This window comes from Chryseobacterium contaminans, from assembly GCF_001684955.1.
Taxonomy (GTDB): Bacteria; Bacteroidota; Bacteroidia; order Flavobacteriales; family Weeksellaceae; genus Chryseobacterium; species Chryseobacterium contaminans.
The window spans coordinates 1-93,778 of sequence record NZ_MAYF01000223.1 but is presented as its reverse complement, the minus strand read 5'-3'; the positions used below and the strand labels follow the sequence as shown (position 1 = coordinate 93,778).

101 protein-coding genes are annotated in these 93,778 nt (G+C 35.8%); 31 read left to right on the top strand and 70 right to left on the bottom strand.

The window, feature by feature from the left end:
• Together BBH99_RS12470 and smpB are read right to left on the bottom strand one after the other, a co-directional pair.
• A partial coding sequence (locus BBH99_RS12470) for an OmpA family protein (protein WP_066696077.1) occupies positions 1-1,474 on the bottom strand: 1,474 nt, incomplete at its 3' end.
• 77 nt (positions 1,475-1,551) lie between these two features.
• Entirely contained in the window at positions 1,552-2,010 is a 459-nt protein-coding gene (smpB, locus tag BBH99_RS12465) for an SsrA-binding protein SmpB (RefSeq protein WP_041462062.1), read from the bottom strand.
• A gap of 121 nt (positions 2,011-2,131) precedes the next feature.
• On the opposite strand from smpB, the gene BBH99_RS12460 reads away from it, so the two are divergent.
• Entirely contained in the window at positions 2,132-3,754 is a 1,623-nt protein-coding gene (locus tag BBH99_RS12460) for an ABC-F family ATP-binding cassette domain-containing protein (RefSeq protein ID WP_066696071.1), read from the top strand.
• Positions 3,755-3,831: 77 nt separating this feature from the next.
• Here the strand turns inward: BBH99_RS12460 and BBH99_RS12455 are convergent, their stop codons facing one another.
• Positions 3,832-4,641, bottom strand: coding sequence for a M48 family metallopeptidase (locus BBH99_RS12455; RefSeq protein WP_066696100.1), 810 nt, complete (start codon positions 4,639-4,641; stop codon positions 3,832-3,834).
• Positions 4,642-4,750: 109 nt separating this feature from the next.
• On the opposite strand from BBH99_RS12455, the gene recJ reads away from it, so the two are divergent.
• The 7 genes from recJ to BBH99_RS12420 all read left to right on the top strand — a co-directional run bounded on the left by recJ (position 4,751) and on the right by BBH99_RS12420 (position 13,997).
• Positions 4,751-6,463, top strand: coding sequence for a single-stranded-DNA-specific exonuclease RecJ (gene recJ / locus BBH99_RS12450; RefSeq protein ID WP_066696068.1), 1,713 nt, complete (start codon positions 4,751-4,753; stop codon positions 6,461-6,463).
• 42 nt (positions 6,464-6,505) lie between these two features.
• Positions 6,506-7,090, top strand: a complete 585-nt coding sequence (gene nadD / locus BBH99_RS12445; RefSeq protein ID WP_066696064.1) for a nicotinate (nicotinamide) nucleotide adenylyltransferase — start codon at positions 6,506-6,508, stop codon at positions 7,088-7,090.
• A gap of 3 nt (positions 7,091-7,093) precedes the next feature.
• Positions 7,094-7,891, top strand: coding sequence for a hypothetical protein (locus BBH99_RS12440; protein ID WP_066696053.1), 798 nt, complete (start codon positions 7,094-7,096; stop codon positions 7,889-7,891).
• 6 nt (positions 7,892-7,897) lie between these two features.
• Positions 7,898-8,236 (top strand): DUF3817 domain-containing protein, encoded by a 339-nt coding sequence (locus tag BBH99_RS12435; protein WP_066696052.1) that lies wholly within the window; start codon positions 7,898-7,900, stop codon positions 8,234-8,236.
• Positions 8,237-8,477: 241 nt separating this feature from the next.
• A complete protein-coding gene (locus BBH99_RS12430) occupies positions 8,478-10,754 on the top strand; it encodes an outer membrane beta-barrel family protein (RefSeq protein WP_066696050.1) in 2,277 nt (758 codons plus the stop codon).
• A 45-nt stretch (positions 10,755-10,799) separates the two neighbouring features.
• Positions 10,800-13,061 (top strand): TonB-dependent receptor domain-containing protein, encoded by a 2,262-nt coding sequence (locus tag BBH99_RS12425; protein WP_066696047.1) that lies wholly within the window; start codon positions 10,800-10,802, stop codon positions 13,059-13,061.
• Positions 13,062-13,142: 81 nt separating this feature from the next.
• Complete coding sequence (locus BBH99_RS12420) at positions 13,143-13,997, top strand: alpha/beta hydrolase family protein (protein WP_066696046.1); 855 nt, start codon at positions 13,143-13,145, stop codon at positions 13,995-13,997.
• A 47-nt stretch (positions 13,998-14,044) separates the two neighbouring features.
• Here the strand turns inward: BBH99_RS12420 and BBH99_RS12415 are convergent, their stop codons facing one another.
• The 10 genes from BBH99_RS12415 to BBH99_RS12370 all read right to left on the bottom strand — a co-directional run bounded on the left by BBH99_RS12415 (position 14,045) and on the right by BBH99_RS12370 (position 24,152).
• On the bottom strand, positions 14,045-15,799 hold the full coding sequence (locus tag BBH99_RS12415) for a discoidin domain-containing protein (protein WP_066696045.1): 1,755 nt from the start codon (positions 15,797-15,799) through the stop codon (positions 14,045-14,047).
• Positions 15,800-15,826: 27 nt separating this feature from the next.
• A complete protein-coding gene (locus tag BBH99_RS12410; RefSeq protein ID WP_066696043.1) occupies positions 15,827-16,852 on the bottom strand; it encodes a hypothetical protein in 1,026 nt (341 codons plus the stop codon).
• A gap of 39 nt (positions 16,853-16,891) precedes the next feature.
• Positions 16,892-18,481, bottom strand: coding sequence for an NAD(P)/FAD-dependent oxidoreductase (locus BBH99_RS12405; protein WP_083188818.1), 1,590 nt, complete (start codon positions 18,479-18,481; stop codon positions 16,892-16,894).
• A complete protein-coding gene (locus BBH99_RS12400) occupies positions 18,456-19,970 on the bottom strand; it encodes a polyamine aminopropyltransferase (RefSeq protein ID WP_066696032.1) in 1,515 nt (504 codons plus the stop codon). Before BBH99_RS12400 ends, BBH99_RS12405 begins: the two co-directional genes overlap by 26 nt.
• The gene (locus tag BBH99_RS12395) at positions 19,963-20,178 is read right to left on the bottom strand and encodes a DUF350 domain-containing protein (protein ID WP_066696030.1); all 216 of its coding nucleotides are present in this window, start codon (positions 20,176-20,178) and stop codon (positions 19,963-19,965) included. The genes BBH99_RS12400 and BBH99_RS12395 overlap by 8 nt, the downstream gene beginning before the upstream one ends.
• 12 nt (positions 20,179-20,190) lie before the next feature.
• Positions 20,191-20,382 (bottom strand): hypothetical protein, encoded by a 192-nt coding sequence (locus tag BBH99_RS12390; RefSeq protein ID WP_083188817.1) that lies wholly within the window; start codon positions 20,380-20,382, stop codon positions 20,191-20,193.
• 3 nt (positions 20,383-20,385) lie between these two features.
• Positions 20,386-21,807 (bottom strand): DUF4178 domain-containing protein, encoded by a 1,422-nt coding sequence (locus BBH99_RS12385; protein WP_228390801.1) that lies wholly within the window; start codon positions 21,805-21,807, stop codon positions 20,386-20,388.
• 45 nt (positions 21,808-21,852) lie between these two features.
• Positions 21,853-22,212: an S-adenosylmethionine decarboxylase family protein gene (locus BBH99_RS12380; protein WP_066696026.1), complete on the bottom strand. Its 360-nt coding sequence runs from the start codon at positions 22,210-22,212 to the stop codon at positions 21,853-21,855.
• A 20-nt stretch (positions 22,213-22,232) separates the two neighbouring features.
• The gene (ctlX, locus tag BBH99_RS12375) at positions 22,233-23,156 is read right to left on the bottom strand and encodes a citrulline utilization hydrolase CtlX (protein ID WP_066696024.1); all 924 of its coding nucleotides are present in this window, start codon (positions 23,154-23,156) and stop codon (positions 22,233-22,235) included.
• A gap of 81 nt (positions 23,157-23,237) precedes the next feature.
• Positions 23,238-24,152 (bottom strand): dimethylarginine dimethylaminohydrolase family protein, encoded by a 915-nt coding sequence (locus tag BBH99_RS12370; protein ID WP_066696022.1) that lies wholly within the window; start codon positions 24,150-24,152, stop codon positions 23,238-23,240.
• A 292-nt stretch (positions 24,153-24,444) separates the two neighbouring features.
• On the opposite strand from BBH99_RS12370, the gene BBH99_RS22435 reads away from it, so the two are divergent.
• On the top strand, positions 24,445-24,609 hold the full coding sequence (locus BBH99_RS22435; RefSeq protein WP_165601931.1) for a hypothetical protein: 165 nt from the start codon (positions 24,445-24,447) through the stop codon (positions 24,607-24,609).
• Between the two features lie 510 nt (positions 24,610-25,119).
• Positions 25,120-25,278 (top strand): hypothetical protein, encoded by a 159-nt coding sequence (locus BBH99_RS22430; RefSeq protein WP_164464413.1) that lies wholly within the window; start codon positions 25,120-25,122, stop codon positions 25,276-25,278.
• Between the two features lie 447 nt (positions 25,279-25,725).
• On the opposite strand, the gene BBH99_RS12360 is transcribed toward BBH99_RS22430, so the two are convergent.
• The 9 genes from BBH99_RS12360 to BBH99_RS12320 all read right to left on the bottom strand — a co-directional run bounded on the left by BBH99_RS12360 (position 25,726) and on the right by BBH99_RS12320 (position 33,647).
• Complete coding sequence (locus BBH99_RS12360) at positions 25,726-27,012, bottom strand: citrate synthase (protein ID WP_066696015.1); 1,287 nt, start codon at positions 27,010-27,012, stop codon at positions 25,726-25,728.
• Positions 27,013-27,096: 84 nt separating this feature from the next.
• A complete protein-coding gene (gene eno / locus BBH99_RS12355; protein WP_066696014.1) occupies positions 27,097-28,389 on the bottom strand; it encodes a phosphopyruvate hydratase in 1,293 nt (430 codons plus the stop codon).
• 228 nt (positions 28,390-28,617) lie between these two features.
• Entirely contained in the window at positions 28,618-29,826 is a 1,209-nt protein-coding gene (locus BBH99_RS12350) for a hypothetical protein (RefSeq protein ID WP_066696013.1), read from the bottom strand.
• 8 nt (positions 29,827-29,834) lie between these two features.
• Entirely contained in the window at positions 29,835-30,317 is a 483-nt protein-coding gene (locus BBH99_RS12345) for a hypothetical protein (protein WP_066696010.1), read from the bottom strand.
• Between the two features lie 25 nt (positions 30,318-30,342).
• Complete coding sequence (locus BBH99_RS12340) at positions 30,343-30,669, bottom strand: hypothetical protein (protein ID WP_066695996.1); 327 nt, start codon at positions 30,667-30,669, stop codon at positions 30,343-30,345.
• 127 nt (positions 30,670-30,796) lie between these two features.
• Positions 30,797-31,585 carry a sensor histidine kinase gene (locus tag BBH99_RS12335; protein WP_066695994.1) on the bottom strand — a complete coding sequence of 263 codons (789 nt, stop codon included), beginning with the start codon at positions 31,583-31,585 and terminating at the stop codon, positions 30,797-30,799.
• A gap of 2 nt (positions 31,586-31,587) precedes the next feature.
• Entirely contained in the window at positions 31,588-32,217 is a 630-nt protein-coding gene (locus tag BBH99_RS12330) for a hypothetical protein (protein ID WP_066695992.1), read from the bottom strand.
• Between the two features lie 2 nt (positions 32,218-32,219).
• Complete coding sequence (locus BBH99_RS12325) at positions 32,220-33,008, bottom strand: hypothetical protein (protein WP_066695990.1); 789 nt, start codon at positions 33,006-33,008, stop codon at positions 32,220-32,222.
• Between the two features lie 6 nt (positions 33,009-33,014).
• A complete protein-coding gene (locus tag BBH99_RS12320; protein WP_066695988.1) occupies positions 33,015-33,647 on the bottom strand; it encodes a response regulator transcription factor in 633 nt (210 codons plus the stop codon).
• A gap of 340 nt (positions 33,648-33,987) precedes the next feature.
• Between BBH99_RS12320 and BBH99_RS12315 the strand changes: the two genes are divergently transcribed.
• The gene (locus tag BBH99_RS12315; RefSeq protein WP_066695986.1) at positions 33,988-34,422 is read left to right on the top strand and encodes a hypothetical protein; all 435 of its coding nucleotides are present in this window, start codon (positions 33,988-33,990) and stop codon (positions 34,420-34,422) included.
• A gap of 103 nt (positions 34,423-34,525) precedes the next feature.
• Here the strand turns inward: BBH99_RS12315 and rplQ are convergent, their stop codons facing one another.
• The 29 genes from rplQ to BBH99_RS12170 form a co-directional block, all read right to left on the bottom strand.
• A complete protein-coding gene (gene rplQ, locus BBH99_RS12310; protein WP_066695984.1) occupies positions 34,526-35,047 on the bottom strand; it encodes a 50S ribosomal protein L17 in 522 nt (173 codons plus the stop codon).
• Between the two features lie 6 nt (positions 35,048-35,053).
• On the bottom strand, positions 35,054-36,049 hold the full coding sequence (locus tag BBH99_RS12305) for a DNA-directed RNA polymerase subunit alpha (RefSeq protein WP_066695982.1): 996 nt from the start codon (positions 36,047-36,049) through the stop codon (positions 35,054-35,056).
• Between the two features lie 33 nt (positions 36,050-36,082).
• Entirely contained in the window at positions 36,083-36,691 is a 609-nt protein-coding gene (gene rpsD / locus BBH99_RS12300) for a 30S ribosomal protein S4 (protein ID WP_045491111.1), read from the bottom strand.
• Positions 36,692-36,710: 19 nt separating this feature from the next.
• Positions 36,711-37,100, bottom strand: a complete 390-nt coding sequence (rpsK, locus tag BBH99_RS12295; RefSeq protein ID WP_034694697.1) for a 30S ribosomal protein S11 — start codon at positions 37,098-37,100, stop codon at positions 36,711-36,713.
• A gap of 12 nt (positions 37,101-37,112) precedes the next feature.
• Positions 37,113-37,490 (bottom strand): 30S ribosomal protein S13, encoded by a 378-nt coding sequence (gene rpsM, locus BBH99_RS12290; protein ID WP_002983260.1) that lies wholly within the window; start codon positions 37,488-37,490, stop codon positions 37,113-37,115.
• Between the two features lie 9 nt (positions 37,491-37,499).
• The gene (gene rpmJ, locus BBH99_RS12285; protein WP_007839480.1) at positions 37,500-37,616 is read right to left on the bottom strand and encodes a 50S ribosomal protein L36; all 117 of its coding nucleotides are present in this window, start codon (positions 37,614-37,616) and stop codon (positions 37,500-37,502) included.
• 62 nt (positions 37,617-37,678) lie between these two features.
• Positions 37,679-37,894 (bottom strand): translation initiation factor IF-1, encoded by a 216-nt coding sequence (gene infA / locus BBH99_RS12280; protein WP_002983257.1) that lies wholly within the window; start codon positions 37,892-37,894, stop codon positions 37,679-37,681.
• Positions 37,895-37,897: 3 nt separating this feature from the next.
• Positions 37,898-39,277, bottom strand: a complete 1,380-nt coding sequence (secY, locus tag BBH99_RS12275) for a preprotein translocase subunit SecY (RefSeq protein WP_066695977.1) — start codon at positions 39,275-39,277, stop codon at positions 37,898-37,900.
• A gap of 9 nt (positions 39,278-39,286) precedes the next feature.
• Positions 39,287-39,736, bottom strand: coding sequence for a 50S ribosomal protein L15 (gene rplO / locus BBH99_RS12270; RefSeq protein ID WP_066695973.1), 450 nt, complete (start codon positions 39,734-39,736; stop codon positions 39,287-39,289).
• Positions 39,737-39,757: 21 nt separating this feature from the next.
• Positions 39,758-39,934, bottom strand: coding sequence for a 50S ribosomal protein L30 (gene rpmD, locus BBH99_RS12265; protein ID WP_027371710.1), 177 nt, complete (start codon positions 39,932-39,934; stop codon positions 39,758-39,760).
• Positions 39,935-39,945: 11 nt separating this feature from the next.
• Positions 39,946-40,467, bottom strand: coding sequence for a 30S ribosomal protein S5 (gene rpsE, locus BBH99_RS12260; RefSeq protein WP_066695970.1), 522 nt, complete (start codon positions 40,465-40,467; stop codon positions 39,946-39,948).
• Positions 40,468-40,486: 19 nt separating this feature from the next.
• Entirely contained in the window at positions 40,487-40,840 is a 354-nt protein-coding gene (gene rplR / locus BBH99_RS12255; RefSeq protein WP_066695967.1) for a 50S ribosomal protein L18, read from the bottom strand.
• Positions 40,841-40,855: 15 nt separating this feature from the next.
• Positions 40,856-41,401: a 50S ribosomal protein L6 gene (gene rplF, locus BBH99_RS12250; RefSeq protein WP_066695965.1), complete on the bottom strand. Its 546-nt coding sequence runs from the start codon at positions 41,399-41,401 to the stop codon at positions 40,856-40,858.
• Positions 41,402-41,418: 17 nt separating this feature from the next.
• Positions 41,419-41,817, bottom strand: a complete 399-nt coding sequence (gene rpsH / locus BBH99_RS12245; protein WP_062700843.1) for a 30S ribosomal protein S8 — start codon at positions 41,815-41,817, stop codon at positions 41,419-41,421.
• A 145-nt stretch (positions 41,818-41,962) separates the two neighbouring features.
• The gene (gene rpsN / locus BBH99_RS12240; RefSeq protein ID WP_002983233.1) at positions 41,963-42,232 is read right to left on the bottom strand and encodes a 30S ribosomal protein S14; all 270 of its coding nucleotides are present in this window, start codon (positions 42,230-42,232) and stop codon (positions 41,963-41,965) included.
• 3 nt (positions 42,233-42,235) lie between these two features.
• The gene (gene rplE, locus BBH99_RS12235; protein ID WP_002983231.1) at positions 42,236-42,787 is read right to left on the bottom strand and encodes a 50S ribosomal protein L5; all 552 of its coding nucleotides are present in this window, start codon (positions 42,785-42,787) and stop codon (positions 42,236-42,238) included.
• Positions 42,788-42,800: 13 nt separating this feature from the next.
• Positions 42,801-43,127 (bottom strand): 50S ribosomal protein L24, encoded by a 327-nt coding sequence (rplX, locus tag BBH99_RS12230; protein WP_002983229.1) that lies wholly within the window; start codon positions 43,125-43,127, stop codon positions 42,801-42,803.
• A gap of 21 nt (positions 43,128-43,148) precedes the next feature.
• Positions 43,149-43,517: a 50S ribosomal protein L14 gene (gene rplN, locus BBH99_RS12225; RefSeq protein WP_002983226.1), complete on the bottom strand. Its 369-nt coding sequence runs from the start codon at positions 43,515-43,517 to the stop codon at positions 43,149-43,151.
• Between the two features lie 2 nt (positions 43,518-43,519).
• Positions 43,520-43,774 (bottom strand): 30S ribosomal protein S17, encoded by a 255-nt coding sequence (gene rpsQ, locus BBH99_RS12220; RefSeq protein ID WP_027381310.1) that lies wholly within the window; start codon positions 43,772-43,774, stop codon positions 43,520-43,522.
• A 12-nt stretch (positions 43,775-43,786) separates the two neighbouring features.
• Positions 43,787-43,972, bottom strand: coding sequence for a 50S ribosomal protein L29 (gene rpmC / locus BBH99_RS12215; protein ID WP_027381309.1), 186 nt, complete (start codon positions 43,970-43,972; stop codon positions 43,787-43,789).
• A gap of 12 nt (positions 43,973-43,984) precedes the next feature.
• Positions 43,985-44,410 carry a 50S ribosomal protein L16 gene (rplP, locus tag BBH99_RS12210; protein ID WP_047096817.1) on the bottom strand — a complete coding sequence of 142 codons (426 nt, stop codon included), beginning with the start codon at positions 44,408-44,410 and terminating at the stop codon, positions 43,985-43,987.
• Between the two features lie 97 nt (positions 44,411-44,507).
• Positions 44,508-45,257: a 30S ribosomal protein S3 gene (rpsC, locus tag BBH99_RS12205; RefSeq protein ID WP_034694675.1), complete on the bottom strand. Its 750-nt coding sequence runs from the start codon at positions 45,255-45,257 to the stop codon at positions 44,508-44,510.
• A gap of 7 nt (positions 45,258-45,264) precedes the next feature.
• Positions 45,265-45,663 (bottom strand): 50S ribosomal protein L22, encoded by a 399-nt coding sequence (gene rplV / locus BBH99_RS12200; RefSeq protein WP_002983214.1) that lies wholly within the window; start codon positions 45,661-45,663, stop codon positions 45,265-45,267.
• Between the two features lie 2 nt (positions 45,664-45,665).
• Positions 45,666-45,944 carry a 30S ribosomal protein S19 gene (rpsS, locus tag BBH99_RS12195; RefSeq protein WP_002983209.1) on the bottom strand — a complete coding sequence of 93 codons (279 nt, stop codon included), beginning with the start codon at positions 45,942-45,944 and terminating at the stop codon, positions 45,666-45,668.
• Between the two features lie 2 nt (positions 45,945-45,946).
• Positions 45,947-46,768: a 50S ribosomal protein L2 gene (gene rplB, locus BBH99_RS12190; RefSeq protein ID WP_002983208.1), complete on the bottom strand. Its 822-nt coding sequence runs from the start codon at positions 46,766-46,768 to the stop codon at positions 45,947-45,949.
• A gap of 22 nt (positions 46,769-46,790) precedes the next feature.
• Positions 46,791-47,081, bottom strand: coding sequence for a 50S ribosomal protein L23 (gene rplW, locus BBH99_RS12185; RefSeq protein ID WP_045491154.1), 291 nt, complete (start codon positions 47,079-47,081; stop codon positions 46,791-46,793).
• Between the two features lie 3 nt (positions 47,082-47,084).
• Positions 47,085-47,714 (bottom strand): 50S ribosomal protein L4, encoded by a 630-nt coding sequence (gene rplD / locus BBH99_RS12180; RefSeq protein WP_002983197.1) that lies wholly within the window; start codon positions 47,712-47,714, stop codon positions 47,085-47,087.
• The gene (rplC, locus tag BBH99_RS12175; RefSeq protein ID WP_066695962.1) at positions 47,705-48,328 is read right to left on the bottom strand and encodes a 50S ribosomal protein L3; all 624 of its coding nucleotides are present in this window, start codon (positions 48,326-48,328) and stop codon (positions 47,705-47,707) included. The genes rplD and rplC overlap by 10 nt, the downstream gene beginning before the upstream one ends.
• Positions 48,329-48,519: 191 nt before the next feature.
• On the bottom strand, positions 48,520-49,416 hold the full coding sequence (locus tag BBH99_RS12170) for a LysR family transcriptional regulator (RefSeq protein WP_066695960.1): 897 nt from the start codon (positions 49,414-49,416) through the stop codon (positions 48,520-48,522).
• A gap of 132 nt (positions 49,417-49,548) precedes the next feature.
• Between BBH99_RS12170 and BBH99_RS12165 the strand changes: the two genes are divergently transcribed.
• Both BBH99_RS12165 and BBH99_RS12160 read left to right on the top strand, forming a co-directional pair.
• Positions 49,549-49,941 carry a rhodanese-like domain-containing protein gene (locus tag BBH99_RS12165; protein ID WP_066695957.1) on the top strand — a complete coding sequence of 131 codons (393 nt, stop codon included), beginning with the start codon at positions 49,549-49,551 and terminating at the stop codon, positions 49,939-49,941.
• On the top strand, positions 49,886-50,401 hold the full coding sequence (locus BBH99_RS12160) for a GNAT family N-acetyltransferase (RefSeq protein WP_228390800.1): 516 nt from the start codon (positions 49,886-49,888) through the stop codon (positions 50,399-50,401). The genes BBH99_RS12165 and BBH99_RS12160 overlap by 56 nt, the downstream gene beginning before the upstream one ends.
• Positions 50,402-50,490: 89 nt before the next feature.
• Here BBH99_RS12160 and BBH99_RS12155 read toward each other — a convergent pair whose 3' ends face one another.
• Positions 50,491-51,255, bottom strand: coding sequence for a DeoR/GlpR family DNA-binding transcription regulator (locus BBH99_RS12155; RefSeq protein ID WP_066695951.1), 765 nt, complete (start codon positions 51,253-51,255; stop codon positions 50,491-50,493).
• Between the two features lie 116 nt (positions 51,256-51,371).
• On the opposite strand from BBH99_RS12155, the gene BBH99_RS12150 reads away from it, so the two are divergent.
• The 7 genes from BBH99_RS12150 to BBH99_RS12120 all read left to right on the top strand — a co-directional run bounded on the left by BBH99_RS12150 (position 51,372) and on the right by BBH99_RS12120 (position 60,657).
• Positions 51,372-52,970, top strand: coding sequence for a glycerol-3-phosphate dehydrogenase/oxidase (locus tag BBH99_RS12150; RefSeq protein WP_066695948.1), 1,599 nt, complete (start codon positions 51,372-51,374; stop codon positions 52,968-52,970).
• Positions 52,971-52,977: 7 nt separating this feature from the next.
• The gene (gene glpK / locus BBH99_RS12145) at positions 52,978-54,474 is read left to right on the top strand and encodes a glycerol kinase GlpK (RefSeq protein ID WP_066695944.1); all 1,497 of its coding nucleotides are present in this window, start codon (positions 52,978-52,980) and stop codon (positions 54,472-54,474) included.
• A gap of 24 nt (positions 54,475-54,498) precedes the next feature.
• Entirely contained in the window at positions 54,499-55,230 is a 732-nt protein-coding gene (locus BBH99_RS12140) for an MIP/aquaporin family protein (protein ID WP_066695942.1), read from the top strand.
• 8 nt (positions 55,231-55,238) lie between these two features.
• Complete coding sequence (locus tag BBH99_RS12135) at positions 55,239-56,048, top strand: hypothetical protein (RefSeq protein WP_066695939.1); 810 nt, start codon at positions 55,239-55,241, stop codon at positions 56,046-56,048.
• A 244-nt stretch (positions 56,049-56,292) separates the two neighbouring features.
• Positions 56,293-56,712: a hypothetical protein gene (locus BBH99_RS12130; protein ID WP_066695936.1), complete on the top strand. Its 420-nt coding sequence runs from the start codon at positions 56,293-56,295 to the stop codon at positions 56,710-56,712.
• A 126-nt stretch (positions 56,713-56,838) separates the two neighbouring features.
• Positions 56,839-57,810, top strand: coding sequence for a hypothetical protein (locus BBH99_RS12125; protein ID WP_066695933.1), 972 nt, complete (start codon positions 56,839-56,841; stop codon positions 57,808-57,810).
• 108 nt (positions 57,811-57,918) lie between these two features.
• Positions 57,919-60,657, top strand: coding sequence for a hypothetical protein (locus tag BBH99_RS12120; RefSeq protein WP_066695930.1), 2,739 nt, complete (start codon positions 57,919-57,921; stop codon positions 60,655-60,657).
• 60 nt (positions 60,658-60,717) lie between these two features.
• Here the strand turns inward: BBH99_RS12120 and BBH99_RS12115 are convergent, their stop codons facing one another.
• From BBH99_RS12115 to BBH99_RS12075, 9 genes are all read right to left on the bottom strand, one after another.
• On the bottom strand, positions 60,718-62,961 hold the full coding sequence (locus tag BBH99_RS12115; protein ID WP_123873156.1) for a zinc-dependent metalloprotease: 2,244 nt from the start codon (positions 62,959-62,961) through the stop codon (positions 60,718-60,720).
• Positions 62,962-63,076: 115 nt separating this feature from the next.
• Complete coding sequence (locus BBH99_RS12110; RefSeq protein ID WP_066695925.1) at positions 63,077-63,568, bottom strand: low affinity iron permease family protein; 492 nt, start codon at positions 63,566-63,568, stop codon at positions 63,077-63,079.
• Positions 63,569-63,919: 351 nt separating this feature from the next.
• Positions 63,920-65,929 (bottom strand): TonB-dependent receptor domain-containing protein, encoded by a 2,010-nt coding sequence (locus tag BBH99_RS12105; RefSeq protein WP_066696087.1) that lies wholly within the window; start codon positions 65,927-65,929, stop codon positions 63,920-63,922.
• A gap of 327 nt (positions 65,930-66,256) precedes the next feature.
• Entirely contained in the window at positions 66,257-66,562 is a 306-nt protein-coding gene (gene rpsJ, locus BBH99_RS12100; RefSeq protein ID WP_002661363.1) for a 30S ribosomal protein S10, read from the bottom strand.
• 16 nt (positions 66,563-66,578) lie between these two features.
• Complete coding sequence (gene fusA / locus BBH99_RS12095) at positions 66,579-68,696, bottom strand: elongation factor G (RefSeq protein WP_066695922.1); 2,118 nt, start codon at positions 68,694-68,696, stop codon at positions 66,579-66,581.
• Between the two features lie 6 nt (positions 68,697-68,702).
• Positions 68,703-69,179 (bottom strand): 30S ribosomal protein S7, encoded by a 477-nt coding sequence (gene rpsG / locus BBH99_RS12090; RefSeq protein ID WP_066695920.1) that lies wholly within the window; start codon positions 69,177-69,179, stop codon positions 68,703-68,705.
• Between the two features lie 23 nt (positions 69,180-69,202).
• Positions 69,203-69,616, bottom strand: coding sequence for a 30S ribosomal protein S12 (rpsL, locus tag BBH99_RS12085; protein ID WP_002983146.1), 414 nt, complete (start codon positions 69,614-69,616; stop codon positions 69,203-69,205).
• Positions 69,617-69,797: 181 nt separating this feature from the next.
• Positions 69,798-70,766: an alkaline phosphatase family protein gene (locus BBH99_RS12080; protein ID WP_066695917.1), complete on the bottom strand. Its 969-nt coding sequence runs from the start codon at positions 70,764-70,766 to the stop codon at positions 69,798-69,800.
• 151 nt (positions 70,767-70,917) lie between these two features.
• Complete coding sequence (locus tag BBH99_RS12075; RefSeq protein ID WP_123873154.1) at positions 70,918-72,510, bottom strand: hypothetical protein; 1,593 nt, start codon at positions 72,508-72,510, stop codon at positions 70,918-70,920.
• A 208-nt stretch (positions 72,511-72,718) separates the two neighbouring features.
• Between BBH99_RS12075 and BBH99_RS12070 the strand changes: the two genes are divergently transcribed.
• From BBH99_RS12070 to BBH99_RS12055, 4 genes are all read left to right on the top strand, one after another.
• Entirely contained in the window at positions 72,719-73,195 is a 477-nt protein-coding gene (locus tag BBH99_RS12070; RefSeq protein ID WP_066695912.1) for a Dps family protein, read from the top strand.
• Positions 73,196-73,289: 94 nt separating this feature from the next.
• The gene (pncB, locus tag BBH99_RS12065) at positions 73,290-74,468 is read left to right on the top strand and encodes a nicotinate phosphoribosyltransferase (protein ID WP_066695910.1); all 1,179 of its coding nucleotides are present in this window, start codon (positions 73,290-73,292) and stop codon (positions 74,466-74,468) included.
• A gap of 128 nt (positions 74,469-74,596) precedes the next feature.
• Positions 74,597-75,067: a YciI family protein gene (locus BBH99_RS12060; protein WP_066695902.1), complete on the top strand. Its 471-nt coding sequence runs from the start codon at positions 74,597-74,599 to the stop codon at positions 75,065-75,067.
• 371 nt (positions 75,068-75,438) lie between these two features.
• Positions 75,439-76,194 carry a DUF5995 family protein gene (locus tag BBH99_RS12055; protein WP_066695900.1) on the top strand — a complete coding sequence of 252 codons (756 nt, stop codon included), beginning with the start codon at positions 75,439-75,441 and terminating at the stop codon, positions 76,192-76,194.
• A gap of 61 nt (positions 76,195-76,255) precedes the next feature.
• Here the strand turns inward: BBH99_RS12055 and BBH99_RS12050 are convergent, their stop codons facing one another.
• The 5 genes from BBH99_RS12050 to BBH99_RS12030 all read right to left on the bottom strand — a co-directional run bounded on the left by BBH99_RS12050 (position 76,256) and on the right by BBH99_RS12030 (position 84,071).
• Complete coding sequence (locus BBH99_RS12050; RefSeq protein WP_066695898.1) at positions 76,256-79,354, bottom strand: efflux RND transporter permease subunit; 3,099 nt, start codon at positions 79,352-79,354, stop codon at positions 76,256-76,258.
• The gene (locus BBH99_RS12045) at positions 79,354-80,463 is read right to left on the bottom strand and encodes an efflux RND transporter periplasmic adaptor subunit (protein WP_228390799.1); all 1,110 of its coding nucleotides are present in this window, start codon (positions 80,461-80,463) and stop codon (positions 79,354-79,356) included. The genes BBH99_RS12050 and BBH99_RS12045 overlap by 1 nt, the downstream gene beginning before the upstream one ends.
• A gap of 48 nt (positions 80,464-80,511) precedes the next feature.
• Entirely contained in the window at positions 80,512-81,786 is a 1,275-nt protein-coding gene (locus BBH99_RS12040; protein WP_066695894.1) for a TolC family protein, read from the bottom strand.
• 247 nt (positions 81,787-82,033) lie between these two features.
• Entirely contained in the window at positions 82,034-83,395 is a 1,362-nt protein-coding gene (locus BBH99_RS12035) for a sensor histidine kinase (protein ID WP_066695887.1), read from the bottom strand.
• Position 83,396: 1 nt separating this feature from the next.
• On the bottom strand, positions 83,397-84,071 hold the full coding sequence (locus tag BBH99_RS12030) for a response regulator transcription factor (RefSeq protein WP_066696085.1): 675 nt from the start codon (positions 84,069-84,071) through the stop codon (positions 83,397-83,399).
• 159 nt (positions 84,072-84,230) lie between these two features.
• Between BBH99_RS12030 and rmuC the strand changes: the two genes are divergently transcribed.
• The 3 genes from rmuC to BBH99_RS12015 are packed head-to-tail and all read left to right on the top strand — an operon-like array spanning position 84,231 to position 87,031.
• A complete protein-coding gene (gene rmuC, locus BBH99_RS12025; RefSeq protein WP_394333769.1) occupies positions 84,231-85,724 on the top strand; it encodes a DNA recombination protein RmuC in 1,494 nt (497 codons plus the stop codon).
• A 14-nt stretch (positions 85,725-85,738) separates the two neighbouring features.
• Positions 85,739-86,173: a hypothetical protein gene (locus BBH99_RS12020; RefSeq protein ID WP_066695884.1), complete on the top strand. Its 435-nt coding sequence runs from the start codon at positions 85,739-85,741 to the stop codon at positions 86,171-86,173.
• A gap of 18 nt (positions 86,174-86,191) precedes the next feature.
• Positions 86,192-87,031 (top strand): LytR/AlgR family response regulator transcription factor, encoded by an 840-nt coding sequence (locus BBH99_RS12015; protein WP_066695876.1) that lies wholly within the window; start codon positions 86,192-86,194, stop codon positions 87,029-87,031.
• A 230-nt stretch (positions 87,032-87,261) separates the two neighbouring features.
• Here the strand turns inward: BBH99_RS12015 and BBH99_RS22770 are convergent, their stop codons facing one another.
• Positions 87,262-87,558, bottom strand: a complete 297-nt coding sequence (locus BBH99_RS22770; RefSeq protein WP_228390798.1) for a hypothetical protein — start codon at positions 87,556-87,558, stop codon at positions 87,262-87,264.
• On the opposite strand from BBH99_RS22770, the gene BBH99_RS23060 reads away from it, so the two are divergent.
• Together BBH99_RS23060 and BBH99_RS12005 are read left to right on the top strand one after the other, a co-directional pair.
• A complete protein-coding gene (locus tag BBH99_RS23060; RefSeq protein WP_394363556.1) occupies positions 87,458-87,913 on the top strand; it encodes a CPBP family intramembrane glutamic endopeptidase in 456 nt (151 codons plus the stop codon). The genes BBH99_RS22770 and BBH99_RS23060 overlap by 101 nt on opposite strands.
• A gap of 20 nt (positions 87,914-87,933) precedes the next feature.
• Entirely contained in the window at positions 87,934-88,701 is a 768-nt protein-coding gene (locus BBH99_RS12005; protein ID WP_066695870.1) for a TrmH family RNA methyltransferase, read from the top strand.
• Positions 88,702-89,206: 505 nt separating this feature from the next.
• Here BBH99_RS12005 and BBH99_RS12000 read toward each other — a convergent pair.
• Positions 89,207-89,548, bottom strand: coding sequence for a hypothetical protein (locus tag BBH99_RS12000; protein ID WP_066695867.1), 342 nt, complete (start codon positions 89,546-89,548; stop codon positions 89,207-89,209).
• A gap of 182 nt (positions 89,549-89,730) precedes the next feature.
• Here BBH99_RS12000 and BBH99_RS11995 point away from each other — a divergent pair, with 182 nt between their 5' ends.
• Together BBH99_RS11995 and BBH99_RS11990 are read left to right on the top strand one after the other, a co-directional pair.
• Entirely contained in the window at positions 89,731-90,906 is a 1,176-nt protein-coding gene (locus tag BBH99_RS11995) for a hypothetical protein (RefSeq protein WP_066695863.1), read from the top strand.
• Positions 90,890-91,468, top strand: coding sequence for a hypothetical protein (locus tag BBH99_RS11990; protein WP_066695855.1), 579 nt, complete (start codon positions 90,890-90,892; stop codon positions 91,466-91,468). The genes BBH99_RS11995 and BBH99_RS11990 overlap by 17 nt, the downstream gene beginning before the upstream one ends.
• On the opposite strand, the gene BBH99_RS11985 is transcribed toward BBH99_RS11990, so the two are convergent.
• Together BBH99_RS11985 and trhO are read right to left on the bottom strand one after the other, a co-directional pair.
• Positions 91,417-91,992, bottom strand: a complete 576-nt coding sequence (locus BBH99_RS11985) for a 5-formyltetrahydrofolate cyclo-ligase (protein WP_066695853.1) — start codon at positions 91,990-91,992, stop codon at positions 91,417-91,419. The two genes, BBH99_RS11990 and BBH99_RS11985, sit on opposite strands and share 52 nt — an antisense overlap.
• 39 nt (positions 91,993-92,031) lie before the next feature.
• Positions 92,032-93,402 carry an oxygen-dependent tRNA uridine(34) hydroxylase TrhO gene (trhO, locus tag BBH99_RS11980; protein WP_066695851.1) on the bottom strand — a complete coding sequence of 457 codons (1,371 nt, stop codon included), beginning with the start codon at positions 93,400-93,402 and terminating at the stop codon, positions 92,032-92,034.
• Positions 93,403-93,778: the final 376 nt, after the last annotated feature.

Here is a 93,778-nt window from a genome sequence, read left to right as displayed (position 1 = left end):
TAGTTGCTTTTTTAGCAGTCGCTTTCTTAACTGGAGCATCAGCGTAATCTTTCTTAGAGATTGCATTCCACTCAGCTTCGTTTTCGATAGCTTTAACAACTACTTTTCTGTCTACTTGTCTTTCAGCGTCTGAAGCTTTAGCAGAAACTGTAGCTTTAGTAGCACCTACACCAATAGATTTAAGAGCGTTAGCATCTACACCTCTTGAATCTAAAGCAGCAACTACAGAAGCAGCTCTTTCTCTAGATAATTTCAAGTTGTAAGCAGCAGCACCTTTAGCATCAGTTCTACCTTCTAATAGATAGTTACCTCCGTCTTTCTTAATGATTTCAGCAGCAGCATCTAGAGCATCTTTAGATTCAGCTTTGATAGTTGCTTTGTTGAAATCGAAGTAAACGCTCTTCAATTTAGTTTCAACGTCGATAGCTGTTTGACCTTTTGGTTTAGGACATCCGTTGTATTCTGGAAGACCTGGAACAGTAGGACAAGCATCGTCTTTATCAAGGATACCGTCACCGTCTGTATCTGGCCAAGGACAACCTTTGTTTTCAGCAGGACCTGCTACAGTAGGACAAGCATCATCTTTGTCGATTACACCGTCACCATCTGTATCTGGCCAAGGACAACCGTTGTTTTCAACTGGACCAGCTACATCTGGACATTGATCGTCTTTATCTGGAACTCCGTCACCGTCAGTATCAGGACATCCTTGGAATTCTGGTAAACCTGGAGTATCTGGACAAAGATCGTCTTTATCTAGGATACCATCCTTATCTCTATCTCTGTTTCCGAATCTGAATAAGATAGAAGCAGAAGCTTGCCAGAAGTTAGCAACAGTAGAGTGATCACCTGGAGTTGATACATAATCTCCTTGGATACCAAGACCGAAGTTTTTAGTTACCCAGAAGTTAGCACCAGCACCTGTAGATACAGTAAAGAAGTTAGCTTTACCATTCTCGTTACCATCTTTTCCGTTTGTTACATTGTAATCTAATACATTACCATTAGCATCAAGACCATTCTTAGGGAATGATTGTCCTGTATAGTCATGTCTTAGGTAGTTAGCACCAACTCTTAAATATGGATCAAACCAAGATTCTTCGTTCCATAAAAGGCCTGCAGCTTTAGCCTGGAAACCAATACCTGTCATTAGGAAAAATTCTTTCCCCATGTTGAATCTTTTGTTTTCAACATTTCCAACAGAAGTCTGCCAGTCAATAACTAAACCTTTACCAATGTTTCTAGCAACTGTTAACTTAGATAATGGAGGTGTAATAGAATAGCTGTTCATGTTGAACAGATTCTTCGTCAAATTTTTCGCAGAGAACGTATTACCGAATTTAGATCTTGCTGCTACATGGTTTTCAGCGTGAGCACCAACTCCGATTAACCACGGATTGTTGGTAGTCTGTGCGAAAACAGTAGAGGCAACGGTAAGCGCCAATGCTGAAATTCCTAATTTTAGATTTTTCATAGAATTAAATGATTAAATAATTGATAATGCAAAATAAATATAATTTTTCTTTATATACAAAGTTTTTCAAATGATTTTTAACTTTTCTTTAATATTCTGTCCAGGTTCCGCTTATTTTCTCTATCTTTAATGGCCTCTCTTTTATCGAAGAGCTTTTTCCCTCTCCCCAGCGCTATCAGCACTTTTGCTTTACCTCGGTCAGTGATATATAATTTTAAAGGTATAATCGTGTTCCCTGCATCTTTTAACTTTTTTTCAAGTTTTTGCAATTCTTTTTTGTGCAAGAGCAATTTCCGTTCCCTTTTTGTTTTATGGTTGTAAAAAGTTCCCAATTTATACTCATCAATCATCATGTTGATGATGTATAACTCCCCATCAATAAACTGACAGAACGATTCTGTGATAGATGCTTTGGAAGAACGTAAAGATTTTATTTCTGTACCCGTTAAAACCATTCCGGCTTCATATTCTTCAAGAATTTCATACTCAAAACGGGCTCTTCTGTTTAATATGTTAACTGTTTTCTCAATCTTCATCATTTTAAAATTTCGTTAATGAAATATATAAAAAATACCATACATTTAAAAACTTGACTATTATATTATTACAAAATACCCAAATTCTTTTTGTATTTTTGCGCCAAATTTACAAAACTATATGTTAACAGTATCTAACTTATCTTTACAATTCGGGAAAAGAGTTCTTTTTGACGAGGTAAATATTATGTTTACCAAAGGAAACTGCTACGGGATCATCGGAGCAAACGGGGCGGGAAAGTCTACATTCCTTAAAATATTAACAGGAAAGCAAGATCCTACAACAGGTCACGTATCTCTGGAGCCAGGGAAAAGAATGTCAGTTTTAGAACAGGATCACTTTGCTTATGATCAGTATACTGTTCTTGAAGCTGTATTAAGAGGTAATAAAAAATTATTTGAGATAAAGGAGGAAATGGATGCGTTATACGCAAAAGAAGATTTCTCCGATGAAGACGGAATTAAGGCAGGTGAATTAGGTGTAATCTATGATGAAATGGGTGGATGGACTGCCGAATCTGATGCACAAACCATGCTTTCTAACGTAGGAATCACTGATGATATGCACTGGCAAATGATGAGTGAACTTGAGAATAAAGACAAAGTAAAGGTTCTTTTGGCTCAGGCACTTTTCGGTAATCCTGATGTATTGATTCTGGATGAGCCTACCAACGACCTTGACATTGATACAATCTCTTGGTTAGAGGATTTCCTTGCTGATTATGAAAACACGGTAATTGTAGTATCTCACGACCGTCACTTCTTAGATACGGTTTGTACGCACATCGGTGACTTAGATTATTCTAAGCTGAACCTTTATACAGGTAACTACTCTTTCTGGTATCAGGCATCTCAATTAGCTACAAAACAAAGAGCTCAGGCTAACAAAAAAGCTGAAGAGAAGAAAAAAGAACTTCAGGATTTCATTGCAAGATTCAGTTCTAACGTAGCAAAAGCGAAACAGGCTACCGCAAGAAAGAAAATGATTGATAAGCTGAACATCGACGACATTAAACCTACTTCAAGAAGATATCCAGCGATTATTTTCGAAATGGAAAGAGAAGCAGGAGATCAGATCCTTGATGTAAAAGGTCTTGAAAAAACAAAAGACGGAGAATTATTATTCTCTAATATCGACCTAAACCTTAAAAAAGGTGATAAAGTAGCTGTACTTTCTAAAAACTCTTTAGCAATCACGGAATTTTTCGAAATTTTGGCTGGAAATGTTGAAGCAGATAAAGGAACTGTTGCCTGGGGAGTTACTACGAACCAGTCTCACATGCCTTTAGATAACACTAAGTTCTTCCAGGAAGATTTAAGCTTGGTTGATTGGTTAAGACAATTTACTAAGAATGACGAAGAACGTCACGAAGAGTTCGTAAGAGGATTCTTAGGTAGAATGTTATTCTCCGGTGATGAAGCCTTGAAATCTTGTAAAGTACTTTCAGGAGGTGAAAAAATGAGATGTATGTTCAGTAGAATGATGCTTCAGAAAGCAAACGTTCTTTTATTAGATGAGCCTACCAACCACTTAGACCTTGAAAGTATTACCACATTGAACAACTCATTGTCTAACTTCAAAGGAAACCTTTTATTGGCATCTCATGACCACGAAATGTTGTCGACTGTCTGTAACAGAATCATCGAATTGACTCCTAACGGAATCATCGACAGAGAGATGACTTACGATGAGTATCTTGCTGATAAAAAAGTAAAGGAATTAAGAGAGAAAATGTATTCTTAATCTGATACATTCAATGAATATAAAAATACCTCAAAGCAATGCTCTGAGGTATTTTCGTTTAACAATAAATAAAATAATTATTTTGTAAGTTTCGTTGTTGGAATAGCAACAGTTCCCGGATCTTTCCATAACCCGTCTTTTTCAGCTCTCTTTTTGATGTTCTGAGCTCTTTTCTCACTGTCGGGGTGAGAGTTGAACATTTTTTCAAATCCGGATTGTGCACTTCCTTCTGATAATAAAGCTAGTTTCTTAAAAGCGGTATAAGCGCCTACTACATCATATTTATTAGCTTTCATAAAATCATAAGAATAAGTATCTGCTTCTGATTCCTGCTTTTTGCTATGGGAAGCATCTAAAAATGCATTAGCCATCTTCCCTATCTGGCTGTCATTAAGAGTAGCTACCGCACCAGATGCTGATGAAGCTGCGTCTAATGCAGCTGCTTTTAAATAGGCAGATTTCATGGCATCTTTTGTATCCTGATTTTTAACGTGTCCGATCTCGTGACCAATTACAGCCAATAACTCGTTATCTGTCATGATATCCATCAGAGAAGAGAATACACGAACACTTCCGTCTGCACAAGCAAAAGCATTGATATCTTTTACTTTATATACTTTATAGTTCAAATTAAGCCCATCTTGTGATTTGTGTTTTCCAAACAGTTTATTCAATCTTACGGTGTAAGGATCTTTTGGTCCCGCTACAGGATTATTTTTATCCATCCAGTCTACAGATTCTTTGGATAATTTGATTGCATCTTCGTTTGTAAACGTTAAAGCTTTTGCACCCTTTGTAACAACCCCGGCAGCTTTTCCGAGATTAAATTGTGCATTCATTGAGTTCATTGCGCCTAAAAAAGTAAGGCATACGATAATTTTTTTCATAGTCATTTAAATTTGGAGCACGAAGGTAATCAATTTTTAACAATTATTAAGTCAAAACTTCGCTCCCTATCCCATCAAAATGCTATTTTTTTTCCTTATTTTTGTGAACATGAGTCAAAAATGGATTTACAAGCCCGAACCCGATGAGGAAGTTGTGGACGGACTAAGTTCGTCACTTGGTTTTGGTACTTTTGAATCTAAACTTCTCGTTCTAAGAGGAATTGACAATTATCAGAAGGCGAGAGAATTTTTCAAACCAAACCTTAACGATATACACAGTCCGTTTTTAATGGCAGATATGCAAAAAGCTGTAGAGCGTATTGCCACAGCCATTGAAAATGGCGAAAAAATATTGGTATATGGCGACTATGATGTGGATGGAACTACAGCAGTTGCTTTAATGTATCTTTATCTCAGCAAGATTGTTGAGAAAAAATATCTGGATTACTATATTCCGGACAGAAATTCTGAAGGATACGGAATTTCTACAGAGGGAATTGATTTTGCCAAAGAGAATGGTTTTTCACTAATCATTGCTTTAGACTGTGGAATCAAGGCTCTTGATATGATTAATTATGCTTCCAGTCTTGGAATAGATTTTATTATCTGTGATCACCACCTTCCCGGTGAAGAAATTCCTAATGCAGCAGCCGTACTTGACCCTAAAAGAAGTGACTGCCGATACCCGTTCAAGGAACTTTCCGGATGCGGTGTAGGCTTTAAGCTTTGCCAGGGACTTAATACCATTTATAAACTTCCGGATGCTGAATTATTTGAGCTCACGGATCTTCTTGCTATATCCATAGCAGCCGATATTGTTTCGATGACCGGTGAAAACAGGGTTCTTGCAAAAATGGGATTGAAAACCCTGAGAAAAACAAGAAATCTTGGATTAAGATTATTAATTCCGGAAGATAAACTATCTCATTTTGAAATTTCAAATATTGTTTTTGAAATTGCTCCCAAAATAAATGCTGCAGGAAGAATTTCCCATGGAAAAGCTGCTGTAGAACTTATGGTTTCTGAAAACCTGAAACATGCCCACCAGATTGTGAGTGATATCATGAACCTCAACGATGAAAGGCGTGAGCTGGATATGAACTCTACTCTTTCAGCTTTAAATCAGATTATAGAATCTCAGCAGGAAACGAAACATACCACGATTGTTTATCATCCTGAATGGAACAAAGGAGTGATTGGAATTGTGGCTTCCAGACTTATTGAAACCTATTATAAACCTACACTGGTATTTACAGACGGGAATAATGGTGAAATGGTAGCTTCTGCAAGATCTGTTTCTGATTTTGATGTTCATGAGGCACTTGATATGTGTTCTGAATATTTCCTTAAATTCGGGGGACACCATGCTGCTGCAGGATTATCAATGGAGAAAGAAAAGTTTGAAGCTTTCAAGGTTAAATTTGAGAAAATTGTTTCTGAAAGAATTCAGGAACATCAAAAGGAACCTTCCATTACGATTGATTCTGAAATTAAAATTGATGATATCAACAGGGAATTTATTAATTTCCACAGGAAGCTGGCACCTTTCGGGCCTCAGAATATGAAACCTATCTTTACTCTTTCCAATCAGAAGCTTTCCGGCTATGTAAAAACAATGGGTAAAGATAATAATCACCTGAAGTTTTATATCAAGCAGGAATCTACGGGAAGAAATATTGAATGTGTCGGCTTTAAGCTGGGTCAGTTTGTAGATGATTTTAAAAATAAAAACTTTGATCTTGCTTTTACGCTGGAAGAAAATCATTGGAAAGGCAATGTGACTCATTATCTTAATATAAAGGATGTAAAGTTTAGGGATTAAATAATCATTGGCGATATGATTCTCCCTGCTATCTAAACAAATATGAAAAAAATCGGTCTATTTTTCGGATCTTTTAATCCGATCCATATCGGTCATCTTATTTTAGCTAATTATATTCTGGAAAATTCGGATATGGATGAACTGTGGTTTGTAGTGAGCCCGCAAAATCCTTTCAAGGACAAAAAATCTTTGTTGAAAGACCACAATAGATTGGATATGGTACAGCTAGCGGTGAAAAACTATCCGAATATGCGTGCTTCCAATGTGGAGTTTTCTCTTCCGAAGCCAAGTTATACTATTGATACACTTACTTATCTTCATGAAAAGCACCCAGACTATTCTTTCAGCCTGATTATGGGCGAAGACAACCTGGATAGTCTTCATAAGTGGAAAAATGCTGATACTTTGATTAAAAACCATCATATTATTGTTTACCCAAGGGTATTTGAAGGAGAAAAGAAAGATTCTGAATATCTTCAGCATGAGAATATCTCTATGATAAAAGCTCCTGTCATTGAACTTTCTGCTACAGAAATCCGTAATATGATAAAAGAAGGTAAGAATGTAAGGCCTATGTTACCACCCGAAGTTTTTGAATATTTGGATGGTAGTAACTTTTATAAATAAACAATGAAATTATCCATATTCTTACTCGTCTTTTTACAAAGTTGTTTATACGCTCAGGAATTAACTGCTTTAAAAAATGATTCTCTTAATGAATGGAGAAAGAAGGCTTATGAGGCAAGAATAAAATATAATAAAGAGCGGTGCCGTGAAGACTCAATTCGGGCGGAGAATGATTCAAAAATCCAAAATAAATATTACATCAACATTGCTGCTCCTTATGGTGACAATTTTCTACCTGGTGAAGAGCTCAAAGAAGTTTTAAAAAAGCATACTATTATTTGGGGAGGAGAATGGATGGGAAGTGATAGTGGTGGTTATTCAGGGGGATGCTATTACTCGATGATGACAGAATTGACTGAAAAAAAATTCGGTAAAGATTTTGTTGATGGGCTTGTTGCAGAATCGGTTGCTCAGTACGTAAAAAAACATCCTGGAAAAATTTTTGATAGAAATGAACATTCTGAATGGACTTACAAAGGTACTTATCTTATTTATAATGATGGCAATGACCTACTGAATAAGGATTTTTTTAAAAACGTTGCTTATCCTGAAGGTTACCAAAATTATGACCCGTCTCAAAAATATCATTCAAACACTGCTGTTACACTCACATTAAATGAAAAAGGAAAGGTTTTAAAAGAAGAATTCAAGCATAATATTTATAATGATCGTAATCTGAAATATATTCCTTATTTTGAAAAGGAGATTAAAAAGTTTATAAAATATACTAACTTTGAGCCTGTAAAATACGGAGGCTATCCAGTAAAAAGTGAGACAAGCTTCTTCATTTACTATAAATAATTATTCATGAACTTCATCGAAAAATTTTTCTCAAAATATTCTCAGGGAAAACTCATCAAATGGTTTAAACAGATTTGTCTTGCGGAAGCTATTTCATGCGTTCTACTGTATTGTGTTGCCATGATCTGGATTCGATATGATGAAAACCTGTATTCTATTATTTTCATTAGTGTAATTGGGAGTTTACACGGACTATTTTTTACGCTCTATCTTTTACTCTGCCTTCCTGCAAGAAAAATTTACAATTGGGATGATGAAGATTTTGTGTTCGCTTTATTAGCTGCGTTTTTTCCTTTTGCTACGGTTTGGGTGGATAAAAAACTGGCTCAATTCAACAGGGAATAAAATTATTTTTCATAAAATTTCATGTTTTGCTGTAACAAAATTATTGTTACAGTTGTCTTATTATACAGAAAGGTCAAGCAATCATTTTTTTAAACCAAAAATTTATTAACTGAAAATCAACAAGTTAAAACTCGTAAAAATTATTTTTCAGTACTTTGTATTGCATGATACTAAATTTATTATATATCTTTGTAATGTAAAATAACAAACCATACAAGCTATTAATTAAAAAATAATAATCATGAAAACTCAAATTCTCATTGCAGCTCTATTCTTCAGCGGACTTATTACCGCCCAGCAGAAAAAAGATAGTTTGAAAGTAAATGCTATTGAGTCCGTCAATATCAAGAAACAGGTTTTCAAAAAACAGGGAGACCGTCTTGTTTATGATGTAGCAGCCTCTCCTATTGCTAAAGGGACTAATACTTTTAACCTTTTAAAGCAAACTCCTATGATTTCCAGCATTGATGGTAAAACGTTAAAGATTCTTGGAAAATCTGATGCAATCATTTACATCAATAATAAAAAAAGCAATATGGATGCTGAAGCATTGATTGAAATGCTGAAGTCTACTCCATCGGAAGATATCCAGAAAATTGAAGTGATCACTGTTCCCGGAAGTGAATTTCAGGTAGAATCTAAGGAAGGGGTGATTAATATTGTGATGAAGAAGAACAAAAATAACGGCTACAATGGGACTTTGAAAATGCAGAATGAACAGGCTTATTATAATAATCCTAATGCTGGAGGGTCTTTTAATTTCAGACAGGGAAAATGGTCCGGAAACTCTAATTTCAGAATGGGAAGCTGGACAGAAAGACAAAGATATACGCTTTCCAACGGAGATCCTACCTTCAGAAATGAGTCTTATGGTTCCAATGATGATCCGAATAAAAACTTCGGTGGTGGGTTTAATATTGATTATGAGATCAACAAGAAACAGAGCCTCGGACTTTCTTATAATATGAGATACAATAAAAGTTTCAATTCAGTTCTGGATATGACTAACTGGCAAAATGGAGTATTAATGGACAGAACTGTTAATTATGAAGATGCCCAGACCAGAAACCATTCTTTCAATTTAAATTATGAAATAAAGACAGACTCTATAGGCAGTAAGCTTACTTCCAACGTTTCTTACCTGTGGTTTAACAGAGATAAAGTAAGCTTCAATGAGAGTATCCCGCTAGGTATTGATCCATCAGGGGAAGAGTATAAAAAGAGATACTCAGCTTTACAGCAATCTGTACCTCAAATCATCAACAATTATGCGGCGAATATAGATTTCCTGAAAAAAACGGCTAAAGGAGCAACATGGTTAATGGGAGTAAGTTATAATTATACGAATACAGATAATGATACCCGACAGGACAAATTAATAGGCGGTGAATTTGTAATGGATACTAAACAAACCAATCACTTCATTTATAAAGAAAATATTTTAGGAATCTATCTCAACTATGAGAGAAAGCTGACTGAAAAGTTATCCGGAAAAATAGGAGCCCGCTATGAAATGACAAGAAGTACGGGAGATATTCTTGGAAAAACAGGATTTGAAAGAAATTATAATAACCTGCTTCCTTACCTGAATTTAAATTATGCCATCAATCCGGATCATAATTTAAGCTATACTTTCTCCAGCAGGATCAGAAGACCGAGATTCTGGGAACTCAACCCATCCAGAACGTATTTTACTCCAACCAATTATACTCAGAATAACCCGTTTGTGTTGGCCGCCAAATTCTATAACCAGGAGCTGAACTATATGTATAAGAATGCATTCTATGCCAACCTGAGTTATACGATGGTAGATGATGCCGCGGCTTCGGACCTGCTTCCTTTACAGGGAATTTTAACCACTCCACAAAAGGATGAAAATGGCAATTACATATACGATGCAGCGGGTAATATGCTTATGGACAAAATAAGATTCCTGAGATACATCAGAACCAATTATGGAAAGAACAGAGAAATTGCTTTAACACTTGGGATGAACAAATCCTGGTTTAAAGATATCTGGACCACCAATTATTCTGTGAACCTTGGATACATTACTTACACAGGTGGAGTATGGCAGGATCCGACCTCTCAGCTTGGGCCATACGAAAGTGAAGAACTGGAGCCTTATATCGTGGATGTTAAGAACTACAATATGTCAGCAACCATCAACAATATCATCCGTCTTTCTTCTAAAAAGGACTGGTTTTTAGGGGTTAATTATTATTTCGGAAGTAAAGTAGCTATGGAAGGCGGAACAATAGGGGTAAGACAAAGCTTCGATATCAGTGTGAAGAAAATTATCGGAGACTGGACTATTGTTGCGGAAGGCAATGACTTATTTAACCAGAGCTTTTACAGAGTTAATGGAATACAGCCTAACGGAAAATATAACAATATCACCAACTTCAACTATCCAAGATTGATAAGCATTGGCGTAACCTACAATTTCGGAAATCAGAAACTGAAAAAAGCAAGGGAAATGAAATCAGCAAATGATGCTGTAAAATCAAGAACCTAATCTATAAAACTTATTTCACTTAACCACTCTCAAAAAAAAATAAACATGAAACGTATACTTTTGTCAATAGCTGTTATATTTGGAACCTGTGCTTTTGCCCAGGAAAAGAAATCTGACTCGGCAAAAACTAAAAATATAGAAGGTGTTACCATCACCAAGCAGGTTTTCAAAAAACAAAGCGACCGTCTGGTATATGATGTTGCAGCTTCTCCTGTAGCGAAAGGAAATACTACCTTCGATATTCTGAAACAGACTCCTTTATTATCTTCAACGGATGATAAAACATTAAAGATTGCAGGAAAGAACAATGTATTAATCTACATCAACGGGAGAAAATCCAATATGGATGCAGAGTCACTGGCTCAGTTCCTGAAAAATACCCCGGCGGAAAATATCCAGAAGATTGAAGTGATTACAGTTCCGGGAAGTGAATACCAGGTTGAGTCTTCTGATGGAATTATCAATATTGTTTTAAAGAAAAAAACGAGTGACGGTCTTAACGGGAATATGAGATTCTCCAATACTCAGGGCAAATACAACGGCAGCCAGGCAAGTTTTTCGGCCAATTACAGAAAAGACAAGCTGGGAATAAGTGCCAGCCTTAGTGGCGGCGAAAATATTGAAGCACAAACCTACACTCTGAAAAACAGCAGTATTGGTGCATCTAATGAATCAACCGGTGATATTGATGATCCCAACAAAAATATTGGCGGTTACCTGAACATAGATTATCAGTTAAATGATAACAGCAACTTAGCCTTATCCTGGAATACGTGGGCCAATAAAAGCTATAATTCAACTGTGAGCCTGTTCAATACTATTGTGAGTAAAGAATATGGTACAAAATATACCTGGTCTAAAAACAAGGAAGATACAAGAAGCTATAACAACTCCTTCAATTTAAATTATGAATTAAAAACGGATTCTTCAGGAAGCAAATTGAATGTAAATGCAGCGTATCTGAATTATAAAAGGTTCCAGTTTACAGATAATATCACGTATAAGTCTGACATCAACAGAAATATAGGAGATAAGTCTATACAGATGTTCCAGGATCTGCCGCAGATTATCAATAACTTCTCCGGAATGGCAGACTATATCCAGAAGTTTAAAAATGACCTTACGATTTCCGTTGGTGGAAATTATAATAAAACTAAAACAGATAACGATACTAAAAACGACACTTATTTTCTTGATCCTTCAAATCCGCCTAAATTCGCACCCAACCATTTTATCTATGATGAAAACATCTATGGCTTCTACGCGACTGCCGAAAAGAAATTTTCAGAAAAATTCTCCGGAAAAATCGGGGCAAGATATGAGATCACCAACAGTTTAGGGACTTCGGATAATCCCCCTGCAGAGTTAGAAGCTCTTAAAAAGATTGAAAGAAACTACAATAATATTCTGCCTTATCTGAGCTTTAACTATGCGATTAATGATAAAAACAATCTTTCCTATTCATTTTCAAGCAGAATGAGAAGACCGAGCTTCTGGGAAATTAATCCGGTAGTGAATAAACTTACAGATGACAACTACACACAGAACAACCCATTTGTAAAGGCTTCTTCTACCTATAATCAGGAGCTGATGTATATGTATAAGAATTCCTATTTTGTAGTTTTAAATCATTCTTATATAAAAGACGCGATCACTCAGGTTCCTTTGCAGGGTTATCCTAAACATCCTGACGGATCAACAGGTAAAAATCTGGCCTTAAGGTATATCAGGACAAATTTTGGGGATAAGCAGGAAATGTCTGCCATGATAGGAATCCAGAAGTCATTTTTCAAACAGTACTGGACTACTAATTTCAGCGTTGGAGTTCAGCATAACAGAAATAACGGAAGCCTGGATATGGATCCTACTACAGGGGACCGGTTCGTGGATCAGGAAGATAAGCCTATCACCTACACCAATACTGCAAATTCTACCAGTCTTTTGATTCAGACCAACAATACCATCCGTCTTGATAAGGCTAAAACATGGTTCCTTGGGGTTAACTTTTTCTACATAGACAAGCAGCAGATAGAGCTGGGTATGTTACGGGGTTTATCAAGTCTGGACCTCAGCATCAAGAAAAACTGGAACGACTGGACGTTTGCCCTGAATGTAAATGATGTACTAAGAACCAATATTGTAGAAATTGACGACTATCAGAGTAACGGAAACTACAATTATATCCACCAGAACCAATACAAAAGAACTTTCACAGTGAGCCTTACTTACAATTTCGGAAACAAAAAACTGAAAAAGGTGAGAGACATTGAAGGAGCTTCCGAATCTATCAAGAGCAGAACCAGATAAAACTATCTTTCTTCATATTCAATCAAATTATTTTGTACACAAACCTGTTGATTCTTCAGCAGGTTTTTTATCTTTAATTGTATGAAAAAGAGTTTAGTATTTACCATCTGTTTTGTCTCATTTTTGTTGATAGGCTGCAAAGAGAGTAAGATCAATCTTGGAAATAATATCAGCTTTAATAAAGAGGAAAATATTCATTATGGAAATAGTCCGGAACAGGTTGTGGATCTTTATATTCCCCATAAAAAGTCATCTGAAGAAAAAGAAGTTTTCATCATTATTCATGGCGGCGGATGGCGTGGCGGAAACAAGTCTCAACTTACCTTCTTTACCCTTTCTATGATGCAAAGGTTTCCGGATCATGTCTTTGTCAATATGAATTACAGATTGGCTTCAGCTATACAATATGCTATTCCCAATCAGACGGATGATATTAAGAATGTCATTAATTTCCTGAAAAATAAACTCAACTATAAACCTGAGGTGATTCTTATGGGAAACAGTGCCGGTGCTCATTTATCTATGCTTTATGCTTATCATTTTGATGCCGATAAAAATGTAAAAGCAGTTATCAATATTGTGGGGCCAGCCGATCTCTCTGATAAAGGTTTTAAGAATTATGAAGAATATTCTTTTGTAGAAAAGCACCTGGCTGATCCTAAAATACTGCCCGCAACAACCTCAGCAATTAATTTTGCCAGTCCTGTTCATTGGATAAATACGGCCTCTTCACCAACTCTTTCTTACTATGGAAAAACGGACCGCGTGGTTCCTTTAAACCAAAATAATATCCTTGATTCCGTTCTGAATAAAAACAATGTTGTTCATGAATCTTATGAGTTTAATGGTGGACATTTGGATTGGGATAAACAACCTAATACTACCTTTCTTATTGATAAGATTGAAACATTTCTGAAAAAAGTAAACAAAAAATAACACGCTCTGATATTTCAAAACGTGCCATTATTTATTTCTAATTTGATTTACTCAGATTTTACAACATCTGTTCTTACAGAAACACCATTGGAATTGAAGGCTTCAATCTGAAAATAGTAAGCATCTGTTCTGTCTGCACCCGTAAAGAAGTATTCATTCTTTCCGTATACCATAATGCTTCCATACATTTTATCAGGAGATTTTCCCCAATAAATCACATAGCCGTCTGCATCAGGGTTTTGCTGCCACTTCATCCAGATACTTCTTCTTTCCCCATATTTTTTAGGATCAGCCCTTAAAGGAACAAAGTTTTCCACTTTAGAAGGCTGTTTTCCTGCCCCTTTTCCAAACACTCTGAAACCGCTTAATGCAAATTTTCCGGTAGGCATTTTAAGGTTTTCCATTTTCAGAAAACGGGCTTTTGCAGGCTGTTCAAGTTCAATATAATCATGAGGGACATCTTTTGTGTTCTTGCTTTTATCCACAATCACATTCCATTTCTTTCCATCATTGGAACTATAGATTTTATATTGATGCATTTTCCCTAAGGTTTTCCCCATAAATTCAGCATCCTGATCCGCATAATTGATCTGAATGGCATTAATGGTAGAAACTTCACCAAGATCAGTCTGAAACCACTCCCCTGCATTTCCCGTTTTAGCACTCCAGTAAGTCTTGATATCTTCATCTACAGCATAATTGGACTGGTAACTGCCTAAAGTAGATGAAACCTGAACCGGTTTATTATAATTCAACAGCATCCATCCGGCAAAAAGACCTTTTGTAAAATCTTTACCTTGTGCATACTGTGGAAGATAGGTAGGGTAATCTCCATAAGCAGTATTGGTATACATCACATCATCCTTATCAAATCCTGCCGGCCATATTCCCAGCCTTCTTTCAAAATTATTTTTAGTAGAAATAAAGATGGTAGAAACATGCCACCAGTTTTTATAATTGTCTTCAAACGTTGCTCCGTGGCCGGCACCTCTTGCAAAACCTCCCGGCTTATAGGAAAACGGATTATGCTGCTGGTATTCGAAGCCTTCCAACGGATTTTTGCTTACATATACTCCATCAGAATATCCGCTGAACTCTGTTGCAGGAGCACCATACTGCATATAATATTTTCCATTATGCTTTGTCATCCATGCACCTTCTACAAAAGGCTGAAGAAAAACATTATCATTGTATTCCCCGAAACGCTCCCAGCCATGATCCTCAGGTTTTAGTTTAATAATGGGCTTTACAAAACCTTCGGACTGAAGATTTTTAACTTTCACTTCTGTTCCCAGCAAAGGCCATTCATTACTTGAACCCCAATACAGATAAAGCTTATTCTTGTCTTCATCATAATGGAATGCCGGATCCCACGCTCCTACTTTCAAAGTATCTACTGCAATTTTCCAATCGTCTTTGGTTGGATTGGTACTTTTCCAGATCGGAAAATCCTGTTCCCATGTAGATCCATAAACATAAAGTGTATCTTTCATAGCCCAGACAGCCGGAGCATTAAGGTCGTGGATATATTTATTGTCTCTCAGAAATTTCCTTTTTACAAACTTCCAGTCCAGCATATCATCACTGTACCAATATCCTTCCTGATTGGTAGAGAAAAGAAACAGCTTATTCTTAAAATTAACAATCACAGGATCTGCTGTAGCGCGGTGTTTTCCTTGTTTTGAAAAAACTTCAAAAGGAGTATACCCATAATCAATATTAATAGGATTGCAAAAAGTTTTCTGCTGGCCGCCTACCATTATTCCAAGAAAAATGGCTAATGACAGAATACATTGTCTCATTTTTAGATTTTATAGATTAAAGCAAAGTTAGCTAACTTTTTTGGGTTTTCTCCAAATAAAGCCATCCAAAAGATAATGAGTAAGCTGCGGAACAACTAATAATGGAACTAAAAATTGAAACAGGTTTTCAGAAACAGCCAGCTCCAGTGAAAAGTGCTCATTCCACACCAGTGTTTCCCACAGAAACTCTTCCAATAAAGCAAAACTTAAAATGATTCCTATAAATAAAAGCATTCCTGAAAAGGGTTTAAAAATCTGCATCCAATTTAGCTGTTGTTGATCTTTTTGTCTGATCTCCCGGATATAAATCAATGCGATATAAGGAATTCCATGGGAAACCACATTCAGAAAAGTAAAAAGGAGATCATTGTTGAAGTACACAATTCCAAAGTACCAGGACAGATAAGTTCCGGTAATCAATGCCGTTTTGGGAATATTAATTTTCTTTGTCCTAAAAGCTTCAAAAGCTGTTTTTATAATCCATATAATCAGGATACCCAAATATATAGCGGTAATCAAGGGAACGTAATCCGGAAGATTTTGGAGCCATCTGAATTCATTATCAACAAACCAGGTAAAGGCACGCGGAGTTTTAAACCAATACAGCATTGGAAAAACAGTAGCAGCATATACTGCAACCTCATCTATTTTCTTGCTCCAGTTATCCGGTTCAAAACGGGCATAAATTCTCATAAAGCCGTATTGTTGGCGGATAAAGTGAAAAACAGCTATGAGTGCCAGCACAGACCAGAATGTTAAGCTTCCAAACTGAAACAAAGCAATACCCAAACACCAGCTTATGAGCGGTACTCCAAAATACAGCAGTTTTCTCTTCTGAACTTCAGCTTTTACGAAATACGTTTTAAATAATGTGGAATACACATGCGCAACATCTACAAAAACGATCAGAAAAAGCCATGTATAAAAGGAATAATGATTTTCCAATCCCTGAATCTGTTTCTGAAAAAGAAAAATAATCAGCAATACCAGAAAAGGTGGGGATAAGATAAACCACCAATCTGTTTTTGCATTATGTATCCAAGGTTGTTTCATGAGTGGATATTTATGGTAACATCTTATCAGTTCAAACAATTATAGCATTTCTTTGGCGGTTCTTATTCCCTGGTAGAAAGCTTCTTCAAAAATAGAAATTCCTGAAAGATCCGAATGGGCAAAAAATATTTTCCCATCAATAGGTTTCTTAGCCATTTTAGAATTTTCGCCAAAAATTTGTTCTGGCGTAGGCGCAATCATTGCATGCCCTATTTTATGAAATTCCATTTCAAGAATAAAATCTTCAATTAATGGGTGGGCTTTTTTCAGATCATCTAAAACTAAATCTTTAAGTTCAGTTTCCTTCATAGAATATAGTTTCTTCCTTGCCTTTTTACAATCATTTGTAGAGAAGCTTTTATAGTAGGTAATCACTTTTTCGCCTATAATCTGATTGATATTCTGATGCTGATCAAAGATATATCCTAATCCGGATGACCCGTAGATCACATTATCCCATGCAAGCTCTTCATCTCCCCCAAATTCATTATTCAGCGTAATGGTTGTTAATAACCATGGAACATAATGAAAGGATGATGCTTTTCTGTTGTTGAAAATTCTTTCATTGACGAACTGTGGTGTGGCAAATAAAACTTTATCCGCAATGATCTTTGTAGTTTTCTTCTTAGCATTGTCAAAACTTGTAACTTCTACTTTATCATTCACTTCAAGATCAAAAACTAAATTTTTAGTTAATAATTTTCCTTCTGTATATTTTGAAAGATAACGACTTAGCTTTGCATTTCCTTCCGGCCATGTGAATACCTGATCTTTATATTTTGTACTCCAGTTGTTTTTTCTTCCCGCAAAATAATGAATCCCGGCCCAGGCTGATACATAATCCAGTCCTAAACCATAATCATCTCTACATGAATAGTCCAATAGCCAAAGTAGTTCTTCAGACTGGAAGTTATATTGCCGTAGCCAATCACTAAAAATAGTTTTTTCAAGGTTGAGTACTTCATCTTCTCTACTGGAATCATGAACAGGAATTGCAAACCAATAGTTCCCCTGAATATCTTTCTTTTGACGGAACCCATCCATCATTGTAAAGAAACGGTCAAATTCGTTCTGTACTTCCTGAGAAATTCCTTTTTGAGGAACAATATCATTCTGCCATGAATTTTTATAGAACAGTCTTTCCTGTTGTGGAAAAGTCATCTGATATTCATCCAGAACAGGTTCTCCATTTCCGTCAATTCCCTGACAAATACCACATTCTTTAAGAAATTCTATGATCTCTGTATTTTCTTTATTGGGTAAAGGCAGATAGTGCGCTCCCAATGGGAATTTTGAAAACTTATTCTGTCCGTTGGAAGAATTTCCACCCGAATGATCTTCCATTTCCAGTAAAAGGTAATCATTTTCATTGTGCTGACTGAAAAATCTACAAGCAGAAAGTCCGGAGATGCCGGCACCCACTACAAGATACTTAGTGTGGATAACTTCGGAGAATTGTGGAAAATCCTTTGCCCATAATTTGTGTCCCAGAACGTGGTTGGTCCCGGTGATTTTTAGCAACAATGATTTTACTTTCTTTCCGCAATATTGAAGAAAGGGAAGCATCAATCCGCCCAACATTAAAGTTTTCAGGAACTCTTTTCTACTGAACTTTCCCCCACTCTTCATCGAAATAACGGACTAATATCTGGTTATCCAGACGGTTAACTTCTACTTCATTCACTTTCATATCCTTACTGAAATATGATATTTGTGAAAAATCGTAATCATAGTATTTCAAATTGGGAAGTCTTCTGTAGATCTTATTATTGACAGGCTCAAATGAAGCCATTGAAAAGCCCCATTCCCCAAATGACGGAACGTAAGTATGATATGCCGAAGTAAAAGGAAAAATCTGATTAATGGTTTTCTCTATGCACCAAAATGATTTCGGAGCAAAATAAGGAGAAGTGGTTTGTACTACAATTTTGGTATCCGGAGTAGTTAGTCTTTCCAGTTCTTTATAAAACTGCAGAGAATATAGCTTTCCTAAGCTGTAATTGGACGGATCCGGAAAGTCTATAATGATGACATTAAATTTCTTTTTATTTTCTTTTACCCAGATATAAGCATCTTTGTTGATCACTTCCACTTTGGGATTAGACAAAGCACTTTGATTCAGTCTTTTCATGGTTTCATTGGTTTTGAAAAAATTGGTCATTTCTCCATCCAGATCAACAAGCTGAATCTTTTTCACTTCTTTATATTTCAGTACCTCACGCACTGCAAAACCATCACCACCTCCAAGAATCAATACATTATCAATATTTTTAGCCATAGACATTACCGGATGTACCAATGCTTCGTGATAGCGGTATTCATCGGTAGAAGAAAACTGCAGGTTATTGTTCAAATAAAGCCTGAATTCCCGGTTATTTCTTGTTAAAACAATTCTTTGATAAGGAGAACTCTTCGTATAAACAACATTTTCCCCATAAAGCTTCTCCTCAGAATAGGACAAGATCCTATCTGAAAAAATAAAAAGACCAACCAGCAAGATAAATGCTGCTATTGATTTTATTTTTAATGAGAAGGGTTTTGATAGTTCTTTCTTAAGATAAAAGCATAAGAATATAGCAATAGAGATATTGATAAGCCCGAAAAACAATGGTGTTTTTACAATTCCCAGCTGTGGAATTAAAACCAAAGGAAAAAGAATAGAAGCCAATAAAGCCCCGATATAATCAAAAGCGAATACGTTTGAAACTAAATCTTTAAACTGAACCCTATCCTTCAGAATATTCATTAGAAGCGGAATTTCCACCCCTACCAAACATCCTGTAAAGAAGACAAAAAGATAAAGCACACTTTCAAAATGGGCGAGTGTATTAAATAAAACAAACAATACCACTGAGCTGATCCCGCCAACGATTCCGACCAGGATTTCAATCTCTACGAATTTATCAATAAGGTTTCCCTTAATAAATTTGGATAGGTAGGAGCCTACGCCCATAGAAAACAGGTAAACCCCAATGATAAAGGAAAACTGCTTTACAGAGTCTCCTAAAAGATAACTTGCCAATGCTCCCGCCACCAGTTCATAGATCAATCCACATGTCGCAATGACAAATACAGAAAAGAGTAAAAGCAGCTCAAGAGGAATCCTCTTCTTATCCATGAATTGCCGCGCTTATAATCATTGAAATTCCGATGATAAATGCCCCGAAAACAATAGCCAATGCTATATTTTTATTCTGAGCAATCTCATGCCATGTTTTTTCGGGAGTTAATTTTTCAATGATAAAGTAACATACCAGTAAAATAGCAATTCCTAAAAATGAATAAAGAATTGAATTGAATATAGGAATTAGATTAATGTTGTCCATAGTTTTTAATTTTTATTTGTGATAGTATCTGTAAAATCCTGCTCTGGAGTGGCTTTTTGTAGTTCCATCGCGATATTTTTCTGTTCTTACACAATCGCAGAATTGGTTTCCTGTAAATGTAAGATAAACGAACCAGCCCATAAAAAATGCTCCGATAGCTAATAACAGCCAGTTGCTTTTGATATAATAAATTATTTTTTCCATGGTTTAATTGTCTGCATAAGGTGAATTGGAGCTGTTATTCCATTTTCCTGTTTCGAAAGTACGTTTCATCCAATGAATTACTACGGTAAATATGATAAGGCAAACCAGAACAATTCCAAAATTCCAGAAGGAGACTGGCAGCCATGTTGCTGTAATATCTACCGATGGATTTTTGTCGTAATTTTCTGGATAACCGTATTCCTGAGGCATATTGAGAAGTATGGAATCTAATTTCCCTTTTGTTTTTATACTATTCGGAAGCCCGGTTCTCTGCATAATATCATTAGCCAGGGCTTCAGTTTCATTATAGGTGCTGATGGTCTGATCTTTATCATTTTTGAGAAAGAAATTCCCGGCATCATTTTTAACAATGGAAAAGTCTGCATTAGCTGGTCTGTAACCGGTTTTAAATGGATCCTTAGCCCCGCCTTCTTTTTCTGCCGAGATCAGAAAATGATAATTTCCTGCGGGAATTCCACATAAGTTGAAATCTTCTGACTGGCTTCCTTCGCTCCAGCTTTCTCCATCTTCATATCCGGAATATTTTTCAATATCCTTAGAAGCGTAAATAACTTCGTTGGTGTTCTCATTCACGAGGCTGAGACCAACATTTGCCCAGGAGTTATCCACATCAGAAAATGCATGTACTTTTAATGGTGCAGAGCCGCCTGAAAGGACAAAACTTTTACTCACCACTTCCTTATCGGTAACATCTGCAAAATTGATACTTTGTTCAAAAACCGTCTTATTAGTTCTTGAAGTGACCACATATAACTGTAAAACACATATCAATAAGGCTGTAATCGCCATAATATTGGTACATTGTTTAACATTAAAGTAAAACGGCTGAACAATTCCGGTTCCGGAACGATAAGGCAGCTCCAGTATTCCGAATGCTTTTTTGATTTCAGCTCTTGAAATATGATTACCTTTGAAAAACTGTACTGATTTTCCATATTCCTCACGGGAAATCATTTCAGTGCCATTTACATATTCTTTGTAAGTAGCCAGCCCAAACGGCAGCTTATCTTCAAAAAAACCGGCAGCGGCATGTACTGTACAGGGAGTAGTTTCATACCATCTGTACTTTTTTCCATCTGCTTCAGCGTAATATTTAAATTCTTTAAAAGCAAAATCTACAGGGCGAAGAAAAACCCAATGCCCATCACTTTCACTGAGGTATGCATTGTTTCCGGCACGGTCTTTTAATGAATATTCCCGCCAGAAGGTATTTGAGCCATATTTTTTAATTACAATATTAATTACCCAGTACTCTGTTCCATGGAGTATTCCTTTACATCCAACTTCCAAAACAACATTTTCTACAGGCTTTTTAACAATCTTTTTTTGGGCAGACTGCCCTAGGGTAATAAGATTGTGACAATGGCTGCAAATAAATTCTTCAATGGCAAAATCTATAGCCATTTCGTTGTTGTTAGTCCGGCAAAGGGGACAAATATGATCCATTTTCTATCTGTAAATTTTGTGTTTTTGAATGGTATTAGCTTTAAAATACTGAACAACCTCATCTGCAATCTGCTCTACTTTGGCAGTATTATCCTGAGTATAATTACAAAGAAAAACATCGAAGGTAAGCTGTTTAAATTCCGGCCAAGTATGAATACAGAGATGCGATTCTTTAAGGCAGACTGCCGAAGTGAAACTCTGATTTTCAAAAACGTGATTGGTAATTCCTACAATCTCTACCTCTTGGGTTTTAAGAATACTTTCCGTAAAATCGAGAAAACCTTTGCTGTCCAATAACAAATCTTCTGACTCTGTTTCCAAAGTCAGAAGAATATGTAAACCTTTATTTGATAATGGGTTCAATTAATTTTTTCGTAAATATATTATTTTTTTGGAAGAAAAACTTCTGCAAGCATACATCTTGCACTTCCGCCTCCATTTACTTCAATGGTATTTAAATCTGAATAAATAATTTCACAGTATTTTTCAATAGCAGCTACTTGTTCCTGGTTTAAAGACTGATAAGCTGTCTGGCTCATCACAAGGAATTTTTTGCCTGCTTTATTCTGCACCTGAAGCATATTTCCTGCAAACTGCTGCATTTGTTCTTCTGAAATTTCAACGATTTCTTTTCCTGAATTCTTGATGGTTTCAATTACTTTTTCTCTTTCCAGCTCATCATCAATACAATCAAGGCAGATGACTACAAATTTATCTGCTACACACATCATAACATTAGTGTGATAAATAGGAAGCCTTTCTGTACCTACCGTCTGATATGAATGGAAAACCACCGGTGTAAAACCATATTTTGCACAGAATTCTCTGAATAAATTTTCATCTAATCTCAAAGAAACTGAACCGTATGCAATTTTATTATCGTGATCGAAGATCATACTTCCGGTTCCTTCCAGGAAATGACCTTGGGTTTCAGGAAATGACCAATCGTCAATTTCAGTAATATCAAATCCCTGGTCTTTGATGCTTTCAAGAATATCATCTCTTCTTTCCACTCTTCTGTTGGAGGCAAACATCGGATATAAAACCACTTTTCCGTCTCTATGAAAACTTACCCAGTTATTTGGGAAAATGGAATCCGGTGTATGAGGATCTAATGTATCTTTTATAGTAATCACATTGATCCCTTTTTCTCTCAGCTTCCCAACAAAGGTATTGAACTCTGCTAAAGCTTTTGACTGAATATCGGAACCTGTCTGTTCTACCTGAAAATAATTATTTTTTGCAGTTTCTGCGTTGTAACCGAATGCTATCGGTTCTATCATTAATACTGTATCTGTAGTTTGCATGCTTTTTTGAATTAAAAATTTAAAAGACTGAAAGATTTTCTCTCACTCTAAAACTCTCCTACCCTATAACTCTACACTCAACTATTCTCTTACAAGAGGCATTGTAGAGCATCTCAGCAGACCTCCCATTTTAGAAATTTCTCTGTAAGGAATTTCTTCTACGGTCATTCCCCACACATCTCTTAAATGGTTGTTCATTCTTGTAAATGCTTTGTCTGAAACTACTACATCCGGAGAAATAGAGAAAATATTCGGGAACATTTCAAACATTTCTTCATCGTTAATGTGGAAGCAGTTTTCTTCACCAAAAATATCGATGATAAGGCGATAATCGCTTTCGTCTACGAATCCGTTTTTGTAGATAATACATTTGTCTTCTCCTACCGGATTGAAAGTACAGTCCAGGTGTAAGATTCCTTCAAAGGGTACTTTATCATTTTTCTTCAGTTCAAGATCAATGATTCTTTTCTTCGGGAAGTATTCTTTTAAAATTTCAATGGCATACTCGTTGGTTCTTGCCGTTTTATAGTTTCTGTAATCTTCACTGAAGCAGGTTCCGATGAAAAGGAAGTCATTCCATACAATAACATCACCACCTTCAATATGGGCTGTTTCCGGAAGATTGATGATCTTTCTCCAGGCCACTTTTTCAAAAACACTTTTGTATGCTTCCTGCTCATCTGCTCTGTCTGCAATTACGTTGGAAATAATCATTTTGTCATCAATTACAAAGGCAACGTCTCTTGAAAAGACCTGGTTGTAATCTTCAATAATGCTTGGACGCAGTACTTCAACGTCATACTTTTTTAATACCGCTTCAAAAGCGTTCATTTCATTGATAATATCCTCTTCTTTAGGATAAATGTTGTGTTCGATTGAGTAATACGACTTAGCGTCATAACTTTCCTCTAGCGTGGGCACTGGTCCCAATGAATTAGGCTGGCCCAGAACTACTGATCTCAGCCTCCCCGTTTCGTTTTTAATGTTTAGTCTCATAAAGATTTATGCAATACTACAAATATAAGTAAAGGTCTCTATCTAGAAAATTTTTGGTCTATTTTATGCCTGAAATTTGACCTTCGCACACGTCTTCTTTCAGCGAAATTCTCCCCCTATCCAACAAACCGTAGTATAAAGCATACAAAAACATCTACAACCTACTACATTTCATCTACATAAGAATGGAAAAATAGATTTTTTTTACAATTTAACATCCTACATTAGTGATATAATTTTCGCGGAATTATACATGCTAAAACTCTATTATTAACATCAAAAAAACAAAGTCATGAACAAGACAAACCTTGTGCTGAAAAACGCACGAAAATTAGAAAGAGACCAGCAAAAAACTATTATCGGAGGTGAATTCACCGGCCCCAGAAAATGTTGTGAATGGGACGATGTAACCGGATCATGCTTCCTGTGGGTATGTAACAGATGTGGTTGTCCATAAAATACTGAGAAAGCCGTTTCATGAATTTTGAGACGGCTTTTTTAATAAGCCTACATCAAATTATATGTACAAGTTTTTTTGTAAAAGTAACTTTCAATTTCACCTTTCTGAGTCGTACTCTATCTTCTTTATTTTATGATAAAAAATTATTGAAATTCTATTTAATACAATACAACTTATTAAATTTCACATACATAATAATAAAAAATTCTTTTTTAAACAAAATAAATTCCTATATTAGTGATATAATTTATCATTAAATTATATTGTTTAAAACTTAACTATCAACATCAAAAAATCAAAATCATGAACAAGAAAAATCCTGTGCTAAAAAACGCACAAAAATTAGGAAGAGAGCAACAAAAATCAGTAGTAGGTGGAATAGGAATCTCAACAGGCAAAAGATGCTGTGAATGGGATCCGTCAGGAAAATGCACGCTCTATACTTGTGATAGATGCCAATGCCCATAAAAAATCAAAACTTAACTATTAACATCAAAAATCAAAATCATGAACAAGAAAAATCCTGTGCTAAAAAATGCACAAAAATTAGGAAGAGAGCAACAAAAATCGGTAATCGGAGGAATAAACAGAGAAAGATACTGCTGTGAATGGAATGAAGATGGCAGCTGCAGAATCTGGACATGTGGTAACTGCGTTTGCCCATAAAAAATACTAAACCTGCTTTTTTAAGCAGGTTTTCTTTTATCTTTTCTTATCAAGATGAATAGCAGATTTTACATTTTGACAAAGCCAATAGAATATTTTCTCTGTTCATTAATGAGTTAAAGTTCGTTTCTATTGATACTAATTATTGCTAATATTTGTGAAAAGCATTAATGTTTAAAGTTTCCCGCAGATAACGCAAATTTTCACAGATGTTTAATTTATTTTGCCAGAAGCATTGTTTGTATATGACTTCATTAGTTATCAGGCTAATCTCATTACTTATTATTCATTGCTTATATCCTAGCCCCGATAGAAACGGTTACCCCGCAGCTTACGCTGGAGAGGCCTGGCGCGAGGAGTATGAGTGGATAGCGGGAAATAGCTCCTCATATAAAAACAAAAAATCCCAAAGCGAGCCTTGGGATTTTGATATGGTATAAGCAAATATTATCTGCTTGCGATATCTATATAGTTTCTTTGTTGAGCACCTTGGTAAACCTGTCTTGGTCTTCCGATCGGGTCTCCTTTCAATCTCATTTCTTTCCACTGAGAGATCCATCCTGGTAGTCTTCCTAATGCAAACATTACTGTAAACATTTCTGTTGGAATTCCTAATGCTCTGTAGATGATACCTGAATAGAAATCTACGTTTGGATATAGTTTTCTTTCTACGAAGTATTCATCTTCAAGCGCTACTCTTTCTAACTGCATTGCAATGTCAAGAGCTTTATCCTGGATTCCTAATGCTTTAAGGATGTCATCAGCAGCTTTCTTGATAATTTTCGCTCTTGGGTCGAAGTTTTTGTAAACCCTGTGTCCGAATCCCATTAAACGGAAGCTATCGTTCTTATCTTTAGCTTTAGCAACGTATTTAGATACATCACCACCATCTTTTTCGATAAGCTCAAGCATTTCGATTACAGCCTGGTTAGCACCACCGTGAAGTGGTCCCCAAAGTGCAGATACCCCAGCAGAGATAGAAGCAAAAAGACCTGTGTGAGCAGAACCTACCATTCTTACTGTAGAAGTAGAACAGTTTTGCTCGTGGTCAGCGTGAAGGATTAATAATTTATCTAATGCATTTACAACTACCGGATCGATTTCGAAATCTGCGTTTGGTAATCTGAATGCCATTTTGTAGAAATTCTCTACGTAGTTTAGGTTGTTATCACCGTGGTTTAATGGTAAGCCTTGAGTTTTTCTGTAAGTCCAAGCACAAAGGTGAGAGAACTTAGCGATCATAAGCTCAGCAGCGTGATCCATTTCTTCTTTAGAGTTTACGTTAACCGCTTTTGGGTTGAAAGCAGTTAAAGCAGAAGTTAAAGAAGATAAAACTCCCATAGGGTGAGCAGAACGAGGAAAAACATCAATGATTTTTTTCATCTCGTCTGCGATGAAGTTATATTTTTTAATATTGTTCTCGAAAGAAGTATATTGATCCTGAGTAGGTAATTCTCCATGTAATAAAAGATACATTACTTCTGTGAAGTTAGATTTCTCAGCAATTTGCTCAATTGGATAACCTCTGTAGAATAATTCTCCTTTATCTCCGTCTAAGTAAGTGATGTCGCTAATAGTAGCTCCTGTATTTTTGTAACCTAAATCCAGAGTGATTAAACCTGTCTGGTCTCTTAATTTTGAAATATCAATCCCTCTGTCTCCGATAGTACTATCCACAATTGGATATTCATATGAATTACCGTCGTAATTCAATATTACTTTGTTGTCTGACATTATTTATTTATTTTTTTTAAATATACCACTTTCCATAAAATACGGCAAACAAAAATTATCGCTTGCCGTTATTTATAAATTCGATTATCTTTTAATTTTAAATGCTTCTAATCCTGGGAAAATTGCAGTTTCACCAAGAGCTTCTTCAATTCTTAATAATTGGTTGTATTTAGCCATTCTGTCTGATCTTGAAGCTGAACCTGTTTTAATTTGTCCACAGTTCATTGCTACTGCTAAATCAGCAATGGTAGAATCTTCAGTTTCTCCGGATCTGTGAGACATTACTGAAGTGAACTTGTTGTTCTGAGCCATCTGTACTGCTGCCATTGTTTCAGAAAGAGAACCAATCTGGTTTACTTTTACAAGGATTGAGTTAGCAATTCCTTCTTTTACTCCTCTTGACAATCTGTCAACATTTGTTACGAATAGATCATCACCTACCAACTGTACTCTGTCACCGATTTTATCAGTTAACATTTTCCATCCTTCCCAGTCATCTTCCTGCATACCGTCTTCGATAGAGATGATTGGATATTTGTTCGCTAGTTCAGCAAGGTAAGAAACCTGTTCTTCTCTTGATCTGTGAGCTCCTTTATCTCCTTCAAATTTTCTGTAATCGTAAGTTCCGTCTTTGTAGAATTCTGAAGCGGCACAGTCTAATGCTAACATGATGTCATCACCTGGCTTGTATCCTGCTTTTTCGATGGCCTGAAGTAAAGTATCCAAAGCGTCTTCAGTTCCGTTGAAAGTTGGAGCAAAACCTCCTTCGTCTCCTACTGCAGTAGAAAGACCTCTTCCTTTAAGGATTGATTTCAGGTTGTGGAAAATTTCAGTCCCTTTTCTCAATGCATGAGAGAAAGAATCAGCCTTTACCGGCATAATCATAAACTCCTGGAATGCGATAGGTGCATCTGAGTGAGAACCACCGTTAATTACATTCATCATTGGAACAGGAAGTGTGTTTGCGTTTACCCCACCTACATATTTGTAAAGAGGCATTCCCAGCTCTGCAGCAGCAGCTCTAGCTACGGCTAAAGAAACTCCAAGGATTGCATTGGCTCCTAAATTACCTTTATTTGGCGTTCCGTCAAGATCACGCATGATCTGATCGATATAGTTTTGTTCAAAAACCGGCTGCCCAACTAAATTTTCTGCAATTACTTCTTTTACATTTTCAACAGCTTTCAAAACTCCCTTTCCCTGGTATTCTGAACCTCCGTCACGTAATTCTACAGCCTCATGTTCTCCTGTAGATGCTCCTGAAGGAACAGCTGCACGGCCCATGGCACCGTTTTCTGTAAATACATCCACTTCAATGGTAGGATTACCTCTGGAATCTAAAATTTGTCTTGCTTCTATGTAAGAAATTGCACTCATTTTTTATTTTTTTTAGTTTAGACAAATTTAATCAAAATTTAACTTTTAGGGGTATTTCAGGATGATCTTTTTGAAATAATTCGCCGTTAAATTTTAGTTAATTTATATTATGATAAACTGAATAAATTGTTTGTGTGAAATTGAGGTTTTAATCTGGGGGAATATATAAAAAACTCCCCAGATTTTATCAATGCCGGAGAGTAGAAATTGGTTATATAGTTTTTTATTTCATAATTTCATTTTTCCTAACCCAACTAATAAATTCAGCGCTACAATAAGATTTCCTTTCTTTTCATAGTTTCCATTAAAATCCTTACCAAACGAGAATGTCAGTCTTTGGTTTTTAGATAGTTCATATTCAAAATTAAGAAGATACTTCCAGGACGCCTCAAAGTCTGATTTATTCAGAATACTTCTGTACATACATTCTCCACTTAAAAGAAATCTCTCTTCAAACAGTTTGAACATCAGTCGTGAGCCCATATCTAAAGTATGCAGGTTTTCTTTTTTCAATGATGGATTGGCTAAAGATGAATCCGGATTATATAAATACCTGGCCATAAAAATAAATGTTGAAGGATTCTGCTTCCAGTTGTAACCACCCGTAAGCCACGCTCCCACTTTGGATATTTGCGAGTTATTGAATCTATTACTTCTAAAATCCAGGACACCTCCCATTGACATATCTAAGAAAAAACCAAAGCGCTCCAATTTAATATTCTTCGCAATGTTGGTTATTTCCTCTATTTTTCCTTCATCATCAATATTCTGTTGATGATAACTCTCTATCTTAACTCTTATTTCTTCTATCTGTTTTTCCAGGTCCCTATATTCTGCGGTATCTGTTTTCCCGGCATCTTCCAAAAGCCTTTTCTTTTGTAAAAGAGATTTGTTGGCAGCATCAAGCCTCGCTAATTCCATGCTAGTATCATTCCTATAAATTCTTCGGCTTTCTAATAATTGATGGACTTCATGAATTTTATCTAATGCGTTTATAGTTTCACTGCTTAATTCTCCTCTTTTAATAGAGAACTTTACCCCAAAACCTATTCTTGACCTTTCTTCTATATTCAGTTCTTCATCTGATTTAACTTCTTTATATGCTATAGAAGTTACAAATGTCTGTTTGAATGTTGTAGCAAAATCTGAATTGGTTCTTAAATCCTGATAATTTCCATTTAATTTAAAAGGAGCCAGATCCATCGCAAATGAAGTTGGTAAACTTGAGAAATTGCCAGTTCCCTCTCTTAACGAAACCATAATACTTTTAAGGTCCGTAGGTTTTTCAATATCAGAGTTGGCAATTCCCAGAAGATTGGCTCCCGGTGATGCCTGAGCTCTCAGCACATCTAAATCAATTCCTTTTTCTTCCTGTCCGGAATAAAAATGTGAAAGCAGAATGAGTGTTAATACAAAACTCAATTTTAGTGTTTTCATGGCTATTTTTAATAAAATGTAAGATGATGGGTATATAATGAAGCTCCGCCTTCTGTCTTTACTTCAGAAATATGAGTGTCATCATAAATAACTTTTCCTGCCTGTCTGATCTTTACAGTCAAAATAGTTTTATTGCTGTCCTTACTTGTATCCTGTATAAAAGATTCTATATTCAGAACCTGTCCAATCAGTTCCTTACATGTTCCTATTAAAATATTATCAACAGATCCTTTAATGAATTTACTTTCCTGATTGGTTCTTAACACTTTTAGAGTAGCAGATCCTGATTGTCCTTCGCCTCCAAAGTAAATTGAAACAGTAACCTGAGAGTTATCATCAGGAAGCCTTATATTTTTAGCAGCAACATATCTGCTGTCACTTTCCTGGTTTTCTGCTAAAACACTGTTCATCTGCAACTCCATAATTTTGAGATTGAGTAGCTGCGACTGCGTGTTTATAATTCTGGCCAGTTGATCTTTTTTAGTTCTCATGATTGTAATTTTTAAGATAATTAATCTATTTTCTAGGTGAAGGGGATAAAAGGCCTGCTAAAGCACCAATAGCTCCAGAAGAAATGGTGGCAAAAATAGTTACCAGCTGACTATCCGGTTCACCACTACTCCAGAAAGAGAGAAGAATAAGCCCTGCTATAATGGCTATGATAGCCAGCCCAAGCATAATAACAATAATCCTATAAATCCAGTAATCTGTATCTTTTGGATTTCTAATCTCCATATTTCTAATGGCTTCTACAGGATTGGTTTTAAATTTTTCCTGAAGATCACTGCTACTTTTCAACGCAGCTTCCAAATCTTCAATACTGTCATTAATTAAAGTTTTCATGGCTATTAGTTTTATTAACTCAAAGTTCTCTCTAAAAAACACACCTGTCAATTACACAAAAGGGTGATTATAAACAACAAAACAGCACCATTAGGAATGGTGCTGTTAATATAGATTTAGAAAATGATTACTGTATAATTTCAAAAGTCAGAATAGTTTTTGAGGTTGCAGATGAGATTTTACACTCTCCTTGCACTTCCTTCATCCTTCGTTTCATATTGCGAAGTCCGTTACCTTCCAATTTTCCTCCAGGAATACCGATTCCATCATCTTCAATCCTCATTAAGAAGTGATTTCCGATTTGGCAGAATGAAAGTTTTAAAACATTTGCTTTACTATGTTTATATACATTATTGACCGCCTCTTTTAAACATAAAAACAGGTTTCTCCGTAACTCTGTAGAAATTGAAGTATCAGAAATAATATCTTCACATTCTGAATGAAATATTATTTTCGTTTTCTTTAAGAAGTTTCCGGTGTACAATATAGCATACTCAATAAAGCTTCCTAATGTATCATTTCCTGAGTTCAGGCTCCAAAGCATCTCCCGCATGGAGATATTCATTTCTTCTGAAGTTCTCAGTAATTCATCGATATCATTCTGAAGCTCATTGTCCTCAATTTTATATTTCAGGAACTCAGCCTGAAGCTTCAACGCAGAAATACCGGCCCCCAGATCATCATGCATATCGTGGGAAATGCGCTCTCTTTCTTTTTCAATAGACCTTTGCTGCTCAAGTTCTTTTTGGAGAAGCTGGTTTTGATGCTCTGCTTCTTTGAGACGTTGCTGCTGAATAAAAAAAATCTGCCTTTTATTGTATAGAATAATAATCAAAACAATAAATACAACAAATATTATGAGCAAAATTGCTGCAATAATATAGGTTAATCTGATTGCATCTGGCAACTGCTTCATAATTAAACTGATTTTCTAAATTTGTTTAGAGCAATATAGAACATCGTATACATCAAAATATTCACACCATACTGTATATTCTTTAGAACCTGTAAAAAAGCAGGATCATTATCTTTAAAAAAATACATTGGGATAGATCTGAAAATAAAAAAGATGCTCCAAAAAAGCAGTCCGGATGATATCCAGAAATGAGGATCATCAGTGATTTTAACAGCATCAAAGTTTTTAATCCTGTTATAGAACCAGACCAAGGCATTAATAATAAAATAGAAGCAGACTAATATTCCCAGTTCATTGGCATAGTTTCCACCATAAAACTTTACAAACAATAGAATGTAAGTAAGGATTGTGATAACTAAAACAAGAGAAACTATTCTTAACTGTCTGGAAAATATCCGGCTATAGTATATATAAAAGAATATAATCATAAAAATACTATAATAATTAAACAGATAAGCAAAATCAAACTCTCTGATATAAATTTTATAGTGTCCATACAACTCCAGCCCAAGAGAAACCAATAGAAAAACAGCAAAATAATTTTGGCTGGAAAGTCCTTTCTTTCCAGCTAAAACTATTGACTTTACAGTGACTACAAAAAGTACTGTTAAATATAATATCTGAAATAACATTTTTATGGATATAATGAGCCCATATCATAATAGTTATCATTCCCCTTAAAAACTAATGTCATTTGATCTAAATGTGATTCAAAATGCGCCCTGTATTGGGCTTCCTTAATTATACCAAGTCTTTCTTCAGCTACTAATTTCTTTACATCACTAATCTCACTAAGATTTACAATAAATTTATCACAAGGCTCCTTATGTAAAGTATCTATTAAATCCACAATATGATAGCTGATAGAAACCGTATTTGTTTTATTTCCAAAATATGCATCCATGATTCGTTTACCATGTTCTTCATATGCTATCTTAAGGTCCTCAAAATCTTTATCTGAAATTTTAAGATCTTTCAATGAGAGCTGTTGATTACCATTGATGATAAGGTAATTTTGTTCTCCAATTGCTTTTTTCTCTTCCGTTTCTAAAGATGCTATCATATACATCATACTTCCATCAGAATAGGGAGTAACTTTTAATCTAGAATCTTCGGGGGATATTTCCACAAAAGTAAAGGTTAAATAAGTTGCCTTATTTTCTACCATAAGCTCCCGAATATTATCCAATAAAGCATAGCTTACCTCATAAACACCACCATTATTGAAATTAAAATTATTATTTCTCATAAAAGGTAACATCCCTTTTTTAGCTTTATTAATAAAACTTTCTGCCAGAACCGTTGCAACCCCAATAAGTTCCAGACCTTCAACCAGGTTCTCAAATTTATTCCCAATAGGACCTTCTGTATAAGTCATCGTGCCATTGATAGTTTCTTGATTTGTTTCATTAAAATTCTCCATGGTTTCTTAGTTTTTAAAATGGTTAAATTTATTAATAGCCTCCACTTTATTGCTGACGTGGAGTTTTCTGTAAATATTTCCAACATGCTTTTTCACAGTATCCATACTGATACACTTTTGATCTGCAATTTCTTTGTATAGGAAACCTTGCGAGAGAAGTTCAAGAATTTCCTGTTCTCGTTTGGTCAGTTCATCAAAACCTTTGATCTCTGAAAGTTTCTTTTCAAAGTGCTGAAGGACTCTCCTAGCAATAGAAAAACTCATAGGAGCTCCACCGTTATACACATCCCGGATAGAAGAGAGTATTTTATCCATACTTTCACCCTTAACAAGATATCCCATGGCACCTGCTTTTAAAGAATTAAAGATCTTTTCATCATCTTCAAAACTGGTGCACATGATGAAATGGGTTTCGGGCATTTCTTTTTTAAGCTTTTCAATGATTTCAATACCCAGCATATCCTGGAGCTGGATATCCATCATGACAACATTGGGCGAAAGGTCAGGTAAGTTTTTCAAGGCATCATTGCCATCGAAGAATTGGCCAACAACTTTCATATCCTTTTGATAATTGATCACCTTCTTCAACGCATTGTTGTAGTTTTTTTCGTCTTCTACTATGGCAATAGAAATGCTCATGTCTTTATTATTTGAAACAAATTTCAACAGAAAACAAATTGTAGTCAATTACACTTTTGTGTAATCTTGGGAGTGAGTTTACAGTTATGGTTAGTTTTTAGTCTTATTAAAATTAATTATTTTTCCATTTCAAAACTATATTTTTTTAATAAATTTTAACAAATCAACCTGTCATTGTACTGACAATGATTTTGTTACTAAAAACTGAATATCATTTTATATTATTAAAAGAAAAAGACAAAATTATTTGTCCAAAAAGTGAAAAAATCATCATATTGTAAGGCATGATTTTTGCAAAATTAAAGGGTAAAAATCATATTGAATATCAAATAATATAATCATGAAAAAAAGTCTTTTAGCACTTAGCGCTGTTCTTGCATTAACTGTAATCAGCTGCAAAAAAAGTGAAAGCGGAAATAAGAGTGTCATTAAAACAGATAGCTCAGAAACAGTAGTTACAGACAACAACGGAAAGATTGATTCTGTAACCCAGAGTTCATCAACAGTAGATGTGAATGGTAAAAAGTTTGAAAAAACAGATTTTGTTTACAAGGCTACAGATGGAACATTGGTAAAAGTAGTTTTCAAAAATGATCCGAAAGAAAGTACAGTAGCCATTACCAGCAATAAAAAGACGTTTACCCTTCCTAAATCGGAAACTAAAGGAGACGAAACCATCTATAAAAAAGATGATATGACCGCAAGGGTAAAAGGAGACAGTCTTCATCTTGAACAGGGTAATAATATTATAGAATTAAAAAGAACCAAAATATAAAATAAAGCCGTCCCAGCAGGGACGGTTTTTTTATACTTTTACACAGACATAAAAAAAAACCATCCGGATTTCGGATGGTTTTCTATTGATATCTGAATGAATATTATTCTTCAGTTTTTTCTTCAGTAGTATCAGCTTTAGCTTCTTCTACTTTCTCTTCTACTGCAGGAGCTTCAGCAACTACTGCTTCAGCTTTTTTAGGTGCAGCAGATGATCTTCTGCTTCTTCTTGTAGCTTTTTTCTCCTCTGCATTCGGGTTGTAAAGCTCGTTGAAATCTACTAATTCGATAAGAGCAGTATCAGCAGCATCACCTGGTCTGAATCCTGTCTTGATGATTCTTGTATAACCACCGTTTCTTTCAGCGATTTTAGGAGCTACAGTTCTGAATAATTCAGCAACCGCAAATTTATTTTGAAGGTAAGAGAATACTACTCTTCTGTTGTGTGTAGTATCTTCTTTTGCTTTTGTTAATAGAGGCTCAACATATACTCTTAAAGCTTTAGCTTTAGCAACAGTAGTGTTGATTCTTTTATGCTCAATTAGAGAACAAGCCATATTAGAAAGTAAAGCACTTCTGTGAGAAGCTGTTCTTCCTAAGTGATTGAATTTTTTACCGTGTCTCATTATTAATTATTTATCAGCGTCTAACTTATATTTTGCAACGTCGAAACCGAAGTTAAGACCTTTTGAATGCACTAATTCTTCTAGTTCTGTCAAAGATTTTTTACCAAAATTTCTGAATTTCATCAAATCAGACTTACTGTAAGAAACCAATTCTCCAAGAGTTTCTACTTCAGCTGCTTTAAGACAGTTAAGGGCTCTTACAGAAAGATCCATATCTGCTAATTTAGACTTAAGTAATTGTCTTGTATGAAGAGTTTCCTCATCATATTGGATAGACGCTTTTACAGCTTCAGTTTCAAGAGTGATTCTCTCATCAGAGAATAGCATGAAGTGATAAATTAATATCTTAGAAGCTTCTGTTAAAGCATTCTGAGGGCTGATAGACCCGTCAGTTTCTATATCTAATACAAGTTTTTCGTAGTCTGTTTTTTGCTCTACACGATAATTTTCAATGCTGTATTGTACTTTCTTGATCGGCGTGAAAATAGAGTCAATAGCAATAGTACCTACAGGTGCATTGTTCGACTTATTTTGTTCTGAAGGAACATATCCTCTACCTTTTTCAATATTGAAAGTAATTTCGAAAGTTACATCAGTATTTAGGTTACAAATCACTAAATCCGGGTTTAATACCTCGAATCCGTTGATCGATTTTCCTAAATCACCAGCAGTAATAATCGTTTGACCTGAAACTTTAGCAACAACCTGCTCATTAGCCTGGCCTTCTGCTGAAGCTTTTAATCTTACCTGCTTTAGGTTAAGAATAATTTCGGTAACGTCTTCGATTACTCCTGGAATAGTTGAAAATTCGTGCTCTACACCTTCTATTTTGATAGATGAAATAGCGTATCCTTCCAGAGAAGAAAGCAACACTCTTCTCAAAGCATTACCGATTGTAAGCCCGAAACCTGGTTCTAAAGGTCTGAATTCAAATTGACCTTTAAATTCATCAGAGTTAAGTAAAATTACTTTATCGGGTTTTATGAATTGTAAAATTGCCATATTATTGGGTTGAGCAAAAATTTGATTAAAAAATTATTTAGAGTAAAGTTCGACGATAAGGTTCTCCTTGATGTCTTCCGGAATCTGGATTCTTTCAGGAGCAGAAATGAAGGTACCTTCTTTCTTCTCATCGTTGAATTGTAACCACTCATAGTTTGACTTAGAAGCCAATGCATTGGTAACAACTTCAAGAGACTTAGACTTTTCTCTTACAGCGATTACATCACCAGCTTTTACCAAGTAAGAAGGGATATTAAGGATTTCTCCGTTCACAGTGATGTGTCTGTGAGAAACTAATTGTCTAGCTCCAGATCTGGTTTTAGCAAAACCTAATCTGTATACTACGTTATCCAATCTTGATTCACAAAGTTGTAATAGAACTTCCCCTGTTACACCTTTACTTCTGTGTGCTTTTTCAAATAAGTTAGCAAACTGTCTTTCTAAGATACCGTAAGTATATTTAGCTTTTTGTTTTTCAGCTAACTGAACTGCATATTCTGATTTTTTAGCACCTCTTCTTTTATTAGGACCGTGTTGTCCTGGCGGTTGGTTCTTTCTTTTTTCGAAGTTTTTATCATCTCCGTAGATTGCAGCACCAAACTTTCTAGCAATCTTAGTTTTAGGTCCAATATATCTTGCCATAATGGGTAAATTCTAAAAATTAAACTCTTCTTCTTTTTGGTGGTCTACATCCGTTGTGTGGCATAGGAGTCACGTCAACGATTTCTGAAACTTCAATTCCTGAATTGTGGATAGATCTGATCGCAGATTCTCTACCTGCACCTGGACCTTTCACAAACACCTTTACTCTTCTTAAACCAGCTTCGTGAGCTACAGCAGAGCAATTTTCAGCTGCCATCTGAGCAGCAAATGGAGTATTCTTTTTAGAACCTCTGAATCCCATTTTACCGGCAGAAGCCCAAGAGATAACCTCTCCGTTTTTATTTGTTAAAGAAATGATGATGTTATTGAAAGAAGCCTGAATATGAGCTTCACCAATAGCTTCAACTTTTACTTTTCTTTTCTTAACTACTTTAGTTTGTTTTGCCATAATTCCTAACGATTATTTACTAGCTTTTTTCTTGTTAGCAACAGTTTTTCTCTTCCCTTTACGTGTTCTAGAGTTGTTTTTCGTTCTCTGGCCTCTTAAAGGTAATCCAAGTCTGTGACGTATTCCTCGTTGGCATCCTATGTCCATCAATCTCTTGATGTTCAATTGCACTTCAGATCTCAATTCTCCTTCTACTTTTACGTTTTCAGAGATATATGTTCTGATTGCAGCCAATTCATCGTCATTCCATTCGTTGACTTTCTTGTCTTCGCTGATACCGGCAGCTTTAAGGATTTCAGAAGAAGTACTTCTTCCTACTCCATAGATGTAAGTTAAACCGATAACACCTCTTTTGTTTTTTGGTAAATCAATACCTGCAATTCTCGCCATAATTTAATGTTAACCTTGTCTTTGTTTAAATTTTGGGTTCTTCTTGTTGATTACGAATAGTACACCTTTTCTGCGTACGATTTTGCAATCAGCGCTTCTTTTTTTAATTGATGCTCTTACTTTCATTTTGATAGTATTTATTTTTTACAAATGCCAAATGGAATGAGAATTCCATTTGGCTAATTGTTTTAATATCTAAATGTGATCCTCCCTTTTGTTAAATCATAGGGAGACATTTCTAGTTTTACCTTATCTCCAGGTAAAAGTTTAATATAATGCATTCTCATTTTGCCAGAGATATGAGCAATAAGAATATGCCCATTTTCCAGCTCTACACGGAACATGGCGTTTGAAAGTGCTTCCACAATCACGCCATCTTGTTCAATATGTTTTTGTTTTGCCATAAATTAATATCCAGTCGTTCTTGATAATTTAGACTGCATTAAGCCATCATAATGATGGTTCAGCAGATAAGTATTAATCTGTTGAACTGTATCTAAAATTACACCCACCATAATTAATAGGGACGTTCCCCCGAAAAATAGGGCAAACGCATCTGTCTGAACAAAGCTTCCATGCACAATTGCTGGAAGGACTGCAAAGATAGATAAAAAAATTGCACCTGGCAAGGTAATTTTTGATAAAATATCATCTAAATAATCAGCGGTCTCTTTTCCGGGTCTTACTTTCGGTACTAAACCTCCGTTTCTCTTCAAATCATCAGCCATCTGGTTTACCGGAATAGTAATCGCAGTATAGAAAAATGAGAAGATAATAATTAATAGCGCAAACAATACGTTGTACTGCCAGCTAAAAACATTCTTGAAACCTGCAAGAAAAGTATTAGACTCATCGAATTTTGTTAATAATCCTGGTACGAACATCAATGCCTGAGCAAAGATAATCGGCATTACACCAGCAGCATTTACTTTCAATGGAATCCATTGTCTTGCTCCCTGCATAAGATTTCTGTTTACACCTCCTCTTGCTTGAGCTCTGCTTACATACTGAATTGGAATTTTTCTAACAGCTACTGATAAGATCACTGCTAAAAGAACTACCAACATCCAGAATAATACTTCAACAAGGATCATGATAGATCCCATTCCTCCTTTTCCGTTCTGCACGGCCATCTCCTGTACGAATGCCTCAGGTAATCTTGAAAGGATCCCCACCATAATAAGGATAGAGATACCATTTCCGATTCCTTTATCGGTAATCTTTTCACCTAGCCACATTGCAAATACTGAACCAGCTACAAGAATAACAATACTTGGTAACCAGAACATGATTGAATTGGGCTCTACATAGTATGCAGACTGGAACTGAGCATACGGTAAGAATAATTGAGTAATAGAAGTTAAGTAAGAAGGTGCCTGTACCAGACAAACCCCGATCGTTAACCATCTTGTAATTTGGTTCAATGTATTTCTACCTGACTCTCCATCTTTCTGAAGCTTCTGAAGATAAGGAATAGCCATCCCCATCAACTGAACAATAATAGAAGCAGAAATATAAGGCATGATTCCTAACGCCATTACGGAAGCGTGGCTGAAAGCTCCCCCCGTAAACGACGAAAGCAAGCCAAGGAGACCTGCTCCTTGCTTGTTACCGCCTTGATTTTTATAATGCTCTAAGAGATCTCCCACCTCTGCAAGGTTAATTGCAGGAAGTGAGATATAAGATGCGAATCTATACACAAGGATAATCCCTAAAGTGAAGAGAATTTTATCTCTAAGCTCTTTAAGACTCCAAATATTTTTAAGTGTTTGTATAAATTCTTTCATTAGTAAGTATTATAAGGTAATTGCTTTTCCACCTGCCTTAGCAATAAGCTCTTCAGCAGATTTAGTGAATTTGTCAGCAGAGATTGAAACCGCAGATTTCAATTCTCCTCTACCCATAATTTTCACTAATTCGTTTTTAGAAACTAAACCGTTTGCTACTAAAACTTCTTTCGTGATATCTCCAGTGATGGATTTGTTTTCGATTAAAGTTTGGATTGTATCAAGGTTAATTCCTCTAAACTCTTTTCTGTTTACGTTTTTGAATCCGAATTTAGGTAATCTTCTTTGTAAAGGCATCTGTCCACCTTCGAAACCGATCTTCTGAGAATAACCAGCTCTAGATTTCTGACCTTTGTGTCCTTTTGTTGAAGTACCTCCTTTTCCACTACCTTGACCTCTACCAATTCTCTTTGAGTTGAAAGTAGATCCTGCAGCTGGTTGTATGTTATTTAAATTCATTTTAATTTCTCTTTTATAAAATTATTTTTGAACTTCAAGTAAGTGACCTACAGCAGCGATCATTCCTAAGATAGAAGGAGTAGCTTCGTGCTCTACAACTTGGTGAAGTTTTTTTAATCCTAATGCTTCAAGCGTTCTCTTTTGGGTTTTTGTTCTACCAATAGCGCTTCTTACTTGCTTTACTTTAATTGTTGCCATTGTTTTAATTATTAACCGTTAAACACTTTACTTAGAGAAATTCCTCTCATTCTAGCAATCTCTTCAGGTCTTCTGATATCCAATAACGCTTTGAAAGTAGCTTTTACTACGTTGTGAGGGTTAGAAGATCCTTTAGATTTTGAAAGGATATCGTGAATACCAGCTGATTCCAATACCGCTCTTACCGCACCTCCGGCGATAAGCCCTGTACCGTGAGAAGCAGGTCTTAAGAAGATATCTGCACCACCGTATCTAGCAGTAGTTTGGTGAGGAATAGTGTGGTTCATTACAGGAACTTTCACAAGGTTTTTCTTAGCATCTTCAACTGCTTTAGCAATTGCAGAAGCAACCTCTTTAGATTTTCCTAAACCGAAACCGATTACCCCATCTTCGTTACCTACAACTACGATAGCAGAAAATCCGAAAGCTCTACCTCCTTTTGTTACTTTTGTTACTCTGTTAACAGCTACGAGACGATCTTTTAATTCTAATCCTCCCGGTTTTACTCTTTCTATATTATCTAGTCCTAACATATTTTCCGAAATTTAATGATTAGAATTTAAGTCCTCCTTCTCTCGCACCATCAGCTAGAGCTTTTACTCTACCGTGATATACGAAACCGTTTCTGTCAAATACAATATTTTCGATTCCAGCAGCGATAGCTTTAGCAGCAATAGCTTTACCAACAGCTGTAGAAACTTCTGTCTTAGTACCTTTAGCATCTACACCTTTCTCTCTAGAAGAAGCTGATACTAAAGTTTTACCATTTTTATCGTCGATTAACTGAGCGTAAATTTCCTTATTACTTTTATATACAGATAATCTTGGCAATTCAGAAGAACCAGAGATTTTTCCTCTTACTCTTCTTTTGATTCTTATTCTTTTTTCTAATTTACTTAATGCCATAATACTTATAATTTATTAAGCAGATTTACCAGCTTTACGTCTAACAATTTCTCCTACGAATCTTACACCTTTTCCTTTGTATGGCTCAGGCTTTCTGAAAGAACGGATCTTTGCAGTAACCATTCCTAGAAGTTGCTTGTCATGAGACGTTAAAGTAATAATTGGGTTTTTACCTTTTTCAGTCAATGTATCAACTTTTACTTCACTTGGAAGTTCTAATACGATACCGTGAGAGAATCCTAAAGCTAACTCAAGCTTTTGACCTGCGTGAGATGCTCTGTATCCTACCCCTACTAGTTCTAATTGTTTTGTGAATCCTTCTGAAACACCAACAATCATGTTGTTAATTAACGCTCTGTATAAACCGTGAAGCGCTTTGTGTTGCTTAGAATCAGATGGTCTGTTTACATTAAGCTCACCATCTTTTTGTTCTAAAGTAATTCCTGCTGTAAGCTCCTGAGAAAGTTCTCCTTTTGCTCCTTTTACAGTTACTACACCGTTGTTTTCAGTGATGGTAACTCCAGCTGGAATTGTTATAATTGCTTTACCAATTCTTGACATTTTCCTCTGATTAAAAATTAATAAACATAGCAGATTACTTCACCGCCTACTTTCTCTTCTCTAGCTTTCTTATCAGTCATTACTCCTTTAGAAGTAGAGATGATAGCTATACCCAAACCGTTAAGTACTCTTGGAAGCTCAGCTGAACCTTTGTACTGTCTTAAACCTGGTCTTGAAGCTCTTTGAATAGACTTAATAGCAGGTTTGTTAGTTTGCTTATCGTACTTTAAAGCGATTTTGATCGAACCTTGAACAGCGCTATCCTCAAACTTGTAGTTTAAGATATAACCTTGATCAAATAAGATCTTAGTAATCTCCTTTTTGATTTTCGATGCAGGAATTTCCACCACTTTGTGGCCTGCGCTTTGTGCGTTCCTTACTCTTGTTAGGAAATCTGAAATTGGATCTGTTACCATTTTTCTTTTATAAATTATTGGTTAAAGAACAATCAGTTTTGCAAAGACTTGAAGAGTAAAATATCAGACTTCAGAAATCTTCAGTCTGATATTTTTATCTTTAGTATCTGAACAACTTAATTGTTCCGATTTTTATTAGTAGTTATTACCAACTAGCTTTTCTTACACCTGGGATAAGACCGTTGTTAGCCATTTCTCTGAAAGTTACTCTGGAAATACCAAACGTTCTCATGTATCCTCTTGGTCTACCTGTTAGTTTACATCTGTTGTGTAATCTTACAGGAGAAGCATTTTTAGGCAATTTTTGAAGTCCTTCGTAATCACCAGCTTCTTTAAGAGCTTGTCTTTTAGCAGCGTATTTAGCAACTAGTGCTTCTCTTTTGCGCTCACGCGCTTTCATTGATTCTTTAGCCATTTCTTAGTTCTTTTTAAATGGTAAACCGAAGTGAGTTAATAATGCTTTAGCTTCTTTATCTGTTTTCGCAGTAGTTACGAAAGTGATGTCCATCCCTTGGATTTTTTTCACTTTGTCAATTACGATTTCAGGGAAGATAATCTGCTCAGTAATACCTAAGTTGTAGTTACCTCTACCATCGAAACCATCTGCTTTGATTCCAGAGAAATCTCTGATACGAGGTAAAGCAGAAGAAGTAAGTCTGTCTAAGAATTCATACATTCTGTCAGCTCTCAATGTTACTTTAGCACCTACAGGCATTCCTTTTCTCAATTTGAAAGCAGCTTCGTCTTTTTTAGAGATTGTACCAACAGCCTTTTGACCTGTGATATTTGTAAGCTCTTCTACAGCATAATCAATGATTTTTTTGTCTGCAGTAGCATCACCTAAACCTTGTGATACAACGATTTTCTCTAATTTAGGTACTTGCATTACTGACTTATACCCGAATTCTTCCATCATTGCAGGAACAATTGTCTCTTTATATGCTTTTTTGGGTCTTGCTATATATTCCATGTGTTATTTAAAATTATAAAGTTTCACCCGTTTTTTTGTTGATTCTTACTTTCTTATCTCCTTCGATTTTATAACCTACTTTGATAGCTTTTCCGTCTTTACCAACTAAAGCTACGTTTGAGATATGAATAGAAGCTTCTCTTTCAACGATTCCTCCTTGAGGATTTGAAGCTGAAGGCTTAACGTGCTTTTTGATGATGTTAAGTCCTGCAACAACTACTCTAGGGTCTCTTCCTTCTTTCTTGATCACTTCAATAACTTCACCAGTCTTACCTTTGATATCTTTCTTACCAGTAGTAATGATTACGTTATCTCCTCTTTTTATTTTTAACTTTGACATTTCTTTAAAAAATTTTAAAAATTAAAGTACTTCAGGAGCTAATGAAATGATTTTCATATATTCTTTGTCTCTCAACTCACGAGCAACTGGTCCGAAAACACGAGTTCCTCTCATTTCTCCTGCTGCGTTTAGTAATACACAAGCATTGTCGTCGAATTTGATGTATGAACCATCTTTTCTTCTTACTGCTTTTTTAGTTCTTACTACTACAGCTTTAGATACCTGACCTTTTTTAGCGTTTCCTGATGGCGTAGAATCCTTGATAGTAACAACGATTTTATCACCAACTGAAGCATATCTTCTTCTGGTTCCTCCCAGAACTCTGATAACTAGTACTTCTTTTGCACCTGTGTTATCAGCAACTTTTAATCTTGATTCTGTTTGTAACATTATTACTTAGCTTTTTCAATGATTCTTACTAATCTCCATCTCTTGTTCTTGCTCAAAGGTCTAGTTTCTTGGATCAAAACTGTATCTCCCTCGTTGCATTCGTTGTTCTCGTCGTGTGCAGTATATTTTTTCGTTTTTAATACGAATTTACCGTACATCGGGTGCTTCATTCTCATCGTTTCACTAACAACAATGGTCTTTTCCATTTTATTGCTGGAAACCACTCCGATTCTTTCTTTTCTTAAATTTCTATCCATTGTAAAATGAAATTATTGTTTGTTAGTTAACTCAGTGTTTAGTCTTGCGATTGTTTTTCTCAAATCTCTGATTTGAATCGGGTTTTCAATTGGGCTGATTGCATGAGCCAATTTCAATTTAGAATATTGAGCTTTTGCTTCAGTTAATTGAGCTTGAATATCACCCGCGCTTAAATTTTTAATATCAGCTTTTTTCATTGTATTCAAAGATTATAGAGGTTTAACAAAATCGTTAGCAACTACGAATTTAGTAACTACTGGTAATTTCTGTGCAGCAAGTCTAAGAGCTTCTTTCGCTACTTCGTAAGGAACTCCACCTACTTCGAACATAATTTTACCTGGTTTTACTACAGCTACCCAATATTCAACAGCACCTTTACCTTTACCCATACGTACTTCCGCTGGTTTTTTAGTAATTGGCTTATCCGGGAAGATTTTGATCCATAGTTGACCTTCTCTCTTCATATATCTTGTCGCAGCAATACGAGCCGCTTCAATTTGTCTTGCAGTGATCCAAGCTCCTTCAGTTGCTTTGATCCCAAAAGTTCCGTATGCAAGTTGACTACCTCTCTGGGCATTCCCCTTCATCTTCATCTTGTGAACTCTACGGAATTTGGTTCTTTTTGGTTGTAACATAATTTCTAAATTTTAGATTTTAGATTTTAGATTTTAGATTTTTTTTAATTTTAAAAAAGTAACGGTAATTTAAAACTCAAAACTCTAATCTAAAATTTTAATTATTATTGTTATTGTTGTTGTTTTTTCTAGGTCTTCTGTTGTCTCTGTCTCCTCCTCTGTTTCCTCTGTCTGACTGACCTCCTTTTTTCTGTTGTCCCACTAGTGGAGAAAGTTCTCTTTTACCGTAAACTTCACCTTTCATGATCCAAACTTTTACACCTAGTCTACCATAAGTAGTGTGAGCTTCTGCCCAGTGGTAATCGATATCAGCTCTGAAAGTTGACAATGGAATTCTTCCTTCTTTGAAAGATTCTGATCTTGCCATTTCAGCTCCGTTCAATCTACCAGAGATCTGAACTTTGATACCTTCAGCACCCATTCTCATAGTACTTGCCATTGCCATTTTAACAGCTCTTCTGTAAGAAATTCTGTTTTCAATTTGCTTAGAAATACTATCAGCAACTAGTACAGCATCTAATTCAGGTCTTTTGATTTCGAAGATGTTGATTTGAATATCCTTACCTGTAAGTTTCTTCAACTCTTCTTTTAATTTATCAACTTCCTGACCTCCTTTACCGATGATAAGTCCTGGTCTAGCAGTAGTGATTGTAACTGTTACTAATTTAAGTGTTCTTTCAATATAGATTTTTGAAATACCACCTTTAGATAATCTAGCCTCAAGGTATCTTCTGATTTTGTAGTCTTCAGCGATTCTGTCTCCATAATCGTTTCCACCAAACCAGTTAGAATCCCATCCTCTGATGATACCTAATCTATTACCAATTGGATTTGTCTTCTGTCCCATACCTTGATTAATTTTCTTTATTACCTAAGATTAATGTAACGTGGTTAGATCTTTTTCTGATTCTATACCCTCTACCTTGTGGAGCTGGTCTTAGTCTCTTCAATTGTCTTGCGCTATCCACGAAGATTTCTTTAACGATAAGGTTAGCTTCTTCAATATCCGCACCTTCGTTTTTCACCTGCCAGTTTGCCATAGCAGAAAGAAGTAATTTTTCTAATTTGTTAGAAGCATCCTTCTTAGAATATTTTAAGATATAAAGAGCTTTATCTACCTGCTCTCCTCTAATGATATCAGCAACTAATCTCATTTTTCTTGGAGAAGACGGGCAATTATTTAATGAAGCTTTTACAACGTCTTTGTTAGCTTCTTTTCTTGCGATTGAACTATCTTGTTTTCTTGATCCCATGATTATCTGCTTCCTTTGTTTTTGTTACCACCATGACCTCTGAAAGATCTTGTTGGAGAAAATTCGCCTAACTTGTGACCAACCATGTTTTCTGTAACGTAAACTGGGATAAAAGATTTCCCGTTGTGTACAGCAATAGTTTGTCCTACGAAGTCTGGAGAAATCATAGATGCTCTAGACCAAGTTTTGATAACAGTCTTTTTACCAGACTCTATATTTGCCTGAACCTTCTTATCTAAAGTATGATGAATGAACGGTCCTTTCTTAAGTGATCTTGCCATAATTATTTTCTTTTAGATACGATGTAACGGTTAGACACTTTGTTTTTCTTTCTAGTTTTGTAACCTTTAGCTGGTTTACCGTTTCTAGATCTTGGGTGACCTCCTGAAGAACGTCCTTCACCACCACCCATTGGGTGATCTACTGGGTTCATTACAACCGCTCTTGTTCTTGGTCTTCTACCTAACCATCTGCTTCTACCAGCCTTACCTGATACAGTTAATTGGTGATCTGAGTTGGAAACTGATCCAATCATTGCCATACATTCAGTAAGGATCATTCTTGATTCTCCTGAAGGTAATTTGATGATTGCATACTTACCGTCTCTAGAAGTTAATTGAGCTGAAGAACCAGCACTTCTTGCTAAAATTGCACCTTGACCAGGCTTCATTTCAACACAAGAGATAACAGTACCTAATGGAATATTTTTCAACTTCATTGCGTTACCTACATTTGGTTCAACGCTTTCACCTGAAACTACTTTCTGATCAACTTTGATACCGTTTGGAGCGATGATATATCTCTTCTCTCCATCTGCGTACTCTAATAAAGCGATAAATGCAGTTCTGTTTGGATCGTATTCTACAGATTTTACAGTTGCTTCAACGTTTGCTTTGTTTCTTTTGAAGTCAATAATTCTGTATTTCTTTTTGTGTCCACCTCCGGTGTAACGCATGGTCATTTTACCTGTATTGTTACGTCCACCTGACTTTTTAATACCAACTACTAGAGATTTCTCTGGTTTGTTAGTAGTAATTTCCTCAAAATTGTTTACAATTCTGAATCTCTGTCCCGGGGTGATAGGTTTTAATTTTCTAACAGACATTACTATTATTTATAATTAATAATTAATTTACAGCAAAAATATCGATAACCTCACCTTCAGCAAGTTTGATTACCGCTTTTTTCAATTTGTTTGTCTTTCCTACTTGAAGACCTTTTTTAGTGTATTTTGAAGAAACCTTCGGAGCATAAATCATTGTGTTAACGTCTGCTACTTTTACACCGTAAGCTGCTTCAACAGCCTTTTTGATCTCGATCTTATTCGCCTTAGGGTTCACTAAGAAAGAATAAGTACCTCTTAAATCTGTAAGGTAGTTAGCCTTTTCTGAAATAACTGGTTTAATAATAACTGACATGACTTATTTCTTTAAATTTTCCTGGAATTTTTCAACTGCACCTTCGAAGAAAATGATCTCACCAGCGTTAACTAAATCGTAAGAACTGATTTCGTTGAAGTTCATTACTTTAGCTTTAGGTAAGTTTCTTGAAGATAAATACACATTCTTGTTAGCTTCAGGAAGAACGAATAAAGATTTTTTACCGTTAAGTTCCAATGCATTTAATACATTGATGAAATCTTTAGTCTTAGGAGCTGCAAAGCTCATATCTTCTAAAACTTTGATGCTGTTATCTCTCATTTTCTGAGATAAAACAGATTTTTTAGCTAATCTCTTAAGAGCTTTGTTCAATTTGAATCTGTAGTCTCTTGGTTTTGGTCCAAATACTCTACCTCCACCTCTGAATACTGGAGATTTGATATCACCGTATCTAGCAGATCCTGATCCTTTTTGCTTCTTAAGCTTTTTAGTAGAAGCAGTAATTTCGCTTCTTTCTTTTGCTTTATGAGTTCCTTGTCTTTGTGCAGCAAGGTACTGTTTAACTTCTAAGTAAACCGCGTGCTGATTTGGCTCAATTCCGAATACTGTTTCGTCTAGAGTTACTTTTCTTCCGGTCTCTTTTCCTGATGTATTTAATACTACTAGTTCCATTTTCTGATAATTACATAAGAATTTTTAGCTCCCGGAACAGCACCTTTTACTACTAAAAGATTTTGTTCTTGATCAACTTTTAACACTTGAAGGTTTTGAACAGTTACCTGCTTACCTCCCATTCTTCCAGCCATTCTCATCCCTTTGAATACTCTTGAAGGGTCAGATCCAGCACCGATAGAACCTGGAGCTCTAAGTCTGTTGTGCTGACCATGAGTTGCCTGCATTACACCTCCAAATCCGTGTCTTTTAACAACACCTTGGAAACCTTTACCTTTTGAAGTTCCTGTTACGTCTACATATTCACCTTCGATGAATAATTGAACATTTACTTCCTCTCCTACTTTAGCATCTGCGAATCCATCGTGGAATTCAACTAATTTAGCTTTAGGAGCAGAACCAGCCTTTTTAAAATGGCCAGCTAACGCTTTACCAACGTTCTTCTCACTCTTGTCATCGAAACCTAACTGCACAGCTGTATAACCGTCGTTTTCTAAGGTTCTGACCTGTAAAATCGAGCATGGACCAGCTTGAATAACTGTACAAGGAATGTTTTTCCCTTCTTCGTTAAACAAAGATGTCATACCGATTTTTTTACCAATAATACCTGACATTGTTTATATTATAATAAAATTTATCCTTTATTTTTCTCCATTTTTCGGAAGTCTGAAGTGATTTCTACTTTTGATATAGGCACACTACGCTCCTAAAATGAGTGTGCAAATTTATGAATAATTTTGTAACCGACAAATATTTTGAGTAAAATATTTTGATTTTTAATCATTTAGCGATTCCGAACAAAAAACTATCCGAAATTTTGAAAATATTCTTTGAAGTTCAAAAGAAAATCACTAACATATTTTTTTCCAATATCTGATTTCCTTACGACCAGATAATGCTTTCTTTTCAAACCTTTACTCCCGATCTTTTTTAACTTCAGTTCATCGGATAGCCTGAAGGAGCTTAATGCCCATTTCGGCATACAGGTAATTCCCATATTAGCCTGTACCATTTCCAATGCTACTTCTGTTAAAGGAACTGCAGAAATCTTTACCGGCATTATTCCGTTTGGGTTCAGAAATTTTTCATAAACAGAAACCGTTTTCAACGGAAAAGAATGAATAATTAAATGAACATCCAGAAAATTATCAGCAGCAACATATTCCAAATCATTCAGAAGATTTTCCTGATGCATGACAGCAAAAATTTCATCTTCAAAAATCTCAATGCTTACCAAATCTTTATTACCAGAAGGCTTTGAAGTAACAACTGCAATGTCTATTTCATTGGATATTACTTTCTCAACAGGCTGATGAGTGGCTTCCAATACTAAGTCTACCTCAATTTCAGGATACAGGACTTTCATTCTCTGAATAAACATAGGCAACCCATGATAGAATGAGTAACATTCTGTACTGATTTTTATTACACCTGCTGCTCCGGCTCTTATTTGTTGAATAGCATTCAAGCCATTCCCAATACTGTCCATTACCGTACACGCAGTTTTATAAAGCACACTTCCCTCTTCAGTTAGCTCCCATTTGTTCCGTGTCCTGTAAAACACTTTAAAACCAAGCTGGATTTCAAGATCTTTAAGCTGATGACTTAGTGCTGACTGTGTTAAAAATAGTTTTTCAGAAGAACCGGCAATACTTCCTTCTTCTGCAATTGTTTTAATAAGTTTTAAAAACTTGATTTCCATAATGCAAAGTTAACAATCTAACAAAAAAATAATGTCTGAAAATATTTCATATAAAACTGCATAGTATTCAATTTCATTCTTAGAAAAAAAAGAAGCCTGAGCATAACTTTGCATCATAAACAATTTAAAATCATGCAAGAACAAATTGAATTCTACCAGAAAAAATTAATGTACGAAATGGATCCTTCAGACTTATATGAGGTATTTCAAAACAGCACCGACTATATTGCGGTAGATACCCGAAAACCTAGTGGCTACAACAAAGAACATATTCCATCTGCCATCAATCTTCCACATCGGGAAATGACAGAAGAGAACACACAGCATCTTGATCAATCAAAAATATATGTCTGCTATTGTGATGGAATTGGTTGTAACGCATCAACAAAAGGAGCTTTAAAAATGACTAAATTAGGATTTAAGGTTATTGAATTAATAGGAGGAATTGAATGGTGGAAATTTGACGGTTATGCCACAGAAGGAACTCATCCTACCAATGGCTCTACATTCGTATGCGCCTGTTAAACCACCTTTAAGAAATATGAAAATAAGATTTGCCGAAGAAAAAGACCTAAGCTCCATTATTGAACTCTGTAAAGCTCATGCCCAATATGAAAAGAGTTCCTTTAAGGAAGAGAACAAGATACAGTTGCTATCTAAATATATCTTCGATCCGGATTCAAATATAAAATGTCTGATTGCTGAATCTGATACTGAAATAATAGGTTATGCCACATTCTTCAAACAGTTTTCAACCTGGGATGCAGGCTATTATATGTACGTTGACTGCTTATTCCTAAAAGAAAACGCAAGAGGAAACGGAACAGGAAAACAAATAATGGAGTTAATAAGAGTTCTTTCAAAAGAACAGGACTGCCAGATAATTCAGTGGCAAACACCGAGCTTTAATACAGGGGCGATTAAATTCTACTCGCGGCTTGGAGCGGAAAGAAAAAATAAAGAAAGATTTTTCTGGAAAGTATAAAACGATTCATTTTTAATTTAAAATAGGGACTTTCTGAAACCAGACTGTCTCTATTTTAATTTTAAATAACCCGATAAGTAAAATACACTCTATTTTACAATAACAGTAACTCCTCTTTCTTCCAATGCAGACATATCTTCTCTACTGATCCCTTCATCTGTAATCAGATAATCCACTTCATCCAGCGAAGCTATTTTACCAAAACCTTTCTTGTTCAATTTTGAAGAGTCTGCAAGAACTACGGTCTTATCTGCGCATTCAATCATAACCTGATTAAGATGTGCTTCTGCAGCATTAGATGTACTGATTCCAAATTCCAGATCAATCCCATCCACCCCAAGAAAAAGTTTATTACATGAAAACTGTTTAAGAATACCTTCCGAGATAGATCCTACAATGGATGTTGAGCTTTTCCTCACTTCACCACCTAATTGAATGACATTAATATTAGGATTATTACACAATTCAATAGCTACTCTTAATGAAGAGGTCAGAACAGTAAGTGGACCGAAGTTCATCAGCATCCTGGCAAGATAATGCATCGTAGTTCCGGATGCCAATATGATACAGTCATTCTCCTGGATCAACGGAAGTGCTGCTTTAGCAATAGCCTGCTTCGCTTCCACATTGATATTCTCTTTTTCTCCTACATTTTTTTCATAAGCATACCTTACCTGCTTACTTGCTCCCCCGTGATTTCTAAAAAGAAGCCCCAGACTTTCGAGATGGTTCAAATCCTTTCGTATCGTAACCGAAGAAACATTAAGTTTTTCGCACAGATCCTGAACAAGAACATGTCCTTTATCATCCAGTTCCTTTAAGATTTCATCATGCCTTGGTATTAACTTCTCCATTTTATTCGTTTCCTCAAAATTACCGTTTTTTTTCGATATCTTAAAATTTCATTTATTTTCTTTTTGCTTTCATTTTTAATTTATATATTTGAAAACGAAACATAAACGAAACATTTATGAAACGAAACGAAGAACTCAGTAAATTAACCAGTGTAAAAGAATGGGACTTTATAGTCATAGGAGGGGGAGCCAGTGGTTTAGGTTCAGCATTAGACGCGGTAAGCAGAGGATTTAAGACTTTATTGCTTGAATCTCATGACTTTGCGAAAGCAACATCCAGCAGAAGTACCAAACTGGTACATGGTGGAGTAAGATATTTAGCACAGGGAGACGTAGGATTAGTGAAAGAAGCATTAAAAGAAAGAGGGCTTTTGGCTAAAAATGCAGCACACATTGTAAAAAACCAGTCTTTCATTATTCCTAATTATACCTGGTGGGGTGGAATCTATTATAAAATAGGTTTATCCGTGTATGATTTTCTTGCCGGAAAATTAAGTTTGGGTAAAACGAAATACATCAGCAAATCAAAAACTATTGAAAAACTTCCTACTATTGAACAAAATCACTTAGCGAGTGGTGTTGTTTACCAGGACGGACAGTTTGATGATGCGAGACTTGCTGTTAACTTAACGCAAACTATCATTGAAAAAGGAGGTAGCGCAGTTAATTATGTGAAAGTTATTAATCTTCTGAAAGATGACAAGAATAAAATTATCGGTGTAGTTGCTGAAGATCAGTTCTCCAAGCAGCAATATCAGATTCTTGCAAAAGTAGTTATCAATGCTACCGGTGTTTTTACGAATGACATCCTTAATATGAACAATCCTAAGCATGGTAAACTTGTGGTACCAAGCCAGGGGATTCACCTCGTTTTGGATAAATCATTCCTGAAAAGTGATGATGCCATCATGATTCCAAAAACGTCAGATGGAAGAGTATTGTTCGTTGTGCCGTGGCATGACAGAGCTTTAGTGGGAACAACAGATACTCTTTTGGAAAACGAAAGTTTCGAACCTCGCGCTTTGGAAGAAGAGATCAGCTTCGTTTTAAATACGGCAAGACAATATCTGTCTAAAAAACCAACCCGTGATGATGTAAAATCTGTTTTTGCCGGACTTCGCCCTCTTGCAGCCCCAAAGGATGGCAGCAAGAGCACCAAAGAAGTTTCCAGAAGCCACAAGGTTATTGCATCTGACACAGGACTTATTTCTATCATTGGCGGAAAGTGGACAACTTACCGTAAAATGGCTGAAGATACTATTGACAAAGCCATGCAGGTACATAATCTGGGGAATACCACTTCCAAAACAGAGAACATGTCTATTCATGGAAATGTAAAACCAGAGCAGGTAGACAGAACCAATCATTTATATGTATACGGATCCGATATTCCTGCGATAAAAGCTTTACAGGAAAGTAATCCACGTTTTTCACAGAAAATACATCCAGACCATCCGTTTACTGTAGCAGAAGTGGTTTGGGCAGCAAGAAATGAAATGGCAGAAACCATTGAGGATGTATTGGCAAGAAGAGCCCGCCTGTTGTTCCTTGATGCAAGAGCTGCTATAGACAGTGCACACAATGTGGCGAGAATCATTGCTGAAGAAAAAGGATATTCTGAGGAATGGGCTCAGCAACAGGAAAATGAATTCATTGAATTGGCAAAAGGATATTTACTAACGCCTTACTCACCTAAAGTTATCAACCTTAATTAATCACTATATGAATGAAAAGTTAATCCTCGCTTTGGATCAGGGAACTACTTCCTCCAGAGCGATTCTATTCAACCATAGCGGAGAAATCAAATATGTATCTCAAAAGGACTTCAGACAAATCTTCCCTACTCCGGGTTGGGTAGAGCATGATCCAAATGAAATATGGTCATCACAAATCTCCGTTGCTGCAGAAATTATTGCCAAAGCTGGTATTTCCGGGCTGGAAGTAGCAGCTATAGGGATTACGAACCAACGTGAAACGACAATTGTTTGGGATAAAGAATCCGGAGAGCCTATTTATAATGCTATTGTATGGCAGGACCGAAGGACTTCCAAATATTGTGATGAACTGAAAGAACAAGGTCATACAGAAACGATCAAAGAAAAAACAGGTCTTGTATTGGACGCTTACTTCTCTGCAACCAAATTAAAATGGATCCTGGACAATGTTGACGGAGCAAGAGAAAAAGCAGAAGCCGGAAAGCTATGCTTCGGAACCGTTGATACCTGGCTAGTATGGAAGCTAACCCGTGGAAAAATGTTTATCACGGATGTTTCGAATGCCAGCAGAACCATGCTTCTGAATATCCATACATTGGAATGGGACAATGATCTATTGGAACTTTTTAATATTCCTAAAGCTATTCTTCCTGAAGTAAAGCAAAGCAGTGAAGTGTATGGTGAGACAGCCACTACTCTATTCTCTACCAAAATTCCAATTGCAGGGATTGCTGGAGATCAACAGGCTGCTTTATTCGGACAGATGTGTACTTCTCCGGGAATGGTAAAAAACACTTACGGAACAGGATGTTTCTTATTAATGAATACCGGAAAAGAAGCTGTTGCTTCTAAAAATAATCTTCTTACTACTGTAGCATGGAAAATCAACGGAGAGGTTAATTATGCTTTAGAAGGAAGCGTATTTGTAGGCGGAGCTGCTATTCAATGGTTGAGAGACGGACTTAAACTAATTGATTCTTCAGAGCAGGTGAATGACCTGGCTGCTTCAGTTGAAGATAATGGCGGCGTTTACTTTGTTCCTGCTCTTACAGGTTTAGGCGCTCCTCATTGGGATCAGTATGCCCGTGGAACGATTGTAGGAATTACCCGAGGTACCACTGATGGACACATCGCAAGAGCCACCCTGGAAGGAATTGCATTCCAGGTATATGATATTGTAAAATCTATGGAAGCGGATTCAGGAAGAGCAAGTCTTGAACTGAGAGTGGATGGCGGAGCTTCGGCAAGCAATCTGTTGATGCAGATCCAGTCTGATCTTTTTGGTTTTAAAATTACAAGACCGAAAACATTGGAAACAACAGCTTTAGGTGCCGCTTATTTAGCAGGTCTTGCAGTTGGCTACTGGAAAAACATTGATGAGATACAAGCTCAATGGATTGTAGATAAAGATTTCCACCCTCAATTGGAAAAAGAAAAAGTGGATGCCATGGTTCATTCTTGGAACAAAGCGGTATCCCGTGCTCAAAGTTGGATTGAAGATTAATTCCCTGACCTTAAAAATACACATATGACTCCATTTATCGCAGAAGTGATCGGGACGATGCTTCTAATTTTGTTAGGCAACGGCGTTGTAGCCAATGTTGTCTTGAAGGATACCAAAGGAAATAATTCCGGATGGATTGTTATTACCACTGCCTGGGCTTTAGCCGTTTTTGTAGGGGTAACCGTTGCAGGACCCGTAAGTGGGGCTCATTTAAATCCGGCTGTTACTATTGGCTTGGCGACTGCAGGAAAGTTTGCCTGGGATCTGGTTCCGTCTTATATTGCGGCTCAGATGATTGGAGGAATGTTAGGAGCTTTTTTAGTGTGGTTATTCAATAAAGATCATTTTGCCATTACGGAAGACGAAGGAGCAAAGCTGGCTTGTTTCAGTACAGGCCCTGCCATCAGAAAAGTTTCCTCTAACCTTATCAGTGAGATTATAGGTACATTTGTTTTGGTATTTGTTATTTTCTACATTTCAAATCCAAGTATTAATTTACAGGCAGACCCTAATGCGAAGGTTGGGCTAGGCTCTATAGGAGCCATTCCCGTGACATTTCTTGTATGGGTAATCGGACTTTCTTTAGGAGGCACTACTGGATATGCCATTAATCCTGCCAGAGATCTTGCCCCAAGAATTATGCACGCTATTCTTCCGGTAAAAGGAAGCAGTGACTGGGGCTATGCCTGGATTCCTGTGATAGGCCCTGTGATAGGAGCTGTGATCGCTGCGTTATTGTTCATAACCTTAAAATAGAAATACAGATGATGAAAATATTAAAAGGGATCTTCCTGCTTACTTTAGGTGCAGGAAGGTTATTTTCACAGGAAAGCAGTGAAACAAAGGAAACCAAAGAAAACAGGTTGGATTTTACTGCAAACATTCAGAACAACCACTTATGGAGAGGTTTGATAATTACAGACAAACCTGTTGTGATGGGAAATCTTTCCTATGCTTTGGATGCGGAGAAAAAATGGAAAGTAGGGATTTGGGGTGCTTCTGCCCTTGCGGATGATAAAGACAATACCCATTATAAGGAGATCAATTATTATGTTCAGTATTCTAACGGACGTTTTTATATTGGATTATGGGATCTTTATAATTCCAGAAATATCAATACCGCTGTTGCAGCAGATGACATTTTCAGCTATTCACAGAGAAGAACAGCCCATATTATTGATTTAAGAACCAATTATACTTTCGGGCCATCATTCCCGATCAATATTGAAGCAGACATTATGCTGTATGGAGGTGCCAATGCAGGAGAAGTAATTCTGGAACCGGATGGCAGCTATAAAAAGAACAGATATTCTACTTATGTACAGGCTAGTTATCCTGTCATCAGTGGGCAAAAAGTAAATCTGGATGCTTTTGTAGGCGCAGGATTTTCATTGAATGGAGATACTTTTCTGTATGGAAATGGAAAAAACAATTTTGACATTGTGAATGTTGGGGTAAAAGCAGGGAAAGTTCTTAAAATTACAGAACATTACAGTTTACCTGTTTCTATGATGGCTATGTGGAATCCTTCGAATAAATATGCGAGGATCCAGCTGGCTGCGACTGTTTTTTAATTTAGTTTTCAATTAAATTATAGAAAAGCCACTCCTTTTGGGGTGGTTTTTTGCTTGCTTGAGGAAAAGACCACCCCGGCAAAAATTCTTTGAATTTTTGCCACTCTTCCAGTCAAAGGAAATGGTTATATGAATTATTGTAGTTGCTGAGAAGGATGTTTGAGACTATATAGGATAAAAAATCACCGGGATTTTACGGTGCATAAATTGGACAGATATTTTTAAATTTGAAGAAAAAAATAATATGAAAAAGATTTTCAGTTTAATGATTCTATGCATCACCATTTTCACTTTTGCACAAACAAAACTACCTTTTACCGGTCATAGAAGTTTTGACCTTCTGAAAGGATACAGTGGTACCGGCACTCCTCATTATTACCTCAATATACAAAAGAACGGCGACGTAGTTTTTGGATACGTTCAGGTTAACCAGGCTGACTGGAAAGAAACTAAAGAAGAATTCAATGCTGGTAAATATGCTCTGAATAAAGTAATGAAGGTGGTGTTCAAGAAATATAAAGAAACCTTTTTTGTGAAATTCGGGAAAGATAAAATCTATCTTACGGATGAGAAAGGAAATATTCTAAACCTTGATGGCTGTTGTTCTGCCAAAGAAAGTATAGATAAAGAAACCTGTACTTGTGAAAGTGAACTCTATGAATAATGAGATCATAAAATAGCCGCTCCTTTGGAGCGGTTTTTGTTTACTTGGGGAATCACCGTGATTTTACGGTTCATTGTTTGTTTAAATATCTTTACTTTTGGAGAATCAACTATGCCCTATCACAGCATGAAAATACTAAACATTTTATGGGCCTTACTTTTTATTGTTTCCTGCAGTAAAAAAGAGAACCATCCTTATACATTTTATTACTGGAAAACGAATCTGAAACTGGATGAGGAAGAAAAGAAAGTTTTAAACCAGGCAACTGTTCCTTATTTATACACAAGGTTTTTTGATGTGGATAAAATTGGGGGAAAATTCCAACCTGTTGCCGTCATCACAAAAGACCAGAGTTTTCAAACGGACAAGCAGATTGTACCTACTGTTTTTATCACCAATCAAACCATATTGGGGATTTCTCAGGAAGAAATTAAGTTTCTGGCAGAAAGCATTCATCATTTGGTTCAGAAGAAAGCAGAGGAATATCATTTAAAAATCAATAATGAAATTCAGATTGACTGTGACTGGACTGCCGGAACACGGGATGATTATTTTAAATTCCTGAAGGAACTGCAAAGAGTTTCCGGAAAAGAAATCACCTGCACATTACGCCTTCATCAGGTTAAAGATAAAAAACAGACTGGAATACCTCCAGTGAATAAAGTGTATCTGATGTGCTACTCTACTTCTTCCCCATTGGAAAAAACGAATAAAAATTCTATTCTGGACGTCAATATTCTGAAAAGTTATCTTTCGAAAATGGAAGATTACCCCATTAAAAAAGTAGAAGTAGCTCTTCCTATTTATTCATGGGGAATTATTACGAATCATCTGGACAAACATAAACTTATCAATGCTTTATCTAAAAAGGACCTCGAAAATCCTAACTTCAAAAAGATTTCGGAATATGAAGCTGAAGTATTGAAAGACGGCTTCTACTTTGGAAGTTACCTGAATAAAGGTTTCAAAATAAAGGTGGAAGAAATATCGGAAGAACAATTAACTGATGTGATTGTTTTCCTTCAGAAAAAAATCCCACATTTTAATATTATTTATTATCAATTAGATAGTAAATTTGTGTTAGATCGAAAATTTTAAATCTTCCATAGATGAAGACATAGGATAGAAGCTCAACATCATAACCATTTCTGTCCGCACCATTGATTACAAAAAACTATATAAAAAACTAAAAAAACACTACACCCTATGAAAAAGTATATTCTTTCACTTGCGGTTGTATCTCTTTTCTACACCAACTCCAACGCCTGTGCCTGGTCGGATCCGGATTATGAATACTTCAACCTTTTTACGCAGAGTATTATTAAGGATAAGTCTTATCTTCCTTTTCTTCATACCTATTCTTCAAGATTCTTTGGTCATTATAATCCATCTATGATTCCTGATGATAATATTGAAACCTGGAAAAAGTACTTTAACAATCAGCTTGACTACGCCGAGACACAGAATCTGGTATATAAATTAAGCTTGAATGACCTGAACGCTCTTAAAAATGGGACTCCTACTAATCCTCTTTTACAAAAATTAGGAACTGGATTTTACCAGAAATATAAAGAAGGAATTGATTATTTGATTGAAGCCAAGTATCTGGAGCCCTACATGAGCATCAACTATATTGAAAGTGAAAACTCTTTTTACTATAACAGAGATGAAAACAGAAAAAATGCCACCTCTCTTGATTATAATAAAACGATCGCAGCCCTAACCTCTCTATATAACGCAGCCAGAAATCCTGAGATCAAGCAGCGCTACGGGTACCAGCTTGTACGTCTGAATCATTATACCAGAAACTATGACTCTGCCCTGCAGGCTTTCAAAACCTATATTGAACCCATCAAGTTAAAAGGCACGGTATATTATATGGCTCTGGATCAATTGGCAGGAGCTCAAAGAGGATTAGAGATGAATGGTGATGCCAACTGGAATTTCTTTCAGGTATTTATGAACAGTAAAGACCGCAAGGAATCTGCTTTTGTCTCTATGAAACTTTCGGATACAGCTTCTTTCAGCAATATTATGAAAAGAGCCAATACGAATGAGGAAAAGAACATGGCTTATTTCCTTTTAGGATATGAAGATTTCAACAACCCTATTCCTATCATGGAAAAAATGTTTGACATCAATCCGGATTCTGAAATCCTGAAAGTAATGGCAGTAAGAAGCATCAATGAGCTGGAAAGAAGCTATCTTCCTACCTATTATTACACTTCTGATGCTTACGGCAGGGTATCTGTCTACAGGGGAAATACTGAAACACATAACTCAAAAGATGTTGCTTCTGATAAGAAAACAACAGAAGTAAAAGAGGTGAAAGAAGAAAAGATATCTTTCTGGCAGAAAATTGTAAGGTTCTTCAAGAATCTTTTCGGAGGTTCTAAATCTGACACATCCGGTGATGGAAATAAAGCAGACCAGAGTGATGATGAACTATTGAATAATCCCAACAGAATTCCTTTTTACACTACAGGATACAGCGGGTATGATGACAACACTAAAGATTACCTTGATGACCTTGAAAAATTCACTTCCAAAGCCAAAGAAAAGTCAAAAGATGAATACTGGCAGATCGCAGATGCCTACCTTAAGTTTTTAAAGAAAGATTATAAAGAAAGTACCGAGATTCTGAACGAGATCAAAACCACCAATCCTGAATATCTGGAGGAAATCAAAAGAATGAAGGTTCTGAATGATATAGTTTCACAACCAAAAATAGATGCTGCTTTTGAAAATCATATGATGAAAGACTATGCGGAATATTTTATGGAAAAAGAAGTGAAAATGGACACTGCAAATGCCAACAGTTATTACGACTATTACGGACCTGCACCTTCCACTGCTGATTTCTTAAAAGATGTAATGGCTAACCGTTATCTGCTTCAGGGGGAAGATGGTAAATCATTCCTGATGAACAACACCCTTTCAGACCTTCAGTATAATCCAAATTCAAGTCTTGTAAAAAGTGTTGAGGAGTTCTACAGAAAGCCTAATAAGACCCAGTTTGAACAGCAGATTATTGCTAAAAATATGGACAGTGTAGGAAATATTGAGGCTTTCTTCAATACCATTTATGGCGACCGAGCTATGAGGCTTGCTGATTTTGGAAAGGCTAAATCATATTATGAAAAGGTCCAGAAATTCGGTGGAATACCAAGAGTGAATTATGACTGGAGCGAAAAGAGCGGACAAACTATTACTCCAAAACAATATGCCTCTTCTGAATATAATGGCTTCAATAATATTTCAAGTCTTGTTTTCGGACATAATGTGTGGGAAAGTTATCAAAGTGCTGCTTCTGAATCTATGAAGTCTGAAGGTTACAGTGATTTTCCTTTCATCAAAGATAATATGAACAAACTGGAGCTGACAGATGTTTTAATCCAGCTTAAGAAAATCGGAAATGGAAATGACGAAAAGGCTGCAAGAGCTAACCAGCTTATCGGAAACCTGCTATATAATACTTCCATTTTAGGATATTACCGACACCTTTTTGTTATGGATATTGATAACAGCAATGGTGGAAAATATTACTTCTGGAATAATGATAAAGGAAATCCTTATAAGTACTACTATAAAAACTTCATGGATACTTCTTATATTGAACCTGATAATTTTGATTTAGCCATCAACTATTATCAGAAAGCGCTTAAGCTTTCAAACAATAAAGAAGAGAAGGCTAGAATTTTATTCCAGATGGCCAGTGCTGAGCAAGGTAAATATTATCAGTATGAAGCCAAAGCTCCGAAAGATTTCGATTATTCTGATCCGAAATGGTCTGAAAAAGAAGATGCCCGTCAAAAGGAGCTGGACAATCTGAAGAATCAAAAATACAGAACGTATTTTGCACAGCTGAAGGCACAGTATTCAGATGCTGAAACTACAAAAAGTCTAATGGGAAGCTGTAGTTATTTCAGCTATTTCATGAGATAGAATCAATCATAAAAAAACCTCTGATGACTCAGAGGTTTTTATTTTTACTTTATTGTTCAATTATTTTTTGACAAACTTAGTTTTACTGTTGATCTCCTTACCATTAATTGCAATGAAATAAACTCCTTTTACCAAATTGCTTACATTAATCCTTCCATCACCTATTGTTCCTTTTAAAACCAATTGACCTGGAGTATTAAAAATTTCATAAATGGCACCTGAAGAAACATTCGTAACATTAAGAATATCCTCAACAGGGTTTGGATAGATATGAACAGTTTTTACATTATTACCTGCCTCAGAAACAGCAAGAACATTTGATACAGTAGCCTTCTTCACTGCATAAAATACGTTTCCAATTGCAGATACTCTAATATGAATACTTTTCCCAGCTAAAGCTGCAGGAATGAAAACACTTGCAGAACCATTATTTGGCACTGATGCCGCTAGGTCATTCCATGTTGTTCCATTATCTTCTGTATAATCAATTTTAACATTTGCTACGTTATATGGAGCTGCAGTTGTTCCTGAAACGGTCCATGCAATTGTAGAATTGGCATTTGGAGTAAGAGATGTTGTATTTACTGTAAATGCAGCAGCAGATCCCACAACAACTGTTTGATTTGCATACGCAGTCTGTGCCTGTCCTCCGGGTTTATTATCTCTTACGGTAACACGGAAATTAGTAGTTCTTGCTACTGTACTTGCAGCTTCAAAATCATTAGTATTCTTTACAGTTCCCCCCAAAACAGTTGATAGTTTAGGGAAATACCTTGTAGGGCTGCTGGTAGGTGTCCATGATCTGAAACTCGCCCCTGAAGCGGTATTTCCAATATTAGTTTTGGTTACACCACCGGATAAGGTACTTGAATTCACCTGTTCCCAACAATAAGTTAAAGCATCTCCATCCGGATCTGTGGCAGAAGCTGTCAATACGAATGCTGTTGATTTTGGAATTGTATATACAGTATTCATTGCAGCGACTACTGGTGGATTATTCACTATTGGAGTTTCCACATCAGCAGTTATAGCTGCCATGTTAGCTTGTATCTGATCTATACTTACACTATGGAAATATATATCTGAATGGGGTTGAACAGACATAGTTCCCCAAAGTCCTGCATATCCCATAATAGTGCTTCCGGTACCCGGTTCAACATAAGTATTGGATCCAGACTGCTCATCTCTACTAAACGTATGATTATCTCCAAGCTGATGCCCCATCTCATGGGCTACAAAATCAATATCAAAATTATCTCCCATTGGAATATCGTCTGCAGGAGAGGTGAAACCACTTCCTTTATAATTATCCGGAGATATGTATGCATAATAACTACCACTGGCATCCTGACAGTCACTTTGTGCAGCAGTATAAGAGGTAGTAGAGATATCATTGCTTCCTATACAGCCAATACAACCTGCATTACCTCCACCTCCTGTAGCACCAAATAAATGTCCGATATCAAAACTTTCATCAGTAACACCATAGTTTCCGCCATGCAAAGCATTCATTAATTCGTAATTCCATTTGCACATAAGATCGGAAGTACTGTAAGGGTCAGTAGCAGCGTTGGTAAAGATAAGGCCAGGTGCATTAATTGCGTTCACATGTACATTAAACTCTCTTTCAAATACTCCATTCACTCTTGATAAGGTAGCGTTGATTTGTGTAAGAGCTCCCACAATACCACCAAAATAAGAGGTGTACTCTCCTGTCACAGACATTGCCAGTTTAAGCGTGTGAAAAGTTTTGTTACTGGCTTTAGCGGTTGCCCCGGACTTTATCATTTTCTGAAGGTTGGCTACAGATTCCTTACTTTCTTTAGTACTACAGGTAAATGCGTGCCCATTCTTACTGGTTTTCCCATGTATAGAATAATAAGATTTATCTGCTGTAGCCGGCTCTATAAACTCATACTTACCATCAGGAGCAATCATCATAGACTGAAAGTCATTAGGAGCAACACTAAAACGGATATACTTTGAAGGATCATCAGTACCTATTCCCACATAAGATCCAAGTTGGTATTGTTTTGCTAAAGTTTCATCCATTACAGGAAAGCTATTCACTGTAAACCTTTCTATCTTACCTTCCAGATTAGGAATGCTTATCGTAACCGGTGCACCTTCTCCAATTTTAGATGCCTGCAAAAGCTGTGTTCTGATTTGATCTATATCAAGTTTATAATAAATAGAATGATCACTTTTCTTAATAATTCTCTGTTGTGGCACAGCTTTACTCCATTGTGCACTTGCCGCTGTTGCCAAAAGCAATACTGGCAAACATAGTAGTTTTCTTTTCACAGTAGTGGATTTTATATTCAATACAACAAATATAAAAATTAACTTAACACAAAATAAAATATATTAACAAATTCCAATTTATTAACAAAAAACAATGTTCATCATTAAATAAATATTATTTTTCCTGTTCCTGCTTCTGTAGCCATTCTTCATGCTTCCTTTTAAAGAACTCATATTTATAATCCTGGTTTCGCTGTGCAGCATCTATAGAATGAGAAGTATGGATATCCGAATCTTTCTTGGCAAACTGAGCTAAATTTTCATAATAGTGATGAAGCTGATCCAGTTCTGCTTCCGTAAGATCTTCAATATCTACAATTCTGTTACTTGCTTTTTCATGAGCCGCAATGATTTCATTCAACTTGATCTGTATGGCTTTTGAATCTTTATTCTGGGCTTTCTGAATAAGGAAAACCATGAGAAAGGTAATAATTGTAGTTCCTGTATTGATAACCAGCTGCCAGGTTTCTGAATAATTGAAAAAGGGGCCTGTAACTGCCCATGCCACAACCACAAATGTTGCTCCAATAAAGGCATACTGACTTCCTGTAAATTTTACGGCCCAGTTTGAAAATTTTTCAAAGAGATTGTTATTCTTATGATCCATTGGTCAGATAATTTTATTAAATGTATAAAATTAACCTGAACAAGTGAAGAGAATCTTGAAATAAGAATGCATGGGTATTATAAAAAAAACATTAAGACGGCTGAGCCATCTTAATGTGTACAAAATTAATTTGATATGAATAAATTAAAAAGTTAATACAAATTTGAGAAAGGAATCTGTCGTAATTCCTCCTTTCTAAACCGGTATTAATATCGTTATTACTTACTTTTAGCCCAAGTGAAAACTTTTCCGAGTAGCAGGTTCGCACTACCTATACAAAATCTCTTCCAATATTCTTTTGTAAGAACATTTTTATTGTATTTCATCAGTTTTTTTTTAAAACCATTGGGTTTAGAAGAAATAGTTCGCTCCAAACTGATATCTGATTCCATCGATTCTAAAACCAAAGTTTGTCGCCGGATCTGTTGTATCATTACGGATATCTTTATCCAACAGGTTATATACTCCAAAAGTGAAACGAACATGTTTGTTCAGTCTGTATACCGTTCCTAAATCTAATAAGAAGTAAGATGGAATTGGATATTCCTGTGCTTTTCCTCTGCTTACTCCCGGCTGGCTTACGCTTCTGTAGTTTCCTCTTGACCAGAATTCAAAGCTGTCATTGGCCTTCCATGATAAGTTTACGTTAGCCATATGCTTAGGAATTCTTGCATAGGGTTTATTGTAAAGGGAAGGAATTTCGTCAGATTTAATCTTGGTATCTGTATAGGTATAGTTTGCTTTTAATACAATATCCTTTGATACGTTTACTCCAAGATTGGCTTCAAGCCCCATGCTGTTTGCTTTACCAAGGTTTTCTCTGGTTGAGATAAAATCATAGATATGATTGTATAAAGCTTCAAACTGTTTACACTCTTCGCTGTTATTACATTTTCTAACTTCTACCAATTTGTTTTTAAAGTCTGTATTGAACCCTGTTACACTTAGGTTAATCACTTTCTTATTATCTTCAAACATTACCGTAAGCTCCTGATTAAAGCTTTTTTCTGGTTTAAGATCTTTGTTTCCAATGATTACTCCATCCTGGGTTCCACCACCGGTTACCTGTCCCCATCCTGGGTTTACCGCTCTCAAGCCTGGTGCTTTATATCCCCATGAAGCCCCTCCTTTAAAGGTAAAATTATTGGTAGCACTCCATACTAAATATCCTCTTGGTGTAAAGTTGGAACCATAGTTCTCATCATTATCCAAACGGGCACCTGTAACCAAGTGTAGTCTATCCACCAGCTTCCAGTTTCCTTCTGCAAAAGCAGACCAGTTCCAACGGGTTAGCTTGGTTACCACTTCGCCGTTTTCAGACTTCATTTTGTTTCCTAAATCATTCAGCCTTTCGTATCTATACTCTGCCCCAAAGCTGATTACATGATCTTTAATATTGAAGTTGTTGAGACTGTATGCCGAGAATGTTTCATATCTCATATCCCTGTTCGGGTTGTTGGTATTGTCATACTGGATATAAGAATTGGTATGGAAATTTGAATAATCTCCTTTATGACTTAATGCCAATACGTTTCTCTCGTAGTTATTGCGTGAGCTCTTTGCTTTAGGACCTAATGAATAACCCGGATTCTGGTTTCTTTCCTGGCGGTTATAATCGTAGCTTAGCTTAAAGGTATTTTTTGTATCTGGAGTAAGGCTGAATTCTGTACCAAAAGCTTTGATCACTCTTTCGGTAAATCCGCCTACAAATTTATCTTCATTTCTGTCCGAATAACTTCCTGTGACTTTCATCTGAAGAAGGTTTTTCACTAAAGATCCTGCGGCATAGCCATCAATCTGATAGGTATTTCCTGATTCTTTGTGTACCTGCTGTATCAAACTTGTTCCAACAGATCCTCTCCAGCCGCCACTAAGTTTCTTAGTGATGATATTGATAACTCCTCCCATTGCATCAGAACCGTATAAAGAAGACATTGGTCCTTTTACCACTTCAATTCTTTCAATGGTTTCCAAAGGGGGCATCCATCCCTGTTCAATACCAGGACCATCTGAGTTTGGTCTTGTTTCTCTTGTATTGATTCTTTTACCATCAATTAAAACCAGGGTTTGGCCAGATTCAGCTCCTCTTATTGAAAAATCACTTGTACTTCCTCCTCCTGTAACGAAAACTCCGGGAACATCCTGCAATGCATCCGTGATATCCCTGTAAGCTCTCTTTTTAAGGTCTGCCTGGGAAATCACTGAAATAGTTGCCGGAGTGTCTTTGATCTTCTGAGCATACCCTGAACCCGTTATTACTACTTCATTAATTTGGTTACTTTTTAACGTGTCCTTCGTTTTCTGACCGCTTGCCAAAGCTGATCCTAAAACAAGTAAGGAAAAAGATACTGTTCTAAACATCAATAATTTTTTTGCAAAATTATTATTTTTAATAATTCTAAATAAATAAACAAAGGTGAGATATGTCACCTTATCTGCAACCTTCAATATGGGATCAATAATATCATCATAACTCTGATAAAAAAATACCAGCACAGTGATCTAACCATTAAAAATAAGCTCCTGATACCCTCTAATGATTATCAATAATAAAAAGCAAAAAAATCAAATTCATCTTAGAATAAATTTGATTTCAATAGCTTATAATATGATAAGTGAAATAATGGGTATAAAAAATCCGTCCCTAAAAAGGAACGGATTGTATAATCATTGCAAAGTATGCAGTTATCACACTTTAATTTCAACGTCTACACCTGAAGGAAGTTCTAATTTCATTAGAGCATCAACAGTCTTAGAAGAAGAAGAGTAGATATCCATTAGTCTCTTGTGAGCTGATAATTGGAACTGCTCTCTTGCTTTCTTGTTTACGTGCGGAGATCTCAACACTGTGAAGATTCTCTTATTCGTTGGCAATGGAATTGGACCGTTTACAACAGCACCAGTAGCCTTTACCGTTTTTACGATTTTCTCAGCAGACTTGTCTACCAAGTTGTAATCGTAAGATTTTAGTTTTATTCTGATTCTTTGTGACATTTCTTTAGTTTAAAAATTAACCTTTTGCTTTAGCTATGATTTCTTCAGCAACGTTTTGTGGAGTTGGTGCGTATTTCTCTAATTCCATAGAAGAAGTAGCTCTTCCTGATGAAAGTGTTCTTAGAGTAGTTACGTATCCAAACATTTCAGAAAGTGGAACAGAACCTTTGATTACAACAGCACCGTTTTTCTCTTCCTGGCCACTGATAGTACCTCTTCTCTTGTTAAGGTCACCAATGATGTTACCCATATATTCTTCCGGAGTTACAACTTCCAGTTTCATAATAGGCTCCATAATTACCGGTTTAGCAGCTTTACCAGCTTCTTTAAATCCTAGCTTAGCAGCCATTTCGAAAGAAAGAGCGTCAGAATCCACTGCGTGGAAAGATCCATCTTTAAGAGTAACTTTAATACCTTCAACTTCGAAACCAGCCAATGGACCGTTCTTCATTGCAGCTTTAAATCCTTTTTCAATTGCAGGAACGAATTCTCTAGGAACGTTACCACCTTTGATCTCATTGATGAATTCTAAACCAACTTTACCTTCGTCTGCAGGTCCTAGTTCAAATACAATGTCAGCAAATTTACCTTTACCTCCAGATTGTTTTTTGTAAACCTCTCTGTGGTTGGCAACTCTTGTTAAGTTTTCTTTGTACTCTACCTGAGGTTGTCCTTGGTTTACTTCAACCTTGAATTCTCTCTTCATACGGTCTACAATGATATCTAAGTGAAGCTCACCCATACCAGAGATGATCGTTTGTCCAGAAGCCTCGTCAGTTCTAACAGTAAACGTTGGATCTTCTTCAGCCAATTTAGCTAGAGCGTTACCCATTTTATCCTGGTCAGCTTTAGTTTTAGGCTCAACAGCGATACCGATTACCGGATCAGGGAAAACCATCGATTCAAGAACGATTGGGTTTTTCTCATCACACATTGTATCACCAGTTTTGATAGACTTGAATCCTACTGCTGCACCAATATCACCAGCTTCAATATATTCTACTGGGTTTTGCTTGTTAGCGTGCATCTGATAGATTCTTGAGATTCTTTCTTTATCTCCTGAACGAGAGTTCAAGATATAAGAACCTGCATCAAGTCTTCCAGAGTAAGCTCTGAAGAATGCCAATCTTCCCACGAACGGGTCAGTAGCAATCTTAAATGCTAGAGCTGCGAAAGGCTCATCTACAGATGGCTTTCTTGTAATTTCAGCGTCTGTTCTTGGGTCAGTACCTTTGATATCATCTTTATCCAATGGAGAAGGCAAGTATTTACATACTGCATCCAACATAAACTGTACTCCTTTATTCTTGAATGAAGAACCACAAGTCATTGGGATAATAGATAAATCGATAGTAGCAGCTCTCAATGCAGCATTGATTTCTTCTTCTGTAATTGAGTCCGGATCTTCAAAGAATTTCTCCATCAAAGTTTCGTCATACTCAGAAACAGCTTCTACTAATTTCTCTCTATATTCAAGAACTTCATCTTTCATGTCTTCAGGAATTGGCACTACTTCGAAAGTAGCTCCTTGTCCTGCTTCATCCCAGATGATCGCTCTGTTTTTAATTAAGTCAACAACACCTTTGAAATCTTCTTCAGCACCGATTGGTAAAACGATTGGAACTGCGTTAGATCCTAACATTTCTTTAACCTGGTTTACCACGTTAAGGAAGTCAGCACCTTGTCTGTCCATTTTGTTTACGAATCCCATTCTAGCAACTTTGTAGTTGTCAGCAAGTCTCCAGTTTGTTTCAGACTGAGGCTCTACTCCATCTACTGCAGAGAATAAGAACACTAATCCATCTAATACTCTTAAAGATCTGTTTACTTCTACAGTGAAGTCAACGTGTCCCGGTGTATCGATAATGTTGAAGTGGTAAGGTTTAGTATCAGCAACAGGTTTTCCTTGATCTGTTGGGAAGTTCCAAGAACAAGTAGTTGCAGCAGAAGTAATAGTAATACCTCTTTCTGCTTCCTGCTCCATCCAGTCCATTGTAGAAGCACCATCGTGAACCTCTCCAATTTTGTGGTTTACCCCTGTATAGAATAAAATCCTTTCTGTAGTGGTAGTTTTACCTGCATCAATGTGCGCAGCAATACCAATATTTCTTGTATATTTAAGATCTCTACCCATTTCAGATTAGAATTTAAAGTGTGAAAACGCTTTGTTAGCTTCCGCCATTTTGTGAGTATCAGTTTTCTTTTTGAAAGCTGCACCTTCTTCTCTTGAAGCAGCTACAACTTCATTAGCTAATTTCAAAGCCATAGACTTATCATTTCTCTTTTTAGAGTAGCTAATTAACCATTTCATTGCCATAGAAATTTTTCTATCAGCTCTGATTGGCATAGGAATCTGGAAGTTAGCTCCACCTACTCTTCTAGAACGTACTTCTACGTGAGGCATAACGTTTGTTAATGCATCTTTCCAGATTTCAAGGGCTGTTTTTTCAGAATCTCCTTTTTTAGTTTCTACGATATCTAATGCATCATAGAAAATTTTGAATGCGATAGACTTCTTACCGTCTAGCATTAAATTGTTTACGAATCTCGTTACCAATTGATCATTAAATTTCGGATCTGGTAACAACGGTCTTTTTTTCGCTTTTGTCTTTCTCATTGCTTCTGTACCTTATTTAATGATTATTTTTTCTTACCTTTTGCAGGAGCTGCAGCAGCTTGTCCTGGTTTAGGTCTCTTAGCTCCGTACTTAGATCTTCTCTGTGTTCTTCCATTTACACCAGCTGTGTCTAATGCACCTCTTACGATGTGGTAACGTACTCCCGGTAGGTCTTTCACCCTTCCGCCTCTAACCAATACTATCGAGTGCTCTTGAAGATTATGTCCTTCGCCCGGGATATAGGCGTTAACTTCTTTACCGTTTGAAAGTCTTACCCTTGCTACTTTTCTAAGTGCAGAGTTAGGTTTCTTAGGTGTAGTAGTATATACTCTCGTACATACTCCACGTCTTTGTGGACAAGAATCAAGGGCAGCCGATTTGCTCTTCTTGGCAAGCGTGGCTCTTCCTTTTCTTACTAATTGTTGAATAGTAGGCATTTAATTGCTTTTTATTTTAGGCTGCAAAAATAATAATATTTTTTTAATTGACAAGCAGTTATGAAATTTTATTTTACAATAAATTTTCTTCATTCATTTCCAAAACCACCAAAAACCTCCATTACTTTTATATTGTTGAATCATTGTAAGCAATGGAGGTTAGTATCAAAAAATCAAAGTTTTATTTAAAGGCATCCTTAATTATTTTTCCTTTCATGTATTGCGCAGGAACCCCTAAGAGTTCAGCCATTGTACTGGCAATATCAATTTGTTCATAGTTTCCTGTGCTAATGGTAGTATTCTTTTTAAAATCCGGGCCCATAGCAAAAAATTCAATATGTCTGCATCCTGCACAATCGTCGCCATGCTCTGCAAAGCCTCCGTTTGCATCTAAATGTCTACCGTGATCATTAGAAACGATAAGTGTAGTTTTATCCTTATAAGCAGGCAATGACTGGATGTAATCCCAGATTTCTTTTATGGAAGCATCTGTAGTTTTAATGGCTTTGATATATTCATCCCATTTATTGGCATGGCCATAAGAATCAACGTCTTTAAGATTGATTACGATAACATTCGGGCTATATTTTGTCATAACCTCTTTGGTTTTTGTCATCGTAATAAGGTCATCACGATATCCTGTTCCGTTTCCGCTCACTCCGCAGTCTACGCTTGGCTGGAATTTCCCTTTCCAATCTGCCAGTTTACAATCATTCAAAACTTCCAGTTTATCTTTAGAGGCAATTACCCATGCTTTGGTTTTATCTGCTCCGGTGAACTTCAACCACTGCTGCATTATAGATGGAAAGCCTGGTAATTCTGTCCCATTATTTTTGATATTCTCATACACTCCCGAACACATTGCGCTGTGCCCAGGGTTCGTATTTGTAGTTCCGTTGTTTTTAAAATTACTGATAAAAACACCCTGATTCAATAAGCTTACCCTGTTAGGAATATTTTCTTTGTTGGCAGCTTCCCAGGTTTCAGAAATGCGGGGACCGTCTACAACAAGAAGAATTACATTTTTAGTTTGATATTTAGCCTCTGGTTTTGTAGGCTGAGTGGGTGTCTGTGTTTGTGCATCTGTATCATTATTACTGCATGACAACATGAATAATGATAAAATAGAGTACAGGAAAAACTTCTTCATTGCTTTTTACTTGATATTATATTTCGAGTGCAAAGCTAGACAACACAATCTCCGGATTCATTAAGAAATTGTTATCTATTCCTTAAGAAATTAAAAAGAAAGTCAACAATACGGGAAATAAAGAACCTCTGAAAAGAAGAAAAATTTGTATCTATTCTATTATTGTAACGGTAACATTTTTATTCCAATTAAATGTTTTGATATTTTGTTTGAGCTCTTCCAGATTCCTGATGTTTATAGAATACAGGGAAACTTCCAGCCTCGCGACTGTTATCTTATCTTCAATTTTTAGAGTGGCTGCCTTTTTCCAGTAAGAGGGAACATATCCCTGCAACCAGCCTTCATATACAACAGCAATCTCATATTGATGGTCCAGACAATATTTACTAAGAAAGCTCCCAAATTCTTGGTCAAATCCTTTTTTATTTTCATTGAAATGAATAGTTTCTACAGATCCAAGGCCTGCAATATCCAATAAATGAATATTTGTATAATAACTGATTGCTCCAATATCATTCGCTACTACTTTAGATGTATTATAAAACTGATGCAGAAATTTTGCAGATTGTATCTGTTGTTCATAAATATTCTTTCCGCCATTACACATAATAGGATGAGCAACCCAGCATTTATATATCATCAGTAAAACATTAGCCGAAATCAAAAGGCTTACCATTTTTTCTTTTTTAATATAATCCACAACATTGAAGAACAAGCCTTTGCATTTTGGTATCAATACCATGCAAAATCCTGTGAGAATATAGGCTTCATACCTTAAGAGTCCTTTTAAATCAGCAAACATAGCATGGCAGACCATCACCAATGAGAAGACAATTAATAAAAAGTTATCTTTCAATACTTCTTTTAATGTTTTCGTCTTCAAGTCTCTGAAGATGAATATTGCACACAGCAAGAGAGGAAAAAAACCTATTTTATAAAAACTAATATTCAGTAAAAGATTGTCCAGTAAAATTACCTTAATCTGGTTTAATATTTGGGCATCAAAACTTAGTTTTGTTCCTTTTACCACTACTGAATTTGGAAAGAAATAACCATCCTGCTGATAATTATAAATACAAAATATAATAATGGGAATGAAACCTAAAAATAAAATGAATACTGTTTCTTTCCATTTTCTCACCAAAGCAAACATACAAGCCAGAATGACAAAATAGAACATACTTTCAAAACGGACTACCCCCATCAACAACAAGCTTAAATAAAATCCAAATATTGCGGATTTACTCTGGTTATAATGATAAAAGCAAAAGATATTAACAGCAAATAAAAACACCTGGAAAACATGCTCCATTCCTGAAAGGAGGTTCAAAGGAAGCACAATAAAGAAAGTTGTAAAAAGTACTGCTAAGACCGTTTTTTTAACATCATTAAAAATTTCAGCATAATATTCTGAGAGGATATAAAGAATCCCGACACTAAAAATAATATTGAAATACAAAGGAATCTGATCATTATTTCCAAAAATCTGAATCAATACACTAAGGATGTAAGTAAATAATGGAGAAGAAGAAGTAGAGGAAAACTGGTACCTCGTCATCCCCCATACGTCATACAATGCAAAATTCTTCGCCATGGCAAGGTGAATGTAGGCATCATCCATTAAATAGATATAGTTTCCGTCAGTTTTGAGAACTGAAATGATATAATACAACAGGCAAACTGAGAAAAAAAAGATAAAAGACAGCAAAAAGCTGCGTAAACCTATATTTCGGGCTATTTTCATTTTAACTTAAATATAAACGTGATAAGACCAATCAATTCAACCTATAATTTCAACTTTTCCCTTGTTATCATAGATAGAGCCTTCATTATTTGCAATATTAATACTTCCAAACTATTTTAAAAAATTTTCTTATAGTTATCATCTATTGATATCACAGGCTATTCGGCACGATATTTCGTAACTTTGAGATATATAAAAAGATAAACTTATGAAAAACGCTAGTATTATAGGGCTTAAAGAAGCCGACTGCAAGAAAATAGCAGAAAAATTAAATGTACTTTTAGCCAATTATTCTGTATTTTATCAGAACACAAGAGGCTCCCATTGGAATATTAAAGGAGATCAGTTTTTCACCCTTCATCCGAAGTTTGAAGAACTTTACAATAGCTTAGTTTTAAAAATTGATGAAATAGCGGAAAGAATCCTTACATTGGGAGCTACTCCTGCACACAACTACTCTGATTATTTAAAAGTAGCCACCATTAAAGAAAGCAAGGAGGTAACAGATGGCACTAAAAGTGTAGAACAAATCCTTAGCTCGTTCAAAGTAGTAATTGATCTTCAGAGAGAGCTTTTAGATATTACAGATCAGGCTGGTGATGAAGGTACCAACTCTCAGATGAGCGATTATATTACCGAGCAGGAGAAAGAAGTTTGGATGTATAATTCTTATTTAGGGAAATAAACCGATAAGATCATCAGAATATTTCAAAAAAATCGCCTTACATTTAGGCGATTTTATTTTTAATGTTTATATTTGCGTTAAAATTACACATATTATGAATGACGTAAGACTCAACTCTATCCTGGATAACGATTTCTATAAAATAACCATGCAAAATGCCGTGGTAAAACTTTTTCCAAGTTCTATTGTTAAATATGAGTTTATCAACAGAGGGAAACATCATTTTCCGGAAGGCTTTGATGTAGCTTTAAGAGAAGCCGTTAATAAAATGGCTGAACTTAAACTTACCAAGGATGAAAAGAAATTCATGGCCAGAACATGCCCTTATATAGATCTTCCTTATCTGGATTTTCTGGAAGGTTATCATTATGATCCGTCTGAAGTGAAAATCCGACAGGAAGGCGGAGATCTTTCTGTAATTGTTGAAGGACTTTGGTACAGAACCATTCTTTGGGAAGTTCCGTTATTGGCATTAATCAGTGAATTACACTATGAAATGAATCATATGGAGAGAGATGCCAATGAAGTAGTAATGAGTAAAACACTTGAGAAAGCAGATTCTTTAGGCAGGCTTGGGGTAACCTTTGCAGAGTTTGGAACCAGAAGAAGACATTCTTATAAGGTACAAAATTTGGTGATGGAAGCTCTAACACAGAAAAAAGACTCTACCTTCATCGGAAGCTCGAATGTACATTTTGCGATGAAATATGGGGTAAAGCCTATCGGAACTCATGCTCACGAATGGTTTATGTTCCATGCTGCTGAATATGGTTTCAAAATGGCTAATGAAATGGCTTTGGAACATTGGGTAGATGTTTACAGAGGAGATTTGGGAGTTGCTCTTTCCGACACCTATACTACGGATGTTTTCTTCCAGCAGTTTGACAAAAAATTCGCTAAGCTTTTTGATGGTGTACGCCATGATAGTGGAGATGCTCTGGAATTTGCAGATAAAACCATTGCTCATTATCAGAAAAACGGGATTAATCCGATGTTTAAATATATCATTTTCTCAGATGCTTTAAATCTTGAAAAGGTAGAAGAAATCACCAATTACTGCAGAGGAAAAATCGGAATCTCCTTCGGAATAGGAACCAACCTAACAAATGATGTGGGATTAAAACCTATGAATATTGTAATGAAACTTATCGGAGTACAGGCTCCTAATAAAGAATGGATCCCAACTGTAAAACTTTCTGATGAACATGGAAAATATACAGGTGATCCAAAGATGATTGAGCTGGCTAAAGAGTTTTTAAGAATAAAAGACTAAGGCAATCTCACCAGAACTATTAAATACAACCTCGTAACCATCGAGGTTTTTTTGTGTCATTTCCTCTTTTTGAAATTCGGTTCTCAGAGATCTGTAAGGTTTTATTATATTTATCAAAATAAAACAAGATGAAATCACAAACATTACTTATTGCTATCCTCTTCATATCATCATTCTCTTTTGCACAGGAAAAGACAACTGATAAGCCTAAATTTAATCAGGAATTAGCCACATCTCTAGGTGCTGACCAATACGGAATGAAGCCTTACACCATCGTTATGCTAACAACCGGTACAACAAAAATTGAGGATAAAACCAGGATGAGTTCTTTAATGAAAGGACACATGGAGAACATCGGCAAACTGGCCAATGAAGGAAAAATTGTGGTAGCCGGACCTTTGCTTGAAAAGAATAAGGAAAACTACCGTGGAATGTTTATTTTCAACACCAAGTCTAAAGAAGAAGCTGAGCAGTGGGTAAAAACAGATCCTGCAGTTCAAGCAGGAGTTTTCAGTTATGAAATTTTCCCTTGGTACGGTTCCGCAGCTCTGCCTTTGTATCTTAAGCATCATGACGAAATTGCAAAGGAAAATCCTTAATATTTTATCCCTTACAATAGAATAGGCTTTTAGTGATGAAAGCCTATTCTATTTTTAATAATCAATGCATATATAAGGTTTTCTTGCCTGTACACAGCAGTACGGGTTGCTGCAGAAAGTATATCCTGGCTTGCAAACTCCATATTCTAATGGAACTTCACAATTGGTGTACTCACCACCATTGATAGACTTTAACTCTTTTTCTGTTTAAAGCTTTTATATTTTTCATAGTTGTTTTTAGTTTTATTATTCCTACTCTAAGATTTTCGGACACCTCTTATTTTATTTCTCTCTAAATTGAAATAAATATACATTTTTATTATCAAATTACTACAGATTTTAATATTACCTTTAAATAAATAAAAGCTATCATGAAAACCATTGAAGAAGTCCTGACAAAATTGGATGAAATTATTATCTGGTGTAAGGAAAACAAAAGTCCCGCAGGTTATTTCGCCTGTACTTACCGGATTATGACCGCCCAGGTTTTAAAAGGAATCCAACAAAAGAAGTTTGAAGACAATCCGAGAATGACAACATTGGATATCGCTTTTGCACAACGCTATCTTGAAGCCTGGGAAAACTACAGCAATGGTAGAAAATGTACCCACTCCTGGTATATTGCCTTTGAGGCAACCAAAAATAAAGACCTCCTGATCTTGCAGCATATTTTTCTGGGCATGAATGCACATATTAATCTGGATCTGGGAATTTCTGCGGCATCCATTATGCCTTACTGTAAAATTAATCCGTTAAAAAAAGATTTTGAAAATATAAATAATGTGATTGCTTCCATCAATCAGAAAGTACAGGACTCTCTGAACAAAATATGCTACCCGGTACAACTCATCGATCAGCTTTCCAATGGAAAAGATAATGCCATACTGGATTTTGCGATTTCCAAAGCCAGGGATACTTCATGGGCAACGGCTGTGATTGCATCCAATACCCCTAATTTTCTGAAAGAACAGGTTATTAATATTGTGGATTATGCGGCGGCAAAAGTTGCGACACAAATCTTAAATCCCAAAATTATGACTCCTGCCCTGCTTAAAGAACTTAAAAAATGCGAAAGCAACGATATTGTAAAGAATATTGAGATTCTGGAGTCAACGAAAAACATGTAAAATAAAAAGGCCGGGATCTTCCTCATGGATCCCGGCCAAATAATGAACAAATAAAAAGAAACTACATTGTTTCTTTATGCTTTTTACGATAAGCATAATAGAACACAATCGGTAATATGGTAAATGACAGCAGCATACAGATAATTAATCCACCTACAATCATAATGGCTAAAGGTTTTTGGATTTCAGAACCCATTCCGTTGGACATGGCTGCCGGAAGAAGTCCCATAGATCCCATCAGTGCAATCATTACGACCGGACGGATCCTGCTTTTTACACCTTCTGAAATGGATTCTTTAAGGGACATTCTGTTCTGAAGATTTTCTTTCATCACTCCAATCAGAACAATCCCGTCAATGGTAGCTACACCAAAAAGGATAATAAACCCGATCCCTGCTGAGATTCCAAAGATGGTTCCTGTGAACCAAAGGGATAAGAACCCTCCTATGAATGCAAAGGCTAATGTAATGGAAGAGATCAAGGTATCTTTTATATTCCCGAAATTGAAATATAATAACATCAGGATAAGCACAAGAGAAATAGGTACTACCATGGCAAGCTGTTTGGCTGCTCTTTCTTTACTTTCAAATTCACCAGCCCATGTCATTTTATGGTTTTTAGGAAGCTTCACTTCTTTATCTACTTTTTCTTTGGCTTCTTTAATGGTACTTCCAAGATCACGCCCTTCAATATTGAATCCTACCCCAATATATCTGCTGTTTCCTTCACGATAAATGAATGAGGGCCCCGTATGATAATCAATGGTGGCAATTTCTTTCAATGGTACTTTTTTATTATCCTGAGTCGGAATCAGAATATCTCCCATTTTTTCAGGAGTGTCACGGTATTCTTTTTCGAATCTGAGCATCACATCAAACATTCTCTCTTCTTCATAAAACTTGGTAGCGGCCTGCCCTCCAATCGTCATTTCAATAACCGCCTGGGCATCTGCTGTGGAAACTCCATATTTTGCCATTTTGGAATCATGAAGCTGTATTCTGAGTTCCGGAAGTCCGATATTTTTAAAGACATTCACATCTGAAATCCCAGGAACAGTTCTGATGGAATTAGCTACCTGATTTGCATAATTTTCAAGCTGGAATAAATCATTCCCAAATATTTTAATAACCAATGGTGCCTTTACTCCAGCCACATATTCTTCTACGTTATCCTGAATAGGCTGACTGAATCCAAAATTGATTCCCGGATATTTTTCAAGAGAAACCCTCATTTGTTCAAGAAGTTCTTCTTTGGAAATTTTCTTTTTCCATTCATGTTCCGGTTTCAGCTGGATATTAAATTCAATATTAAAAAATCCAGTGGGGTCTGTTCCATCGTTAGGACGCCCGGTTTGGGTCATTACGAACTTCACTTCATCGTATTTCATGAGAATCTCCTTCATCTCTTTGGTGAGCCTTACGGATTCATCCAGATTGACACTATTCGGCAGTGTGGCACGCACATAGATGGCTCCTTCATTCAGCTTAGGCAAAAATTCTGAGCCATAGTTTGAAAATTTCCATCCACATACAGCAAGTAATGTTACAAAACCAATGATGAAACCTTTTTTATGTCGAACACTGAATTCATAAATTCTATAAATGTTCACCCTGAAGAATCTTGAAATAAAGTTCTCTTTTTCCTCAATATTTTTGGTTAATAAAAGCTTACACATGGCCGGAACATAGGTTAAACTTAATATTAATGAACCTAACAATGCATATCCAAGGGTAAATGCTAAAGGTGAGAACATTTTTCCTTCTACTTTCTGGAAAGAGAAAATCGGCATCAAGGCTACAATAAGAATTAATAAGGCAAAGAAAATATAGCTTGCCACACTTCCTGCACTCTTCTTGATGATTCCAAGCTTGGAAATTTTATTAAACCTTCGGAGTCCAATCTTTTTCGCCTTCAATTCGAGGGCAACAAATACATGTTCCACGATGACGAGTGTTCCTTCCAGCAAAAGTCCAAAGTCTAATGCTCCCATGGAAATAAGGTTCGCCGGAAGCCCCTGGATTTTCAACATAATAATCGCGAAAAGGAAAGCCAATGGAATTACTGATGCTACAATAAATGTTGTTCTCCAGTTATACAGGAAAATGAATACAATAATAGAAACCAGAATAACTCCTTCAATCAGGTTTTTGGAAACAGTGTGAACCGTTGTATTCACCAGTTCTGTACGGTCAATGATCGGAACAATCTGAACATCTCCCGGTAATTCTCCACCATTTAATTCCTCTATTCTGTCTTTAAGTCTTGCAATGACTTCGCTTGGATTTTCTCCACGAAGCATGATAACAATTCCTTCTACTACATCATTTTCTTTATTATATCCTACCTGTCCCAATCTCGGTTTTGCCGATACTTTTACTTCAGCAACGTGTTTTACCAAAATAGGAGTAGAACCTTTTACTTCAATCTGAATATTTTCAATATCTTCCTTCTTTTCCAAAAGACCAATCCCCCGCACTACATACGCCTGATCTCCTTTTGCCACTACATCACCACCTACATTAATATTACTCTTCGAAACTGCTTCATACACATCCAGGGGGGAAAGGTCATAATTGTGTAATTCTGTAGGATTAATTTTTATTTCATATGTTTTTTCTTCACCACCAAAGCTTACCACATCAGCAACACCGGGAACTGCCAACAGTTCTCTTTCAACCACCCAATCCTGAATCGCCGTGACTTCTTTAATGGGTAATTTACTTTTAATAATATAGCGGTAAATTTCGCCGGTAGCTCCTGACGGCGGTTCTATGCTATATTCTGCCCCGGAAGGAAGATCTACATTACCGAGTTTATTGGAAGCATATTGCTGTGCATAAAAATCATTGACATGGTCATCAAAAATCACAGTAACCACCGATAATCCAAACAGGGAAATAGACCTTACCGAAGTTTTATTCGGAATGGCATTCATTTCTTTTGAAATGGGCAATGTGACAAATTTCTCTATCTCTTCAGCACTTCTTCCCGGCCATTGGGTAATGACTCTCACTCTGGTATTGGTAACATCCGGAAATGCCTCAATGGGAGTGTGTATATAAGAATAGATTCCTCCAGCCAGCAACAAGAAAGTTCCTAAAAGAACGATCAGTGAGTTTTTTAAAGAGAAAGAAACTATATTCTGTACAAATTTTCGCATTACTTCTTAGAGGTATTTAATTGGTTTTTCAGATTCTCATAAATCAACAATCCGTTGGAAGCAATTACATTTTCACCTTGCTTTAGATTTCCTTCTACATATATATATTGACTGTTAGAAGCTATTTCCGTTACAGGTCTTATTTCAAGCTCGCAGTCTTTTTTATATACGACCACATAACTTTGGTTATTATCAAATATCAAAGCTTTCGCAGGAATAGCTAAAGCACTTTTATTTTGAGCATTAACAGGTAAAACAACATCTGCAGACATCCCTGGTCTTAACTTCATTCCGTTGTTATCCATAATGATTTTGGCCTTCAATACTCTTTCATTTTCATTAAAAACCTGGGAAATATTGTTGATCTTTCCTGGAAAACTATCATCCGGATACGCTAAAGTTTTTACCACTACCGGCTGATCTACATATACATGTCTCATATTGGTAGCATACACATTCGCCATCACCCAAACTTTATCAAGATTAGAAATGGTAAAAAGCTGATCTCCACCGGCAGTTACAGGCATTCCTTTAGAAATATTCTTACTGATTACATAACCATCTGCGGGCGCTTTAATCTGTAATGTACTTCCTCCTGCAGAATACAGCTGCATATTCTTTTGCGTCTTAGAGATATTAGACTGAAGAATCGTTACTTCAGCTCTTGCTTCCTGAAGATCTTTCTGAGAGGCAATATCATCTTTATACATTGCTTCTACAGAGGCCAGCTTTCTTTTAGCTACAGCAAGCTGAGCCTGTAATGTCTGGGTGTCATCCTGCATTTCATTAACTGCTGTACTTTTTACAGAAGCCAGAACCTGTCCTTTTTTCACATAATCTCCAAGGGAAAAATAAGTATCAGTAACTACTCCATCCACAAGGCTTACAAAGGGAACTGTTTTATCAGAATTACTTTCCACTTCTCCGGTAAGCGTGATACTTTCTTCAATGGGAAGCATTTCTGCTTTAGCCAGCTTAATATCTTTTTTAAGTTCCGTACTGATGCAATAACCTTTGTCCGTTTCATTCATTGATTTTTCATCTTTACAGCCCGTAAGTATTACCAGGGCGGATAGATACATTCCAGCGATATATTTAGTAGTGTTCATTTTCATAAGTAGATGTTCATATTTTTTAAGGTCATGCTTAAGAATGGTTTATAAATCCTGTCCAACAACATATTGCAGGTTCTCATAATATTGATTAAGCTCTTTTTTGGTATCCAGAATAATCATCTTATTGCCGATATAAGTATCAAGAAAATCCATGTATTCCAGCATACTGATATTTCTGAGTCTGAAGTTTTTCTCATGACTTACCAATAAACCATCCAAGGTAGATTCATAGGCTTCATCAATTTCTTCTGAAACCTGTTGGGTACGGATGTAGTTTCTGAAAACGGAAACAATCTCATTCTCAGATTTCAATTGATTTTTATGGGTTTCATTTTTACTTTTCTCAATTTCAAGCTTTGCTTCCTGTATATTTCCTTTGTTTCTGTCGAAAATGGGAAGATCTACTGAAACACCTAATCCGATAAAATCTTTCATAATATTTCCACCACGGTCATAGCCAATAGAAACAGCGACATCCGGAGTTTTCATCGCATTCTGAATTTCAAGATTTTTAGCAGCATGTTTTTCTTTATTCTTAGCAATCATGATATCAGGACGGTTTTCTTTTGCTTTTTCAAGCCATTGAGTAAGTTCAATTTCTGAAAGCTGTTTCTCCGGCATGGTAAATGAATCTGAAATGACCAGATAAGAATGGGGCGGGATCATTAATAAAGCTTTCAGTTCGACCTGCTGATCTTCTATTTCCTGCTTCAATGACACAAGCTTTTTCTTGAATTCAATTTCCTGCGCCTTTAAACGGATATATTCAGCCTTACTGATATTTCCAAGATTTAGTTGGTTGTTATAAGATTTCGTTAGTTTTTCAATAGAAGCGATCTGATTCTGATAAACCTTTTGCTGCTCCTGATTATACAGAATCTCAGTCATTGAATTTCTTAAAGTCTTTTTGAGTTCGCGTAGAACTTCCTGTAATTCGTATTTTTCGCCCTCTACCTCAATTTTCTGTAATTCAATATTTTTTCTTCGCTTCCCTGCGGTCTGAATCACCTGTTCTATTTCGGCAGAGATCTGGGTGTTCTTTCCCCAGTTTCCAATCAATGCAGGCTGTTCTTCAATATCATAAGTTCTCCAGAGATTAACTTCGCTTATGCTTAACTTAGGATTAGGCCAGTATTTAGCCTGAAGAGCTCTTGCTTCTGCCTGGGAAATTTCTAATTTTTGAGCAATAATATCCAGGTTATTGGCAAGGAAAATCGTTTCAGCCTCCTTTCTGCTGATCTTCAAAGTATCTGAAGCCTGTGCAGAAAAGAAACTAAAACAATGAATATAAAATAGTGTAAAAAAAATCTTCTTCAAGGTCTCTTATTTTAAGACCACAAAGCTATTCTCCTAATATTAGAGCCAATTTCGAATGAAATTAAAATTCAATTAGGCCAACATTAGAGTTTGATTAGAATAGGTTGGGATTTATTTTCAGCTCTCGCAGATTAGGGAAATTATGCAGATCTTTTTTAACACAAACTGCACGAATACTTTTCACAAATGACACAATTATACTTCGCAAAATGCTTATCCACGAACATTTGTGAAAATCTGTAGGAAATTAAAAATGAAAAGGAAAAACAAGCAGAACACTCGTCCCCACATCTACCTGAGAATCAATTCTCATTGAAATATTATGATGATCAAAAATATTTCTGGATAAAGATAACCCGATGCCGCTTCCTTTAATTCCATCCACGTTCTTTCCTCTGTAAAAGGTGTCTGTAATTTTAGCAAGGTCATCTGCAGGAATCCCCTTTCCCTGATCTTTCACCACAATATTCAACTGGTCTTCATTTTCGGATAAAATGATTTCCACAGGCTGCCCAAAGGAATATTTAATGGCATTTTCAACAATATTATATAATGCCAGATATAAAAGGGTTTCATTACCCGGAAACTCCAGTAAAGAAGGTTTTGTTACCTGAAGCTGGATCTTAATGGCAGAATTGTTTTCTTTGGCCTTGGCATCCAGTTTTTCATAAATCTTCCAGATCAATTCATCTACTCTTACCTGTTTGTGGGAAGATTCCAGTTTCGTCATCCCGGACATCAAAAGGAGATTATTGAGAATATTTTCAATCTCATAGACATTGTCCAGGGATTCTTTAGCTACTTTTTTATATTCTTCGGGAGTTCTGTCTTTTTGTGCAAATACTTCAAGGTTTCCGGAAATAGCGGCTAACGGAGTTTTAAATTCGTGGGAAACATAATTGATAAAATTCTGTTGTAACAATACATTTTCAGAAATTCTACCCAATAATTTATTGTAAGATTTAATCAGATCCTCAATTTCATCATTGGTATTGGTAGATGTAATTCCAGTAGAAATATTATTATACTCTACTTTATTGATTCTCTCCACTACATTAGAAATAGGTTTATACACTACTTTTGAAAGATAGCGGCTTAAGAAATAAATAGCCATCAACCCGATAATCAAAACAGAAAGCATAATAATCGCTAACCTCCAGATCTGCGATTGAAATGAATCATTCGGCGATTTTACAAAAACCACAAAGTCTCCCTGGTTATCAGGATAGAAAATCCCATAGTAGAACTGATTATCAGACATAAACTGAGTTCCTTTGTTATTTCTGGCAGCCTGTAAATGAGACGGCCGGATATTTTTATCATTCAGATTTTGTCCAAAGGTTACTTCATTATTCTGATTATAAACTGCTACCTGATTATTCTGAATAAGATTTTTATATTCCTGCTTAATTTGAGCGTGCCTGTCCTTGGGCAATTCATCTTTTTCAAGATAATAAATGGCAGAAATCAGAGCTGTATTCCTAAGTTTTTCAAAATAAAAGATCTTCGTACTGTCATAATAGGCAAAAAATATCACCGCAGATGTGATGATAGAAACAATGCCGAACGAAAGGCTTGAAATAAGAGTAAACCTGTTCCGAAGAGTCATTCTAATCTTTAATTAAATATCCTGTTCCCTTAACGGTATGAATAATTTTCTGTTCAGATTCATCAATTTTATTACGAACATAGGAAATATACACGTCTACCACATTGGTTGAACTGTCAAAATCTATTCCCCAGACATTATGCAGGATCTGGGTTCTGCTCAACACTTTATTTTTATTCTCCATCAGGAAAGTAAAAAGTTTGTATTCAGTAGGAGAAAATTCAATCTCCTTATCATTTTGGGTTACTTTATGAAGATCTGTATCAACTGTAATATTACCACAAGACAGTTGATTATCTTCTTTTTGATAACTCAGTTTATTCCGTCTTGTCAATGCTTTGATCCTTGAGATCAGTTCTTCAAAATGAAACGGTTTGGATAAATAATCATCCGCCCCAAGATCCAGCATTTTGATTTTATCATCCGGACTGTTCAATGCACTTAAAACAAGGATTGGGGTATAATTTCCTTTGAACCTGATGATTTGTGTAAGCTGCATTCCATCCAGACCCGGAAGCATAATATCCATTAATATAATATCAAAATCATAGGTATGAAGAATTTCTCTGGCTTTTTCACCAGAGTCTGCAAGCGTCATCGTATAGCCGGCTTCAGAAAGTCCTTTCAATAGGAAACTGCTAATTCTCTGATCGTCTTCTACCAATAAGATATTCATACTATTTCTAAAATTTCCCATAAATATAGGGATTCTGGTTGAAGAAAGGAAGTCGAGGTTTTTCAGCATGATATAAGAATAACCGATTATGATCTGAAACGCCCTCTTGAAATTCATTACCCCGTATTAACTTCCAGCCTTTTTTCCTAATTTTGAAGAATGGAGATGACTTATTTACTTATTGGATGTATTGTTGGTGGAGCCCTCGGAGCCATTATTTTATATTTTGCCCTGAAATCATCTATGGTTTCAAGAAGCGCTTATGATGAGTTAAATTTCCTGCACATTAAAAACAAATCAGACCTTGAAAATTCAAACACAAAAATTCAGGAGCTGAGTCAGAGCCTCAATAAAGAAAAGGAACTCAATATACAGCAGCAGGACCTTCTGAATGATCTGAAAAATGAATTTGCCAAGCTTTCTGCCCAACATTCTTCACTGAACAGTCAGTTTCAGGAGCAAAAACAATTAGTTTTAAAACAAGATTTTCAGATAGAAACCCTTATTGCTGAAAAACAGGATTTCTTTGCTAAAAATTCCGAGCTTTCTGCCCAGAACGACAGTCTTCAGCAATCATTGAATACCCAAAAAGAAGAGATCACCAAAATACAGGAAGAATCCAAACTCCAATTTGAAAACCTGGCCAATAAAATATTAGAGGAAAAAACCGAAAAGTTTACGACTTTAAATCAAAACAACTTAAAAAATATCCTTGAACCTTTTCAGGAAAAAATCACCGATTTAAAAAATAGGGTGAATGAAGCCTATGAAAAGGAAAATAAAGAACGTTTCTCTCTTGCTGAAAAAGTAAAGGAACTCGCTGAACTGAACCAACAGATCTCAGAAGATGCCAAAAAACTAACCAGAGCATTGAAAGGTGAAAGTAAAACCCAGGGAAATTGGGGAGAAATGATCCTTGAAAGTATTCTTGAAAAATCAGGATTGGTAAAAGGAAGAGAATATTTCCTTGAACATGAACTTCGTGATGAAGACAACAAAGCTCTATTCTCTGAATTTTCAGGTAAAAAAATGCGTCCGGATGCCGTAGTAAAATATCCGGATGAAAGAAATGTGATTATTGATTCCAAAGTTTCTCTTACAGCTTTCACAGAACTGGTAGATGAAACAGATCAGGATATTTATACCATGAAACTGAATCAGCATTTAAGTTCCATCAAAAATCACATTATGCAGCTTAGCCAGAAAGCCTATGATGATTATGGGAAATCTCTGGATTTTGTGATGATGTTCATTCCAAGTGAACCTGCCTATATTGCAGCGATGCAGGCAGACCAAAACCTTTGGAACTATGCCTATGAAAGAAGAATTCTATTATTAAACCCAAGCAACCTTATCACTTCTTTAAAACTGATTGCCGATCTATGGAAACGTGAATACCAGAACAAAAATGCTCTGGAAATTGCAGATAGAGGAGCGAGACTGTATGACAAATTTGTAGGTTTTGTGGATAATCTTGAAAAGGTAGGCCGTAATTTAGACCTTGCCAAGAATGTTTATAACGATGCTTACAAACAACTTTATACGGGAAATGATAACCTTGTGATACAAACTCAAAAACTGAAATCACTGGGAATTAAAAATAAAAAGGATCTTCCTCAGAGCCTTATTGACAATAGTAATTTGATAGAATAAAAAATTAAAGCACCATGAAAAAATCAAATCTCATCCTATTAATATGTCTTATTCTCTATTTGGCTTCACTTCCTTTCACAGCAGTATATGCAAAGGAACATGAAATGAGTGGTCTTGCCTGCGCACTGTTGGGCTGGGCAGAAATGCAAGGTGGCGGAATAGCCTGGATAGCTAACCCTCTTCTATTTATCGGAGTATTTTTTCTGTTATTAAGGCAAGTAAAAATATCAGCAGTCATCAGCCTTATTGCATTTGGCCTCACCTTTTGTTATTTATCTGTTGGAGAAATTACTGTAAATGAAGCTGGGCATAAATTTCCCATAACAGGATATGGGCCTGGATATTTTCTTTGGATGGCAAGTTGCTTCACTCTGTTACTCGGAAACATTGTTTTGATGGTTACGTCAAAGAAAATTCAAGATCAACATTCGGGAACAACAAACTATTAATTTTATAAAACGATTGATATGTTTTCCCTTACACCTTACTCATATCCTACCTCGAAATCAGTTAAGGAGATATTAATTTCTTCTGTAGCAGCAGGAGTTTTGGTATATCTTTTCCTGATTATCTTCCAGCCTTTTGGTACGGAAAACTTTCACCATCCTTACAAATACCTTATTCTCTTTCCCTATACTCTTATTTTTGGAGCTGCATTTTTTGCTTCGAATCTTTGTGTCTCCCGATTCAAGGATTGGAATATTGCATCAGAGCTCTTAAAAATATTCTTGATTCTGATTCTGGGATCTGTGCTTTCTTATTTTTATAATTCATTATTCATAAGCCATGTGGTACTTAGTTTTGAAAACTATGGGTACATGTTTCTTTATTCCTTAGCTGTAGGAATACCTATTTCTGCTATTTATATCTTATCAAGATACATTTATTTAAAAAACTCTCATGAGAATACTGTAAGAAATACAACTTCGCAACCCATTGAACCCCCTTTAACCTTAACAAAAACGATTCTTACTATTTCTGTCAATACTACTGAATTGAAAATTCCTGAAAACGATTTTATATGTATTCAGTCTATGGAAAATTACTGTACACTCTACTATTTAGATAACAATACCGTAAAAAAGATATGGCTCAGAATAAGTTTATCCAATATATTGAAACAGGTGCAGACGCAAACAATCAACAGATGCCATCGTTCTTATATTGTCAATCTTGAAAAAGTAAAAAACATAAAAGGTAATGCTCAGAGTTACAAATTAATTCTCCCGGAAATGGATTTTGATATTCCTGTATCAAGAAGCTTTATATCTATCATCATTCCCCGGCTAAAGCATCTTAAAAGATAAATGTTTGTCATTGGTCACTATTTCTTGATGTTCATCACATTCAATTGATCTCCATTCTGAAAAGCCACATTTTTGCTCAAAATAATTAACATGAGTAAAAATTTTCGCTTCTTTTCAATCTTTATCTTAGGGTTTATCCTGTATTATTTCTTTGATCTCTATTATTTTAAAAGCATTCTTTCTTTTATTAAAGAGCTGTTTCACAGTAAAGCTATAGCGCATGCACTCGCCTACTCCATTACTTTAGTTCCGATCATCCTTACACTGAAAATCTTATTTCCAAAAAAAAATATCCTTGACTTACTTTCTTTAAACCAATCGTCTATTAAAGGGTTAACTTTAGCTTTTATAGGAACTCTACCCATGTTGATTGGATATATTTTCCATTTCAAACCAGTTAATAAATTCAATTTTGAAACTCTTTTCATCAATACCATCTCATCTGCTTTTTTTGAAGAACTCATATTCAGAGTCTTTCTTATAGGAACTTTATACAGGTTTACCAGGCTGGGATTTCTTTCATCCATTCTTTTTGGATCATTATTATTTGCACAGGTTCATCTATATCAGAGCCAAAATATAATAGAACTTTTTGAGATTTTTGCCATTACATTTTTGGGTTCTGTGTTCTTCACTTGGGTATATTTTGAACTGGATTTTAATATCTGGATCGCTGTATTTCTACATTTTTTCATGAATCTGTATTGGGAAGTATTCAATGTTTCAGAGAATGTTTCAGGAAACCTTTATGGAAATCTTTATAAATTTTCATCCATAATTTTGATCATAATCATTGTCATATATCTTAAAAAAAAGACGAAGAGCCTATTTCAGATCACCTGGAGGAACCTTTTTATAAAAAGCAGCGAAGTACAATCATAAATTTTGCATAATTTTGCAAAATGTTGATAGAAAGTTTTCAAAACGAAAAAATAAAAAACGTCACTAAGCTACTTACTGACAACAGGTTCCGTAAAAAATCAAAGGTTTTTGTTGTAGAAGGGCAACAGGAAAACGCAAGAGCGTTACAATATGATTTTCAGCCTGTAGAATTCTTTATCTGTGAAAATATCTTTAAAGAACAACTTCCCGAAGGAAGAATTCACTATGTAAGTGATAAAGTTTATGAAAAGATTGCTTACAGAGGGAGTTCAGAAGGGATTATCGGAGTATATCAGGCAAAAGAAACTCCTCTTTCTTCTTATGTTCCAAAAGATAATTCCACTGTTATTATTGTGGAAGGGGTAGAAAAACCGGGTAATTTGGGAGCTATTTTGAGAAGTTGTGAGGCTTTTGGTATTGATGCATTGATTGTTGCCGATGGAAAAACCGATTTTTATAACCCGAATGTTATCAGATCCAGCGTTGGTTGTCTTTTCGGAATGGAAGTTTATCAGGCAGAAAATGAAGAAACGCTGGAATTTCTTCAGAAAAACAAATTCAACATTTATACAACATTGATGGATGAAACAGCTGAAGATCTTTATAAAAGAGATTTCACACAGCGTTCTGCCGTCTTATTCGGGACAGAACATTCCGGGTTAAGTGATTTCTGGATTGGAAAAGGGAAAAATACTTTGATTCCGATGGCTGGCAGTATAGATTCATTAAATCTTAGTAATGCGGTGGCCATTACCTGTTATGAGTCTTTAAGACAAAAGAAAGGATAAATAATATTAAGTTGATGTTTGATAGATTGTCTTGCATCAACTATTATTTTATATAAGGTTGCTCCACCATAGGTTTGTTATGAAGGTTAAAGGGGGCATTTAATGGTTTATGCTCAAAAGTCATGGTAAAACATTGAATACCGATTGATTATTCTAAATTCTATAGACGCAAAGAATTAGTGATTCGAATACTTTATTTTAGGAGGCTAAGTAATGCGACTTTGTCGCTGATGAAACTTTGTGGCTATGCGTTCGCTTCTTCAGATCGATTGAAAATCGATCCCTTCTTAGCTCACTTAAAATAAAGCATACGCAAACATGAAACTTTGCGTGAAAAACCTATTTCCACACCTGTTGATTCTAATTGGTAAATTTTTCTATTCAGATGAATTCGACTTTTTGTTTAGTCCACAACTTTTAAGATTGATCCCCATTTAATCATAAAGCACAAAAAAACCGTTTCACTGGGTGAAACGGTTCTTTTATTTTTAAGCTTAAGCTAAAATTATTTCTTAGCAGCGTCTTTTGCAGCATCTTTAGCAGCGTCAGCAGCTCCTTTAGCAGCATCAGCAGCACCTTTAGCAGCGTCAGCAGCACCTTTAGCAGCATCTTTAGCAACTTCAGCTCCAGCAGCAGTAGTAGCAGCAGCAGCATCTTTAGTAGCTTCTACAGCAGTAGTAGCAGCAGAATCAACAACTTTAGCAGTAGAATCAACTACAGTTGCAGCAGAATCAGCTACAGCAGCAGCAGAAGAATCAGTTGTACCTTCAGTAGCTGTAGCGTCAGTTTTTTTACAAGCAACTAGAGAGATTGCAGCGATAGCAGCTACGAATAATGACTTTTTCATAATAAATTAAATTTAATTTTGTTAATATTGTTTTATAAATTTTCTTCTGTTCTGTTATTTGAACAAGACAAAGGTATAGCAGTTAGAAAGTTTGTTTATGAAAAATAATTGTAATACCTTTGTAAAATAGTTTTACAAAAAAACATAACTGATAATCAATAATTTAATTATTTTAAAAAAAATTGACAGATTTAGATCTATTACACTTTGAACAGCTAAAAAAGGATGTCCAAGGTCAATATTTAAAAGAATATACCCCTTCGCAGGATGACATATCTAAATGGAAGGGTATAGATATCATATATTTTCAGGAAGACCTGCGCAAAAAAGCAAAAGGTAACATCAGCGAAAAGTCATTTTACACCTATTTCAAAACATCACCCGTCACTAAATTACCAAGGATAGATATGCTCAATTTATTGAGTATTTATGCGGGATACGATTCATGGTATGAATTTAAAAAGCAACATCTTTTTGCTGGAGAACTATTGCTGGAAAATGAAAATTTAGAAGAAGAGGAAATCAATGAATTGGAAAAAACAGTTTCTTCAGCTCCGGAACTTCCAAAAACAGAAATTCAGCCTAAAAAAGTTGAAATACAGCCTATCGAAATTCCTGATTTACAAAAAACAAATACTGAAAATCAAGAAGTTAATAAAAAACCAATAACAAACAATGAAGTTGAAGTTTTAACCATTCCTACTAAGAAAAATTTCTTTAAAAAGAATGCATGGGCACTTATTACTTCCGTTTTAATTGCCATAACAGGTTTGCTGGGGTTCAAAGATGTGCTTTTTTCAAAAACTTATACGTATTGCTTTATTGATAAAGACAGAGGAACCTTTGTTATAAACACCCTAGACATTATGGTGATCAAGGAAAATGAATCTCCTTTGATGTATAAAATAAAACCTGGTGAATGTTTTTCTTATTCAACAAAGGATAAAAACCTGAAGATGAAGATCAGTGCAGCATTTTATGAGCCACTGGAAGTAAGCAGAAACCTTGAAAATGCTCCTGAAGAAGAAAAAATTGAGCTTAAACCGGATGATTACAAGATGGCTGCTTATTATTTCTCAAGAAAAGATATTACCGGAAACTCTGAAGAACAGGTAGCTCTTATTAAACAGAAAAGAAATCAGCTTGAAAATCTAATCAGCAACAATGCTGTTATCTACCAGGTGTACGACAATAACACTTATGGTATTGAAAAAATAGACAAACAAAAGTATATCACCCTCGTTACTACTCCTACTACATCCCTCAAAAATCTGAATGTAATAGAAATGAAAAAAGACAACGGTAAGATCGTATCCATTAAATTCAAAATTGCGACTACAGATGAAAAGAATAAATAATTTTTTAATACTCACTATACTTCTGACTTTATTTGCCGCCTGTAATAAAAAAACAGAAGCCAGTGATCTAGATAAACTAAGAAACAGCAACAACACAAAAAGTTACCCGGCTGTACAAATGGATAGCATGCAGGCTATCAACTCTATTACCAAACAGAAAGTTCAGGAACTTCTTGACCTCTCTACCCTTTATGTAAGCGGCAACAGGAATACTGAAGTGGATAGCTTTATTTATTCCCAAATGGAAAGCTATTTCCACAAACCAGATTCTCTGACCTTCAGAAGAATGTTTAAGGAGCTTGACAGCATGAAAGTGAAGGCTGCAAAAGTAAATGAACTAAGTGTTTATAAAGAGTTCTATAAAAAAGATACCTTAGACTATGCAAAATTTAATGTAGAATATTTTGATGATAAGAATAAATCTTTGGGTAGCTTTGAAAAAAATGCCCAATACATATTACTGTCAACCTCCAAGTTGAAAAAGGAGTTTAAGTTTTACTTTTTAGATTTTTATTCTAAGCCGCTTAAAAAAGACAGTACTTCAGTAGGTGTGACCAAATAGTCAAGGGGAATATCATTTTCCCAGACATCATCAATAGAATCATCGGGGTCAAAATAATTGACTCCGATTTTTTTTGTCTCAGGAGATATACTCTGGAAAAGTCCGTCATAGAAACCTTTTCCATATCCTACCCTATTCCCGTTTCGGTCGCAGTATAAAAGCGGGGTAATCACATAATGAAAATCAACTTCTCCGGAATCTTCATTAGAAACAGGCTCAGAAATCCCCCAACTGTTAGTTTCAAATAGTGTATTGCTGAAAACTTCAATATTAATCAGTTTATCTGCAACAATTTTAGGCACATAAACACGTATATTCTGTGCTAAAAAATAATTAATGAAGATTTGAGTATCAATTTCATTAAACTTCTGAATGGGAATAAAAATATGGATCTTCTGCCCAGCATGAGGTTTAAAGTAAGTAATAAAATTCTGAAAAATCTTTTCAGATAACAAGAAAGCCTCATCATGTGACAAGGCTTTTCTTTGTTGCATATATTTTTTTCTTAGCTCAGCTTTCAACATAATTGTCATATTATTTTTACTGAACAGTTTCTTTATCCCTTATGCGTTTTCAGCAGGTTCAAGAATTTTATACAATTTGTCTGACAGACGAACTCTGAAAGGAATTTCAAAAGTAATCTGATCTCCTTGTTTTGCCGTTTCACAAGGACCTCCGTTTGCGTAGATCTGTGTAATTGTAAATTCCTGTTCACCAGTTGTAGGCCCTGAAATTAATACTTTATCTCCTACTGAAACCTCTTTATTTTCAATTAAAAACTGTCCGATCTTTGATTTTGAGAAATAATGCTCTGCTTTTCCAATCAACACTTTTTTAACTGCAATTTTCTGACGAATATTCTTAGTTTCAGCTTTTGCTAATGGAGCTTTAGGTAAATCTCCTGAGTTTTTAAACTTCAAAGCATCAGATTTTCCTTTTCTGAAGACTTTATTCCCAACCTGCAATCCTTTTCTTAGCTTCACCTGTTCCTCCCAAGGTAAATGGATGGTATCCAGACATTCTGTAGAACAGCAGTTTTCCATCGCTGCTTTACAATCATCACACTGGATAAATAAAAGGTGACAGGCATCATTAGCACAGTTGGTATGATTATCACAAGGTTTTCCACACTGGTGACATTGTGCAATAATATCATCAGTAATTCTTTCTCCTAAACGATGGTCGAAGACAAAGTTTTTACCAATGAATTTACTTTTTATTCCTTCTTCTTTAATCTGACGGGTATATTCAATAATTCCCCCTTCCAGCTGGAATACATTTTTAAACCCCTGATGTTTGAAGTATGCACTGGCTTTTTCACAACGGATACCTCCGGTACAATACATCAATAAGTTTTTATCTTCTTTGAAATCCTGTAGTTGTTCATTGATGATTGGTAAACTTTCTCTGAAGTTTTCCACATCAGGAGTAATAGCGCCTTCAAAGTGTCCTACTTCACTTTCGTAGTGATTTCTAAAGTCAACTACAATTGTGTTAGGATCTTCAAGCATATTATTAAACTCTTGAGCTTTCAAGTGAACTCCTTTATTGGTTACATCAAAAGTATCGTCATTAAGACCGTCCGCAACAATTTTGTGTCTTACTTTAATCGTTAACTTTAAAAAGGAGTGATTGTCTTGTTCTACTGCCACATTCAAACGAATTCCCTTCATAAAGTCGTACACTTCTAACGTATCGCGGAAAGCCTCAAACTGATCTGCAGGAACGCTCATCTGAGCATTAATTCCTTCATGGGCAACATAAATACGGCCAAGCGCATCAAGGGCGTTCCAGGCTATAAATAAGTCGTCACGAAATTTTTTGGGATCTTCAATTTTAGCGTACGCATAGAAAGATAAAGTAAGACGTTCCTTACCAGCTTCATCAATAAGTCTAGCTCTTTCTTCTGCGCTTAAGGTGTTATACAGTTGCATGCTATAAACGTTTTAAGTGAGAAAAATATTTTTGCAAAGATAAGTAATTTCAAATTAACGGCCTTTGAGCAACCTAATGATAATTGACAGCCCGGACATGGGTAATGAGTAATGAGTAATGAGTAATGAAAAATACTTTTTATATTGTTCTTATTATAATAAACATTCTGTCACATTTCATTTAATTTTTTTTTAAGTTTTGTTAACTCAGGGCTTAACAATTATGACATAATGTATAAAATGATATAATAGCCGTTAAATTTTAGTTAAAATTGAAACATAGCATACTAATTGCTTACTTATTTAACATTAAATTTGTTTACTCAAAAACATAAATCAGAAATTAATTAATAAACAAGAAAGATATACAATGAAG

Bases quoted from the DNA above. Each gene is read 5' to 3' on its own strand.
- rpsN (WP_002983233.1), bottom strand. From the start codon at position 42,232: ATGGCTAAAGAATCAATGAAAGCGCGTGAGCGCAAAAGAGAAGCACTA.
- recJ (WP_066696068.1), top strand. From the start codon at position 4,751: ATGAGTCAAAAATGGATTTACAAGCCCGAACCCGATGAGGAAGTTGTG.
- rpmJ (WP_007839480.1), bottom strand. From the start codon at position 37,616: ATGAAAGTAAGAGCATCAATTAAAAAAAGAAGCGCTGATTGCAAAATC.
- BBH99_RS12005 (WP_066695870.1), top strand. From the start codon at position 87,934: ATGTTGATAGAAAGTTTTCAAAACGAAAAAATAAAAAACGTCACTAAG.
- rpsQ (WP_027381310.1), bottom strand. From the start codon at position 43,774: ATGGATAGAAATTTAAGAAAAGAAAGAATCGGAGTGGTTTCCAGCAAT.
- BBH99_RS12460 (WP_066696071.1), top strand. From the start codon at position 2,132: ATGTTAACAGTATCTAACTTATCTTTACAATTCGGGAAAAGAGTTCTT.
- rplQ (WP_066695984.1), bottom strand. From the start codon at position 35,047: ATGAGACACGGTAAAAAATTCAATCACTTAGGAAGAACAGCTTCTCAC.
- BBH99_RS12335 (WP_066695994.1), bottom strand. From the start codon at position 31,585: ATGAAGCAGTTGCCAGATGCAATCAGATTAACCTATATTATTGCAGCA.
- BBH99_RS12305 (WP_066695982.1), bottom strand. From the start codon at position 36,049: ATGGCAATTTTACAATTCATAAAACCCGATAAAGTAATTTTACTTAAC.
- rplF (WP_066695965.1), bottom strand. From the start codon at position 41,401: ATGTCAAGAATTGGTAAAGCAATTATAACAATTCCAGCTGGAGTTACC.
- BBH99_RS12120 (WP_066695930.1), top strand. From the start codon at position 57,919: ATGAAAAAGTATATTCTTTCACTTGCGGTTGTATCTCTTTTCTACACC.
- BBH99_RS12055 (WP_066695900.1), top strand. From the start codon at position 75,439: ATGAAAACCATTGAAGAAGTCCTGACAAAATTGGATGAAATTATTATC.
- BBH99_RS12385 (WP_228390801.1), bottom strand. From the start codon at position 21,807: ATGGCTATAGATTTTGCCATTGAAGAATTTATTTGCAGCCATTGTCAC.
- eno (WP_066696014.1), bottom strand. From the start codon at position 28,389: ATGAGTGCAATTTCTTACATAGAAGCAAGACAAATTTTAGATTCCAGA.
- rplD (WP_002983197.1), bottom strand. From the start codon at position 47,714: ATGGAACTAGTAGTATTAAATACATCAGGAAAAGAGACCGGAAGAAAA.
- BBH99_RS12345 (WP_066696010.1), bottom strand. From the start codon at position 30,317: ATGAGAACTAAAAAAGATCAACTGGCCAGAATTATAAACACGCAGTCG.
- rpmD (WP_027371710.1), bottom strand. From the start codon at position 39,934: ATGGCAACAATTAAAGTAAAGCAAGTAAGAAGCGCTATTGGTAGAACA.
- BBH99_RS12000 (WP_066695867.1), bottom strand. From the start codon at position 89,548: ATGAAAAAGTCATTATTCGTAGCTGCTATCGCTGCAATCTCTCTAGTT.
- BBH99_RS11985 (WP_066695853.1), bottom strand. From the start codon at position 91,992: ATGTTGAAAGCTGAGCTAAGAAAAAAATATATGCAACAAAGAAAAGCC.
- infA (WP_002983257.1), bottom strand. From the start codon at position 37,894: ATGGCAAAACAAAAACATATTGAACAAGATGGCGTGATTGTGGAAGCA.
- rplN (WP_002983226.1), bottom strand. From the start codon at position 43,517: ATGTTACAAACAGAATCAAGATTAAAAGTTGCTGATAACACAGGTGCA.
- rpsH (WP_062700843.1), bottom strand. From the start codon at position 41,817: ATGGTAACAGATCCAATTTCAGATTTCCTAACAAGAGTAAGGAACGCA.
- BBH99_RS12130 (WP_066695936.1), top strand. From the start codon at position 56,293: ATGAAAAAGATTTTCAGTTTAATGATTCTATGCATCACCATTTTCACT.
- BBH99_RS12455 (WP_066696100.1), bottom strand. From the start codon at position 4,641: ATGAAAAAAATTATCGTATGCCTTACTTTTTTAGGCGCAATGAACTCA.
- BBH99_RS12395 (WP_066696030.1), bottom strand. From the start codon at position 20,178: ATGGACAACATTAATCTAATTCCTATATTCAATTCAATTCTTTATTCA.
- BBH99_RS12060 (WP_066695902.1), top strand. From the start codon at position 74,597: ATGAAATCACAAACATTACTTATTGCTATCCTCTTCATATCATCATTC.
- BBH99_RS12400 (WP_066696032.1), bottom strand. From the start codon at position 19,970: ATGGATAAGAAGAGGATTCCTCTTGAGCTGCTTTTACTCTTTTCTGTA.
- BBH99_RS12155 (WP_066695951.1), bottom strand. From the start codon at position 51,255: ATGGAGAAGTTAATACCAAGGCATGATGAAATCTTAAAGGAACTGGAT.
- BBH99_RS22435 (WP_165601931.1), top strand. From the start codon at position 24,445: ATGAACAAGACAAACCTTGTGCTGAAAAACGCACGAAAATTAGAAAGA.
- BBH99_RS12110 (WP_066695925.1), bottom strand. From the start codon at position 63,568: ATGGATCATAAGAATAACAATCTCTTTGAAAAATTTTCAAACTGGGCC.
- BBH99_RS12170 (WP_066695960.1), bottom strand. From the start codon at position 49,416: ATGGAAATCAAGTTTTTAAAACTTATTAAAACAATTGCAGAAGAAGGA.
- BBH99_RS12070 (WP_066695912.1), top strand. From the start codon at position 72,719: ATGAAAAACGCTAGTATTATAGGGCTTAAAGAAGCCGACTGCAAGAAA.
- rpsC (WP_034694675.1), bottom strand. From the start codon at position 45,257: ATGGGACAGAAGACAAATCCAATTGGTAATAGATTAGGTATCATCAGA.
- BBH99_RS12390 (WP_083188817.1), bottom strand. From the start codon at position 20,382: ATGGAAAAAATAATTTATTATATCAAAAGCAACTGGCTGTTATTAGCT.
- BBH99_RS12160 (WP_228390800.1), top strand. From the start codon at position 49,886: ATGCCACAGAAGGAACTCATCCTACCAATGGCTCTACATTCGTATGCG.
- BBH99_RS12035 (WP_066695887.1), bottom strand. From the start codon at position 83,395: ATGACTCTTCGGAACAGGTTTACTCTTATTTCAAGCCTTTCGTTCGGC.
- BBH99_RS12405 (WP_083188818.1), bottom strand. From the start codon at position 18,481: ATGAAGAGTGGGGGAAAGTTCAGTAGAAAAGAGTTCCTGAAAACTTTA.
- rpsJ (WP_002661363.1), bottom strand. From the start codon at position 66,562: ATGTCACAAAGAATCAGAATAAAACTAAAATCTTACGATTACAACTTG.
- BBH99_RS12080 (WP_066695917.1), bottom strand. From the start codon at position 70,766: ATGAAGAAGTTTTTCCTGTACTCTATTTTATCATTATTCATGTTGTCA.
- BBH99_RS12330 (WP_066695992.1), bottom strand. From the start codon at position 32,217: ATGTTATTTCAGATATTATATTTAACAGTACTTTTTGTAGTCACTGTA.
- BBH99_RS12320 (WP_066695988.1), bottom strand. From the start codon at position 33,647: ATGAGCATTTCTATTGCCATAGTAGAAGACGAAAAAAACTACAACAAT.
- BBH99_RS12410 (WP_066696043.1), bottom strand. From the start codon at position 16,852: ATGAAACAACCTTGGATACATAATGCAAAAACAGATTGGTGGTTTATC.
- BBH99_RS12415 (WP_066696045.1), bottom strand. From the start codon at position 15,799: ATGAGACAATGTATTCTGTCATTAGCCATTTTTCTTGGAATAATGGTA.
- rpmC (WP_027381309.1), bottom strand. From the start codon at position 43,972: ATGAAAAAAGCTGATATTAAAAATTTAAGCGCGGGTGATATTCAAGCT.
- rplX (WP_002983229.1), bottom strand. From the start codon at position 43,127: ATGTCAAAGTTAAAAATAAAAAGAGGAGATAACGTAATCATTACTACT.
- BBH99_RS12440 (WP_066696053.1), top strand. From the start codon at position 7,094: ATGAAATTATCCATATTCTTACTCGTCTTTTTACAAAGTTGTTTATAC.
- nadD (WP_066696064.1), top strand. From the start codon at position 6,506: ATGAAAAAAATCGGTCTATTTTTCGGATCTTTTAATCCGATCCATATC.
- BBH99_RS12430 (WP_066696050.1), top strand. From the start codon at position 8,478: ATGAAAACTCAAATTCTCATTGCAGCTCTATTCTTCAGCGGACTTATT.
- rplE (WP_002983231.1), bottom strand. From the start codon at position 42,787: ATGGAATATATAGCAAGACCCAAAAAAGCATATAAAGAGACAATTGTT.
- BBH99_RS12420 (WP_066696046.1), top strand. From the start codon at position 13,143: ATGAAAAAGAGTTTAGTATTTACCATCTGTTTTGTCTCATTTTTGTTG.
- rplO (WP_066695973.1), bottom strand. From the start codon at position 39,736: ATGAATTTAAATAACATACAACCAGCTGCAGGATCTACTTTCAACTCA.
- BBH99_RS12340 (WP_066695996.1), bottom strand. From the start codon at position 30,669: ATGAAAACTTTAATTAATGACAGTATTGAAGATTTGGAAGCTGCGTTG.
- rpsE (WP_066695970.1), bottom strand. From the start codon at position 40,467: ATGTTAGGACTAGATAATATAGAAAGAGTAAAACCGGGAGGATTAGAA.
- BBH99_RS12165 (WP_066695957.1), top strand. From the start codon at position 49,549: ATGCAAGAACAAATTGAATTCTACCAGAAAAAATTAATGTACGAAATG.
- BBH99_RS12125 (WP_066695933.1), top strand. From the start codon at position 56,839: ATGAAAATACTAAACATTTTATGGGCCTTACTTTTTATTGTTTCCTGC.
- BBH99_RS12015 (WP_066695876.1), top strand. From the start codon at position 86,192: ATGTTTTCCCTTACACCTTACTCATATCCTACCTCGAAATCAGTTAAG.
- BBH99_RS22430 (WP_164464413.1), top strand. From the start codon at position 25,120: ATGAACAAGAAAAATCCTGTGCTAAAAAATGCACAAAAATTAGGAAGA.
- BBH99_RS12050 (WP_066695898.1), bottom strand. From the start codon at position 79,354: ATGCGAAAATTTGTACAGAATATAGTTTCTTTCTCTTTAAAAAACTCA.
- BBH99_RS12350 (WP_066696013.1), bottom strand. From the start codon at position 29,826: ATGAAAACACTAAAATTGAGTTTTGTATTAACACTCATTCTGCTTTCA.
- BBH99_RS12140 (WP_066695942.1), top strand. From the start codon at position 54,499: ATGACTCCATTTATCGCAGAAGTGATCGGGACGATGCTTCTAATTTTG.
- rpsM (WP_002983260.1), bottom strand. From the start codon at position 37,490: ATGGCGAGAATTGCAGGTATTGATTTACCAAAAAACAAAAGAGGTGTT.
- BBH99_RS12030 (WP_066696085.1), bottom strand. From the start codon at position 84,071: ATGAATATCTTATTGGTAGAAGACGATCAGAGAATTAGCAGTTTCCTA.
- rmuC (WP_394333769.1), top strand. From the start codon at position 84,231: ATGGAGATGACTTATTTACTTATTGGATGTATTGTTGGTGGAGCCCTC.
- rplB (WP_002983208.1), bottom strand. From the start codon at position 46,768: ATGTCTGTTAGAAAATTAAAACCTATCACCCCGGGACAGAGATTCAGA.
- rpsG (WP_066695920.1), bottom strand. From the start codon at position 69,179: ATGAGAAAGACAAAAGCGAAAAAAAGACCGTTGTTACCAGATCCGAAA.
- BBH99_RS12370 (WP_066696022.1), bottom strand. From the start codon at position 24,152: ATGAGACTAAACATTAAAAACGAAACGGGGAGGCTGAGATCAGTAGTT.
- rpsD (WP_045491111.1), bottom strand. From the start codon at position 36,691: ATGGCAAGATATATTGGACCTAAAACTAAGATTGCTAGAAAGTTTGGT.
- trhO (WP_066695851.1), bottom strand. From the start codon at position 93,402: ATGCAACTGTATAACACCTTAAGCGCAGAAGAAAGAGCTAGACTTATT.
- rplP (WP_047096817.1), bottom strand. From the start codon at position 44,410: ATGTTACAACCAAAAAGAACCAAATTCCGTAGAGTTCACAAGATGAAG.
- rpsK (WP_034694697.1), bottom strand. From the start codon at position 37,100: ATGGCAAAACAAACTAAAGTAGTTAAGAAAAGAAAAGTAAAAGTTGAA.
- rplC (WP_066695962.1), bottom strand. From the start codon at position 48,328: ATGTCAGGTATTATTGGTAAAAAAATCGGTATGACATCTTTGTTTAAC.
- BBH99_RS12435 (WP_066696052.1), top strand. From the start codon at position 7,898: ATGAACTTCATCGAAAAATTTTTCTCAAAATATTCTCAGGGAAAACTC.
- rplV (WP_002983214.1), bottom strand. From the start codon at position 45,663: ATGGGATCAAGAAAACAAGATAGTTCAATCGCAAGAAAAGAAGCTAAC.
- BBH99_RS12135 (WP_066695939.1), top strand. From the start codon at position 55,239: ATGATGAAAATATTAAAAGGGATCTTCCTGCTTACTTTAGGTGCAGGA.
- ctlX (WP_066696024.1), bottom strand. From the start codon at position 23,156: ATGCAAACTACAGATACAGTATTAATGATAGAACCGATAGCATTCGGT.
- BBH99_RS11990 (WP_066695855.1), top strand. From the start codon at position 90,890: ATGAAAAGAATAAATAATTTTTTAATACTCACTATACTTCTGACTTTA.
- rplR (WP_066695967.1), bottom strand. From the start codon at position 40,840: ATGGCATTAAGTAAATTAGAAAAAAGAATAAGAATCAAAAGAAGAGTA.
- rpsS (WP_002983209.1), bottom strand. From the start codon at position 45,944: ATGGCAAGATCACTTAAGAAAGGACCGTTCATTCATCATACTTTAGAT.
- fusA (WP_066695922.1), bottom strand. From the start codon at position 68,696: ATGGGTAGAGATCTTAAATATACAAGAAATATTGGTATTGCTGCGCAC.
- BBH99_RS12315 (WP_066695986.1), top strand. From the start codon at position 33,988: ATGAAAAAAAGTCTTTTAGCACTTAGCGCTGTTCTTGCATTAACTGTA.
- BBH99_RS12075 (WP_123873154.1), bottom strand. From the start codon at position 72,510: ATGAAAATAGCCCGAAATATAGGTTTACGCAGCTTTTTGCTGTCTTTT.
- BBH99_RS12425 (WP_066696047.1), top strand. From the start codon at position 10,800: ATGAAACGTATACTTTTGTCAATAGCTGTTATATTTGGAACCTGTGCT.
- BBH99_RS12105 (WP_066696087.1), bottom strand. From the start codon at position 65,929: ATGTTTAGAACAGTATCTTTTTCCTTACTTGTTTTAGGATCAGCTTTG.
- rpsL (WP_002983146.1), bottom strand. From the start codon at position 69,616: ATGCCTACTATTCAACAATTAGTAAGAAAAGGAAGAGCCACGCTTGCC.
- BBH99_RS12045 (WP_228390799.1), bottom strand. From the start codon at position 80,463: ATGAACACTACTAAATATATCGCTGGAATGTATCTATCCGCCCTGGTA.
- secY (WP_066695977.1), bottom strand. From the start codon at position 39,277: ATGAAAGAATTTATACAAACACTTAAAAATATTTGGAGTCTTAAAGAG.
- rplW (WP_045491154.1), bottom strand. From the start codon at position 47,081: ATGTCAGTTATTATTAAACCAGTTATTTCAGAAAAGGCTAACTACCTT.
- BBH99_RS12360 (WP_066696015.1), bottom strand. From the start codon at position 27,012: ATGTCAGACAACAAAGTAATATTGAATTACGACGGTAATTCATATGAA.
- BBH99_RS12150 (WP_066695948.1), top strand. From the start codon at position 51,372: ATGAAACGAAACGAAGAACTCAGTAAATTAACCAGTGTAAAAGAATGG.
- BBH99_RS12020 (WP_066695884.1), top strand. From the start codon at position 85,739: ATGAAAAAATCAAATCTCATCCTATTAATATGTCTTATTCTCTATTTG.
- BBH99_RS12325 (WP_066695990.1), bottom strand. From the start codon at position 33,008: ATGGAGAATTTTAATGAAACAAATCAAGAAACTATCAATGGCACGATG.
- BBH99_RS22770 (WP_228390798.1), bottom strand. From the start codon at position 87,558: ATGGATGAAAGAAATCCCAGCCTGGTAAACCTGTATAAAGTTCCTATA.
- smpB (WP_041462062.1), bottom strand. From the start codon at position 2,010: ATGAAGATTGAGAAAACAGTTAACATATTAAACAGAAGAGCCCGTTTT.
- glpK (WP_066695944.1), top strand. From the start codon at position 52,978: ATGAATGAAAAGTTAATCCTCGCTTTGGATCAGGGAACTACTTCCTCC.
- pncB (WP_066695910.1), top strand. From the start codon at position 73,290: ATGAATGACGTAAGACTCAACTCTATCCTGGATAACGATTTCTATAAA.